Source organism: Mastigocladopsis repens PCC 10914, assembly GCF_000315565.1.
GTDB lineage: Bacteria > Cyanobacteriota > Cyanobacteriia > Cyanobacteriales > Nostocaceae > Mastigocladopsis > Mastigocladopsis repens.
This window is the reverse complement of the sequence record NZ_JH992901.1, coordinates 2,654,280-2,769,622: the sequence shown is the minus strand read 5'-3', so window position 1 is coordinate 2,769,622 and position 115,343 is coordinate 2,654,280. Positions and strand designations below refer to the sequence as shown.

Here is a 115,343-nt window from a genome sequence, read left to right as displayed (position 1 = left end):
TAACTAATGGGTTTGTTTGACAATATTCACCACGAGATTTTACTAAAACTTGTGGCGAAAAGAGTCGCAGACCAACGTCTCCTTAAGCTAATTGAACGTTTCTTAAAAGCGGGAATAATGCAAGGAGCATTGTTTCAACGTACAGATATTGGTACGCCACAAGGAGCAATCTGCTCACCATTATTGGCAAACATATATTTACACCAATTGGATATGTATTGGTGGAATAAATATGGCAGCCTAGACCGCAAACAAAAAGAGAAACGACGGACACAACGATTGGGAAACTGTGCATTAATCCGCTATGCCGATGATTGGCTGTTGTTAAGCAATGGCGGTAAAGCGGAAGCATTGCGTTTACGTGAAGAGTTTCAGACCTTCCTACTAGAAGAATTAAAACTGGAACTCAACATGGAGAAAACACGAGTAACCCACGTTAACAATGGATTTGATTTTCTTGGTTTCCACGTCCGACGCTACGTCAGCGGTCATGATAAACCAAAGTTATTGGTAACACCAACAGATCTGTAGACGCTGCCATGCTCAAACGTCCTCATTTGGTGACCACAGTCGGTTGCAATGATGGAAAGCGAAGTGACGGGAAACTGTCACGCTTCGTTTGGAGAGAGGGATAGAGAAACACGCAAGTCGTGAGGTTTGAAGGTGCGCTCCGTCCCTACTCTATTATCGCCGCTTTTAGCGAATATTGCCCTTCACGGGATGGAAGAACGGATTAAGTTATTTGCAGAAACATTACCTGGTAGTAAAAAGGGTAATCGCTCAAAATTATCATTAACCCGATACGCCGATGACTTCGTCATCTTACACGAAGACATAACTGTTGTCCAAAGATGTCAGATTATTATATCTGAGTGGTTAAAAGGCATGGGTTTGGAATTGAAGCCATCAAAAACACGCCTAACTCATACCTTAAATAAGTATGAGAATGAAGAACCGGGATTTAACTTTCTTGGTTTCAACATTAGGCAGTTTAAAGTGGGTAAATATCACTCAAAACAAGGTTTCAAAACAATCATCACCCCAAGCAAAGAAAAGCAGAAGATACATTACGAACGAATAACTAGTATCATTGACGACCACGGTCAAGCGCCACAAGTAGCGTTAATAAGCCGACTCAACCCAGTAATCCGAGGATGGTCTAACTACTATTCGACAGTAATAAGTAAAGAGTCTTACTCTAAGCTGGAGCATCTCATGTATCTTAAGCTAAAAGCCTGGGCAGAATACCGTCACCCAAATAAATCAGGAGAATGGATAGCCAAGAAATATTGGCGAACCATTGGCGGTGATAACTGGGTATTCGCTAAACCGAATGAAGGTAAAAATCCAATGCGTTTAATGAAACATACGGAAACGCCTATAATTCGGCACGTAAAAGTTAAAGGCGATGCCAGTCCATACGATGGCAACCTAGTTTATTGGAGTTCAAGAATGGGCACACATCCCGAAATGCCAAAAAGAGTGGCAACACTTCTAAAGCAACAAAAAGGAAAATGCGCCCACTGCGGATTGTACTTCCGTGAGGAAGATGTACTGGAAATTGACCACAAAATCCCCCTAAAGAAAGGGGGAAAAGATGAACATAAAAATCTCCAGTTATTACATAGACACTGCCACGATGCTAAGACAGCTAAGGATGACTTGGTTGGAGGTATGCACTTAGACAAGCACCAAATTACTGAGGAGCGGGATGAAGCGAAAGTTTCACGTCCGGTTTTGAAGACGAGTCGCTCTGGTGACGGAGCGGCTTAGTTTAATAATACCCGTCTTGGAACACAGATCCACAAAACAAAGGCTGGCTGATTTTTAGGGGAAAGCTCGCCGGGGGGATACTCCCCCCGGCAGACTTTCGACAATGCGTCGGATGCTTTCGTCATTGTCCGCCTTATATCCCCTCCCTACTGCGTTGAGGAAGGGGTATTACGGCGTTTTTTGATAAATTGAGTAGCAACAATGACATTAAATACTGTTCGGTTAAGGGTTGTTGGTGGGAATTGCAGATGTGTAGAGACGCGACGCCAGTCGCCTACAGAGGGAAAGCCGTCATTCGCGCTGGCTCGTCATGGCGCGTCTCTACATAGGTTGTCAGTGGGTAAATTATCTTATGCGAACCGAATTTTAATGACATCCACCACTCATCAAGCTACCGTTTCAGATGTTGATCTGCCCATTATTAATGACGGACTCAAAGAGCCTCTAGCAGAATCCTACCAAGAGGGTAAAGCTAATCGGGCTAACAACAATGCCGTTATTACTTTGACAGGAAGCTTTATCCTCATGTCGCTGGTGAGCTTAGTTGCTTGTACTCTGTTCCCAACTCCAAGCACACAACATCATAACAGTGCCAGCACTTTGGATATGACACCGATGATTACACCTGTGCAGATGATGGGGTTTAATTGAATGGCACTTTGCCAGCCCTTGAAGTTATTAGTCATCAAGTTTAAAAAGTGATCATTATTATAGGCAACCCCTTATTCACCATTTCCTAAACTTACTTACCTTATCTAACACAGGCTTTGCCCATTTCAAATCCAGCAAATCGTGTAGGAGAGTGTAAAAACAGGGAATGATAAACAGCGTTAGCGTTGTAGCGATCGCCATCCCAAAAAATACGACAATCCCCAGAGGCTGCAAAAACTCTGAACCTTCGCCAATACCCAAAGCCAAGGGGAACAACCCCAAGATGGTAGTGACTGTGGTCATCATAATCGGACGCAAGCGCTGAGGAGCAGCTTTGAGGATGGCAACTTGACGGGTACAACCTTCCTCTTCCCGAATTTGGTTAGCTAGTTCTACCATCAAAATACCCGCATTCACCACAATACCGACTAGCAGCACCACACCAACTATCACCGTTGCGCCAATTGCTGTTTTGGTGATGTAAAGCCCGAAAATCCCCCCTGCTAACGCTAGTGGTACGGTAAACAAGATGACCAAAGGGTCAATCAGCGAGTTATATTGCACAGCCATGACGACGAAAATTAAGAATACTGCTAATGCTCCCAAAGTTTTCAAAGAGTTTTGTAGCTGCTGATTAGTTTCTTGAGCAGAACTTGGCACAATGGTAACGCCATCCGGTAACTGAATGCTCTTAACGACCTCATTCACTTCTGCTAAAGCATCACCAAGACTAGCACCCTCGCTCAGGTTGCCTGCAATAATAAAAACTTGACGCTGATTAATTCGCTGAATCTCGCCAGGTGCTTGACCTTGTTCAATGCGAGCAACGTCCAAAAGGCGGACTTGTTGGTTATTTTGCGTAAATAGTGGCAACCCTTCTAACTGGGAAGGACGCTCAATTGCTTCTTGATTCAACTCTACTCGCACATCAACTAAGCGGTTCCCGCGTTGAATTTCCGTGGGAACTGAACCTTCAATAGCAGTTTGAATTGTTTCACCAATTTCCTCTGCTGTCAGCCCCAATGCTGCAACTCTTTCCCAGTCAGGGCGAATTTGCACTTCTGGTTGGCGGGGGTCGGCATCTGGTCGGAATCTAGCTAGTGTAGCCTTTTCCTCTAAAGCTTGCAGCACTTGCCTACCTGCCTGTTGTAACTTTTGTTCCTCCTGACCTTGCAGGATGACATCAACTTCTGAACCTTGAGCTGGGGTATTACTCAAGATTAAACCGCGTACCTGACCGGGACTGAGGCGCAGCAAAATTCCTGCTAGATTGAGTTGGTTAAGTTCTTTATTAACTCGTTGGACGAATTCCTCGACATCTTTGCCTGGTTTGAGAGTGATCGTACTGTTGGCGCGTAGAGGATTTTCAGAGGTCGTGCTACCAAACAGAAAACCCCCTACAGTTGTGAAAACAAAATCAGTTTCTGGCTGCTTCTGTAAAATATCATCCACAACCTGCATCACTTTCTGAGAAGTTTCCAGAGGTGTGCCTGGAGGAAACTGCGCTCTTAAGTTGGCTTGTCCGGTATTGATACGCGGCAAAATTTCTTGGGGAATTTGACCAGCCATGAACAAGCTGCTACCACCCAAAATCACCAAAACTGCTGCGATGACAAGTAACCGATAACGTAAAACTTTAGTTAAAAACCTACTATATAGGTTTGTGGCATCTTCAAAGCGGCGATTAAACTGCCGCAACAGCCAAAACTCTCTTATCCGACTCGACCAGGGAATTGCCAGCAGTCGAGAACACAGCATCGGCACGACTGTGACGGCGACGACAAGAGAAGCGGCAACTGCAAAGCTAATACTGAGAATAAGTTCATTAAATAGCAGAGAGATAAAGCCGCCAATTAACAAGAATGGCACAACAGAAACCAAGTTGGCAGCGGTAGCGGCAATTAAAGCAGATTCTACTTCTTGGGAAGAAGTAATAGCCGTCTCAATAAAGAATTTTGGATTGGGCTTTCTTGTGCGCTCCTTCTGATTGGAAATCATGCCTGTTTTTTCGGCGATGTTCTCCAAAATGACCACCGATGTATCAATAGCTTGACCAATTCCCAATGTTAGACCTGCCAGACTAAAGACATTCAAAGTCAAGCCGAACAACTTCATCAGAGCGATCGCTGCTAAAGTACACAATGGAATTGCCAAACTAATAATAAATGTTTGCCGTATTGACCCCAAAAATAACAGCACCGCTGCTGCTGCCAACAATGCCCCAGAAATTGCTGAGAAAATCACATCATTCAACGAATTGCGAATGAAGCGAGATTCATCTGTGGTGGCGGTGAAAATCATATCCGGTGGAATTAAGCCGGACTGTCGCAATTCTTCCAGCCGCTGCTTGACGCTATCTACAACTGTGATTGTATTGGCATCGGGTTGTTTTTGAATTGACACTTTCACCGCTGGCTGACGGTTCAAATAAACGAACACTCGCTGTTCTTCTGTACCGTCAATCACCTCAGCAAAGTCTCGCAGATAGACGCGACGGGGTGGGGAAGTGGAAGTGGAGGAAGTAGTGGCAGTGGAGGAAGTAGTAGAAGTAGTGGAAGTAGTGGAAGATGAAGAAGAGACTTGAAAGGAGATGTTACGGATTTCTTCTGCATTTTGGAACCGTCCCACAGTGCGGGTTAATGGTTCAGACTCTTGCCCCAAAATCCGACCACCAGATATATCCTGGTTACGGGCTGTTAATTCATTAAGTACATCGGTTATCCCAACACCCAAGGCTTGCAGACGGTTTAAGTCAACAAGCACCCGCACTTCTTCCTCAGCAGCGCCAGATACATCAACTGAAGCAACTCCTGGCACAACACTGAGTTCACGAGATAGTTCTTCATCTGCAAATACTCGTAAATCTTTACCTTGCAGTGAGGGAGATGTCAGCGCCAATTCGTAGATTGGTTGTTGGGAAGGGTCGAATTTAAATATGCGCGGCTCTTCGATAGTGTCTGGTAGTTGTCCTCTGCCTCTATTAAATGCAGCAGTTGCATCGTTTAGGGCTTGGTCAATATCGCCTCCTGGTTGGAAAAATAAATCCAGGCTAACCTGTCCCTCACGAGTTCGAGAAAAAACTTGCTCAACATTCTCAGTGGCTGATAAAACTTCTTCTAAGGGTCTAGTGATTTCATCGACTGCAACTTCTGGTGATACACCAGATGCTTCAAGCCGAACACCAATTCGCGGATAGGTAATCGACGGTAGCAAATCCACTTGGATAGTTGTCAGAAAAAATACCCCAACAACAATAACTGCCAGAGTGAGCATGAGTGTGCCGATATGCTGACGTATCGAAATAGTGCTAATACTAAATCCGCTACCTTGTTTTACCTGCTGCATAATACGTAAGTGCTGAGTGCTAACTATGTCCCTAGGATGGTGAGGAATGCCTACTCTACTATTGCTTTTCTGAAAGTATTGAAAGCTTTACGGCAATGCCGTCTTTCAACGGTTTGCCACTGCGAGTCACAAATCTTTCTCCCGGTTGCAAGCCGGATAAAATTTCTACTTTGCTATCAGCTTTTTGTCCAAGGGTGACTGGTCTGGCTGTCACTGTTACTTTGTCGCCTGCTTGCGTTACTACAAATACCGTTCCCTGACGGTTTTGCTCTTGTCCCTTTGCCCCCTTGTCTGCTTGTCTGCTTGTCTCATTGTTTCCTGCTCCCACCTCAATGGCTGTCTCTGGTACGACGACTCGTGCTTGTGTCTGAGTTTCAAAATTGACTCGTGCCAACAAACCACTGCCAATTTTCCCACCACTGTTGGGAATAACAACTTCAACTGGTATCAAGCGAGCTGTTGTGTCGGCGGCTGGGGAAATGCGCGTGACTTGTCCAGTGTATGTTTGGTTGGGGAACGCATCTAACCGCACTTTGACAGATTGTCCTAGGCGAACTTTGCTCAGTTCTAATTCCGAAACTTGAACTACGACTTTAACACGGCTGAAGTCTCCTATTCTCAAGACTTCATTCCCTGCTTGGAGGAGATTTCCTGGTTCTGTTACTTTTTCTAAAACTGCCCCAGTAATCGGGGATGTTAGTCTTGCATAGGAACGGCGCTCTTTGGCTTCTGCAACCACGGCTTGTTGAGCAACGACTCGACCTTCGGCAGCAGCAAGGGCTTGCTGTTCTGTGCGGACTTGCTCTTGTGCAGCACGCAGGACTTGGGCAGCAGTCAGGCTCTCGGTGCGTGCTTGTTCGGCTGTTTGTTGTGCGATCGCCCCCTCTTTCAAAAGTTTCTGCTGCCTTTGCGAGTCTGCTTGTGCTTGCACCAGTTGCGCTCGATTTCTTTCTACCTCAGCACGGGCATTACTGATTTGCGCTCTTGTCCGTGCTACTTCTGACTTCAGAGCTGCTAGTTCTGCTTCTGCTTGATTTTGGGCAGTTCTAAGCAGGGCATCATCTATCTGTGCAATAATTTGCCCTTGCTTGAGAGCATCCCCCACATCCACATTCAATGCCAAAAGCCTCCCTTCCACTTGCGATCGCAGTGACACTGTGCGAAATGGTGTGGTACTCGCTGTATATTCTAATTCCTTTCGCAACACACCTGTACGGGCAATTGATGCATCCACAGGCACTGCGCCGCCCCCCGCTTGGTTCCCGCCTGAGCGCTGTGATTGAGCTTCAGCTAATTCCTTCGGAAGTGAACCGCAACCTACTGTCAGTAGTCCCACACCTAATACAGAAGCAATAAAAATCTTTTTTCTCTTAACTTGCATTTTATTGGAGGTCATTGTTAGCTGTCTCAAAAAACAGTCTCTGTTTTTCTGCCTTTCGCTATGTGCTACTTTAAGCTGCTGATTTCCATCCAAAATCATCTATGCACGCTCCTATTAAGGCAGTTTTGGGTCAACTCAGTAATTTCATTCTCTAAAATTTCATGCCCTAAGTAAAATCAACTACATAAATAAGAGGAAGAGTTACCCCAAACCTCCTACAGTTTTGCTAGACACAGCAATTTCTATGGAACTAATACGAGCATTTTTGAAGTTATTATAACTATTCTTAAATTTTTCTTGACTCTGTCCAAGGATTAGCTTTTCCACCTTTTTAGAGACTTGACAAACGCAGATACCAAGAAGGAGGCTTACCAAAAGGTAGTCCACAGGACAAGGAATTATGCGAAATCGTGCAGATTTAGCTTTGTCTATATAGACAAGAGTTCCAGTCTTTAGGTTCCCACAAGTGCAAGATTTAATTTGGAAAAAACAAATTTTTCCGTTTCAGTTTCTTACTAAAGAGGGTTGCGAAAGAAATAAAAATGCTCATTTCTCCAATCGTAGCAAAAATATCAGCAATACTTGTCATATGACAATAATATTAAGAAAAGTAAAAAATCTGGTATATCAGACATAGATAGTGTAGTCAAGCTCAAAGCCGATTATATATAAATTTACTTTGCGTAAGGAAGGATACCAGTGACATCACAGATCAAACTGACACAAACTGCTGAGGAATCTCTACTAGCTGAGTTTTTTCAAGAATCAGTTGGTATGTGGCGCTCGGAACGGCGCTACTATACGCTACCAGATGGAGAAACTAAGGAAATGGTAAGTATCATCACCATCCGGTTTTTGACAAAGGGATGCGATGAATTGCAAAAACTGGGTCAGATGCACGGTCTACCTGATACAGTCAGTTTGACCTGTGGTGCTGAAGTGACTTGGGAAAGTGAGAATTCTGTGACAGGAAGGAAAGAGTCCAAGGGTTCAACGTTGTTTGGTGGTTTGGGAAACACGTTGTATCGCGATCGCGGTTTTGCCACAACCAAGCCTATCACCGCCCAATATCACTTCCCCAACCCCAAAACACTATGTTTGCGAACAGAATACAACAATTCAGTATTTGAGGAAGAGTTAAAGCTGATTGGCAGCAAATACCGGACGCGCCAGACAATTATCTCCCGCGCTGGCGAACAGTTGATGATTGGTCAGTATCTAGAGAAGAGAGTAGATTTGTGAGATACTGACGTAGCACCTCAATGATGCAATTCCATTGGCTTACGACAACATTTGCCGTTACTTAGCCCAAGCATATCCTGTTTCCTTTGCCTGTTGGTTACTCAATGTTGAGGCTATTGAAATTCAGCCTTTACCCACAGAACTGAGCCTTGAACCTATTCGTTCCGATGCCCTTTACTTGTTACCAGAACGAGGGCAAATTCTCCATTTAGAGTTTCAGACTGTACCTTCTTCCAGTCCGCCCTTACCCTTGCGTATGCTGGATTATTGGGTGAGACTCTACCGAAAATATGAGCGTCCCATTGAGCAAGTTGTCATTTTTTTGAAGGAAACAAGCTCACCAACGGTTTATGTCGAGCAATTTACCGTAGGTAGAACTGTTCACCCCTATAGAGTAGTACGAGTATGGGAGCAAGACCCCAGTCCATTACTAGAAAGTCCAGCATTGTTACCCTTGGCTGTATTAGCTCGAACAGAAGCTCCCCAAGTGCTGCTAGAGCAAGTTGCAAACAGGATTGATAGAATTGAGGGACAAGAACAGCAACAGAATATCTCTGCTTGTGTTGAGATATTAGCCAGAATAAAGTTTGATAGGAATTTGATTCGGCAATTTCTACGGGAGGATCTTATGCGCGAATCGCCACTGTATCAAGAAATTTTACAAGAGGGTTTGCAGCAGGGTTTGCAGCAGGGTTTGCAGCAGGGTTTACAGCAGGGAAAGTTAGACACTGTTGTGTTACTTCTTAACAATCGTATTGGAACGATGACTCCTGATTTGCAAGCCCAGCTTCAACAACTCTCTATTGCTGAGTTAGATGATTTGTGTAGAGTGTTATTGAGTTTTTCTAGTACAACAGATTTACTTATTTGGCTGCAAGCCCAGCAAGAAACGCATAACTAAAATGGTTTTAACTCAAGCCCAAGGAGAAAAGCTGTGGTAGAAAAGCAGCCCTCAGTGGAACAAATGGTAGAGCAGATTGCAGAACCTTATACGGGTTCTGTGATGAAGCCGCTATACACAGCGACTGTAAGTGTAACTGGGGGAGAACTTGGACACGCACGGATATCTGGTCATGCACGTAGTTCCGACGGAGTTCTTGACCTAAATCTTGCAATGCCTAAAGAACTCGGCGGTTCTGGTGAATTGGGGACAAATCCAGAGCAACTTTTTGCTGCTGGCTACGCCGCTTGCTTTCACGGGTCTATGGTTCTATGTGCGAGGTCGATGCGCCTCAACGTGTCTAATTCCACGGTGACGTGTGCTGTTACCATTGGCAGAGACCCTGTAGATGGAGGCTACAGGCTCAGTGCCCAGCTTTCAGTAGAAATTCCAGGGTCTAACCGTGAGCAGGCTGAACAGGTTGTTGCTAAAGCACATGAACTCTGCCCCTACTCTAAGGCTATCCACGGCAATGTTGATGTTACGGTGACAGTGATCTGAACTTAGTACATAATTGCATAAGTTCATAGCGAAAACTCAAACTAAGACTCTGCGTACCTTCGCGCTTACTTCGCGTGCCTCTGCGTTTAAAAACGTTACGAATTAATGAAATGCTGTACTTCGCACATCTTGTGTATTTATTTTTCCAAATTACCTGCACTAAACACCTGCTCAGGAGCAAGCACTAACTCTGGAAATGTCCGCGATCTAATCTGTTGGTTTGCACTCAAAACAGTTTGTTCGTATAACCCCTCTTCCAACAACAAGACTGATATTGTTGCTTCTAGGGGGTCTACAATCCAATACTCTGGGACTTCCAATGCCGCATACTCAGAACGTTTGTAGCGGTAATCTCGCTTTACCGACTCTGGACTGACAACTTCTACAATTAATAGCGGTGGTGACTCAAAGACTGCTGACAAATTCATTAGTGTTCTTGCTTGTTCTTGTGTCACCACACACAAGTCAGTCAATCTGGATTTATTTCTACCTGTTCTGACTCCAGTTTCTCGAAAGCATAGCCAAGGTAAACCCAGTCGCTTGATTTCTTCCTTGAGAACACTATCTAAAAAATCAGCAATTAAAAAATGTTGAATTGTAGGTGGATTCATTAGTTCTAGCCTGCCATCCACCAATTCGTAATGAAAACCAGTGCCATCATCATAGGTCAAATATTCCTCAAAGGTGAGGCTGGTTGTTGGTGTTGTGACCATCCCGACTCACTCCAGTGATAGTATTCTCATCGTAACCTATAGACAGGAGATTACCTGCACGAAACACTTACTTAGGGGCGATCGCTCTAGTTTTATGGGGCTATCAAAAATCTACTTAAATTCATAACATTTATCTGGAATCATATCTTTATCTATTAGCAATTCAAAAAGGGCGATCGCACAAAACTATCACCCCTTTGAATCTTCCACTCGCCTTAATAATGATTCCCTGATTTACGTTGATGCACAGCAGTGACACCATCGTTATCGAGAACTTTACCTTGATCTACGGTGGCATAAACAAGCCAGTGATCGCCTACTTCCATGCGGTTTTTTACGGAACATTCTAGGTAAGCTAGGGCACCAGTAAGAATGGGGGAGCCGTTTTCGGCTTCTTCTGCGGATACACCCTCAAATCTGTCTTCTCCGGGACCAAAGGGTTTGAGAAAATGCTTCATCAACCCTATGTGATTTCCTTCTTTAAGAATGTTGAGAACGAATTTGTTCCCTGAGTGCGTCAGTAGTTCCACAGCGCGGTCTTTAGCCACAGCAATTGTTAAAGCCGGGGGATTAAAGCTTGCCTGAGAGACCCAAGAAGCTAACATTGCACTGGATATATCGCCTTGCTTTGCTGTCAGAATAGACAGTGAACCAACAACGCGCCCGACTGCTTGTTCAGTAGTTGTAGCGGGTTGGCTAGGAGTACGCACTTTTTTGGCTTTCTTCAGCGCTTGGGCAAAGTCGGTTCCCGCTTCTTCACACATTTGCAGGGTAGCATCATCGGGTTTAAACTTCACCCTGATGGTTTCAAAACCAAAGCGATAGCCAGCGTCTTTCAGTTTACCCTCAATAATATCGACTGCTTCCCCACTCCAACCGAAGGAACCAAAGACACCAGCAAGTTTATTGTTCGTAGCAGTAGAAAGAACAATACCCAAAGCTATTTGGATGGGAGTCGGTGCATGACCGCCAAGGGTAGGAGAACCGATAATAAAGCCAGATGATTTTTCGACCGCCGCACGGATTTCTTCTGGGTCAGCAAATTCGCAGTTGATTGATTCTACAGCAACGCCTGCTTTTGTCATGCCACGTGCGATCGCCTGGGCAAGAGTCGCTGTGTTTCCATACGCCGAAGCATAAATCAAGGCGACAGATGTATCCTGCGATGTTTGCTGCTGACTCCACTGGCGGTAAGATTTCGTCAAGTCAATTAAGCTATAGCGCACCAGAGGACCGTGACCAGTCGCATACATCCTCACGGGTAGGTCGCCAAGTTTATCCAATGCTGTTTCAACTTGACGGGCATGAGGAGCCATGAGACAATCAAAATAATAGCGCCTATCTTCGCTAAAGATTTCCCAGCCTTCATCAAAAACTTGGTCGCCACAGATATGCGCCGCAAAAAGCTTATCTGTATAGAGAATTTCCGTCTGTGGGTCGTAGGTGCAAAGTAGGTCTGGATATCGAGGATTGGGGGTGGGGATAAACTGTAGATCATGTCCTTTACCCAAATCCAGAGTTTCTTCTCCCCGCATCACAATGACTGGCAAATCAGGCTTTTCCAGTGCGCTACGCAAATTTTTTGCCCCTGGGTTAGAACAAACAAAGGTGATTTGTGGTGCGAGTTCCAGTAAAGCTTTTAAACTTGCGGCACGGTTGGGATTAATGTGACCGAGAATGACGTAATCAATATTTTTGACATCAAATCGTTGCTGCAAAGCTTGCAGGTATATTTGCGTAAATGTTTCTCCTGGAGGGTCAATGAGGGCGATTTTATCTCCTTTGATGAGATAAGAATTAGCCGTTGTCCCTTTTGCAAGAGCGTATTCTATTTCAAATCTGAGGCGTGTCCAACTGCGGGAACGAAGCACAGTTGTGTCTGTAGCGATGGGGAGAACTTGAACGTCACGAGGTTTTGTAGATGTCATAGCTTTTGGAAGAAAGAAGAAGGAACCGCAGATGCACGCAGATAAACGCAGACAAACACAGATAATTTATCTGTGTGCATCTGTGTAGCCTACGGCACGGCTTACGCCTACATCTGTGGTTTTTTATCTCTAGTAATGATTTCCGACTTTGCGATGGTGGACTGCAGTCAACGCATCGGGTTTGGAAACCCGTCCTGCGTAAACGGTGCTGTAAACAATCCAATGGTCGCCACCATCCATGCGACTGATCACTTCGCACTCCATATATGCTAAGGCATCAGCAAGGATGGGCGCACCGTTTTCGGCTGGCTGGGTTCTGACTCCTTCAAAGCGGTCAGCACCAGGGGCGAAGCGTTTGAGGAAGTGTTTCATAAGTTGCTGATAATTACCTTCTTCAAGGGCGTTGAGGACAAATTTATCGCCTACTTGCATGAGTGATTCAATTGCCCTATCTTTAGCAACGGCGATTGATATTCCCAAGGGTTTGAAGCTGGCTTGACTGACCCAAGAGGCTAGCATGGCGCTGGATACATCACCTTTTTTGGCGGTAATGATGTACAATCCGCCAGTGATTCTCCCTAATGCTTTGTCGAGGTCAGCACCTAAGGATTTCATCTGCTTGATGCTGCGATCGCGTGTTACCCACTGTCCTAAGTCTGTCCCCGCTTCTTCACACTGCTTGTAGGTGATCTCTGTGGGCGTTTCTTTTATCCGAATTCCTGGGAAGGCTGGTATCAAACCCAAATTTCGGAATTGACTCAGCAACGGGTCAATTGGTTCGTCATCTCCACCGCCTGATTCAAAGACGCCTACTGCTTGCTTTTCATGAACTGAGCCTAAAATGGTACTAATGGCAGCTTGGATATGAGCAGCACCAGAAGCTGGAGGTATTCCGACGACAATCCCAGCAGTGCGACCGACAAGTTCTCGCAACTCTTGTAAATCTACTCCGCCTCGCAAGTCTACCATTTCTACACCGACGCCAGTTTTGGTAATACCGCTGGCAATTGCTTGAGTCAGGCGATCGCTATAACCGTAATCTGAAACGTAAAATACTCCTACACTTGTTTCTGCCTTTGCCTGTGTTTTGCTCCAATTGCGATAGCGTCCGGTCAATTCCTCAACATTGTGGTATAATAAGGGTCCATGACCTGTGGCAATCATGCTGATTTTTTCTAGTTCACCCATCCGCTTGAGGGCAGACAGAACTGAACGGGCATTGGGAGCCATCAGACATTCGTAGTAATATTCAAAATCTGCTTCAATCGTTTTTAAGTCTTCGTCAAAGGTGCTATCTGAGCAATAGTGCATCCCAAAAGCATCGCAGGTGAAGAGAGTTTGGGTTTTGTGGTCGAAGCTGAAGATGGTGTCGGGCCAGTGTAAATTGGGTGCAATGACAAATTCTAGTTCGTGTCCGTTACCCAAATCGAGGCGATCGCCATTTTTCACAATTTGCCGCTTAAAGGGACGATGCACCAAATTCTCCAGAAACTGGATGGCGACTTTAGAACCAACAACGGTGACATCCGGCGCAAGTTGCAGAACATCTTTCACTAAACCGCTGTGGTCTGGCTCAGTGTGGCTGATAATTAAATAATCAATATCTGCTGGATTAATCAGACCATTCAGAGTATCTAAGAACAATTGGCGAAACTTTTCATGCGAAGTATCGACCAATGCTATTTGCTCACCACGTATGAGGAACGAGTTGTAGGTAGTACCATTTTGCAGACCGAACTCAATGTCGAAGCGATCGCGATCCCAATCCAAAGAACGGATTGCTGTCGTTTGGGAGGCAATCTCGACAGTCTGCATGGTTAGCTTTTTTTTGGTTTTTTCGGTGAGCGCTACCATAACTATTCTCCTTAGCAATTGAGTATTTATTACTCTGTCCTTATTGTGACACGAGTTATTTGTAAAGTTTTATTAAAAAATCTATAGATGACTTAAAAAAACTAAAACTGTCAGATAGTCGCTTACAGGCTGGAAGCTTAGACTGTCAAACAAAGTTCGCGAAACAAAGACTAGAACATTACAAAAGTGAAGTTACAACCACAGATGCACACAGATGAATTATCTGTGTTCATCTGTGTGCATCTGTGGTTCCATCATAAAATTGATTTTTGCAAGAGTTACTACGCAAATAAAGCTTGCAGAGGCAGGCTTAACTCATAGCCCATATTTCTCAGGTATCTGAAGCAAGAAGATAATATTCCTAGTTTACTCCTTGCCTCAGGGCTTTCTCCTGATTCCTACTTTGATTTAGCAACGTCCCTAAAACTTGTACTAAAATATCAGGCGCAAAAAGCGTCCTTGAAGGCTTGACCAGATGTGTCACTTCTGCAAAACTGCGGTATATCTTGGGATTGCTAATCGATAGCAACATGATTTGATCCATGTATCGGTGCATCAGTTGGGTGATTTTGTCAGGATGACCGCCAGAGGTAGTTTCCCAACGGAAATCTTCACCTGTTGCCATCAACCAGGGAGTTTGCAAAACTTTAGATAGCTGGTTTTGAAAGTTCTTAGTTAAACCCGTGAAGTTGCCCTTTCGATACCGGAATTGCTCCTGTAAGCACTCTTTAAGGGTTAAAGCACTCAATGCAGCAACAGTCATACCCTGACCGTAAACAGGATTGAAGGCACAAACAGCATCCCCAATTGCCAGCAATCCTTCTGGCAACCTAGAAAGCTTTTCGTAATGACGCCAGCGATTCTCTGTACGCCGATAGCCATAAACTGGAGAGAGGGGTTTGGCGCTTTGAAGTGCGTCGTAAATCACTGGGGTGCGGAGGCTGCGGACAAATTCCATAAAGCCAGCTTCATCAGTAGGTGGATAGTCTCGACCGATACCCGATACGAGTACTTGCCAACGGTTGCCTTCGATGGGAAAGATGACACCTCCACGCTTATCATGGGGTGGTTTTGCAGCCACCACTAGCGCCTTCCAATCAGCCTGTAAACCTTCTGGGCGTTCATACCACTGGGTACTGTAACCTAAAAAAGAGTTAATGACGGTTTCAGTAGGAGGTTCATAACCAATTTCTTCTAACCACTTGGGCTGTTGAGAATTGCGTCCACTGGCATCAACAATCAAATCGGCTGCTAATTCTGTTGTGTGAAAATCATCACAACCGCATAATTCTACTCCTTTGACTCTGGAATTGCTATTGTCACTCAGCAATCCCTTTACCTGAGTTGTTGGCAAAAATTGCAGGTTGCTATAGTTACTCAAACGACGACGCACTACCCATTCTAACAAGGCACGACTACAAGTGCGAGTAATTAAGTCTGAAGAACCACCGGATACCCAACCCCACAAATTCAAATAGGTGCATTCTGCTACCCAGTCTACACTAGGCGCACCAGCAGCTGTCACTTCAGCCTCTATACCTGGAAACAGTTGCTCGAGAATGCGTTGACCTTGGGTTAGCAGTACATGGACGTGATGAGCTTGGGGTACACCCGGACGAGTTTCTGGTTCCTGCGGTAAGCGATCGCGTTCCACCACAGTAACACGCTCAAAGTGTTCTACTAAAATTCTCGCTGCCAGTAGTCCAGCCATGCTACCGCCAATCACTACGGCATGACTTCCATTGCGGATGTTTTGTTGTGCCTCTACGTAGGTAGACATTATGCGTTTACCAAATTTAAGATTTTTTAGAGTGTAACTCTGTTCAGAAGCGCTCTTTTTATCTTGATTTTATAGTGAATGGCTAATAGCTCTTTCTGGCTAGCTTTGATGATTGGAAATTCCCGACTGCATTGGGCGCACTTTGCAGGCGAAACCCTGATTCATGCTTGGGATACAGACTATCTACCAGATCAGCTTGTGCAGAAACTCTCTCAATCTCAAACACTAGAGGACTTAGCAGCCTACCTCCCCATCTCCCCCTCCTCCTCTCTCCCCCTCCTCCTCGCCTCTGTCGTTCCCAGTCAAACGGCACTGTGGCAAACTTATCCTAATGTTCGCATTACTACCTTAGACCAAGTTCCCATCAAGGGGATGTATCCCACACTAGGAATTGACCGCGCCTTGTCTTTATGGGGTGCTGGGAGGAACTGGGGTTTCCCCATGCTGGTCATTGATGCCGGGACAGCACTGACGTTTACAGGTGCGGATACTAACCAGTATTTAGTAGGAGGTGCAATTCTTCCAGGACTTGGCTTGCAACTAGCGACTCTTAATCAAAGAACAGGACAATTACCAAAAGTTGAACTTCCCCAGCAACTTCCCCAACGGTACGCTTTGAATACTCAAGAGGCGATGCAAAGTGGGGTTATTTATACTTTAGTTGCAGGGATAAAAGATTTTATTGAGGCGTGGTGGCGCGATTTTCCTGATGGGAATGTTGCGATTACTGGGGGCGATCGCACTTTGCTGGTAAACTATCTGCAATCTCAATTTCCTGAGATTGCAAAGCGTTTAATTGTGGAGCAAAATTTGATTTTTTGGGGAATGCAAAAAATAGTTATGAATGATGAATTTCATAGTTATTTTCACTCTTGATAAAGTCGCGAATATCCCCAGCCACAACTCCACTACAGGACTCTGGTAAATTATCCCCTGCGTGGGCGATCATTTTCAACTCCGCTTGAGGAATGTATTGAGCGTAAGCCCGACTCATCTCAAGAGCTTCTTGGCTGTCTTTGCCACCTAGTAAAATGAGAACTGGCGCTGTCAACAAGGACAATCGCTCATGCAGCAATTCTGCCTGAATTTCTGGATGCTGACGCTCGAAGAGGAGTTGGCAGGCGGTAGGATATTGCAGCATCACCTGATGAAAATGCCAATCCTGTTCAATTGTTTCATTCAAACCAAACATTTTGGTTATGGGACGAAGGAGTCGCAACAATTGAAAAACCAGCGGTGAACGCTTCACTATCCGCTGCAATTTCTGCCAACGCTTTTTCTGTCCTTCTATCTCTACACCCTCAGGCGCTAGTAGCACCAAACCATAAATTTGTTCTGGATACTTTAAAGCATAACTAGCAGCAATCCAACCCCCAAGGGAATGTCCTACCAAACACACCTTTTCTTGCTTCAAGGCGTGCAGCAATTGTGCTAAACACTCAACTTGCAAATCAATTGAATAGTGGACGTTTGGAAACTCTGACTCACCAAATCCTAATAAATCTGGAGCAAAGCAATGGAAATCCCGCGACAGCATCTCCATGACAGGAACCCATTCGCTGCTATCATTCCAAGCACCATGCAAGAAAACTATAGAAGTTCCTTCACCAATCTCACGCCAGAAAAGTATCCCTTGAGAAAGCTTGATCCGGGAGTTACGCAATAGAGAATCCATATATTTAGTTATTTAATATAAGAGTTATCTTTAGCAGATTTTGAATTGAAAAATTGTTATTTGTTAGTTGGTAGTAGTTAGTTGTTATTTAAATTTTCTACTAACGACTAACTACTAAGCACTAACCATTACCAAAATACCACTAAGCCAACGTTGTCAAACCATTTAGATAGTCTTGCAACTGCTGAGAGTGGTCGTGAGACATCTGTCCTGGAGGTAGGGAATTGAGTGGAAACGCTTGGATTTCCATCACTTCCAAAGTATCTTGAATTTGCATTTTTCCCTGAACTTCTGCTTCAACAACGATACAAATTGAATGGATTCTAGGATCGCGATCTGGTGCGGAGTAAACACCGACTAAACGCCGAATTTTCACCAGTTCCAGTCCGGTTTCCTCCATCAATTCTCGTTGGATAGCACTAGGTACATCTTCTCCCCAGTCCACCATCCCTCCTGGTAATGCCCAACGACCATTATCGCGCCGCCGGATCAACACAATTTGACCATCTGGCAAAATCGGGATAATACTCGTACCGGGGATGGGATGACGGAAAATAATACCCAGCACGGTTTGTCCAATACGCCATAAGTTACGTGTGGACTGAAAAGCCACAGCAAAAAAAGCAAGAACGTTCAATTTTCAAATGTCTGTTTTGTACTGGAGAGTTCCCCCGCCACTCACACTTTCTCAGATAAGATTCTGAGTTTTGTATTATACAATAGTGCTCATAGCTTCGGGTCTTATTCTAACGATTACCGCAGAATCTAAATTGATTCTACCATTTGCAATACGGGAGACACCTTAGGCAGAGTCATGATTCTAGAAAGCTATTGACATAATTAATTTGAATGCGATAAAATTAACAACCGTCTGAAATATGTCAGTTGCTAAACTAGGCTAAAACTATATAAGTAATACCGATAAATGTTATTGCCTACATATAGCCTAGAGGCAACTTGTTTGTTGTTTATTAATGAGGTGAACATGGCTAAGCGCCGCAATCCGAAAAAAGAAAAGGCGCTACGGAACCAGGCATATGCCCGAAAGTTTCGTAAACGGACGACAACAGGACGTTTCCAAAGAAGGTTCCAACAACGACCACCGAAGAGCGAAGAAGATGAGGGCGCAGCAGCAGTCGATGCTGAATAGGTTCTCTATTCAAAATGTTTTTTGCCCTATAGCTCTTTGAGGTATCAGGGCGTACATTATTTGTGCGCCCTTGTTGATTATTCAGCAGTGATTTGAGTGCGGGCGGCAAGGAGTGCTTGCTTGACTTGGGCAAAACCTGTGCCACCGTAGCTATTACGAGCTGCAACCACTTGCCGAGGTGATATTGCCTCGTATATATCTACTGCAAATACTGGATGCAGTTGTTTCCACTCCTCCAAGCTTAAATCTTTGAGGAGTTTTCCAGCAGCAATACTGGTTTTTACCACTTTGCCCACTAGATTGTATGCTTCTCGGAAGGGTACACCTCGTGCAGCAAGATAGTCTGCTACATCCGTAGCATTAGAGAAGTCTTCTGTGACTGCCTCTGCCAAGCGCTGGGTACGAAATTCTAAACCTTCTTGGAGTAAAATCGTCATTGCTTCTAAGCAAGCTTTGACAGTGTTAACACTGTCAAACAAGCCTTCTTTGTCCTCTTGCAGGTCTTTGTTATATGCCAAGGGTAAGCCCTTCATCATGACCAACATTGCCTGGAGATGTCCAAATACCCGTCCAGTTTTCCCCCGTACCAATTCCGGTACGTCGGGGTTCTTCTTTTGGGGCATAATGCTGGAACCAGTAGCGCAGCTATCCTTGAGACTCACAAAGCGAAACTCTTCTGACGCCCAAAGAATGACCTCTTCTGAAAGACGGCTGAGGTGAACCATAATGAGGCTGGCAGCACAAAGAAATTCGATCGCAAAATCGCGATCGCTCACTCCGTCGAGGCTATTAGCATAAACTCCATCAAAATGCAAGAGTTGGGCTGTGTAGTGACGGTCTATGGGGAAAGTCGTTCCAGCTAAAGCACCGCACCCCAACGGTGAGATATTGACTCGCCGAGAAACATCTTCTAAACGTTCCCAATCGCGTTGCGCCATATGAAAGTATGCCAGCAAGTGGTGAGCCAAACTTAGAGGTTGGGCGCGTTGCAAATGAGTATAACCGGGAATCAGCGTTTCAACGTGTTTTTCCGCGATATTTAGTAAAACTTGTTGAAATTCTCGCAGTTGGTTGCGGATTTGTTGGATTTGGTCGCGGAGGTACAGTCTGGTATCAGTCCCTACTTGGTCATTGCGAGAACGTGCTGTGTGTAGCTTTTTACCTAAATCGCCTACAATTTCCACAAGCCGCCGCTCAACGGCAAAATGTATGTCTTCCGCTTCAATACCTGGGTGAAATTTGCCTTGGCGATATTCTTGGCGAATTTGTTCCAAACCTGCAACCAGTTGCTCTCCTTCTTCTGGGGAAATAATGCCAGTGTGAGCCAGCATTTTGGCGTGAGCTTGAGAGCCAGTGAGATCGTACTCTATTAATTCGATGTCAAAATGAATACTAGCATTAAACCGGGCTATTGCAGGATGCAGTGCTGATTCAAACCGTTGACTCCAAGTTTGTTGTTCTGTCATAGGCGCAAGGGTAGTGCTTAGTAGATAGTGGTTAATAGATAGTAGTACTCTTTAATAACTAACAACTAAGAACTAACTAATGGGTTTTAACCGTAGCTTGTCAAATTCCGAATCATATACCCAAGAACCAATCCAATCAACAACGCCCAAGCTTGACCGGTCTGCACAAAATGTGTAAAAGCTTTTTGGATTTGACCTAAAATATCTGGATCACTGATGTTTTGAGCCACCACCTCTGCATTTACCGCATAGTCTAGTGATACAAAAATAGCCAGTAAAAAGCTCAAGGTAAATGCTGCCAGTACAATCCAACGCTTCATTTCTAGCCTCGGTATTTATGAGCATCACCGTCATAACCTTAAAGTTTAGGTAATGCCAACCGCAATTTCTCGGCTATCTGCAAAAATCTTCTTTAAGAAGAACTGAGTTGTCAGAACACAGAACTCAGAATAAGTTAATAGGCATTTAAAGAAGCATGTAGCAATCCTAAACGAACCGCCAAGACGCCAAGAACGCCAAGGAAGAGAGAGGTAATTTTGTACCGGGAAGGGAGAATCAGCTTCTTGATGAGTAATTAGTTATATCAAGAGGCTGGATACTTGTTAAATACCATCACTGCGTCCTTGCGATCAAAGGAAAACACGGTAAATGGGTCTTTTTGATTCCCTATTTCCATTCCAGGAGTACCTACAGGCATTTGGGGAACAGATAAGCCGAGCAAATTTGGCTTTTCTTGAAGCAGGCGTTTGATGTCGTCTGCTGGGACGTGTCCTTCAATGACATATCCATTAACAATTGCTGTGTGGCAAGATGTCAAATTATCTGGCACGTTGTACTTTTGTTTTACTGCTTCAATGTTAGGTGTGGGAAAATCTTTGATTGCAAAACCCTGTGCTTTTAAGTGGTCAATCCATCCACCACAACAGCTACAGTCGGGACTGCGATACACAGTCACTTCTGGTGTGATTTGTGTATCATTTTGGATGCGATTAGTGAGGCTGACAAGTTGAGTATTGAATGCAGCAGCAGTTGGAGGAGCGATCGCATAACTCATAAAAGCCGTGCTTCCCAAGATGCCTAACATGCCTATCGTTAGCACTACTGCAACAGCAAAACGTATCACGATGGGACGCAACCATTTTTGCCACCAATAAATCAATTGTTTCTGCGTCATCTGAAATTTCCTAAATATTTGCGGGTAACACAGCATTCGCTCTTGAGAAACTGAGCGCAAATTATCGACACAGTGCGATCGTAGCAGTTAGAACCGAATAAGGATCGTCAAGATGCCTATGGTCTGAAGATTTAAATTCGGTTTGTTGAAAAATGTTATGGCTGAAGAAAAGACATACTTAGAGCTTTCAGAAGCGAATGGAGGCTCGCACAAGTTTTATCAAGTCATCGTCAAAGAGACTGAAGTCATTATAAGTTATGGTCGTATTGGTGACTTAGGGCAAACTCAGAGCAAAACTTACCCCACTGCTGACAAAGCGAAAGCGGAAGCGACTAAGAAGATTAACGAAAAACTGAAAAAAGGTTATGAACACGCTGTCATAGGTGTGCGCCAGAAGCGTCCTGTGACACGACGCCAAGTCACCAGTAATGCCTCAACAGCAAAACATGCGCCTATTCTGTGGAAATTTAACTCGGCTTCAGCAGCCTTTGGGATTTTCATTGACACTAACCGTTGCTGGGTAGGCAACCAAGCAGGTCAAGTTTTTGCACTTAACCATCAGGGGAAAGTTGTCAATCAGTTTAAACTCCCTGATGGTGTTAAATGTTTAGTTGCGGATGATGTTTGGATTTACGCTGGTTGCGATGATGGCAACGTCTATGACCTCACAGGTAAGTTACCACGTCTTGCCTACAAAATTGATGAAAATGTTGATATTTTTTGGCTAGATATCAAGGATGGCTTATTGGGAGTTTCTGACGCTAACGGTAGTGTCACAACAATTGATCATGATGATGAATCCCAGTGGACTCGTTTAAGCCAAGGTGATTCTGGCTGGATGGTGCGTTGTCACGAAGCTGGTATCTATCACGGACATAGCAAGGGCGTGACGATGTACGATTACAAAGAGGGTCGGATGCTTTGGCACCAAAAGACTGGAGGCTCTGTGCTATTTGGTTGGCAACAAGGATCAGCCGTTTATGCAGGCACAAGCGACCATAAAGTTTACTCTTTTAGCAACAAAGGTGAGGCAAAGGCAGTTTACAAGTGCGATGCAGCAGTGTATTCTTGCGCCACTACACTTGATGGTCAATATGTGTTTGCTGGTGACAACAGCTCTTCAGTTTATTGCTTTAATCAAGTAGGAGAACGCCTTTGGAAGCTTGCCACTGGCTGCGGTTCGGCTTTATCTATGCAGTTTTTAGATAATTGCATTTATATCGTCACTACAGATGGTTCTCTAGCTTGTATCGATGCTAGTGAAGCAGCAATTAAAGCCGCGCAAGAGGGTATAGTTCCCCAAGCAACTATGATTAAAGCACCTACATCCGGGGGAACAGCACCCTCCGCAGTCTTGGAAACCACAACAGACACTAGTTTGGGGGTGATTGTTGAGTGTATTCGTGAGGGAGGTAAACTGAGAATTCGGGTTGTGTCGCCAGGATATAACCCTAATTGGAATGTACAGTTTCCCAAAGATATGCGTCAAGAGGGCGATCGCTATCTTGTTCAAGAAGTGCGTCAGTCAGCTAGTGGTTGTTTCTACCGTGCTTTTGGTGATATTAAAAAATTGATTTAGCTTTTTAGTTCCTTATGCCCCGGTTTCTTTAAGAAATTAGGGTATCGTTATTCAAGAATCATTTAGGACTGTAATAGCAATCCTAAATGATTTGTGAACTTAGCTTTTTTTATAAACCGCAGAGGACACAGAGGAAAGAGACGAGAGATCACAACTTCTGCATGGATTGCTAATTGCTATATATACAAACTAAGTGTTTAATGATGGTCTTAATTTATTAGCCGTCCGCAAAATTTGCCCCGCCAATACTGCTGCACCAAAGCCATTATCGATATTCACCACACCGACACCCGCAGCACAAGAGTTGAGCATTGTCAATAGTGGTGCTAAACCTCCAAAACTTGCGCCGTAACCGATGCTAGTGGGAACAGCTATGACAGGACAATCTGCCAAACCTGCAACCACGCTGGGTAAAGCGCCTTCCATCCCCGCGACAACTATTAACACGGATGCTGATTCGATGACATGGCGGTTGTTTAGCAGACGGTGAATTCCTGCAACTCCCACATCCCAAAGGCGCTGCACACGGAAACCAGAAAGTTCTGCGGTGAGCGCAGCTTCCTCAGCAACGGGTAAATCAGCAGTGCCAGCAGAAAGAATCCCGATTGTTCCAGGATACTGTGGTTCAATGGTAGGAGGTGCGATGGCACAAATTCGCGCCGAGTCGTAGTAGCGCAGACCATGAACTTTTGTTTCCAGTGCGGCAAAAACATCTGGTTCTATGCGTGTTGCCATGACCACTGGGTTGCGCTGGCGCATAGCTTCCATAATTTGAGCAATTTGGTCAGGAGTTTTACCTGGTCCCCAAATGACTTCTGGGAAGCCAGTTCTTAAGGCGCGGTGATGGTCAATTTTGGCAAACTCGCCGACAGGTTCATAACTCAAGTGTTTGAGTTTTTCTAATGCTGCATCTGGGGTGATGTTACCATTGGCAAGGTCTTGCAGGAGCGATCGCAAAGATTTGTCATCTGTCATTTATCCCTTTTCCCTTATCGCTTGTTCTATTAACTAATAACTATTCTGCGACTTTAATTTCATACTTGTTCCACAACGCTCCTCTTTGAGAACCCATAGCAGAGAATTTTACATTTTCTAGGCGATCGCGTACTGCTGCTAAAGATAAAGGATTCACCAAATAAACAAAAGGTAAATATTCCTGTGCGAGGCGTTGCGTTTCGGCGTAAATTTCTTTACGCTTGTTTTGGTCAAACTCTTGCGCTGCTTTTACATAAAGACGACCAATTTCTGCCTCCCAATCTGGGACTTCTCTACCAATCAGAGGTTCTCGTCCTGGTAGTGATTTTTGGTTAAAGACGTGTAATCCACCATCAGGTGTCCACACATTTACTCCATCATGTGGTTCTGGTCCTCCAATAAAGCTACCTATGTAACATTCCCAATCGAAACTGTTAGCAAGCTTGTCTGTGAGGGTATTAAAAGTAATCGGGTTAAAATCAACTTGAATACCAATTCTACTTAAGTCTTGCTTTATTTGCGCCCCCATTGTCACACGGGTTTTATTTTCAACATTAGTTAACAGAGTAAAGCGTACGCGATTACCATCAGCATCTAACAGCTGGTTTCCATTATTATATTTAAAACCAGCATTTAAGAGTAATTCTTTAGCTTTTTCTATATTGTAATCATACACTTTCACATCTTTGTTTGGAGGAGTATAAAAGGGGCTTTGAGTTTCAATAGGTGAATTTTGTAGCGTACCAATTCCCCGATATACATTAGTTAGTATTGCTTTTCTATTGATGGCATGAGCAACTGCTCGCCGAAATGCCAATGTATTAAACCAACGAGATTTCATCGGGTTAATAAGAGGCTGTCCGTTTCGCTGGCCTTTGTTTAAATTGAAGGAAATAAAAAGTGTACTAAAGTCTGGACCACCATTGTATATAGTAAATTTTCCTCTTTTTTCTTCCCGTTTGAGTAAGGAAAAATTTTCAGGACTCACTGTAACTGTATCTAATCCACCAGAGCGAAATTGTAGAATCATCGTATCGGTAGATTCTATAATTTGCCAAACAATTCGCTCAACATAAGGCAATTGATTTCCTTGGCTATCTTTGCGCCAGTAATAAGGATTACGCCGAAATACCACACGCTGACTAGGAATGTAACTTTCTATTTTATAAGGACCATTAACAATAACTTTTGCCGGATCAGTACCTGTTGTCCAAGTCGAAAGAAATTGAGGATTGCCATTTGCATCTTGAGATTTGATAGATGCTTCTAAAGCGTGTTTTGGCAAGATAGCAATTGAATTTGTTGATGCTCCTCCAGCCGTGTAAAGAAAAGGTGAAAAAGGCTCAGGGAAAGTAAATTCAACTTGACGATTATCTATTTTTCTGATTTTTGGAAAATCTCCACTCGAACCTATTTTCAGTCCATCTTTCCAATCAGTAGGAATCTTTGGGTTGAAAATGATATCTTGATAAGTGAAGATGACATCATCAGCAGTTAGTGGTTCGCCATCAGACCATTTCAAACCCTCGCGTAGGGTAAAAGTAATCAGCTTTTTATCATCAGAAATATTCCATGATTCAGCTAAAGCAGGCTCAATTTTCCCTGTCATAGCGTTAAGGGTTGTCAGTCCTTCAGCCGTAAACAAAAAAACGTGAGGATACTCTTGATTGAAGGCGTAGTTAAAGGTTTTCGGGTCGCCGATAGTACCTGTTACCCATTGGGAAATTTGCGCCGCATTAGTCTTGAAGTTTGCTGGGTTGCAGCTTGTGAAAAATAACTGACAACTCAGCCATAGAATTAGTATCAGTACAGTTGAAAGCCAGCGACGGCGAAAAGGGAAGAGGACAGAAAGCATGGGATAGAAATTCTAATCTTTTCGCATCATACACTTCAGTGTCCAGCCTCTACGACAGAAGGCAATTAACGAGTCTAAACAGTAGGTTAGGCATAAGCATTACCTAACCTACCATATATGACTAATCAGTCACCTTGATTTCATGAATGTTCCAGAATGCGCCGCCAAGAGCAGAGTATTGAATACCTTCAAAGCGATCGCGCACCGCTGACAATGAATAGACGTTAACCAGGTAAATAAACGGTAAATATTCCTGGGTAATCTGCTGACTTTTCGCATAAATTGCTTTAACTTTAGCTTCGTCAAATTCCCGTGCAGCTTGGATGTAAAGCTTGCCTATTTCTGCTTCCCAAGGAGCCACCTCCCAACCCTGAATCGGCTTTTGTCCTGGTTGAGGTTTCTGATTAAACATATGTAATCCGCCTTCTGGTGCCCAAACATTCGCACCATCATTCGGTTCTAACCCGCCTGTTAATCCCATTAGAGATGCTTCCCAGTCCAAGCTGTTAGAAACTTTGTCTGTGAAAGCACTCCATGCCAATGGGGTAAAATCGACTTGAATACCGATTTTGCTCAAGTCTTGTTTAATTTGCGATCCTAGTGCCTCACGGATTTTATTTCCTGCATTGGTGACCAAAGTGAAGCGAACACGGTTTCCCTCAGCATCTAGTAGCTGACCTCTGTCATTATACTTAAATCCTGCTTTGAGCAGCAGTTCCTTTGCCTTTTGTGGATTGTAATTATAAACTTTCAGCCCTTCTTTAGGTGAAAGGAAATACGGGCTTTGTACGGAAATTGGAGAATTTTGTAGTTCTCCCAAACCACGAAAAGTGTTGTTAATCATCGTTTCGCGGTCGATGGCATAAGCTACCGCCTGCCGAAATTCCACAGTATTGAACCAACGGGATTTTACTGGATTGACCAGCGGCTTGCCGTTCCTTTTACCTTTATTAAGATTGAACCAAACAAAATTCGTACCAGCGGCTGGACCACCATTGTAAATTGTGAAATTACCTTGTTTTTCTTGCTGCTTCAGCAAAGAAAAGAATTCTGGCGACACCCCCACAGAATCCAATCCGCCAGAACGAAATTGCACCAAGGAAGTATCTGTGGATTCCACAATTTGCCAAATAATGCGTTCAACATAAGGCTGACGATTGCCTTTATCATCCTTACGCCAGTAGTAGGGGTTGCGGCGCATAACCACACGTTGACCGGTTTCGTAACGTTCTAGTTTATAAGGACCGTTGACAATAATTTGGTCTGGAGGAGTATCAACGCTCCACTTTGATAAAAAGGTCGGCTTCCCCTCTGCGTCTTTCGTCTTTACTGATTCTTGCAACGCATGGGCGGGTAAAATTGGATAACCTGTATTGAGCAGGAAAGGTCTAAAGGGTTCCGGTACGCTAAACTCAACGCGACGCTCATCTAATTTTCGCACACTGGGTAGCTTACCACTTTCACCAATCCTCAAGGTGTCTCTGACATCGGTAGGAATCGCTTGGTTGAGGTAAATGTCGTTGTAAGTAAACACCACATCATCTACTGTTAGTGCCTGTCCGTCAGACCATTTCAAACCCTCACGCATGGTAAAAACAATCCGCTTTTTGTCATCAGAAATTTCCCACGATTGAGCTAGGGCTGGTTCGACTTTACCAGTTATTGAGTTTTGGGTAATTAACCCCTCAAGAGTTAATCCCAGAAGGGTTGTTGTTGATGCATCTTGATTGAGTGGGTAGTTAAAGGTTTGTGGGTCACTGAGCATGCTGCGTACCAGCTGGGGCACTTGAGCAGCTTTGGTTTTAAACTGACTGGGATTGCAGCCATTTAGGGCTAACGTTACCCAAATACCCAGTAATGCCAAAATCCAACTACGTCGGAAAATTTGTTTAAAAATGCCAATATTCATAAATATTTACTTTATATTTAAGTAAGAAGGCTAATATTGTACCCAATTGAGGTATATTCTAGTGCTGCTAAAGCAGTTTTTCACACCAACCCCGTGTAAATTCATATGCAGCAGACTCAATTGGACTGAGACTGTAGCCAACCAAGCAAGTTTTGGGTGTTGTTGAAATACTGAACACCAGTATCTCGTAAAACCTCTGTCACTTCCCGTTTGCCGAATTCCTTGGAATTGTTACTTAAAAATACCTTAATTTCATCAGGATGCAAGCGTGCGTGGTGAACTATGCACTCCAAAATTAGTTTGTCTATAACGTGTTTTTCTAGAATAGGTCTATTTAAACTTTCGTGAAGGATGGCTGTATTTAATGTAATCATTTCTGTCTTGCTACAAAGCTGGTTAAAAGCTGTATAAAAACGTTGTTCTATGTCATTCTTTCGTCTATTAAAGCTAACTCTGGCTTGGTCTAGCAGAGTACGAAGTGATTGTGCATTGTGTGAAGTTTTATCTCGTTCTGCCTCATTGATTTGAATGTCCAATCGTCTCAAGAAGTCTTTACTATATTTCTCCTCTTGCTCCAATGTCGTAAGAGCTTCTACATAACAAATACTTGGCACTGCTAAACGGACTGATGTCGGCGTATTTTTCAGTAAGTCTTCTGCTTGAGAATCTTGCCCTTTAGCAATGCTCATCAAAAAATTTGTCTCAACGTAAAGTATCACTGCTAATTATTATTAATAAGCTTGAGTGGTTCCCTCTTCTAATAACTGCAACAAACCGATTTTTGCCATCTCTTTAGATGCTGGCGATATTTCTGATTTCCAATGATAAGCTAAGTCACGCAGCCAGGCTTCTGTCAATCCTGTAAGGTAAAAACTAAATATTTTTTTGTTGCTAAATTCTGGATCGTAATGACTTAGCACGTTAGCAGTATTAAGGCAGAGAATCGGTTCTGACAAATTCTTCCCGTCCCATTTAAAAATTAGAATTTTATCTACATCAACAAGCATGGCAAAGGGAATCAGGATTTTTGCAGCTTGCAAGTAATCAATCAGCCGCAAAATAGCATATTCTTTAGTTTTTTTATCTGTGAAATTAAACGGAAAACCTTTGATTTCCGCTATCAGAATAACTTGCCTCTCTTTATCTAAGGCAACAAAATCTGGACGGTCTACATTATTGTCTAAATCTATGGCTTGCATAGCTATCATTTTCCACCAAGTTATGTTTTATTTGCTGCTGTCAACCATTGATTTCCATCCTAGCTAATTCATGCTTTACAGTTGTTTGCAATTGCATTCAATCCATTTCTTGTAGGGTGGGCTGGCTGTCCTGCCCGCCCATAGTTTAGGTAATAATGCTGGGCAGTGCCTATCCTACTTGGAAATTTATTCCTGCGTCAGCAAAACAACAGCGTAAGCACTAATCCCTTCCTCGCGTCCAACAGGACCTAATTTTTCATTGGTGGTCGCTTTGACACCAACTTGATTCGGCTGTATTTGCAAAACTCCGGCTATTTTTTCCCGCATCGTCTCAATATGGGGTTTCAATTTCGGACGTTCAGCCACAACGACCGAGTCAACATTGCCTATCTGCCAGCCTTTTTCCCGAATCAACTGATGGACTTGACTTAATAGCACCAAACTATCTGCGCCTGCCCATTGGGGATCTGTGGGAGGAAAATAATGTCCAATATCTCCCAAAGAAAGCGCCCCTAGCATAGCATCCATAATTGCGTGTGTGAGAACATCAGCATCGCTGTGTCCCAACAAACCTAATGAGTGGGGAATATTGACACCGCCCAAAATCAGGGGGCGATCGCTCACCAAGCGGTGAATATCGTAGCCGTTACCAATGCGAATATTCATTTTTTAGTCATTAGTCATTAGTCATTAGTCATTAGTCATCAGTTGTGGCTCACAAGTCAAGAGTTTCTCCCCATCACCCTTTCTCAGCGTCCCCGCGTCCTTTCGTCCCCGCGTCCTCTTCCCCCCGCTTCTCCTGCCAACTTTTAAGCAAATCGGGGCGGCGCAGGCGTGTTCTGTTGATTTGTTGTTCGTAGCGCCACTTAGCAATTTCGGCATGATTGCCAGAAAGCAGGATATTAGGGACTTTCCAGCCGCGAAACACCGCCGGACGGGTATACTGGGGATAGTCCAACAGTCCTTCCTCAAAGCTTTCTGCCGTGAGGGACTCGACTTTACCCACTGTTCCCGGTAGAAGGCGCACCACACCATTCATTAATGCCATTGCTGGAATTTCTCCACCAGTGAGAATAAAATCGCCCAAAGACACCTCGCGGTCAACTAAATGCAGCACCCGCTCATCTACCCCTTCGTAATGACCACAAATCACGACCAACTGCTCATAATTCGTCGCCAATTCTCGCAGCAGCGGTTGATTCATTGTCTGACCTTGAGGACTCATCAAAATAACCTCTCGTCGATGTAGAATCGGCAGCGACTCTACAGCAGCAAAGATAGGTTCTGGCTTCATCAGCATCCCCACACCGCCGCCATAAGGTTCATCATCAACTTTCCGGTGCTTGTCAGTGGTAAAGTCGCGTGGATTAATCAGATGCACTTGGGCAATCTGTTTTGCCAGAGCCTTACCTATCAGCCCGGTGTTGAGAACGGAGGTAAAACAGTCAGGAAACAGCGTAACTATATCAAAGCGCACAGTATTTCGTATTGGAGGACACTAATCTGAAATTGGAACGTCTCTTTACCCTGAAGCTGATGTTGTGTAACACAATATCTCAACAACATCAAGCGTATCTAAAAGTACCGGAAATGTGAGATTTTCCGTGTCAACACAAGTTTTTCTAATTACTTAATTTATGTTTAAATATTGTCACATCTACCTTTAAATTATTAAACTGAACCGAGTTAACAACTTCCAGGATGCATCGAGCCAGCCTCAGAAAAAAGGGGGTCTTGACCTGCTTTTCTCCCTCCACGCAGGTTGTAGGGGGATATGGGGTAGGGGAACCCACAAATAAATTCGGGAGATTAAATAAAGAATCTGGTTGTTTTTCTCTATGCACAAATTCAGAGACTTCAAACCAAATCTTCAAAAGTACAGGGTTTCAAACCACCCTATTCCCTTACACCTCCCGTATGGGCATAAACCTTTGCGCCCCTACACCCATAGAGGCGCAAAGCTTTGCGCCCCTACATCCTACCCCTTTGGGGACTTAGGTGAAAAACAAGGTACCTCTGAGTGAGGAACGGCAAAGGACACTCTGCACTTCTGAGGCATTTTGTGCGTGAAGCACTGTCCTCCATAAGAAGCGAAGCGTAAAAATCATCAGGCGAAAGCTACCTTGTTTAATTCATCTGAGGTTGTTGACAGGAGAAACACAATGCCGCAATTAAAAGCTAAATCGCTGGAAATGAGGACACCCCAAGCTACTAAAACCGCCGTTCTGGTCATCGGAGGCGCAGAAGACAAAGTACATGGACGCGAAATTTTGCGGACATTTGTTAGTCGTTCTGGTGCCAGCAATGCCCATATTACAATTATTCCCTCTGCCTCCCGTGAACCAAGCATTATAGGTGGTAGGTATATCCGTATTTTTGAAGAAATGGGTGCTAAGAAAGTCGAAATCTTAGACATTCGAGAACGGGAACAGTGTGAAGACTCCTACATCCAAGCATCCCTAGAAGGCTGTACGGGAGTCTTTTTGACAGGCGGAGACCAATTGCGCCTCTGTGGCGTCCTGTCAGATACGCCAGCAATGGACATTATCCGGCAGCGGGTCAGATCAGGGCAACTCACCTTGGCAGGCACAAGTGCAGGGGCGGCGGTGATGGGGCATCATATGATAGCAGGCGGAGGTAGCGGTGAATCGCCAAATCGCTCCTTAGTAGACATGGCTACAGGTTTAGGATTAATCCCAGAAGTGATAGTAGACCAACACTTCCACAATCGCAATCGCATGGTGCGGCTCGTGAGCGCGATCGCAGCTCATCCAGATCGCCTGGGGATCGGTATTGATGAAGATACATGTGCCATGTTTGAGCGCGATGGTTGGCTACAAGTCTTAGGCAAAGGAAGTGTGACGATTGTAGATCCAACCGAGGTGACTCATACAAACGAGCCACATGTAGGAGCAACTGAACCGTTAAATATCCACAATCTACGACTGCACATTCTCAGTCACGGCGATCGCTATCACTTGTACCAGCGTACAGTATTACCTGCTGTGTACCGAGTCTCCAGCTGACGGCAAACAGTAGCAGAGGTTACACTGGGTTGACCGCTAATTTTTAGGTTGCAGCAGAAAAAGCGAGAATAATACGATGTAAGAAGAAAAAACTGTTTACCATGAACAGTTAAGCGGTCAATTCCAGTAAGAAACTAGAATTTTGGTTCCGAATCTCCATCTACCTATTTCCCATGAGAATCCTCAAGATCCAGACCTTACGCGGCCCCAACTATTGGAGCATTCGACGCCACAAGCTGATTGTCATGCGCCTCGATTTAGAAAACATTGCCGAGACGCCCACAAACGAAATTCTCGGCTTTTATGAAGGATTAGTTGAGGCTCTGCCCAGTCTGGAAGGTCACTATTGCTCGCCAGGCTGTCGAGGTGGTTTTTTGATGCGGGTGCGAGAAGGCACCATGATGGGTCATGTTGTGGAACACGTAGCCATAGAACTGCAAGAATTGGCTCTTATGCACGTAGGCTTTGGGCGAACCCGAGAAACGTCAACATCGGGAGTTTACCAGGTAGTGTTCGAGTATCTGAACGAGGAAGCGGGACGCTACGCTGGCAGAGCAGCTGTGCGGCTGTGCCAAAGTATTGTTGATCGGGGTCGCTATCCAAAGGCAGAATTAGAGCAAGATTTGCAAGACCTGAAAGACTTATGGCGTGACGCTTCATTAGGACCGAGTACGGAAACACTAGTCAAAGAAGCAGAAAAAAGAGGCATTCCCTGGATGCAGCTGGGCGCACGCTTTTTGATTCAGCTAGGGTACGGCGTGAATCAAAAGCGGATACAAGCGACCATGACAGACAATACCGGCATCTTGGGAGTAGAACTAGCCTGCGACAAAGAAGCCACCAAACGCGTTCTTGCCAACGCCGGAGTCCCTGTACCAAGAGGTACGGTGATCAACTTCTTGGACGATTTAGAAGAAGCCATAGAACATGTGGGTGGCTACCCCATCGTCATCAAACCTTTGGATGGCAATCACGGACGCGGTATCTCCATCAATATCACTTTCAGGGAAGAAGCAGAAGCTGCATACGATTTAGCCAGACAGATTTCCCGGTCAATTATTGTTGAGCGGTATTACACCGGGCGCGACCATCGGGTACTAGTGGTGGATGGCAAAGTGGTAGCAGTTGCTGAACGTGTGCCAGCTCATGTGATTGGCAATGGCAGATCCACCATCTTTGAGCTGATTGAGGAAACTAACAAAGACCCAAACCGTGGTGAAGGACATGATAACATCCTCACCAAAATTGAACTAGACCGCACCAGCTACCAACTCATGGAAAAGCAAGGTTTCACCCTTAACAGTGTGTTACCTAAAGACAACATTTGCTATCTCCGGGCAACGGCAAACTTGAGTACAGGGGGCAGTGCCGTAGACCGTACAGATGAAATCCATCCTGAAAATGTTTGGTTAGCACAACGGATAGTCAAACTTATCGGTTTGGATATTGCAGGAATTGATATTGTGACATCGGATATTAGCCGTCCCTTGCGAGAAGTGGATGGTGTGATTGTAGAAGTTAACGCCGCACCTGGATTTCGGATGCACGTTGCTCCAAGTCTTGGTATCCCCCGTAATGTCGGGGGAGCAGTGCTAGATATGTTGTTCCCTGCTGACAAAATCAGTCGCATACCCATTCTTGCTGTAACAGGTACCAACGGCAAAACCACAACCACCCGGCTCTTGGCACACATTTTTAAGCAGACTAATAAGGTCGTAGGTTATACAACGACTGACGGAACATATATTGGAAATTACTTAGTGGAAGTCGGAGACAACACTGGTCCCCAAAGTGCCCAACTCATCCTGCAAGATCCAACTGTAGAAGTCGCAGTACTCGAAACTGCTCGTGGGGGTATTCTCCGGTCTGGATTGGCTTTTGAAGCGGCTAATGTGGGTGTGGTCTTAAATGTTGCCGCAGACCACCTGGGAATAGGCGACATAAATACTATTGAACAGTTGGCGCATCTCAAGAGTGTGATTGCTGAAGCTGTATTCCCCGACGGCTACGCAGTCCTCAATGCTGACGACGGGCGAGTAGCGGCTATGGCAGAAAAAACCAAAGCCAATATTGCCTACTTCACCATGAACCCAGATTCGGAATTGGTGCGAAAGCACATTCAACAGGGAGGAGTCGCCGCAGTGTATGAAAATGGCTATCTGTCAATACTAAAAGGCGATTGGACGCACCGGATTGAACGCTCAGAAAATATACCCCTGACAATGGGCGGACGTGCGCCGTTTATGATAGCCAACGCTTTAGCAGCTTCTTTAGCAGCGTTTGTGCAAAATGTATCAATAGAACAAATTCGCGCAGGCTTGAATACATTTCGCGCTTCAGTCAGTCAAACGCCGGGACGGATGAACTTATTTAATTTGGGGAACTACCATGCTTTGGTAGACTATGCCCACAACCCAGCTAGTTATGAAGCGTTAGGGGCTTTTGTCCGTAACTGGACATCTGGTGAACGCATTGGGGTGATTGGAGGACCAGGCGATCGCCGCGATGAAGACTTTATCATGTTAGGTAAACTAGCAGTGGACATTTTTGACTCCATCATCGTTAAAGAAGATGATGACACCAGGGGACGGGTGCGGGGTACAGCTGCTGATTTAATTGTTCAAGGTATTAAGGAAGTCAACCCCAACTGCCAGTATGAAATTATTCTCAATGAAACAGACGCGGTTAACAGAGCCTTAGACACTGCTCCAGATAATAGTCTAGTCGTCATTTTGCCAGAAAGCATCAGCCGCGCTATTAAGTTAATTGCAGCGCGTGGAGTTATTAAAGAAGAAGTCCCTCAACAAAATACCAACTCGTCCACCGTAGATTCCCAAATTGGGGTGACATCTTCTGTGGTCAATACGCTGTTATGAGTTCTAAAAAAGGAAGAAAGAAGATAGAACTTGATTTTTCAACTTTCTTTCTTCAATCTTCTGTTTTTTCCGGATTAGTATCCTCACTGGGATTTTTCAGTTCCTCCTTAAAACCCCGCAGAGTTTTACCCAGTGCGCTGCCTAATTCCGGAATTTTTTTTGGTCCAAAAATGAGAACAGCGACCAAAACAATGACACCTACTTCCGTCCATCCCAATCCAAACATAAGCCTCCCCTGTCTAGGGAACCAAACGACAGTTCTTCATTAACTATAGACAAATGTGGTCAGGCTACTACCAAATTCACAGGTTTAAAGGCTAAATTTCCGTTTTTTTGTTGACCGCAGCAGAATGGCATTGTTAAAAATAAGAGAGATTACAAAAGGTCAAGATTTGTATCTTTTAAGATGACGTGCAAAACAAAGCAGTGTAAAAAATAAAGAAAATATTAAATTTTTGGCTTTTTCCATCTGTCCGTTTTAAGTCGAACGATGTTCACGGCTTTGTTTAATAAAAATCACGCACGCTCGGAGTTGTATTTCCATGCAGCTACTTCCACGACCTCAGCATAAGAACCAACGGCGCTTAAAGTTGGAACCTGAGACACCGTTGAATGTGACACAACTTTCCATTCTTGAGAAACCAGATATTGAGAGTGCAAATACCTTACAACCGTACCATTGGAACAATTTTCCAAACAATAAGCGACAGCAACGCATTGCCATTTTTATTGATGGCGCAAATTTGTTTTATGCAGCAATGCACCTCAATCTTGAAATTGATTACACCAAACTACTGCGTTATCTGACAAGGGAGCGTCAACTGCTTAGGGCTTACTTCTACACAGGTGTTGATTCTGCAAATGAAAAACAGCAAGGCTTTCTGCTCTGGATGCGTCGCAATGGCTATCGTGTGGTGAGTAAAGAACTAACCCAGCTCCCAAATGGCTCCAAAAAAGCGGATTTGGATGTAGAGATTACGGTCGATATGATGACCTTAGCAAGGTACTGCGATACCTTAGTTCTGTTGAGTGGAGATGGCGACCTTGCCTATGCTGTTGATACTATCAGTTACCAAGGAGTCCAAGTGGAAGTTGTTGGTTTAGGTTCAATGACCAGTGAAAGTCTGATTAGCGTTGCTGACTCCTATACTGATCTTGAACTGATCAAACAAGAGATTCAAAAAAAGAATGTAGGATGAGTTGAACGGAGTAAAACCCGACAGGTGTAATTTGTAGTGAGCGCTGTCTTGGCGTTTAGCGCTCACTACGAAATCATCAAATCAGAGGTCGCTTCGGTAAAGTTACTGTCACCCTAGTTCCTCGTCCCACCTGACTTTCCAAGGTAATATCGCCGCCATGTAACTCTACACACGCTTGAGCAATGGCTAGTCCCAAACCTGTTCCAGGAATTGTGTCAACGTTACTCCCACGACTGAAAGCTTGAAACAAGTTTTCTTGATCCTCTATTGGTATACCAATTCCCTGATCTTTGATGTAAAAGATAACTTGTGAGTCATTCCCAATCAGGTGCAACTCTATATTGCCTCCATCTGGGGAGTACTTAATCGCATTGGACATTAAGTTAACAAAGATTTGCCGCAAAAGTAAGCCATCGCCCCAGAAGCCCTTATGATCCCCAATGATCTTATAAAGCAATTGATGGCGATTGCTCACTTTTTCTCGCTGCTCTTCTATCAACTCAGAAAAAAAGTGGCACAAATCCAGCGGTTGCGGCTTAAACTGGGCTTTGTTTAACTCAAATTGATGAAACACAAGTAAGTCATCAACTAACTTACCCATGTGGCGAGCTTTCTGTTCAATGATTTGCAGAAACCTCTGCTGTTTTGATTCATCCAGCTTATCGCCATATTGCTTGAGGGTTGATGCAGCCGCCAGAATGGAAGTTAACGGCGTTCGATACTCGTAAGAAACCGTTGTGATGATTTGGGATTTAAATGCGTTAAGTTTCTGTTCTCTCAAAAGAGCAGCTTGAGTTTGAGCAAGCAGTTCAGCCTGTTGGATAATCAGGCGCTGTCTTTCCTTTGTTTTGCTAAGCACACTTTCCAATTGCGCTTGCTGAATCACATTGCGGACTGCTAACTGTAGCACATCCGGTTTCAGATGTTGCTTGACCAGGTAATCTTGAACACCCCTTTTCATCGCTTGTACGGCGACCTCTTCATCACCTTGTCCTGTCAGCATAATTACGGGCGCGGGAGGCTCAAATCTCTCCTGCTTAAGCTGATCTAGGATTTCTAGCCCAGTCATGTCAGGTAGGCAAAAATCCAGTAGAATAACGTCGCAGAGTATTTCCTCGCACAAAGCAAGTCCGTCCTTCGCAGAGTCTGCTTCCAAAATCTGGTAGGACTGGTGAGAATCTTTCAAGAGATATCGACGATAGATTCTCCGATCCTCTGCACAATCATCAATGATGAGTAGCGTCCTGGTGTCTGGCATAAGAAGGATGAGGGAGACTTGTTGTACTCCTTCATCAAGCTTCTCACTTATCAAAAGACTTTTAATAAAAATTTAAAAAAATATAAATAAAATCTAAAATTTGTAGTAGAGAGGCTCGTTTTAGCCATCTACAACCATCACACATTCAAAGAATCCCTTCTAACTGAAATCTAATGTCCTTAAAGGAGTCATTAACCAGCAGCTGGGGGAGTATTGACCTCCAACCAGTAATCTACAAACGCCTGAATCGTCTTTTGTAGCTCTTGAGCATCCATAGGCTTGATAAGATAGCCATTTGCGCCTTTTTGGTAGCAGAGTTCAATATCCCTTGGGTTAGATGATGTGGTGAACACAACAACGGGGATTTCCCTTAAACTCCTATCTTGCTTGAGCCGTGACAAGATATCACGACCATCAATACCAGGCAAATTGAGATCGAGCAAGATAATAGAAGGTCGTGGCGCAATGTTAGAGTTTTGATAATTCCCCTCTTGATAGAGAAAGTCTAAAACCTCATCCCCATTAGTACAGCGATATATAGGGTTCTGGACAGCCATCCGCCGCATGAGGCGTTGCAGTATCCTAAAATCCTCATTGCTGTCCTCAACAACCAGCAGTGGTTCATTGAGTTTTGTGGTCATTTGTTGTCTTCAAAAATCGTATTAAAAATTTACATTTTTTCAAAAACACTAGATTATTTTAGCGTAAAATAGAACACTGAGCCATCACCTACGGTAGACTCAACCCAAATACGACCACCATGGCGCTCAATAATCTTCTTGGAAATGGCTAGCCCCGCACCTGCACCACCACCGTACTTTTCCTGAGAGTGGAGCCGTTTGAAGAGTCGGAAGATAGTCTGGTGGTGATGTTCTGGAATACCAATGCCATTATCTCGGATATAAAAGACAGGCTGTACTGAGGTTTGCTGTTGCAGTTGGAGCAGCGCTTTTTCTGGCTGTTCATCCGTATCCAGGTATCCAATTTCAACCCATTTTTCTGGCTTATCGTTATATTTAAATGCATTGACAATCAGGTTACTAAAGACTTCGCTGACAAGAACTGGGTCACATTCAATTCTGGGCAAAGGTCTGGCTATGCGAATATCGAACTTAGCTTGCGGACGACTGGCACGTAAAAGATTCATCACTCGGTGGAGTAATTCGTTGAGGTCAGTTGCTTGCAAGTGTAGTTTTGCTTGCCCTAACTGGGAGAGTCGCAGGAGGGAATTAATGAGAGTTTCCATCCGTTGAGACAAGGATACTACGGTTTGTAAGTACTCAATTCCATCCTCATCCAGGAGTTGGGCGTAGTCTTCCAGCAATATACTTGAGTAGTTATAGATGCCCCGCAAAGGTTCCTTTAAATCGTGGGAAGCGGCGAAGGCAAAGGAAGCTAGCTCGTGGTTGCTGCGTTCTAACTCTAGGTTTATTTTGGCTAACTCATCTGCCTTGGAAAGGACAATGCCCACAATCGCATTCCTCAGAGCAAGGGCGCTGTCAAGTTCACACGATTTCCAAGGGAGCGAAGTCAATCGAACCGTTTCTTGCCACAGTTCAAAAGATGCTCGTGGACAAAGGGTAACACGACCATCGTCATGAACCCGAATCGATTCATTCGGGTTCCCTGCCCACTGTACCGTTTGGATGACTTCAGGACGAAACCAGAGGATGTAATAGGGGCGAACTTTAGAAATCCGCAACAGCAGCAAACCACTGGCTGTATCTTTGAAGGCAACAGCCTCTGGGTAAAGCTTGGGCAGAGAATGCGTGGAAAATAGGTTGTCGCCGTATGAAGTGTCTGCCCAATCAATCAGGGCACGAACTTCCTGAATATTTGGTGTTGCTCCTACAAGCGTAATGTCATCATCCAGACAAACTGCTGCTCCTTGAGCATTGACGACATCCAGTAAGCGAGGCTTAGGAGAGACAAGCGCTTCTCTAAAATTGTTTGCCTGGGAAATGGACTCTATGAAATCAGATTGTAGCGATTGGAGCTTGACCTGATAGTCAAATTCGGACTGATTAACTTTGTGTTCTAGTTCTTGCGACATCATCTGTCCCAAAAATTCGCAAATTTTCCGCACTTCGTAAGGAATATACTTCGGAGTTTGATGATGGCAGGAAATTAATCCCCAGAGTGTTTGTTCCTTGATGAGCGATATGACCAGGATGGCTGCTACACCCATGTTTTGATGGTATTCAACACAACAGGGATCAACACTCCTGAGTACAGATAAGCTTAAGTTAACAGGTGTAGAATGGGTTTCGGAATCTTCAACCGAAACGAGCTCGACTGGTTGGGCATTTAAATTGGGAATGAATCGAAGCAAGCCGCGCCTATATAACTCCCTAACTTCCTCGGGGAGATCCGTTGCAGGATAGTGCAGCCCTAAATAAGGTGATAAATCATTCCGTTTGCCTTCGGCAACTACGGAACCCGCTCCTTGAGCGTCAAATTGATAGACCATCACTCTGTCAAAACCTGTGATTTTTTGCACTTCGGATGCGACCAAATGCAAAAAATCTGCGAAGTTTGATGTCTTCCGCATTTTGGCGATCGCCTCACCCGCCAAGGCATGGAAGCTCAAAAAGCTGATCTGGTTAACAGAGTCAGTTGGTTCTAGCTCAAGAATCACAGTATCTTCTGTACGATGAGCAATGCCGTCAAAGTATTGCTCACCCTTGGAGGTCTCAATTGAAAGCTTGAAGGAATTGACACCACCTCCCTCTTGTTGCCAGCACTGCTGAATAGCTTTGACTTGTTCTGAGTCAAGTAAAGTGCTAAGAGGTTGACCGAGCAACTCATGTGGCTCTTTGCCTAAGAACTCCTGGGTATTGTTACTTATTTGCAGGATTTCTAGCTGGGGACTGAGCGCCAGTAGTACGCCGTGAGGCTGGATCGAGCAAGGGATATGAATGGGTTCGTGGTGAATTAGATTTGTGGTTTGGGTAGGGGTAACTTCAGATTGGCTCATAGCTCGACTCACGAGAACCGAACTTCTTTTGTTTTACGATACCGCAATTAAACGTTACATTTCTTGAAATATTAACTGATAAGTAGGGGTATGGTTTAAAGAAATTTAAAATTCAAAAAAAGAGAATTTCCACTTGCCTCACACCCCATACTCCAAGCTCTACTCTTGCGTCAGGGGTAAACCTAACCAATCGCTTAATTCATGAGCGAGCCATTCAATTTCCGGTTCAGACTCAATAGGACCATGACTACCACCAAGCTGATACTTATGCACTCCTGCCCAAATTATCAGTTGAGGTGGAACTTCAATTCTGTTGCCCTCAGAGGTTGTTGTAAACGTTTTCGGCAAATACACCAACTTAGTAATATCCTGTGTTCGTGCTGAAGCAACACGATTGAATTTCCATCCAAACACATCCCAAATAAAGTTAATTTTTTCCCGATTTAAACGAAGTCGAGTCCGTCTAAATAACGGAAATAGAATCCAAGACAACATCTGAAAACCCGCACCCCAAAAGGGAAGCGAGAACAAGGCAAATGGTATGTTTGCCGGAAAAGGTGCAGCGATGGCGTTAATTGTCCAGAAAAGAATAAATGAATTCCAGGCAATAGCAAACAAAACCATGAACGTCATCGATGGCTGAAAACCAGTCGGTGGAATGAAAATATCTAAAGAATTTTCATCTTTATTCATTTTGATTTTGCTACCAGCTGGTTGAGTAATCTTGATGGTTAAATGATTACGTCCAGACTCATCTTTTCTGTTAAGCTTTTGCGGGACAATTTGTGTTTGTTGCTCCTGAGCCTTGCTCATCCAATGCTTTCCGTCCCAATACCAAGTCCCTCGAATCCCATTTGTGAAGCGCATTTCTTCTGGGTATGGCTGTTGCAAAAGCAGTGGATGTTCCAACGCTGCAAGAGCTGAACGCGCAGAACTCAAGCGTCGCTCTAAACTGGGTTCGCTCATCCACTTCAACCACTCACTTAAAGCGGGACTGAGAATCGCAGCCTCCTCAAATTGAATTCGCAAGTCCTTTTGGGGTAAATCCGCAGGTTGAGAACCGGTGACTAAATAGATTAAAGTTGCACCCAAGCTGTAGAGGTCAGACGCAGGAACCGTACGTCCACCAAATTGTTCTGGTGGCATATAGCCATAAGTTCCCACTATAGTCATTGTCCCGTCTTCAGAGGCTGCCGCAGTCTGCACCGAGCCAAAATCCACCAAGTATATTTGACCTACACTATTGCCAGAGCGGTTGCTCAGCAAAATATTGCTAGGCTTAATATCGCGGTGAATTGTAGCAGGTTTTTGCTCATGTAAGTAAATGAGAATTTTTAAAAGTGCTTTGGCTATCTGTTTGACTTCTGCTTCCGTAAAAGTACGCCCAGCTTTTATGTATTGCTCCAAGGTTTGTGCTGGGATATAGGTCTGTACTAAAGCAAACCCTTTTATATTTGATGAATTTACCTCAAAATAGTCTAAATAGCGAGGAATAGACGGATGTGCTAGTTTTTTTAAAGTTTCTGCTTCCCGCTCAAACAGTTTGAGATCATCCCACTCAAAGTCACTGCTAAAAGACAGTAACTTGACAACAACCAATTCACCTGTTATGAGATCACGAGCTAAAAACGTTCGTCGCCCAGCTTTTTTCCCCAATTGTTGCTGTACTTCGTAGCGATCGCCTAATACTTGACCATTCATTAGGATTACTTATGGTTATAAATTTAAAACCTTTTTCTTCATTTTATTTTCCTAAATTAGGCAATCATATATCTTTAACATAATTGTACGGTTCTTTGCCCTTCTGTGATGTTGGGGTTGCAAAGAGAGGGTACTGGAAATGCTTACCCAGCCTAGTTTTTCCAATTTAAATTTTAAATGAGCGAATGCGTGAATTGCCTATGCCCTCCCAACATTGGCCTTACATTACTCCTGGTATTCCAGATGATTTGTTTGAGCGCTTGCCTGGAATTCCCCTGAGCAAGCGAGAAATTCGACTGCTGTTGATTGCCCAACTACGCCTTTTACCTCACACAGTGTTATGGGACATTGGTGCAGGGACAGGAACTATCCCAGTAGAAGTGGGGTTACTATGTCCAAGTGGGCGGATCTTCGCTGTAGAACGGGATGAAGAAGTTGCCAACTTGATCCGGCGCAATTGCGATCGCTTTGAAGTGAAGAATGTCGAAGTCATTGAAGGGAGCGCTCCTGAATGTTTGCATGATCTAAAGGCTGCTCCTGACCGTGTTTGTATTGAGGGAGGACGTCCCATCCAAGAAATTATGAAAGCAGTGTGGCGTTACTTGCTACCCTCAGGTCGAGTTGTCGCCACAGCTGCTAGTCTAGAAGGTCTGTATGCTATTTCTCAAAGCTTTGCTCAGTTGCAAGCGAGAAATATAGAAGTCATCCAGTCGGCTGTGAACCGCTTGGAGACGCGAGGTTCTTCTCAGAGCTTTACTGCCGTCAACCCTATTTTTATTCTCAGTGGTGAGAAACTAGACTAGAAAACAAAGTACGAAGAAAGAAGATGCAAAAATTTTTTCATTCTTCATTCTTCACTCTTCACTCTTCCTTCTTTTGCCCATGCCTTGGTCTCGGATTGTTAGTGGAATTGTTGCAATAGCTCTTGCTTTGACTGCGACCCTTTCGGGTGGGTGGTACTTTACTATTTTATTTGCAGTTCTCATCTTTTTAGGGCAGCTAGAATATTTTGATTTGGTGCGAGCAAAAGGCATGGCTCCTGCTGCTAAAACCACCATATTCGTGAGCCAAGTCTTGCTGATCATTTGCACTTTGGATGGGAGTTTAGCCGATGCTGTGATGCCAGTGGCTGGCACTTTTATTTGCTTTTACCTGCTGTTTCAGCCCAAAATGGCAACAATCGCGGATATTGCCGCTTCCATTTTGGGGCTATTCTACACTGGGTATCTGCCAAGTTACTGGGTGCGGTTGCGATCGCTCGATGGTATTGCTATCAGCAATCTCCCCACAACTGATTACCTGTCCACAATTTGGACAAATGTTGTGGAAAGAAACTTTGGCTCTTTACCTCAAGGTCTGACAGCAACAGTACTCACCTTCCTTTGTATTTGGGCAGCGGACATTGGTGCTTACATTATTGGTAAATTCTTTGGTAAAACCCCTCTGTCGGAGATTAGTCCTAAAAAAACAGTCGAAGGAGCTGCTTTTGGGGTTTGCGCTAGCGTTTTCGTAGCTGTAGTTGCAGCCTCTTCCCTCAATTGGCCTAGATTCGCCTTTACTGGTGTAGCACTAGGTTTGCTCATTGGCATTGCGGGTCTTTTAGGCGACCTGACCGAATCTATGCTTAAGCGCGATGCTGGGGTAAAGGATTCAGGGCAGTTAATCCCCGGTCATGGAGGGATCTTGGATCGTACGGATAGCTATATTTTTACGGCTCCTTTAGTTTACTATTTTGTCACGCTTCTGTTGCCGTTGCTGGCAAATTAGTGATGCATTCGGCTGATCCCAATTCTAGATGAGGTTGCGCTTTATTCACTCACAACCCTTAGCCTAGGGCTACACAAACAAAGCTCCGTAAGTCCTGCAGACAGGCTCCGCCAACGCGAGTACGTGCGCTTTGCGCTCAGTTAAGAGGGCGCAGGAAACCATGCACGGCAGTCGCCTGCGGAGGAGCCAGTACGCAAAAGACGCGTTTCCCGTCGCAGGAGGCTGGCGTTGGAAACCCTCCCAAGAGCGCTGCGCTGCCTCACTGCAGGACTTCTCTGTGCCTCCGCAGGCTAATTAGGCACATCTTCATAAAGAAACGGTATGAGTAACAAATATTAAATACAAATGATGAATTCTGAAGCAGAAATTCTGCGCTCATTCATCATTTTTCATATTTCTTCTTATTGTGAACCTCTTTATAATTCTATTGGCTTTTATAAAGATGACTTTAATTTACTTTTAATATTTTGTGCTAATAGTAATGATAACTATTACTAAAAACAACAAGATGTTTCGGTATCTAACCTTGGGCTATATTCCTTAGCAACGGAGACAATTTCCGTTGTCTTGCCTTCAAAGGAAAAAATGGTTGCAACGCCTGTTTCTATCAAAGAGTAACACTCAAAAGGTTTGTCAATTTCAAAGGCTGAATTTCACGCGCCGCGTGGCAATTCAACTAGATACTTAACATACAGCGGTTTTCAAATGATTAGACCACAAATCTTTGGGTGGGCATTGCCCACCTTACAGAAAACCGCTGTATGTTGTCATCAGCCAAGAAATTGTCTGCGTGTACAAGTGTTACTTCCAAAAGTAACGTCCTCAAATAGTCGCCCAAGAAGTTAGCACCGACACCACCCACTACCAGCCCTAGCCAAATATGTTTTAGGCCGAATTAACGGCAAAAGCCTAGCAGATGAGGTGAAATCAATGCCACAAGAGAAAGCTTTAGCCATTGATGTGACTGGAGTAGAAGCTCGCCAAGGTGTACTCCCCAGACCATCTCTGCTATCTAGTTACCAAGCTGGATGGGAGAACCTGTCTCTGGAGTACCACCTTCAACCAGAGTACGAAAGCCCTGAACATTACGCATCACATTACACACTTGTGATTCGTCTTAAAAGTCAGTCAGGGCTGGAACGGTGGCTAGGCGATTGCCACAAGAGCGAGAACTGCATCCCAGGCGACGTAGCGGTAATTCCTCCTCAAGTGATTCACAAGATATCTTCTCCTCAAGAATCGGAATTTATCGCTTTGTGCTTGGACTCTCAGTTTGTCTTAAATATTGCTGGTGAGTCAGTTGATCCTGATGTTTTGGAAATTATACCACACTTTTCCAAACCCGATCCGCTCATTTATCAAATTGGGCTTGCCCTGAAGACAGCGCTGCAATCAGATATGTTGGCTAGTCGCCTTTACGCTGAATCAATGGCAACTGCACTGTCAGCGCACCTGTTGCAGCATTACTCGGCACCAAAGCACACGCTTCAAGAATATCAAGGAGGATTACCGAAGTATAAGTTACAACGAGTCATTGAGTTTATTATCGACAATTTATCTGAGAATTTACTGCTTGGGACTATGGCACAGGAAGTAGGCATGAGTCAGTACCACTTCGCCCGCTTGTTCAAGCAGTCTACAGGGCTTTCTCCCTACCAGTATGTGATTCACTGCCGGATTGAGCGTGCGAAAATATTACTCCTACAGAGCCAACTAAAAATTTCTGAAGTTGCTTCGCAGGTGGGTTTTGCTGACCAAAGCCAATTCACACGTCACTTTAAGCGCCTGTTGGGAGTGACGCCCAAAGAAATTCGCTCTAAGAAGTAGCAAGAATGTTCTAAAACAGCAAGAATCATCTAGACAGCAGGATCAGCGTTTTATATACCTTAGATAAAAATCAAATCCCTATTAGTCTCGGCTAGTGGTGTTCGATCCAGTAGATTCTCCTATAGCTTGTGGAGACACAAGGCTAAATTCTTGCTCCTCAAATTGAGCAAGGTTGTTTACCCAACAACTTTTGCAGCAGCAAAGGAGGCTGGGGATAACTCCTCCCTTATCCCCCGCATTTCTTGATGTGGCGCCAAGAAAGAAATAGCCCTGCCAAATTCAGAGGTGTTAGGAGAAATCGAAACAAAGTGATGAGTACTGCGGTGCATCTCCCAAGAGACGTTTGCAAAAAAGTGCTTGTTGGGCGTTCTACCACTACGTCCTTTTCCTATCTCTTAATTGAGGAGAACGTATGAACGATAGTCGCAAGCCTCGTTGTACTCGCTTGGATGCCACTCGCAATAGTACATCTTTGGAAGTTCAATCGCAAGTCATTGACATTCTCAACCAAACACTTGCAACTACCGTTGATCTGAAGACTCAGGTCAAGCAAGCGCATTGGAATGTTAAAAGCATGAACTTTCGTCACTTGTACGAACTGTTTCATGAAATTGCAATGGAACTAGAGATGTACATTGATTTGCTTGCCCAGAGAGTTACAACCCTTGGTGGTTTGGCTAGAGGAACCGCTCGGGCTGCTGTGAAACAATCAGTATTACCTGAATACCCCTTTCATATTACAGAAGGTCAAGAACACATAGCATCCCTCGCAGAGCGTCTAGCCATCTATGGCTCTTTGCTGTGGGAGAATATTGACCGTACTGCCATTCTGGGGGATGCAGATACCGCGTACTTGTACGCAGAAATCTCTATGGTAATCGACAAGCGTCTATGGTTCTTAGACGAACAGCTGATGACCTCTTGCTTTGATGAGAATTATCCGGTAGCTTCTCATAACTAAGAAACAACTGGAAAATTTTCTCTGTGCCACTGAGTACAGGATTGCATAAATTCGTAACAATTCTTGGCAAAGGTGCGGGCAATCGCAACTACCAGCCTTAGTATTACGAAATTAGGAAAGACTGTACTCAGGTAAGCCATCACATTTTGTGGCTAGAGATATAATTAAAAATAAAAAATTAACTCAGTTAGTTCTTTACTTTTAATTATTAAGGGTTGACGTTAATCCGTCCACGACACACTAACTTCCCTGGGACAAGAGTTAACTCTTGGATATCGACATCCGATCCCAGATTGAAATAAAGTTCATTCTTACCACCCTCAAGCAGCGCTCGCGTGTTGCTTTTGGCTTGGATCGATGTGAGTTGCAACTCATGACCGCTGACTAACTCGGGGATCATACTGATGTCTAGGTGAGTGGGTTCGCTATCGTCTACCAAGGTAGCCGATAGTATTGCTTTGCTACTGTCAAGGTTAATTTTTTGCCAATTTATTGACTTGGATTTTGGGCAGTGTTCTGGTAAAAGTTTAAACAGAACCTCATTTAAAGCAGTCGGTAATAAGGCAGATGAAAGGGAGGCATTGAGATCATCTTCTGACTGGATCAACACGCCAACCACTGGTACTATTTCTAACAGTTGCAGTGGCTGTCCCTTGAGTACTGAGCCAATGTTGATACGAATATTTTCTGCGACTAGTTGAATCTGTGTAAGATGGAGACCCTGATAAACCGCATGAGAGGCAAAAACAGATACACTCGGGATGCAACCAGAGAGAATTTGGCGATCGCTTGCTTTGATCTGGACTTCAAGCTGGGAGACTTGACTCACCTGCGTTTTTAACCACAGCTTGAGTGCTGTTGTCAGCACGTTTGTAACAATGCGTATCTTGTTGGATTTTTTCGAGTGTAAATTAAACTCTTGCATCTACTAACCGTTCTACTTATGAGTATCCAATTAACAAGCGCCAGGCATTTTAACAGGTTTTTACTGTAACATCTATGGCGACTAACGACAAAATGCAAATATATTAATTTATTTATTAACTTTCAGATAGAGTATAAGTAATTCCACATGGAGGCGCGGTTACAAAAAATTCTTTCTCAATGGGGTATTGCATCACGTCGTGAAGCCGAAGAAATGATCAAAGCCTCACGCGTGCGGATCAATGGCGAATTGGCACAGTTGGGTCAAAAAGCTGATCCCCAAAGAGATACTATCACGGTCGATGGAAAGCCCATGTCTGCCGTGCAACGACCAGCATTAATGTACCTGTTACTGCACAAACCCGCTGGAGTAGTGACCACTTGCGAAGACCCGCAAGGAAGACCTACTGTCTTAGACTTACTACCTAAACAAATAAGTTCCGCTCAAGGAATTCACCCAGTTGGTCGCTTGGATGTAGACTCTACAGGAGCTTTAATACTTACAAACGATGGAAACCTAACATTTGGGCTAACCCATCCCAGTCACAATATTCCTAAAACGTATCGTGTTTTAGTCAAAGGACATCCTCCACAAGAAGTGCTACAGATGTGGCGTCAGGGTGTGGTATTGGAGGGGAGAAAAACACGACCAGCACAAGTGCGAGTTATAGAAAAGTTTGCCTATTCAAGCTGTTTAGAAATTCTTTTGAAGGAGGGAAGAAACCGTCAAATTCGCCGTGTCGCGCAACAATTGGGATATCCGGTTATCGAACTGCATCGCACTGCTATAGGTTCGATTCAACTACAAACACCTGGAAAAGGCTATTTAGCTGAGGGTGAGTATCGTCACCTAGAAGAGTTTGAAATTCGCTTTTTAAAAAAAGCAATTCAGCACACAGAAGTTTGAGCGACTTCCGCCGTCGCTCAAAACTTCGGAATTCCTATTAATGATTCAGTTGGGTTAAGGAGTGTAACATAACATGAACTGGCGAAGAAGGAAAGACAAAACAGAGTCAATACCTTCAATAGAGCAACAAAGAGCCCAAATTCTAGCCGATATGGGTGCTCAACTTTGGACGATACGCTTAGAACGGGGTCTGTCCCTAGAGGAAATGGTCGTGTTAACCCGAATTCCCCGACGACTATTGCAGGCGATAGAAGAAGCTAATTTAGCCGAACTGCCAGAGCCAGTTTACACTCAAGGTTTAATACGGCAATTTGCTGATGCATTGGGGGTGAATGGGGCAGAATTTTCTAGCACCTTTCCCATTGGTACGAACCGGGTGAGCCTCAAGCCTGGCTGGAAAATGACAGTGATGGGTCAATTACGCCCCGTTCATCTTTACGTGCTGTACATATTTTTGATTTTCTGCTCTGTCAGTGGCTTATCTGGGTTACTCAACGCAGCGACTCTACAAGCAAGCCGTAGACAAAACAACCAGAAAATAGAAACACAGAGCGCTGCACAACCACAACTCATCCAAAGTCAAAAGGCGCAATTCCAAGTTTTCAGCAAATCACCCAACAGCATCAACGAAATTCAGCAGGTGCAAATTGGTGTGACCTTGAAAGAAAAGTCTTGGATTCGAGTGGTAGCCGATGGCAAAATCCAGTACGAGGGTGAACTCCCACAGGGAACCCAACGTACTTGGATGGCGAGCGAGCAACTGACTGTCAAAGCTGGTAATGCTGGTGGCGTGATGGTGAGCGTCAACAAGCAACAAGCCCAACAACTAGGAGAACCTGGGAAAGTTAAAGAAATGACGATCGCAGCCAATACTAGGTTTTAACAAGAGGAGGGGAGGTAACAGGGAGGGGAGGAAAGAAGTAATTCTTACTCCCCCACTCCTCCACTCCTCCACTCCCCCACTCCTCCACCTCATTTCGACTGGGGCGCACGTCCAGATAATCTAGTGAGAGTTTGGAGGCGATCGCTTAATTCCTTAGTCAAAGCATCCGCCTGGTAGCGCCACTCCCAATTACCTTCAGCAATGCTTGGGAAATTCATCCGCGCCTCACCTCCCAAGCCCAAAACATCCTGCAATGGGAGAATTGCTTGATTTGCCACAGAAGTCATAGCCAGTCGAATAAAATCCCAGTGGATGCCTTCAGGACTGTGACAACCCAAATAATGCAACAAGTATTGCTTTTCCTCCTGCGTCGTTTGATTGAACCAGCTAATCGTTGTGTCGTTGTCGTGAGTACCGGTGTAGACAATACAATTTCGCGAGTAGTTGAAGGGTAAAAACGGATTACCAGCGTCAGCACTAAAGGCAAACTGCAAAATTTTCATCCCAGGAAATTCATATTTATCTCGCAGTGCTTCTACCTCTGGCGTAATGACTCCCAAATCCTCCGCCATAACAGGTAGCTTGCCCAATTGCTGTTTAATAACCTCAAACAACTCTTCCCCAGGGGCTTTAATCCACTCTCCATGAATGGCTGTTTCTTGCCCTCTTTTCACAGCCCAGTAAGCTTCAAACCCTCGGAAGTGGTCAACGCGGATCACGTCTACATAATCCAGCATCGCCTCAAAACGTCCTATCCACCACTTAAAGTCTTGTTTTTTCAATTCCTCCCAGTTGTAAATAGGGTTGCCCCACAATTGACCAGTTTCGCTGAAGTAATCTGGTGGAACTCCCGCCATCAGCGCCGCTTCTCCCGTCTGTTCATCCAGGCAAAAGATGTCGGGATGAGACCACACGTCGGCGCTATCGTGAGCTACGTAGATGGGGATATCGCCGACAATTTGAATACCGCTCATGTTGGCATAGGTTTTGAGCTGCGACCACTGGCGGAAAAATTCATATTGAGTAAATTTGTGAAAGAAAATTTCCGCAGTCAGTTCCCGCCGTATCCGTTCCAATGCCTCCGGTTCTCGCTTGGCAAATTCTGGCTTCCAAGTATGCCAGCTTGTCTCGTCATGGGCATCTTTGAGCGCCATAAATAAAGCATAATCATCCAGCCAATAGGCTTTGCTGTCACAAAAACCTGCAAATTCCGTTTGCTGTATGGGCGTTGCCTTATTTTTAAAGTTCTCGCAAGCTTTTTTGAGCAGTTCAATTTTAATTGGTTTAACTTGGTCGTAATCTACCTTGAACGCCTCAAATGTTGGTAAATTAGCAAAGTCCTCGTGGGCTAACAAACCCTGCTCTACTAGTTTTTCTGGGCTAATCAGCAGGGGATTTCCAGCCAATGCTGAATAAGAAGCATAGGGAGAATTGCCGTACCCAGTCGGTCCTAAAGGAAGAACTTGCCAAAATTGCTGGCTGCTCTCTCTGAGAAAATCAATGAAGCGATAGGCTTCTAAGCCTAAATCCCCCATGCCAAATCGACCGGGAAAGGAGGTGGGATGTAGCAGAATACCACTTGATCTAGGAAAAGGCATACTTAACCTGTTTTTAACAAGGAAGCGATGGCATCGAATTTATCACGGAACAGGAAGTGTTGGTGGGTAGTTGGTAGCTGGTAGTTGGTAGTTGTTAGTTGGTAGTTGTTAGTTGTCTAATAACCACTAACGACTACTATCCACTACCCACTATTCACTACCCATTGACTTATGAGTTACCGAAATCCTGCTCCGACAGTTGATATCATCATCGAATTAGTTGACCGTCCTCATCGACCAATAGTGTTAATTGAGCGACATAATCCACCTTTAGGTTGGGCTATCCCTGGTGGTTTTGTAGATTACGGGGAATCTGTAGAGGTAGCGGCGCGGCGCGAAGCTTTGGAAGAGACTGGCTTGCAGGTGGAGTTGATTGAACAATTTCAGGTATACTCTGATCCCAGTCGCGATCCGCGTCAGCACACACTCAGCATTGTGTTTTTGGCAACGGCAACGGGTACACCTCAGGCGGGAGATGATGCTAAGGGTATAGGAATTTTTGAGTCTTGGCGTGTGCCTGGTCATTTGTGTTTTGACCATGATAAGATTCTGCGGGATTATTGGCGGTATCGGCATTATGGGATACGCCCAAGGTTGAGTTAATAAATAAACCGCACCAGGCGCAGAGGGCGCAGAGGAGGAGAGATGAGTAAAAGGGTTATTCGTACTGATAAAGCACCGTCACCAGTAGGACCGTATAATCAAGCGATCGCCGCTTCTGGTGAAATGATTTTTGTGGCTGGGCAAATTCCTCTTGATCCCAATACGGGGAAGATTGTTGGTGAGGGGGATGTGACGCAGCAAACACAACAGGTGATGGCGAATTTGGAGGCGATACTTACGGCTGCTGGGGCAACTTTTCAAGATGTGGTGAAAACAAGTGTGTACTTGGCAGATATGAATGATTTTGCGGCGATGAATGCGGTGTATGCAAAGTCTTTTGATGAGGCAACAGCGCCAGCGCGTGCGTGTGTGCAGGTATCACGTTTACCTAAGGATGTGTTGGTAGAAATTGAGTGTATCGCGGTGATTAGCAGTTGAAAGAATGGGGTGTGGTGGGCGATCGCCTTTCTCTGTTGAGGAACACTCTATCAGAATACGGTTCAGTTAAGCCTTTTTTCTCTACTCCTGCTTCCGTTGGCGCAGCGTGTCCGGAAGACTCACCTTCCCCTACTTGCCTCAATAGAGAACTTTTCTTAACTGAACCGTATTCCACTATATCAATGCCGCTTTCACTTTCGCATCCCATCCCATTGCTTGCATCCAACCAGGATACAGTGCTTGTGGAGCAGTCAAATTATCTAGTTGTTCCACCTCATGGCAAGATAACTTAAGTTCAGCTGCACCAAGATTGTCTTCCAGATGCGTCATTTTGTTAGCACCAATAATCACCGATGAAATAAAAGATTTGGTGAGAATCCAAGCAATGGCTACCTGAGCGGGTGATGCTCCGTGATTCTGCCCAATCTCCTTCAGTAAATCTATTACTTCGTAACCCTTTTCTACATCAATTGGTGGAAACTGGAAGTTTTTGCGACGAGCATCTTCAGGCACAGGGGTTTCACGAGTATACTTACCGCTCAGGAAACCACTGGCAAGAGGACTCCAAACCAAAATACCGATACCTGTGTCTTCCACAAACGGGACAATCTCGTGTTCGATATCCCGTCCTAGTAGCGAGTAATACATTTGCGCTCCCACAAACCGAGCATAACCATGACGTTCTTGAATTGCTAGCATCCGGGCAGCTTTCCAGGCTGGGAGGTTGGAGAAGCCGACATAACGCACCATTCCCCGCCGCACCAAATCATCCAAGGCGCGTACCGTTTCTTCTGGTGGTGTCAGGGGATCGGGAATATGTATTTGGTACAAATCAATGTAGTCCGTTCCCAGTCGCTTCAAACTTGCTTCAGCAGAGGCGATGATGTGGCGATAGGAAAGACCAGTATCAGTAATTGCATTGCCTGTACGAAATCCTACTTTAGTCGCAATCACTGCCTCATGGCAACGGTTTCCCAATGCTTTACCTAGCATGACTTCAGATTGCCCGCTTGTATAAGCATCTGCTGTGTCGAATAAGTTTATACCTGCATCTAAGGCACGGTTGACCATTTGGTCTGCCATGTTTTGATCTATGTTGTTGATGACACCGGGAACCAGTTGACCTTCGCCAAAAGTCATTGCGCCAAATGCGAGACGGGAGACGAGTAAACCTGTGTGTCCTAATGTTGTGTATTGCATAAAAAAATTTCCTTAACTACTTACAGCGGTTTGCAATTGGGTGAGGTACACAAAGAAATAATGAACCACAGATGGACACAGATGGACACAGATAAATTAGTACTTCATTCAATTGAGTTGCGCTGTATTCAAATAACCATCCGTTACGTTTATATCTTTTCAGGCTGCTGAGGTGCTGCCCAGAGGACAATGATCGCAATTTATGAAGCCGTTCAGGGATGTATTTCTCACGACCGTCCTACACCACTGCTGTGTATCCACCATCAAGAACAAGGTTATGTCCCGTCATGAATGAAGCAGCATCCGAACATAGCCAAACCACTGCTTCTCCAATGTCCTCAGGTTCGCCAATTCTCTGTAGGGGAATACCCGCTGCCAGCTGTTCCAACATTTCTGGTGGTGCCCCTGCCCACAAATCAGTTTTGACTGCCCCTGGACTCACGACATTAACGCGGATTTTATCTTTTGCGTACTCTGCCGCTGCTGCACGCGAAAGGGAAATCACGCCGCCTTTGGCTGCACCATATGCTGAGTAATTGGGCACACCCATCAACGCCCCTTGGGAAGACATATTGACGATCGCACCAGATCCAGTTTTTTGCATTGCCGGAATCTCATATTTCATGCACAGCCAGATCGACTTCAAGTTGACAGTAATCTCTGCATCCCAGTCTTCCTCGGACATCTCTATCAACGGGCTAGCTTTGCCGGAACCTGCATTATTGAAAGCAAAATCAAGGCGACCATAGGTTTCTATGGTTTTGTTGACTAATGCTTCGATCTCAACAGCTTTCGTAACATCAGTTTGAATGAATAGTCCTTCGCCACCGACTTGCTGAATCAACTGAATCGTTTGTTCTCCTTCTGTCGTGCGCCGTGCTGCAACAACCACCTTTGCACCTGCTTTTGCGAAGGCGATCGCAGCAGCGCGACCAATTCCGGAACTACCACCAGTGACAATTGCAACTTTTCCATTCATACTATCCATGATTTGTCTTCCTCTTTATTATTTTGAAAAACTGTCTCCCCAGGCTTCAGTGAATACCATCGGGTTGTAATATTCTCGGTAGAGTAGAATTTTGCCGTTGCGGAATTGGAATAAACCCGCGTAAGTAATGAATAATGAACCACAGATGGACACAGATGGACACAGATGTAGACACTGTAGGGCTTCCCAGAGGGTGCTATAGATGTCATCGTTCTCAACTACTTAGTCAAATAACCGCCTGTAGCATCAACATCCATGCCCGTGATGCAACTCGCATCATCAGAACTCAACCACATCACGGATCTCGCAATTTCTTCTGCATTGACTATGCGCTTGATGGGATAATCTTGAGAAACTGCCTTAAAGTCAGTTTTCCAAGCTGTTAGCGCTCGTCGTAGCATTGGAGTATCGACTGCTCCGGGTGAAATTGAATTGACGCGAATATTCTTGTCTGCGTATTCCAAAGCTGCAACTTTGGTTAAGGAGATAACCGCGTGTTTGCTAGCGCTGTAGGGAGCAATAGTTGCAAAGCCGACGTGTCCAGAAACCGAGGCGTTATTTACTATAACCCCGCCGCCTTGCCGCAACATATGAGGCAGTTCATACTTCATGGATAAGAACACACCTGTTGCATTCGTGTTCATTAAGTCCATCCATTCTTCGAGCGATCGCCCTTGGCGGGCACTCCGTGCCATCGCTCGGCAATTGTGGCGGGTTTGCTCTCAATACCTGCATTGTTGAAGGCAATGTCAATCCGACCATACTTATTGACACAAGCGTCAATAAATGCTTTTACATCTTCTTCTCTTCTAACATCGGCTTGCATATACGTTGCTTCGCCACCGAAACCTTTAATTTTGGCTTCAACTTGTTTGCCCAAGTTTTCACGTCGTCCGCAGAAGAAGACTTTTGCTCCTTCCCGCGCAAAGGCATAAGCCGTTCCTTCCCCAATACCGGAAGTCGCACCAGTAATCAGCACCACCTTGCCTGCAAATTTGCCGTTGGAATTTGTGGTTGCTTGTGGTGCAGGCGGTTTCTGGGTGTTTGCTTGGGCGCGTCCTGCAAATATCGTTGCCGCTACTCCCGCAACAGAGGCACCACCAAGCATCATCCGTCGTCTGTTAAGCCCTTTTGTTAACTTTCTACTGGCGCTGTTCGCCTGTGGGGGTGTTGTTTGTTCAAAGTTGTCTGTCATTTTCATTTACCTTAATCTTTCGTTTTATTTCTGGAACGTTTTATTTCTGGGCAGATTTTACATCCAAAAGTGTGTTTTTGAAGTGAACAGCAGCAACTTGCACCGCTTTGTTAACATACGGTTCTTGGTCGTAGAAGTCAGTGTGCTGTCCTTGTGTCCAAAACAAGTTCTTTGGTCCGGGCATGGTATTGTAGAATTTACGCACGTTGTCTGGCAAAGCCGAATTGTCACTGTGAATGAAAAGCGTCGGAACATTGACTTTAGGAGCTGCGGCAAGAGCATTAAACTGCAACCATTCTACCCACGACATCTCTGCAAACTGGTTCTTCCACTGCCCAATGGCACCGCGAGAAGAACTGCCGTAATAAGAAAGCGGACTTGACATGGCAGCTTTTGGATCATTTTGCTTGTAAGCTGGGACATACTCAACTTGACCAGTTTGAGCATATTTCTTTTGTGCAGCCATCCCAGCTTGCATTTTGCGACGCACTCCTTCTTCACCAAACAGCGTACGCAAAGACTCAGGGTCATGCAGCCAAGCAGCGACGGTGACAAACGATTTGAATCTAGTATCTTCAGCTACTGCCTCTGCCATATAACCAGCACTGGCACACACACCCAATCCACCGATGCGGTTAGCATCAATCATAGGTAGTGACTGTAAGTACGTCACGGCATTCTTCATGTCCTGAATTTTCTTTTGTGGCGATTCATACTGGCGTGGTTCACCGCCACTTTCACCCCAGAAGCGAAAATCAAACGTGAATGTTGCCAATCCTTGCTCTGCAAGCTTTTTGGCGTATAAATCAGGCATTTGCTCCTTCACCGTTGTCCACGCCCCTGTGACCACAACAGATGGAAGCTTATCACCCGGCTTATAGGAAGCAGGCAGATACAAGTTGCCGACCATCTTGACACCTTCACTTTGGAAAGTCACTCTATTTAAGCCTGGTTTGTAGTCAGCAGACTGTTGCAAGTTACGCGCCATTTTTACATCATGACTTCTGGTTGGTTGATTTACACCAAGCTCAATTTCCTGAGTTTTGGCAAAAGCAACGCCGCCTGCTAAAGTTAGGGCGATCGCTCCTGCGATAGTGAGAAGTTTTTTGGGAGAATTATGAGTTGCATTGCCAGCCATGTTTAAACCTCCTAACCGTTTCTAGATTCAGCAATCATCTTGTTATCTCTAAGGTTAGGAGGAACAACTTTAAGATTCAGCACCCGTTCTTGCGCGGAAATATCAAAATCTTGCTTAGTCGATTAGACTTGTTGCAAAAGTGAATAATCTTGAAAATAAAACCACAGATGGACACAGATAAAAGTTGTTTGTACTAAGGACTTCAGTCCTTGCTTTTTTCGTAAAGAGGACTAAAGTCCTCACTACTAACTTATGCCATCGCATTAAAAGCTATCTCTGTAAGCCTTTGGTGTTGTACCAGTCGCTTTGCGAAACTGAGAGGTGAAGTGACTTGTGTTGTAAAAACCGACTTGATATGCCACTTCAGCAACAGGAAGCCGTGTAACAGATAACAGCACCTTTGCCCGTTCCATCCGCCGTTGGGTAAGATAACGATGAGGTGGTTGACCTGTAGCAGTTTTAAAGGCACGGGCAAAATGAAACTGACTCATATGTACAACATTAGCCATATCAGCAATGGATAAATCTTCCGCGAGTCGGTTTTCAATAAAATCTTTTACTTGATTGAGTTTAAAAGCGTCTAGTGGTGAGTCTTCAATTGAAAGCTTTTCTGGCTTTCCGGTGTAGTTTCGTAGTAGATGAACGGCTAATAGATTTTTAAGAGAGTCGGTGTAAAGTTGCCCAGCCAAGCCACCATTGAAAACTTCAGACTTAAACAATTGTGCTATGTGCAAAATGGTGGGGTCTGGAAAGATAATGCGGTGTTCAAGTTCAACATTCGGGAGTAAACCGTTGTCGGCTGCAATTTGACTAAGAAGTTTTTGGTCTAATATCAAGTTAATGTATTCACTCTCACGCTCTCGCTGATGCCAGACAAAATTACGATCAGAGTAAATGAATACACTCCCTGCTGGCAAAGCAGTTGTTTGAGTTGTACTTCCATCAACTGACCAAGTGACGCGATCATGAGGTGCAAAGGCAACGCTGATAGCGTGCTTAGGCATGGCAAAATCAAATTCACCGATCGCATTTAAGCAACCATACTCAACGGTAATGCCATCCCATTCGGCTTTGAGGATTGAAGGGGGTTGGGTATTGACGGGCTGCATTAGCATCGTAATGATATTCCCACAGAGGAATCACCTCTAATACATTAAACTACAATTTCCCCTAAACCAATGGCTTTGTCCATTTGGTAGTCTAATTTTGGCTTTTTGTCTAAGCTACAAGCTTTTAACCGCTGTTGTATATTGCTTAACGACAGTATTTACAGCTTTTAGTTTAGTATTTGTATTGCTGTGCTATCTAAACGCATCGGCTTGCATTGTGAATGCATCGGCTTGCATTATGAATGCATCGGCTTGCATTATGAATGCATCGGCTTGCAAAAATTACAGCCCTTTGCATTTAAATAGACCACATTGTCCAGACGTTGCACTGCAACGTCTCTACAGCGTCGCTTTCTGCGCTTGGATTAAAGATAATATCATGTTCAGAAAAACACCTCAAACTTCCTCTAGCCATGCCAGGATACTATCTTTACTCTCTGCCAACCCTTTATAAACTAGAGACTCCTGCGTCATAGACTTAATAGCAGCAGATAGCTTAGATCGCAATATTATGTCTTTTTTTATCTCTGCACAATCCCTAAAATAGGTGCGGATAGTAAACAGCGCTGCGTCGTATTCTGGTAGTCCCCAAATGACCTGTCGCTCAATTCTAATAAACAGCCGAGGGTTATCTCGATTAAACTGTCTACCCTGCCATTTGTTGACTGGTACATCTGGCGGTGGTTCGGGATGATGATTTAAGCGGGTATCGGTACTCAATCCCCAGCTAAAGCGTACCATTGGTTCTCGCGTAATCATCGTGTTGACTATTGCGCTCGCCCGCCGATTAATTTTTTCTATACCTGCTACGGGTGCATGGATTGTGGTAAACTGATTGCCAATTTTCTCTTCGGCTGACCAATGGTTGGGATAACATAAATGTACAGCACTCAGCCAGTTGCTATTATCTGTTGAACGGCAAATAACTGTTATATCTTCCTGCACTTGGGCTGCTAGAGCATCAAGAGTAGAGGCGTAAGGTGGAAAGACTTGATTATCTTTGCTTTCAACTTGTCGTAACTGCCAATCTGCATCTAAGTAGAGAGTTTCTCTGGTAAGTTGGCTGTAGAATACTAAATTGCCGTTGGTTAAGCGATCGCTATAAAAGTATTGAGGGTGTTCTTGGCTGAGACGGTCAATTATCAAGCGGACGATTGCACCTGCTACATTATGAGAATAATTACAGGTTTGGTAGTATTTACTTAATCGTTCAGCACGAGCTAAGAGTTTTACATTCCGGTAGTGAGCAAAGTTTGCATCTATTTGAAAGACTTGCTTGTCCGCTTTAGCGTTACCTAAGCAGAAGCCGAAAGGCATAAAACCAGGCTTAACCTCGTACCGTCCGTTGTCAAGAGGGAAATAGCAAGCCGAACCGCTAGACACTTCGACTGTCTTTGCTTGTTGGAACAAACTATCTGCAAGCATATGCACAACCATTTTTAGTATGCTTGTTTCTTCTATTATTAAGCCAATCGTTGCGGAAGATGAAACTCATCTTTATTTAAAGCATATTTCACTGCTTTGCGCTCCAACGGTTGCACATTTGGCAGTTGGCTTTGTGTGAACGTAAACTCTTTTTCAAACTTCAAACCAGCTTTTTCCATCACACGTATGGATGCTTTATTTGCTGTTAATGCCCAAGCGACAACTCGTTGAACACCCAATTCAGCAAAACCTTTGGATACTAATGCTTGTGAGCCTTCGGTTGCATAGCCTTTGCCCCAACTTGATTTACGCAACCGATAACCAAGGGCTATTTCATCATTGTTTACCAGTTGTAATTCAACTGCAAATTTATTTTCAATTGCTGGGTAGAAATGAAACCAACCGATAAACTGATTGCTCGATTTTTCTATAGTTGCCCAAAAACCGAAGTTTTCATACTTCTCGTAGTATCCTAAAACTCTCGGCAAACCTTGTTTGTGGATGATTTTGTCTTCTGGTGGCTTTCCCCCATTAATGAAGCGCATAACTTCAGGGTCGCTATCTAATTCAAAGAGGTTGTCAGCATCTTCTTCAGTAAACTGACGTAAAATTAACTCTTGTGTTTCTAAGAAGACTTTCATAACCATCCCACTGGCGACATAGCCAGACTAACATTCTACTATAATCTTCCTCTGCTTCTCTCAAGACGCGATTTATCACGTCTCGATAACACTCTCCTAAAAACCCTTGACTACAATGCACATATCCAGTTATCATTCAGACCATTCGGTCGCAAGCGTGTAGATGTCTAAAGGCGAAGAAACAAAAGAGAAAATTCTCCAACAAGCAGCTGAACTGTTTAATCAACAGGGGTATGCTGGCTCGTCTATTTCAGACATTATGCGTGTCACAGGATTGCAGAAAGGAGGAATTTACAACCACTTTAAAAGCAAAGATGAGCTAGCGCTACAGGCTTTTGACTATGCGATCGCCCAAATCAAACAGCGTTATAGAGCCGCAATCCGAAGTAAGCGTCATGCAGTTGAGCGGCTACAAGCAATTATTGATGTATTTTGCAGCAATATAGATAATCCCATCATCAAGGGAGGGTGTCCACTGCTGAATACTGCTGTTGAGAGTGATGATGCTCATCCTGCTTTGCGCCAACGCACTCAACAGGCTATGAACTCCTGGCGCGACCTGTTTTGTCGAATTATCCAAAAAGGAATAAAAAAGGGTGAAATTTGCCCCACAGTTAACGCTGATGAAGTGACAACCATCATTATTTCCATGCTTGAGGGGGCTGTGATGATGAGCAAGTTATATGGAGATTCGATTCACATAGAAAGAGTGCTCAAGCATTTAAATGATTACGTCAAGAGCCATTTGCAAATATAAATTTGTCCAAATTACTCTGAAGCTAAAGCTAAATTTTTTTGTTGATAAACAGACCATTTGGTTTTATTAAATGACACAAAAGCAAAATGACAAACGTCTCTACGCAAGAAAAATCTTTCCGTTTGATTACAATTCCTATCAGCCATTATTGCGAAAAGGCACGATGGGCGCTGAAAAAGCTGCAACTTCCTTACGTTGAAGAACCTCATATGCCACCGTTTCATCGATTTGCAACTGGTCGAGTTGGTGGAAAATCAACTCCTGTTATGATAACTGAAGCAGGTGCTTTCACTGATTCAGCTGATATCTTACGATACTTAGACGAAATAGCTTCTGATAACGCCAAGTTATACCCCACTAATCCTGAGTTACGCCGACAAGTAGAAGAACTAGAAGATTTATTTGACGAGCAGCTTGGACCTGCTACACGCCGTTGGGGTTACTTTTATGTGATGGATGACTACAAGTTTATGCAACGTAGATGGTGTCAGGGTGTTCCTTTTATTGAGGGGGCATTATTTCCAGTAGTTTTTCCTTGGATGCGTTCAGTACTTCAGCGAGGCTTCAACATAACCCCAGAGTCTGCTGCACAAGCATATGAACAAATCAAGAGCATTTTTGAGCAAGTGAGCGAATTATTATCTGATGGACGCACCTACTTAGTAGGAGATAGCTTTTCTGCTGCTGATCTCACCTTTGCGGCGCTTGCTGCTCCTGCTGTGTTACCGCCAGAACACCCAATGAGGCGTGCTAACTTGCAGGAGTTACCATCCAAAATGGCATCTGAGATTAGTACTTTCCGAAAAACTCCGGCTGGTGCTTATGTGCTACGTCTGTACCGCGATAGAAACAGTTAAGTTTAGGAATTTAATAATGAATCCATTAGCTATTCAATTAACTCTTCATGGAGCCATAGTTGTGCTTGTCGGGTTATTAACAGGAATACCCTATGGCAACGCTATCAATAGAAAACAAGATGAAAACATCGTCCGTGCATGGCGTGTAGCACATTCTGGTTTAGCAATGGGTGGAACCACAATGATTGCTATTTCTGCTGTTCTATCCAGTTTGAAATTAGACCCCATATTTGGCTTAACTTTGGTCTGGTCATTTGTGGTTTCGGGATATGGATTTTGTATTGCGTTGCCTTATGGTGCTTGGGTAGGTCATCGTGGTCTTTCTATTGAAGGACCAAGCCAAAATAAGGTTGTTTATGCGGGGAATATGGTAGGTGCAATTGGCTCATTAATTGGAACCTTAGTACTCATTTTTGGCTGTTTGAACACTCTTGTGTAGGAAGGAACGGGAAAATTTTTTGTTCATTTATAGACTCTTCGGTCTTTTTTATTAAATTTAGGAGGAATTATGCCAGGATCTCACAACTTGCAAAGACGTATGCAAGTAGAACTAGCAATACCTGTACAAACATACGACATAGATTTTGTAGGAATCGTTAGTAACATTGTCTATATCAGATGGTTAGAGGATTTACGCTTAAAGTTTTTAGATGAACACTGGCAACTTAATAAACAATTTGAGCAAGGATATGCTCCCATTCTTGCAGGAACGGAAATTGAGTATAAACGTCCTATAAAGCTTTTTGACAAAGTGATAGGACGTTTATGGTTAAACAATTTAGGGCGGCTGAAGTGGACTGTTCAAGCAGAAATTTTATCTAACAACGAATTAGCAGCAATAGCTACGCAAAAGGGTGCATTTGTCAATTTACAAAATGGTCGTCCAATTCCAATCCCAGAAGAATTGCAGAAGAAATATTTGGGCGAGCAGCCGATTTATCAGAACATTTGAATTTCGTTCATCTGCAAGGTAAGGAGAATTTTAAATGCTTAAATTTTACTACGCACCCCTCTCTCCTATTGCTCGTCGTGTACGGCTAGCCTTATTGGAAAAGCAGATTGCATTTGAACCAGTTTTGCTCAGTCTAGATGGCGATCAATTGCAATCAGAGTTTGTGGAAATTAACCCATTTCATCATGTTCCAGTCATAGTGGATGACGGTTTTCGGGTAGTGGAATCACTGGCAATTTTGGACTATTTAGAAGCAAAGTACCCCACACCTGCGCTACTTCCAACTCAACCTGAAGCTTTAGCAACAGTGCGGATGGTGCAAATGGTGACTGCTAATGAACTATTTCCTCAAACTATCCCACTTATTTATGAGAATGAAGAATCTCCAAAATTTGCACAGGCAAAGCAACATATAGATAAAATATTGCAATTTTTCACACAATTATTAGGAGATAGTTCTTACTTTGGCAGCAAGCAGTTAACTTTAGCAGATATTGTTGCGGGAACAGTTGTGCCTTCATTGCCTAGATTGGGTATAAATCTCAATAATTATCCCAAGCTAAATGATTGGTGTGGACGCTTGATGCAGCGGGAAGCATGGCAGAAGACGGATGTCAGCGCAGAAGATTTTGAACAATTTAAGAGGAAGGTACGCGCTCTAGTGAAGCTGCGTAAGCAACAGACGAGTTGAGAAATAACGCTTAGTAGGAAAAATTTATGTCGAAAGGAAATACTAAGTCATTAGCTATTACCTGTGCATCCGGTAGTTTTAAAGGTGCTTTTGCTCATGGTGTGTTAAGTGCTTTGGAAGCCTGTCGAGTCCAAGCAGATGCCTATGCTGCTGCATCATCGTCTGTGATTCCTACTGCTTGGGCTACCATTGGCAAAGCAACAGTAAAGATATGGGAGTCAACTTTACAGATGCTACTCTAGAAGGGTTAGTTGCGTTATATGAACATGGAGAGGCAAAAGGCAAAGAATTTATAGCTCATCACTTCACTGTCACTCAAATATAGGCTGAAGTTTTACGACTACCTCTGAATTCAATCCAAACTAACCGAGCTAGGATAAATCAACATGACCAAGCAGTTTCAGGCAGATACGGAAAAGATTCAGAATGTTGTCAATTGTATGACACCCGTTCAAGTAGGGGAGAAAATTGTCAGTCAAACGAGATTGAATGAAATAGAAATCAGCCAGTTTGCCCATTCAATAGGAGATCCTAATTTACTCCATCACGATGCCGAATACGCTCGCAAGACTCGGTTTGGCAGCATCATTGTCTGTGGTCCACACATTTCTTGTCTGATGATGGCTTTAGCAGCTCAACACTTCTCTCAAAATTATGCAATGGTTGGCTTGGACTTTTTTATCCAATTCCTTAAAGCTCTTAAAGCAGGAGAGTTAATTGATTTGGAATGGGAGGTAGTTGCTACACAATACAAAGACAGTCTCAATGGGGAAATTGTAGACCTTAAAGGAAAAGTAACAAATGAACAGGGAGTTATAGCTGTAACTACTAATAGCAAAATTCTCGTGACCAAGGAGTTTTAAGCGCTCAAGTAGAATAGACTTCTTGCAAAAGTCAATTATCTTTAAAAAAAACACAGATAAGTAGAAGGGCTTAATTGAATAAAAACTCGTAGTCAAAGCTTTAGCCCTTTAAAATTTTATACAGAGCGATAAATCGTTCACTACGAACAAAAGTTTTATCTTACATTAGACTTCTTGGAAAAATAGGATTTCATGAATTTTTGAACCGCAGATGCACGCAGATAAACGCAGATAAATTATCTGTGTCCATCTGGAGGACACTGCCTTGCGGTGAATCCAGCGCTGCAGGCGGGTTTCCCGCCGTAGGCGACTGGTGAACCCGAAGGGGGGTTCCCCCCGTTGTGGCAAGTGTCCGTTGTCCATCTGTGGTTTATTTTCAAAAAATTGACTTTTGCAAGAGTTCTATTTAATTACATCCACCTACTTAAACACAAATAAATCATCGGTGTGCATCGGTGTTTATCTGTGGTTCTATATAAAAAATATACTTTTGCAAAAGTTCTATTAAGTCGCACTCATGCAACGCAGTATCAGACAAGGCTTACCTACAAGAACCGTTCGATGATAATCTCGTCTACATACGTTCCGTTCAACTTGGCGTGTCTTTGCGCCGTCCCAACAATCTGAAAGCCACGTCGGAGGTAGCTAGCTAACGCTGCTACATTATCGGCGCGAACATAGGTGAATATCTTTTCGTATCCTTTACGGCGAGCAGCTTCAAATGTAGCATCAAATAGACACTTGCCAATGCCTTGCCGTCGGTATGAGAGATCTACATATGTTCCGATGACTCCCACATGGTCAAATGCATGTGTGTATGTCGCAAATGGTTCCATACTTTGAAAACCAACAACCTTGTGATCTGCACGACATACGGCAACATGGAACACCCCACGCTGGGGAAAGTTCAAAATGTACTCCCGTTCCGCCTCGACTGTCAACAGTGTGTCAACCGCAGTATACAAACCAGTTGCGATGATGGGGTTCCAAATACCGACAATCGCCTCAGCATCATTCGGATGTGCTTCTCGAACCAGTAGATCCATTTCCCTAAATGTTCGCTACATTATGATCCCATGTCGGGCACAGGCTGTTTCATTTTAGCGAGAGAAATGTTAGTGTGAGAAATTGAGCTTTTCCAAAGAAGGTGAAGCAAAGCAAATTGATTTGGCTAATGCTTCTCGTGCAGTCGGTCTGGCAAATGGACGCAATTCGATTTCAAGTATTGTGCCATATCATCGTGTGATTGGAACAAATGGTCAGTTGATGGTTACAGTGGCGGTATTGAGCGCAAACAGTGGCTACTTAATCACGAACGCATAACTTTACTGAAAAACTAACCCAGCTAACAGGAGATAATCATGTTGAGATTTTCTCAAGAGCAAACCCAAAAAGCAGCAAAAATCCTTGCACGCGGATTTATTGACGACCCCACATTTTCTTTTATCTTGCCACAGTCGGAAACAAGACTTGAAGCTCTAACGGCATTTTTTCAACTTTTTGTTGCTGACGGAATCAAGCGGGGTGAGGTGGTCTTTGCTCCAGAAGAACAGGGGGTCAGCGTTTGGTATCCTACTGAAGTAGCAGTCTACGACGACCAGTTTGAAGAAACCTTTGCTAAAGTTGTCTCAATTGCCTCACACTTTGGGGGATTGGAAGCAGGAGAACGTTTTGAACAAATCGGAAAAAAGGTAGAAGCTAGCGAACCAGTCGCCCCTCACTGCGAAGTTCTTTGGATAGCACTTGTACCCGAAGCAAGGGGAAAAGGAATCGGAGGCAGTTTATTGCAACCAGTTATTAATTATTCTAATGCCAAAAAAGTTGGTTGCTATCTTGTTTCGTCAAATCCTCGTAATATATCATTCTACGAAAAGCATGGTTTTCGTAGAGTCAGCCCAATTCAGATAAATGATACGCATTTTATGACCGGGATGTGGCGCGAACCTGCTGAGAATTAGATGCAATTTGATATCCGTTATATTTGTAGATATGCACACCCAGCTAATTGTCATTTGAGTCAACTATGGAAAAACAAACAATTCATGTTATCGGAGGTGGACTAGCTGGGACGGAAGCAGCGTGGCAAATAGCACAGGCTGGAGTGTCGGTGATTCTTTGGGAAATGCGCCCACAACGCTTCAGTGGTGCCTATCATACGGAACATTTGGCAGAATTGGTGTAGTAATTCTTTTGGGGCAATGGCAAGCGATCGCGCTGCCGGTCTTCACCTCACTGATGCACAATGATTTCATCGCGACTCATTTCAATATAGGAGTATTGGTCAAATAGGTGAACTAAGGTTGTCAAATTTGCTGAAAAAATTGCCTCAAGTTCTGAGTTCTTAATGTTGCCTGTTGTTATCAACAGGAGCTTATAAGGTTGCTTAATGGTTAGAAATGAGTTGACAAAATCTGAGTCTTTTGTAATGACAATTCGATTTTGTTCAATTGATATAGCGTTAATTACAGTATCCGAGGTGGCGTTTTGCTGGGCTAAGTTTTTAGTATGAATTGCATCGTAGCCAGAGGATTGAAGAAAATGGGCAAGCCGGACTGGTAGTTGGGCATCAACTAGAAATTTCATGAAGCAATTTTGTGGATGCTTTTAACTTGAGTGAGCCGAGCAGCAAAAAGCAAAGCAGCTAAAATATCTTCTCGCTCCAGATCGTCGTAATCCTCCAGAATTTCCTCAATGATCATGCCAGCACTAAGCAGTTCGAGGATCAATTCAACTGGATAACGAAGTCCTCTAATACAGGGTTTACCATGACAGAGGTCGGGATTGTGGGTGATGCGTTTTAACAGGTCAGTTTCCATGCTGTTTTTAGCTTTGATTAGCCCACAGTATCATAGTAGATATTGTACACACCCAGCCAATTGTCATTTGAGTCAGATATGGAAAAACAAACAATTCATGTTATCGGAGGTGGACTAGCTGGGACGGAAGCAGCGTGGCAAATAGCTTCTGCTGGAGTGTCGGTGATTCTTTGGGAAATGCGCCCACAACGCTTCAGTGGTGCCCATCACACGGAACATTTGGCGGAATTGGTGTGTAGCAATTCTTTTGGGGCAATGGCAAGCGATCGCGCTGCGGGTCTATTGCATGAAGAATTACGTCAACTTAATTCTATTGTTATCTTAAAAGCTGATGAGCACGCCGTTCCTGCTGGTGGGGCGCTAGCGGTAGATAGAGGACGTTTTAGCCAAGACTTGACGGAAACTCTTTCGCGTCATCCCTTAATTGAACTGCGTCGAGAAGAACTGCGTGTTATCCCGGAAGGGATTGTTGTTTTAGCAACAGGCCCTTTAACTAGTCCCGAGTTGGCGGAAGATTTGCGCGACTTTACGGGGATGGAATACCTCAGCTTTTTCGATGCGGCAAGCCCTATCATCGTGGGAGAATCGATTAACCGCGACATTGCTTTTATGGCATCGCGCTACGACAAAGGCGAAGCTGCTTATCTCAACTGTCCAATGAATAAAGAGCAGTACTTGCAGTTTTGGCAAGAACTGCGTACAGCCGAACAAGTGGAATTGAAGGACTTTGAACGGGAAACAGCGAAATTTTTTGAAGCTTGCTTGCCAATTGAAGAACTCGCACGGCGGGGGGAAGACACGATGCGCTATGGTCCCCTCAAGCCTGTGGGTTTGTCGGATAGTCGCACCGGGGAACGTCCCTACGCCGTGATACAGTTGCGGCAAGAAGACAAAGCAGGTCAACTTTGGAATATGGTAGGATTCCAAACAAATCTGCGTTGGGGAGAGCAAAAGCGAGTCTTCCAGATGATTCCTGGTTTGGAAAATGCCGAGTTTGTGCGGCTGGGGGTGATGCACCGTAACACCTTTATCAATGCTCCTCAACTCATGCAGCCTAGTTTGCAATTTTTAAAGCGTCCGACTTTGCTAGGTGCTGGACAGTTGATAGGGACTGAAGGCTATACCGCAGCCGCAGCAGGTGGTTGGTTGGCGGGAACGAATGCAGCACGGCTAGCTTTAGGAAAAGAACCCTTGACAATTTCCAATACAACGATGATGGGGGCGCTGTTTGAATTTATCACTTCGGCTTCACCTAAGCATTTTCAACCAATGCCTCCTAACTTTGGAATTTTGCCAGAACTGGGTGAAAAAATCAAAAATAAACAGGAGCGTTACGGACGTTATCGCGATCGCGCTTTGGCTAATTTGAGTGAGTTTGTAAACACTGCTAAATCATGAATGCTGAGTTACGAGTTAGGAGTTATTCATCTCCTTGTCTCCCATCACAACTCAGCACCTAGAACACCAATTCAGTATTCAGACTTGGAGCTAAAAAACCCGTTTTTTTGTAGAGACGCGCCATGGCGCGTCTCTACAGCCAACGAAAAATTAATCTTTTCAGGAACAGAAACCGGGTTTTTGGGATTAGTGAATCGGTGTTCTAGCACTCAGAACTATTTTGATGTCTTGCGTTGGTCTTGAATTGTCTCCTCTTTAGTTGTTGCCATTCCATGTACGCCGATTGCTGCGATAGTTACCCCTATGAAGCCCCAAGTCCCATTAGCAAATGCATTTATACGATGACCGAGACTACGATGATAGGCAAGATCCAACTGTCTATTATTGGTTCTTCCATTCCTAACTAATTGTTCTACATACCTTTCAGTTCTTCCTAGCGCTGCGTAGTCAGTGTTGAACGAGTTAAGCGATGACGCCGCTACCAACAAACCTGGAATAATCAAGGCAACAAAGAGAATTGCTCTGCCTATGCTCATAGAACCTCTTGAGGCAACATATTTGAGTCAATGCTGACATAGCAGGAAATTGGTGATAGTATCTGGCGAACAAATCGACAAAATCAACCTATGAAAGGTTGAACCATATTTTGGGAACAATACTCATGATGTTTGCAGCCATACTTTGGCTCAATCTAACAGCATGAAAGCATCATTTCTTAAAAATCAGGGAAAATTCTGCAGCTTACTTTTTGCATTTAGCTGCACTTTATGCATCTACTTGACAATGATTCCAGCATTGCCAATCCACGCAGCCCTTACAGGCACATCTCATTCAATTTCAATTAACACGTTACGCCAAAAGCAGCAGGTGATTCACCAACAGCGTCAAGGTGTGATGCGGGAACACCAGCGCATATCCAATTTGCAACAAGCAGCACAAGACCGACTCAACGGCTTAGAGAAAAACGTGCAGACTACAGACAGTCAAATTCAACACAGCCAGATGCGACTGCGACTTGCTACTCAACACCAGAAGCAGTTGCAGGCAGATTTAGCTGCGGCAGAAGTTTCCTATACGCAGCGTCAAGAGGCGACAATTGCCCGACTGCGTTTTCTCCAGCGATCGCGCTTGAGTCAAGGATGGGCGGTTTTGCTGCAAAGCCAAGACCTCAGCGATTTTCTAGACCGCCGTCGTCAGTTGATGTTAGTTTATCAAGCTGACCAGCAAGTTTTGGCAAAATTCATCGCTGATGCAACCTGGATAAGCCAACAAAAAACAGCCATTGAACAGCAAAAAAACGAAATAGACCTGATTCGGCAGCAACTACTTGCTCAAAAAGCCGATTATCAAGCGCAGGCAAAGTTACAAGCAGATATCATTCAACGCCTCAAGAGCGATCGCCTTGCCCTAGAAGCAGCGTTAGCTCAACTAGAGAGAGATTCAAAAGCTGTGGAGGTGTTGATTCAACAAAAGGTTGCAGAAGCTGAAACAACACAAGAGGCGCAAACCAAAACCCTCAGCAGCAAAAGCATCATCACTCATGGAACTGGTATTTTTGTACATCCCAGTGATGGTCCTACCAGCAGTGCTTTTGGTTGGCGGATGCACCCAATTCTCGGAAATCGTCGCTTTCATGCAGGTATAGACTTTGCCGCCAGCTATGGCAGTACAATTCGTGCCGCAGATTCTGGAACGGTGATTTTTGCAGGGTGGTATGGCGGTTATGGCAAGGCTGTGATTATCAATCACGGAAATGGGATGACTACCTTATACGCTCATACAAGCGAATTGTTTGTTGCGGAAGGTCAAACAGTGCAACGAGGACAGCAAATTGCTGCTGTGGGTTCTACTGGTCTATCCAGCGGTCCCCATCTTCACTTTGAAGTCCGTCACAATGGGAGACCAGTAAACCCAAATAACTATCTTTAGAGCCTTAAGTAACTACGCAAAATTAATTACAGTCATTGCGAGCGAAGCGAACGCGAGTGCGTGCGCTTTGTGCTCAACAATCACAAGGGCTGGGATTGCTTCATTTCGCTCCGCTGCATTCGCAATGACATTGTGTAATTAATTATGTTTAACTACTTATATAGGTCTCAAACCGCTCCCGGAATTGTTCAACCGTGAGCTTCCCAGTCCAGTATTCTACCAGAGCGTGACCAAATGCCCAAGCGTTGCGCTCTGGTGAGGCGGAGTTTTCCAGCAGCAGCGGCCAAAGGGATCGCAGGTCAAAGTTGAGCGTGTGAGACTCGCCCATATTCAAGAGCGAGAAAAGGTCATATGCCATCTGGAGCTTGCCAATGACGACAGGCAACTGTTCCACTGGAATTTGCTCTGCCAGCAGATATGCCAAAGTTGGCGTTCCGGTTGACAGAGTAGAGATAAACTGAAGAACGGGACTTTTGAGCAGTGTTGCCAGTCCTTGGGTTGTTGCCATCTGGAAGGTGTAGTGGTCGATGATTTTAGCGGCAGCCACAGTGCGGGCTTCCAGGTTCCGCAAAAAGCGGGCAAGACGCAGTTGCTTGGCAGGCGCGATCGCCTCCACCAATGCCAACGATAACGCGTCCACTCCCCAGGCAGCTCGATCCGTTTTGATGTCACCAGTGACGACAGGCAGAACCCGCTCGCAGAAGTTGCCCAGAAGCCCAGCGCGATACTCGGTGGCTTGGCGAATGGCAATTTCTTTTGGGCGAGTGCCCCATTGCCAGTCGTAGGACGGCTCCCACTCACGTATAGGACGTAGGCGATCTACCTGAGTGACGACAGTAATAGCAGGTAAGTCTGCTACTTGGGTCTTCATGTCTCTAAGAAAGTCCACATCCATTTGTAGGGCAGGATCAAGAGCAGGAGTGACCAACAGCAGCAAATCAGCGTTTTTGGCATAGTCCAGTACTAGCTTCCTTAAATCCGCACGGTTCACTTGTTCATAACCCGGAGTATCCCAAAGCCATAGTGTTTCCCCGGTTGCAGTCTGCCAGTGGTAACTCTGAATCTTCTCGGTACTTGGCAAGACATCAACCGCTGCTAAATCTGCCTGAAACAGCGTGTTAATCAGGCTGCTTTTTCCAGACCCCGTTCGCCCCACCAGTAGAATATTGACTGGTTTTTGCTCAACCGCTTTGGTGGGTTCTGCTTGAGCTAGGATGTCTCGGAGAGTTTGGGTTTTTGCTTTGGGTAGTGTTGGTGTGGAAACAGAGGGTACTGAAGTGGGCAATGTAGTCCCGCTGTAGAGGGCGATCGCCTGCCGACATAAGTTCCTCAGGGCAGCTTCCCGCAAAAGCTGGCTCAAATTCACCAGTAGCTGCTGAGTTGCCTGATTACTGGAACGCTGACTGGCAACTCTCGCCACCGCCGCCGCTGGATTTAACAGCCACTGTGCCCAGTTCCATGCTTGAGCGAGTTTACGAGCAGATGGCTCCAGCTTCTGGTAGACTTCGTATGCCTGGTATGCCTGCCCAACCGTAACTTGATTGAGAGCAGGGGATAACTTCTGCATCCACTGGTCGAGGTCATCCACCGTTCCCCGAATCAACCCGTAAGCTTGGGGAACGTAAATGTTCAGCAGAGGATACTTTACTTCAGGATTGTAGACATGAGCAACGGCAACCACCAGATCCTGGCATCGCTGCCAAAAAGTTTGCCAGTCTTCCCAAATTGGGCGATCGCTCTGGGAAGCTTTCAGGATTTCTTGGAGTGCTGCTTGTGCTTCCGTTGGCTGCGATGTCGTATCGTCCGGCGCAGATTCCAGTTCTTTGCTGACTTCCGCCATGACAGCTTCCATCTGCTTCACCGCAGGTCCAGTCCATCTCGCCAGTAGCCAACGCCAGCCAACGAAGATCAGGATGAACACGCCCCAGATCCAGCTAATACCCCAGTCATGAATTTGCAACCCTGCTGATATTAGTAAGAAAGTAATGATGGAGGCGATCGGTGTTGCTAAGACGAGCCATTGCCAGAGTTTTAATCGCACCATTGCTCTATGCCTGCCTTGATGAGACTTCTTATACTGCTATTGTTGATCTAAATCTTGTAATGAGTGGTAGAGCGCTCCTTTTTTGAGTGCTAAAAGACCGCTTGCTGTGGGATAAAATGAGAAATAAGCGGTTAGATCGCTGTGGGCAGTTTAATAATTAGTTAGACTACCAGTGATTAAATTAGTTTGTACCATGAGTAGTTATTGCTACAAAGTCATTGATGGGTGAGGTATCGCTGATAGAACAGTTGCAGCAGATTATTCTGAACCAAGAAGAGCCTATCCGTTTTATTGAAACGCCAGTGTACAATTTTGCTGTGTAGGGCTAACCTAACAAATTGCGACACCGGATAGTTAGTTCGGGGAGAATTTACAGTAAAAATGCAAAATTGTCAAGAAGTCTCCCTCCCAAATATGGGCTGCGGAACTTGGGCATGGGGTAATCGCTTGCTTTGGGGATATGATGAAAGCATGGATGACCAGTTGCAAGCCGTTTTTAATCTTTGTGTGAGCAATGGTGTCACCTTATTTGATACGGGTGATTCTTACGGAACTGGGAGATTTCTTGGGCGAAGCGAGTTACTTTTGGGACGATTCTCTAAGGAATATCTCGGTTCTGGCAAAGAAGATATTTGCATTGCAACCAAGCTTGCTGCTTATCCGTGGAGATTGACACGTTCCTCAATGGTGTCTGCTTGCAAGTCGTCCGCCAAGCGATTGGGAAGAAACGTGGATTTGGTGCAGATGCATTGGTCTACAGCGAACTATGCTCCTTGGCAGGAGGGGCGGCTTTTGGATGGTCTTGCGGATCTTTATGAGCAAGGACTGGTTAAAGGAGTGGGCTTATCCAACTATGGATCGAAACGGCTCAAAAAAGTGCATCAAAAATTTGTTGAAAGAGGAGTTCCAATTGCTACTCTGCAAGTTCAGTACTCACTGCTATCCACATATCCTGTCACCCAACTAGGAATTAAAGACGTTTGTGATGAGCTTGGGATAAAACTGATTGCCTACAGCCCTCTTGCATTGGGGCTGTTAACAGGAAAATACTCCGAGAAAGGTCCTTTTCCAAAAGGTATCCGAGGTTTGCTATTTAGGCAGCTATTGCCAGGAGTGCGATCGCTTTTGTCATGCTTGCAAGAGGTAGCCCAATCAAGAAATAAAACTATGTCACAGGTAGCAATCAACTGGTGCATCTGTAAAGGAACTATTCCCATCCCTGGAGCAAAGACTGTGGAACAGGCAAGGGAGAATATTGGTTCTTTGGGTTGGCAACTTGACTCCAATGAGATTGCACAGTTGGATAAAGCGGCTGCGAGTGCAGACAAAAAAATGGTGCAAAATATATTTCAGACTAAATAAATTTCGTAAGCTAGTAGTCTGCCAACCCAAAAATGGCGGGTAAGCGTAGTTTGTAGTTGGCGCTTTAGCGCTAAAGCGCTCACTACAAACCCCTTAAAGTTGATGTAGTGAAGTACTAGTGATCTGGCTCAAGAATTTGTTAAACTCCAATTTCTGGGGATTAAATAAAAATAGTTTGAGCATTGGGAATTCGGAAGGGGGTCGTGGCGTGGCTCATGATGAACGCGCAGTAAGCGCAGGACAAATTCATCCGGGAGACTTTTCATGGTCTTTCTGGTTATCTTTGCCACTTTACCCATATGGCAAGCGACGGACAATCCGTAAAGAAGTGGTAAAAGATACAGTATGGACTTTTGACCAAATTCAGGGCATCTTTTACGTTGTTGTGCCTGTTCGCATGACGGTTGTTAAGCTAGATGAAGGGGGTTTGCTCGTCTATGCTCCCGTTGCGCCGACAAGAGAGTGTATCCGACTTGTCAATGAGTTGGTGGTAGAACACGGCAATGTCAAGTACATTATCTTACCAACTATCTCCGGCTTAGAGCATAAGGTCTTCGTTGGTCCGTTTGCCAGATGCTTTCCGAACGCACAGGTGTTTGTGGCTCCCAGTCAGTGGAGCTTCCCGTTCAATCTCCCACTGAGCTGGCTTGGCTTCCCTCAAAAACGCACTCAAGTACTCCCAGAAGACAGCAGCAAAACTCCCTTTGCCGACCAGTTTGACTATGCGACACTCGGTCCTATAGAACTGGGACCGGGTCGATTTGCAGAAGTTGCATTCTTTGACAAGCGATCGCACACCTTGCTTGTAACAGATTCAGTGGTTTGCGTACCAGAAGAACCGCCTGCGATCGTCCAATTAGATCCATACCCCTTGCTGTTCCATGCCAAGGACAAAACGTCTGATATCGTTGAAGACAATCAAGCAAATCGCCGTAAGGGATGGCAGCGTATCTCCCTGTTTGCTTTGTACTTCCAACCAAGCGTGCTGGAAATACCCAGATGGAGTGAGGTGTTTCGCAACGCCCTGAAAGCAACTGAACGCTCAAAGAAAGCTTATTTCGGCTTATTCCCTTTCCAATGGAGATCAGATTGGAAGCGGTCATTTGATGCACTGCGAGGGGATGGTCGTTTGTTTGTAGCACCAATCTTACAAACTCTCATTCTCAACCGAGCGCCCAGGGAAACCATCGACTGGGCTGACAAAGTAGCAAGTTGGGACTTTCAATGGATTATACCCTGTCATTTTGACGCACCAATCAAAGCAGAACCGCATCAGTTTCGACAAGCATTCTCCTTTTTGGAAAAGCAGCCTGCTGTGAGTGCGGGCTTGTTCAACAGTAGCAGTTATCCTTTGCCGGAGGAGGATTTTAAATTACTTAGGGAAATTGATAAAGGTTTAAATCAGTTTGGCATTGTACCGAAAGCGTTGGAGAAGGTGTAGTACAAACGGCGAATATAAATGAACTGGACTATGAGCAATATTTTTCATATGCCTTTTGATGTTCGTTTTTAATTTCTTTTGCTAAAAATTCTGGACTTAAAACCTGAACATTTGCTCCATATTGCAACATTCGCTGTCGAAACCAGAACCAATAATCTACTGTTGTTTCAATCTCAACAAATTTTCCTTCAGGGTCGCGATAAACGACAACCTCATCCTTGCGTCGAGGTTGATAGTTAGCTAGTTGTCCACTCATTTGAGAATGTACTTTCAATGTTGGAAAATCGCAGGACACCCAACGAACATCGGTTGCTGGACCAACGCTGAGAATTCGGTCAACGCGAAAGAGATGATTTTGGTCAATGTTGTGCCAATAGTCAAACCGCCACGACTTCCAATCGGGAACAAACGCGAACAGGTAAAGAACACCGTTATGAAAACGCAATTGAGAGCGGTCAATATCCCAAATACGTTGCCCCCCTTTAGTGCTTTGATAACTAATAGTGTAACGGCATTGTTGCTGAAACCTTTCCTGAAGGCAACGAACAATAATATCAAGCTTGTCCTCGCTGTAATCTACGGGAGGGCTAAAATTAACTTTGACAAATGCGGGAATATCAGATTCTTTCAGATTACCAATCCGCAAAATCTGGCTTGCTTGTGCAGAAAAGCCCATCCCTGCAAAGAAATAAGCTGCTAATGCTAACGCCTGTCGCTGTTCGGTGGAGAGAATTACGGGGAAATTCGACTCCACCAGTTCGTAAGGATGGTGAGGCGCACTTTTAATTTCAATACCGCAGTCTCTCAGCTTACGAATTGTGCGAGTCAGTTTTTGCTTACAGCGGTTTTCAAATCAATGAACCACATCTGCACTCATTTCAATCTCTGTAGAGACGCGCCATGGCGCGTCTCTACAATGTGGTCTATTTACCCGAAAATTGCTGTAATGTCCATTTCGTCTGCTGACTTGCCCTGTGCGTCTACAAAAAGAGATAGTAAATCAGCCAATTCATCTCGATTCCGTGGCTTCTGTGCTAGCTGTTTGAGGATTTCCAGGGCAAAGGCAATCTGATTGTAGCTGGCATCACTGGACATAAGTTGTAGGTGAGCGATGGGCTGCGCCCCGCCAGAGGCGATCGCTTGATAAAAGATTATAGTCATTTTTTGACTACAACTTTTCCAAAATGGGTATTATGCTGGGTGCAATCGAGATACTCAGACTGCCGTGAACGTTTTTTTACACCCTCTCTACTCCCAACTTAATTCGGGAGTTGGGAACTGTCCGCTTGGCTGTAAAAAAGAATGCCAAGTATACCAACAGGCTCCCAGCCTCAACCCCCCGGAAGGTTGCACCTGTCCCCTCTCCTCTCACCAAGCAAAAACCTGTGCTGCGGTCGTGCAAGGAGAAGCTGACATTATTTTTAACAAGTCTGCGACTGGAGATGGGAAATCTCTAGGTGCTTTTTTACCAGGACTGCTTAATCCAAGTTTTCGCATTATGGGTCAATATCCTACCATCGAACTGGTGGAAGACCAGACAGGACAGCAAAAACACTATCATGATTTGTTTGGTTTGGATGCTTCTCAACGAGTTGACCTCCTGTTTGGTGCAGAGTTAAGTCGGCGAGTCAAGCAAGCAGAAAAAAGTAATAAGTTTCATGAATTATTACTAGCTATTGAACATAAGCCGTTTCTGCTGACCAATCCCGATATTTTTCATTACATCACACACTTCCAGTATCGAGATTCGGCTTATGGTAGCGACTTGCTACCTTTAGCATTGGCAGAATTTCCTGATTTATGGGTGTTTGATGAGTTTCATATTTTTGGACCGCATCAAGAAGCAGCGGTTTTGAACAGCATGACACTCATCCGCCGTAGCCAGGAAAATCAGTCACGTCCAAGGCGGTTCTTGTTTACTTCAGCAACACCCAAATTAGATTTCATCGAACAACTGCGCCAAACAGGGTTCAAAGTTGAATCTGTGGAAGGAGTTTATGCTAGTAAAAGTACTCGTGGTTATCGGCAAATTCTACAACCTGTTGAACTAGAGTTTGTGGAATTAAAAGATACAGATACACCCTCATGGCTTACTGAAATGGCTCCTCGCATTCAAGAAATTTTGGATGCAGAAGCAAAAGGCAGAGGGTTAATTATTGTCAATTCTGTTGCTAAAGCGGGTTTCATAACTAAAAAACTTCAGGAATTACTGCCAGGAGTCATTGTCAGAGAAATTAGCGGACGTATTGACCGCCAGGAAAGGTTACAAACCCAAACTCAACTAAAAGATGCCGACCAACCAGTTTTGGTTGTTGGGACATCTGCGGTGGATGTTGGCGTTGATTTTAACATTCACCTATTGATTTTTGAGAGTAGCGATTCAGCAACTATAGTGCAACGTTTGGGTCGCTTGGGACGACATCGTGAGTTTTCTGCATACAAAGCTTTTATTTTGGTTCCTGGTCATATGCCTTGGGTAATGGCGCGACTGCAAGAAAAACTCAGCCTTGGTCAAAGTGTAGAACGAAGTGAATTAACTGATGCGATCGCCTATGCTTTTGACCCACCCAAAGAATTCGATGAATATCGTCAGCGTTGGGGTGCATTGCAAGCACAGGGAATGCTAACACGCATGAGTCGGGAAAACGCCAAGGTAAGTCAACAAGTGCGCGATGGCGCAGAGCGCCCGCTTCGCGATCGCATGACTGAAGATTTCCAGCGTGTCTACCCGCAAAACCTGGAATGTGCACGCAAGCAGTGGTTTGCTTTACAGAATAGACATCTCCGAAAACAAGCAAACCTAGTCTGAAACTAACTTTAAGCAGGCGAACGCAGAATTGTAAAAGAACGCCAGTTTAACGTTAGAATAGTATTTTGAGACGCTTTTTGTTAAAAACAGGGGAAAATATAGGTTTATAGGTACCTAATTTTAACCCCGTTAAACAGATAAGTTTAAACTTATAAGACTAACGCTCCAATTCTTAACCTTACAAGTCCACAAATTGTGAGAATGATTTCTTCATTTTGATTAACGCTGGGATTTGGGAACTTTCAAATTAATGAAACCCGGCAACGGGATTGAAACTAAATATTGACCCTAGCACTCTAGAAATTGACTATTCTTTCAAATTAATGAAACCCGGCAACGGGATTGAAACGAGTAGATTTGTCCATTGCATTCATAGCTCACCCACCCTACAAGATTGGCGTTGACGTAGCCTATTCTTTGGAGAATTGCTACCTCCGTTTTGCCTTCACTGCCCTAGACTCCACGGTGAACGCTGGAATGTCTTGCAATTCAGTTTCACTCAGGGTGTATTGTTCACAGACTAAGCTCAGACGAGTGCCGGTGGTTTTAACAGCATTGACGGAATGAGTCAGATCGCCCTGAAAATACACTAGCGTGTTAGCTTGTGGCTTAATCTGCCCGACTTGCTGTTTGTGGGAGCGCAGCACCAGTTCTCCGCCTTGCAGATTGGGCGGCACTTGCACATAAAGAACACTGACCACTACGGGAGGCTCAACTGTTTTGCAGTAAGACCGCAGGGAGCGATCAATATGTGGATCGACACGCGAGCCTTCTTGGAGCAGCAGGGGGTTGAGATAGAAAGCGTTGCAGGTGGGCTGTAGCGCCCGGTCCAGATAGGGCTTGAAGAAGGGAAACCGCCGTTCCACTTCCCCAAGTTCTGAACGTTGAAATACCACAGAAAACCCTTTGGTGTCAATAAAGTCGCGGTTAAGGTTGTTGGTTGCAAGATAGGGGCACGCCAGAATCTCTCCTCGCAGGTCGTTGAGGTAACTGATTGCAAAGGCGTCTCGGTGTTGAGAATAGTAGTTCAAGTGTTCAAGGGGCGATTTTGTTGCCATATCGTCAAAACGGCGTCTTTGCTCGTAGATGGAGGGTTTGTCCGGATTGCGGATGCTCAAAGCAAAGTTCCCTCGCGTGCAGATGTAGCCGACTTGCTCCAGCACGACATCCATACAGGCGATCGCCTAAAATCGGTATCCCAAGTCCTCTTGCATCGGCAGCATGAACCCTCAGCTGATGGGTACGTCCTGTGAGCGGCATCAACTCTACACGAGTGCAGTCTCCTTCCCTCGCCATCACCTGAAAGTGAGTCAAGCTGGGTTTACCGCGTTGCCAATCAACTTTCTGATACGGGCGATTCTGAGGATCTCCCCATAGTGGCAGTTCAATCACACCTCGATCAGTTGTCACAAAACCGGAAAGTATGGCTTCATAAACCTTGTGAACTTGGCGCTGCTGAAACTGCTGACTCAGTTGACGATGGGTTTGTTGATCGCGAGCCAGCAAGAGGATACCAGATGTTTCCTGATCTAGGCGATGCACAGCAAGCGCCATGCCATCAGGTAACAGATGACGCAAGCGACTGAGGACACTATCAAAGGCGTAGCGATAACGACCAGGTACGGAAAGTAGCCATGGGGGTTTGTTCACAGCAATGAGCCATTCGTCTTGATAAAGAATCGATAGCGTTTGCTGCTGTTGGCGTCCGAAAGCGGCTTCTCCCCTACCCCGCTCCTGCAAGGAGAGGGGATAATTTACGCCCCCTTCCCTAGAAGGGAAGGGGACAGGGGGGTTAGGTTTCCACTGCGGCAATCCTGAGAGCAGAAACCCCATCAATGGCTGACAGCGCTCTGCACAGGCTCCATAAAATTCTCCCTGAACTTTGTCCTGATTGATAGAGGACGGTCCCCACCAAAACTCCGCCATTGCCAGTGGTTTTAGGTCATGTGTTGCCGCATAGTGCAGCAGCTTTGGGGCACAACAGTCTCCTGTTCCTGTGGGGATGGAGCCTCCTGACATTAATTGCTGCAACGCTCGGGATTGCCCAGAAAAATTAGTGAGGCTGTAGGCAGCGTGCATCTGAGTTTGGAGTTGGCGGGATAGTTCTTTACGCCGTTGTTTCAGTTCGCCAATCCGCGCATCCGAGAAAGCAATCAGCTGCTTGAGAGGCTGCAACGCTTCATCCCGCTGGCGTTTGAGTTGCCGTCGCTCAATTCCATGCTGACGACTTTCTTCATCGAGTTGTTCAAGGGCAACAGTCAGCGCTTCTCCTACTAGCGTTTCGCAGAATATTTGACGTTTTTCATGTCGTTGCTGTTTGCAATCTCGATGGCGATCGCTCATTTTTTGCAGGTGCTGCTCAAACTCACAAAAGAGCGTTTCGTAGTGCTGGCGTTCTGGAAGTTGCTTTAGGGTAATGAGTTCCTGCTTGATAGTTTCCAATTCAGCCAATGTGCGGGCTTCCTCTAATGCTACTTGGTCTCGTCCCGGAATTGGCGGCACCCAGCTCTCAACTACGTTATAACCATTCAGAAGACCGGAGAAAGCTTTGATGACTCGTTGTTCGCCAGTAGGCAGTTCAACCAGCAATACTCCATACATCTTACCCTCAGAAGAATAACGGTTATTTTTGGCGAGGTGTTGCATCAAACCATAGGCGATCGCCTCTACCAAAGAGGTGCGGGGCAGTTGGAGTATCTCACCACTTTGAGGACAACGCCCTTGATAGTAATAGCTGGGAGATAAGTCGCTGACAGCAAAATTACAGTCGATGAAATTTGAAAGCGGATACAGAACTACCATACAAGAGCTGAATTTGCTGCCTATGATGAGGAATGCCGTCGCCTCGAAGCCGAGTATAAAGCAGGAAAGACGTTTTGTGACATACTCCCGACTCTGATGCTTACGCATACAGAGCGGGCTTCTCAGTGACTCCTGAAGAAAGCATCGGACGTTACCTGAGCTTTACCGACGGAATGCCCTACCGCCAGATATTTTATATTGATTGCTGCGTTATGGTCACGGTCTAGGGTTAGCCCGCATTCAGGACAAGCGTGAATCCTGTCCTTCAGTTCTTTTGGAACTTTTGTACCGCATCCAGAGCAATTTTGAGAAGTGCCGTTTGGATTTACAGCAATTGCAAGCAATCCGGCTCTTTCAGCCTTGATTGAAAGAATTTGCAGGAATTGACCCCATCCAGCATCGTGTGTAGACTTTGCCATTTGACTTCTGGCAATGCCTTTGATATTTAGTTTTTCATGTGCAACGTGCTTCCCTTGAGATAAAAGCTTTTTGGCTGTTTTGTAGTGAAAGTCTTTTCGTTTTTAACTTGCCAATTTTGGAAAGTTGGATGAATCGCCCGTCAATGTGTTCTGGTTTTATAGGGTCTGGGAAAGCAATCGAGCGAAATCGCCCTTGCCCCTTAAATCTGGGTTTACCACTTCGCTTACCATTGCTATCGCCACTTAACCATCGCTCAAAGGTTTTCTCTACTCGTGCTATTACATCTTGCAAAGTGTGGCAAGGTAATTCTTTATATTCGGGAAACAGTTTCTTGGAATTGACCAAATCCCGTTTCTGAGAATAAAAGTCCGGACGGTTTTTTAACTCTGGGAGATGGCAGATTAATGGACAAGCATTAATATCGCAACGATTCTGCTCGTACCACGAGAAACGCTCTGCCAGTCGATAGTTGTATTGACGACGGCATAGTTCAAGCCAACAATCAATAGTGGCTTGCTGTTGTCGAGTCAATCTTAATCGGTACTGATAGGCGGTTCGCATCGTCTTTACAAGCGTGTCATAATACTATTGTAGTGCATATTTCCATACGCTGCAATCATGTCTAGCAAAGAAACAATCCAGATTCGACTCCCTAAAACTGAAAAAGCTCGACTGGATTACTATTGCCAAAAAACTGGAAGATCCATCACGGATGTTCTGCGGGAATTTATCCGTTCATTGCCTGAGTGAATTGCTCGTCTCGTCGGTGTGGGTCGCACTCGCGCGACTTACGTTCGGCATGGATTGACCCACCCTCCTCACCTCGCTCGCATTCTTCCCGACGCTCACCATAAAGGTAGAGCGCGGGGCTGCTGCTGCAAAAGCTCAACGCTTGATACCCTTAAACCGCTCCTTTGCTGACTGAAACGCTTCTTGCATAACCGACTGAATTTTTTGTGGATCTGGTTTTTTGCCCCCCATTAAGTCACCGAAGTAAACACAGGCTCCTTCACCCAGTGACCAGGTGTAGGCGGCTGCCCAGGAAGCAGCTATCACACTGCCGAAACCTGGCAGGAATTTGAGTAACTCACGTCCAACTGCCCGTGCCAAAAAGCCACTGGCGATCGCACTGACAACACCCCCCGCTTGCGATGGGGTCAGCGTTTGTCCATACAATTTCCCCAGCAACCCCACCATTGATACTTGCACAGCTGTTAGTGCTGGCATGGTGGCAAAGGGCAGTGGTACAGCTGCGAGCGTGGCTGATATAATGGCAAATACCAAAATGTAACGGCGTCCAACATCTCGGTAGAGATTACCAATTTGTTTGCCAGTGTCCTCATCTAATAACTGATAAATCGCCCGGGCTTCTGCTTCTGGGAGTAGGTCTGCGAGTGTATCTCTTAGCGCCTCTAAACCATAAAATACTGGTGTGTAACCGTCCTCTTCTAGAGTGAAGTCAATCAGGACAGAGTGATTATATAGTCCCGTAAAGGCTTGTTGCATTGCCGCAAAGGCTCGGTTAACCTCCTCATAGTTTGGTGGGTACGTAGGATGATCGGTTGTACCAGGAGGATAAAGCTCATGCAAGCAAGTCACCGCCAGCAGACAGGGAATGTCTGGATACTGCTGACGCAATTGTTGAGCAATTTGTCGCAGGGTATCAGTTGCAAAATCATTGATTTTGACGGTTAGAATCAGAATTTTGGCGCGGCGACTCTCCTGTTGTAAATCTCCAACCAGTTCCTGAATGATTGCCTGTTGGTTCTGGTTTACATCTCCCAGTCCGACTGTATCTGTAAAAATCAGCAATGGTAGGTCACTCGAAGGGTAGGCGTAGCGCTCGGTGTGTTGTGTGTGGGGACGAAATCCCTGACCAACAATCTCCGCAGACACTCCCGTCAGTCCCCGCACAATGGAACTTTTCCCGGCTTGCGGCTTCCCAATCAGAAGAGCTTCAGTGGTTGGCAGTTCTGCTCGAACTGTCTCCAAAATCTCTGCAATCTGATCTTCACTAACGCTAAACGATTTAACAACCGTTTGTGTTACTTGCTCTACGCTTAGGAGTTGCATCAAGCGTGCTGTTGTCTTGTTCCAGACACCAGCAATACGATTTGTCCATGAATCATCGCTTACCATTGAGATTGTTAGACCCACACGTCCCTGTTAATAATTTTAGATGATTAGACGGGAAGCCCAATAGGAACATTATTGGCGTTGCAGAATAGAAATATGAATTAGAGCGATCACTATGCAATGTCCAAGATGTGAATCAACTCACATTCGTAAGAATGGTTGGCAACGTGGTAAACAAAACTACATATGTGTTTCATGTGGTCGTCAGTTTATCGATAGTTACGAACCCAAAGGATACTCCGAAGATTTTAAACGTGAGTGTCTAGAAATGTATGTAAACGGCTCCGGTTTCCGTGCGATTGAAAGGGTTAAAAAAGTACATCATACAACTGTTATAAATTGGGTCAAAGAGGTTGGCAACACCTTAGTGGACGCACCGGAATCTCAGGAAATACCAGAAGTGACTGAAATTGATGAGCTTGAAACTTTTATCGGCTCAAAAAAAACAAAATTTGGTTATGGACAGCGGTGGACCATAAGGTTCCAGGAGTTATAGCTTGGGTTTTGGGCGACAGAAGCGCAGAAACATTTAAACGTTTATGGCAACGAATAAAGTGTTGGCATTCTTATTTTTATGTTACAGACGGTTATCCAGTTTATCCATGTTTTATTGATTCAGGTGATCACCTTGTAAGTAAAACATATATGACACGGGTCGAAGGTGAAAATAGCCGTTTTCGACATTACCTCGCTCGGCTTCACCGTAAAACTTTTTGTTACTCTAAGTCAGAAGAAATGCTTAAACTATCTATTCGATTGGTAATACATTATCTAAAATATGGTTCCGTGCCAGTGCGAGCGCTACGCGCCCGCAACCTTGAAGCGATTGCCCTTTAGGGCACTGCGCTCCGCGCAATCGCATGATTCATATTTTGATTCAGCAACGCCACATTATTTATGTTTATCTTTACGTAAGGGCACAAAGCCTTGCACCCTTACACCCTACCCCACTGATACTTGCAACTTCAATTTTCTATTTCACAATAGAGATTGAACACCTTTATCTAAATTTATATTAATGCAGACCTCCTCCACAGCCACTCCTGCTCCAATTGTTATCGGTTTTCACGCTCTTTCCGACCCACTAAGGATTAGTGTTATCGAGCTACTGCGAAATAAAGAGCTTTGTGTGTGTGACTTGTGCGATGCTTTAGGAGTCAGCCAGTCTAAGCTGTCTTTTCACCTGAAAACTCTCAAGGAAGCTAGTTTGGTTCGTTCGCGTCAGGAAGGACGCTGGATTTACTATAGCCTCAACATCCCTCAATTTGCTGTCTTAGAGCAGTACCTGTCAGAGTTCCGCCGCTTGGGTCAAATTTTGCCTGCTCGTTTCTGTAAAGACCCATCCTGATACATCAATTTTTTTTGATTAATTTGTGTAAAATGCCCTCCTATATACCTTGACAAATCAATTTTTTTTGAAATGATAGAGAGAGACTTTTAATATGTCAGGGAAGTGAGGTCAATGAACGCAAGGCTTGTCAAGTTGGCACTCGCACTTGGAACGTTGGCTTTAACGACCAATTGCACTACGACAACCAACTCATCACAAACTCAGGAATCACAAAAAGTCACTCAAGTTAGTAGTACACAAACGATTGCGGCGACAGGGGATATTAGGATTGATGGTTCAAGTACCGTCTATCCGATAACTCAGGCGATCGCCAAAGCGTTTAACTTAGAGCAAAATAACAAGGCAAAAGTTGCAGTTAATATTTCTGGTACAAGCGGCGGTTTTGAAAAATTTTGTGCTGGACAAACAGATATCTCTAATGCTTCCCGACCAATTTTCAAGGCAGAGATGGAAGCTTGTAGGAAGAATGGAGTGAGGTTCATAGAGCTTCCCATTGCCTTTGATGCTCTCACGATTGTTGTTCATCCACAGAACAATTGGGCGAAAGATATTACGATTGCCGAATTGAAAAAAATGTGGGAACCAGCAGCTCAAGAGAAAATTACAACTTGGAAGCAAGTACGTGCATCTTGGCCCAATCGTCCCTTGAAATTGTTTGGTGCAGGCAACAAGTCTGGTACTTTTGACTATTTTACCGAAGCAACAGTAGGAAAAACTCGAGCCAGTCGTACAGATTATACAGCCAGTGAGGATGATGAAGTCTTAGCAAATGGAGTCAGCAAAGACCCGAATGCTTTGGGTTACTTCGGCTATGCTTATTACGAAGAACACCAAGGCAAGTTAAAAGCACTAGCAGTTAACAGTGGCAAAGGACCAGTGTTGCCATCGCGTGAAACTGTAGAAAAAGCTAACTATCAGCCACTTTCTCGACCTTTGTTTATCTATGTTAATCCTTGGGGTGCGAAGAACAAAGAAGCAGTATACAAATTTGTAAATTTTTATGTTGACAAGGCACCGAAGGTAGCAACCTCTGTGGGCTATGTGCCTTTACCAGCCGAAGCTTACCGTATAGACCAAGTTCATTTAAACACTGGTAAGGTGGGAACAGTGTTTGGTGGAGAAGCGCAGCTAGACCTAACTCTTGCGGAGTTGTTACGGAAACAAAAGCAGTTTTAGGTTGATAAAGTCGTGAATCCAAATTAAGTATTAAACGTTAGCCCAAGTCATAGACATCTTTACTTTAATGTCAGCCAGTAAGGATGATGTTATGACTATGGGAAGCTTTGATTTTGATAAAACAATACGGTTCAGTTAAGGGGTATTTGTAACAATTTCATGCGTGTAGAGACGTGCCATGGCACGTCTCTACATTAAGAGTGGCACCTAAAAAAATCTTAACCTTATTGTTTGGTGCAGTTGTCGTCGTTTTGATTTAAAAATTGTGGCTATTTAGAGAAATTGTGCAGAATAAGTGATGAAAAGAAAAAATCTTCTCAAGCAACTTTCGTTTCTTGACCGCTTCCTAACCCTGTGGATTTTTTTAGCAATGATTATTGGGGTTTGCCTGGGATACTTTCTTCCTGGAGTAGATACCTTTATTAACAAATTTCAGGTAGGAACAACTAATATACCGATTGCCATTGGCTTAATTTTGATGATGTATCCGCCTCTTGCTAAGGTGCGATATGAAGAGTTAGGCGATGTGTTTCGCAATGGAAAAATTCTCGGTCTGTCGCTCCTTCAAAATTGGCTCATCGGACCAATTCTGATGTTTGCTCTAGCGATTATTTTCTTACATAATTACCCACAATACATGGCGGGATTAATTCTGATTGGATTAGCCCGCTGTATTGCAATGGTAGTTGTATGGAGTGACTTAGCTAGAGGAGATACTGAGTACACAGCGGGACTTGTGGCGTTTAACAGTATATTTCAAGTTCTGTTTTACAGTCTTTACGCTTGGTTTTTCATGACTGTTTTGCCACCTGTATTTGGCTTAACGGGAAGTGCAATCAACATTGGGATTGGAGAAATTGCTCAAAGTGTCTTCATCTACTTAGGAATTCCCTTTTTGGCAGGATTTCTGACTCGTGTTCTTTTAGTAAGAGCAAAGGGCAAAAGATGGTATCACAGTGAGTTTGTTCCCAAAATTAGCCCAATCACGCTGCTCGCTTTACTATTTACCATTGTGGTCATGTTTAGCTTGAAGGGCAATCTCATTGTTCAGATTCCATTCGATGTTGTCCGAATAGCAATTCCACTGCTCATTTACTTCGTACTAATGTTTTTTATCAGCTTCTACATGGCTTGGAAAATCAAAGCTGACTATGCGAAAGCAGCAAGTGTGGCGTTTACAGCTGCTGGGAATAATTTTGAGTTAGCGATCGCTGTCGCCGTAGCTGTATTTGGGATTAACTCAGGTGCAGCCTTTGCTGCTGTGATTGGTCCATTAGTGGAAGTTCCTGTGTTAATTGGTTTGGTGAATGTCGCTTTCTGGTTAAGAAAGCGGTTTTTTAACGCTGCGGAGCCAAAGCCTGTATAGTCAACTCATTTTTCGACTTTGATTTTATCTGTTTTTATATGCAAAGGTTGACCTCTTGATGACGAAATTTGATCATCCGCCCAGAATATTGTTTTTGTATGGCTCTTTGCGAGAACGTTCCTATAGCCGCCTGCTAGCAGAAGAAGCCGCGCGAATTATCGAGGAATTTGGTGCAGAGGTTCGGTTTTTCAACCCTCGTGATTTACCGATTCACAACAGTGTACCGGATACACATCCCAAGGTGCAGGAATTACGGGAATTGAGCCTGTGGTCTGAGGGTCAAGTGTGGTCAAGCCCTGAAATGCACGGTAATATTACTGGGATTATGAAGAACCAAATTGACTGGATACCTCTAAGTATAGGAGCAGTCAGACCGACTCAAGGCAGAACCTTAGCAGTGATGCAAGTCAGTGGTGGTTCTCAGTCTTTCAACGCTGTTAACACCATGCGGATTTTAGGGCGTTGGATGCGAATGTTTACGATTCCGAATCAGTCTTCTGTCGCTAAAGCTTACCAAGAATTTAACGAAGACGGAACGATGAAGGATTCGTCTTACCGCGTTCGCCGAAGGCGGCGCTTTGCGCTTCGCGTCATTGATGTCATGGAAGAACTTTATAAGTTCACCTTGTTGTTGCGTGACAAGGTTGATTACTTAAGCGATCGCCATAGCGAACGTAAAGAAAAAGCCGCAAAAGAGGCAATTATGTTGGCGAATAAGGCTCTTGAAATGACCTCAGGTAAAGCCACGTAGCTATTGCTGTTACCTTTCGTAGTCACAGAGTAAAACATCATAACCCATCTACATAATAGTGAGGAAACTAAATGAAACGTGTCATGTTCGTTTGCAAGAAAAATTCCCGTCGTTCTCAAATGGCAGAGGGATTTGGTCGCACTTTGGGAGAGGGCAAAATTGCTGTCAGCAGTTCGGGATTGGCAGCTAGTGAGATAGACCCTGCTACTATCCAGGTTATGTCGGAAATTGGCATTGATATCAGCAATCAGACTTCCAAGCCTTTAAGCGATTTCCAAGCCCAAGATTACGATGCGGTGATTTCTCTTTGTGGTTGTGGAGTAAACTTACCCGAAGAATGGGTGATAAGAGATGTGTTTGAAGATTGGCAACTCGAAGACCCAGAAGGGCAAGGTATAGAAACCTTCCGCCGTGTTCGAGATGAAGTTAAGGAACGAGTTGTGAAGCTGATTGAATCATTATAGCGGTTTTTAATTGGGTGCAATACATCAAAGAATTAAGGAACCACAGATGCACACAGATGATTAATCAGTGTGCATCTGGAGGACACTGCTGTGGTGAGGCAGTCCGGTCTTGGGGGTTTCCCCCAGGAGGAACTGCCGTTCACCGTTCGGCAAAGCCGTGGCGTCAGCCATAGGTGTGCCGAAGGCATAAGGGTTCCCCGACTTGAGGCAAGTGTCCGTTGTGCATCTGTGGTTTCATTTTCATTACTTGAAGAGGCTTAGTGTATGACTTTAAACTATCCAATATGTCCATACACATAGTCTGCAGTCCGCTGCTGCTTTGGAGTGTTGAAGATATCCTCTGTCAGACCAAACTCCACTAATTCACCCAAGTACATAAAAGCTGTGTAGTCAGAAATTCGGGCTGCTTGCTGCATACTGTGGGTGACGATGAGAATCGTCACCCGTTGCTTCAACTGACCAATCAATTCTTCAATGCTGGTAGTCGCATTAGGGTCTAGGGCAGAGGTTGGCTCATCGAAAAGAATTAATTCGGGACTTGTTGCTAAAGCACGAGCAATACACAAGCGCTGCTGTTGACCCCCTGAAAGATTAAAAGCCAAGTCCTTTAAACGGTCTTTGACTTCATTCCATAAAGCAGCATCACGTAGAGCCTCCTCTACCTTTTCATCAACACGGCTGCGCCTATTTTCACCCCTGACCCGCAAACCATACGCTACATTTTCGTAAATTGATTTAGGAAAGGGATTGGGTCTTTGAAAGACCATGCCAATCCGCATTCGCAACTCAATTGGATCTACCTTCCGACTGAGAATGTTAGTCGAATCGGAATCCAGCAAGATTTCTCCTTCATAACGATTGCCTGGGTAAAGGTCATGCAGGCGATTGAAACACCGTAACAAGGTAGTTTTGCCGCACCCAGATGGACCAATCAACGCTGTCACCACGTTCTTGGCTACTACCATGTTGACATCCTGCAGGACCTTAACAGAGCCATAGAAGAAATTCAGGTGATTAACCGTTGCTTTGGATTGAATTGTTGATATATTGTTCCCCTGAGCTTCTACCATTTGATACCTTTACGAAAACGATAGCGCAGATAAATTGCAATTCCATTCATAATTAGGGTCATACCTATAAGTACGACCCCTGCGGCTGCTGCATTAGCCTGAAATTCTGGTTCAGGACGAGACACCCAATTGAACATTTGGATGGGCATCACAGTGAACGGTGCCTTTAACCATTCAAAGGAAATAAAGGGAAACTGGCTGTTGATAGGGGGATCAGGCAAAAAGGCAATGAAAGTCAGAGCACCAATAGTAATTAGAGGAGCAGTTTCGCCAATTGCTCGTGCCAAGCCCATAATCACACCCGTTAATATACCACCCATCGCATAGGGTAAAGTATGGTCCCAAATCATTTGCCATTTTGTTGTTCCCAGCGCATAGGCGGCTTCACGGATACTGTTGGGAATAGCACGCAGAGACTCGCGGGTTGTCACAATCACGACTGGCAACACCAACAGTGCTAGGGTTAAACCTGCTGTTATAATGCTGTCACCCAATTTAAATAGATTTGCAAACAAACCTAGCGCCAACAGACCGTAGACGATAGAGGGTACACCAGCCAGGTTCGTCACATTAATCTCAATGATTGCAGAGACCCAATTCTTTGCGGCGTACTCTTCCAGATAAATACCTGAAGCAACGCCTAATGGAATGGCGACAACAAGTGTTACCAACATGATTAAGCTTGTTCCTACCCAAGCAGAGAGGACTCCGGCTTCTTCAGGGTTGCGACCTGGAAAAGAGGTAAAGAACTGCCAGTCAAGACGAGATGCCCCATCCATGACCAAACGAATAATGAGCGCCAGAAATGTTATCAATGCCACGAGAATTGTTAACAAGCCAATAATGGCAAAAATGGCATCAACTAATTTGCGGCGAGAAATATTGGCTCGCAGTTCCTGTAGATTTTCTCCTGACATACTAGTAAATTTCCCGATAGCGCTTGCTCAGAAAGTAACCAAAGATATTGAAAACGAGTGTAATTAGCACTAAAGTCAGCCCAGCGGCGAAAATCGTTTGGTACTCAAGGCTACCAAAGGGCAAGTCTCCCTGAGAAACCTGCACTATGTATGCGGTGATTGTCGCTGCTTGATCCATTGGATTCCACGTTAAATTTGGTTGCAGTCCTGCGGCGATCGCCACAATCATCGTCTCACCAACCGCACGGGAAATCCCTAAGATATAAGCCGCAAATACCCCAGAAATGGCAGAGGGGAAGACAACTCGCAAGGCTGTTTGCAAGCGTGTAGCCCCCATTGCATATGACCCTTCTCGCAGATACAGGGGAACTGCCCGCATTGCGTCTTCACTAATGGAACTCACCAGGGGAACAATCATGATGCCCATGACCAATCCCGCGCTTAACATATTAAACCCTGGCAAATCGGGTAAAACAATTTGTAACAGTGGGGTAACAAATAAGAGCGCAAAATAGCCGTACACTACAGTAGGAACACCTGCAAGTAACTCTAAAAAGGGTTTGACAAACTCACGCAGTGTTGCATTTGCAAATTCGCTCAGGTAAATTGCTGTTATAGTACCCAATGGTATTGCCACCAACAAAGCAACGGTCGTTGTTACCAATGTCCCTGAAATGAGCGGCAAAATTCCGTAGTGAGCATCGGCAAATAAAGGGGTCCATTGAGTGTCTGTGAGAAATTTTACTATGGAAACATTCCTAAAGAATTCTACAGACTCGTATATCAAAAGAACGACAATAGAAATAGTCGTTGCCACTGAGGAAAACGCAGCTAGAAATAGCAAAACTTCTATCACCCGTTCCCGTACATCTCGTATTAACTTAGGAGATAATGAAACCTGTTTTTTTAGTGCTTCAGATTGCTGTTGCATGGAAGACTACAAATTTATTTAGCCTAGAATATCGTGAGAGTTATTACCTACAACAACTCTAAACTCATGTTACAAACTAAAATTCTCAGTGATACAAGTATAAGGTAATTCAGAACAAACGATTAGCAGTAAACAACCTGCTAATCGTTTGTTCCTTCTAATCACATAACAGCTTTACTGTTTTGCCTCACGCTGAAGCAGTTGTTCGATCCGTAAGTTCACTGCTTCGTCTCCACCAAAAACAGTACCAAGCTTGGGCTTTTGGAATGCTTGTGTTGCAATTTTGTAAGCCTGAGCAGGAAGGGGAACGTACCGAACTGATGATGCAAATTTAGCAGCGTTGTTCAGGTAAAAACTGACGAATTCCTTCACCTCTGGACGCTGCGCCGACTTAGCGTTGACATAGATAAAGATAGGTCGGGACAGAGGTTGGTAAGTTCCGTTCTCTACCGTTTGTGTAGAGGGTGACACTGCACCTTTGCCGCCATCAATGGGCACTGCTCTGAGTCTTTGTTGGTTGGCTGCGTAATAGGCATAGCCAAAATAGCCAAGGGCACCGCGATCGCGACTGACCCCTTGTACTAGTACGTTGTCGTTCTCACTGGGAGTGTAATCAGTGCGGCTTGCCTTGGATTTACCATTAACTGCTTCGGTGAAGTAGTCAAAAGTTCCAGAATCAGGACCTGGACCATAAAGCTTCAAAGGTACGTTAGGAAATCCTTGACGCACTTGGCTCCAGTTTGTAATCTTACCTTGTGCTCCTGGTTCCCAAATTTTCTTGAGTTCGGCTACACTCAAGCTCTTCGCCCAATTGTTTCGAGGGTTGACCACGACTGTTAGCGCATCGTAAGCGATTGGCAGTTCAATGTATTGAATACCAGCTTGTTTGCATGCTGCCATCTCTTTAGCAAGGATAGGACGCGAAGCGTCAGAGATGTCTGTTTGTCCGCCGCAAAACTTTTTGAAGCCGCCACCAGTTCCAGAAATACCAACTGTAACTTTAACCTTGCCTTGTTTCTGCTTTTGAAAATCTTCTGCTGCTGCTTCAGTAATTGGGTAGACGGTGCTGGAACCATCAACGGTAATTGTACCTGCACTTTGTTGAGACCAAACAGAAGGCATTGATGTACCTAATGTGGCTGTTGTCAGCGCAAGTGAGACCATCAACGTAAAGCGGTTAAGCCCCAATTTCATTCCTTTGACCACCATAAAATTTGCTCCGTGATGCTCTATTTTTATCTAGAGTTTTTATTCAAACAACTGTCACACAAAACCAGTGAAAATAGTCGCTTTTTTCTGTTGTTAGCTATCATAGTCACTGGTTATGTGTATTATTTCAACAAACCTATAGTTATAAGTTAAGATTTAATTAAATTGAGATTAATAAAAACAATTTTTAATAGCAAACAAGGAGTTGTACCACTCACAACAAATACCTACTGCTCTCGTCTTATCAGGGTTGGAAAACCTATGTTAGGAACGAGGTTGTAAAAAGGTTAATAGCAGCCGTAACATACAAAGCTTTAAAAAACGAGCGAAAAATCGCTTTTTTAGTAAAAAGACACAGAATTGATAAAAAAGTTTTTGCAAAGATATGTTATCTCAATAACAAACAATATTTCAGAGACTTTCGTAGGTGAGTTCCTGATTTGCCCAGTTAGTTTCTTCAAGAAATTCACTGAATGTGGTCAAAAGTCCGGGGAACTCCTCTCTCAAGCCTTGGACATCAGCTTGATAACCTTTGGTGCGATACCACTGAATCAACGCATACAGTTCTTTTTGGAAGAGGAGTAAAAATATCCAAGCTGGTGTTTCTTTGTGGACAACTGGAATACCCTGCGCCTGGGAAAATGCCTGTGCAAGTTGCTTTGGAGTCAGCACATCGCCAGCCAGTTCAATTTCTTGACCAATGTACTTGGAAGGATGTTTTATAACGTAGGCAGCAACGCGACCCATGTCTTTTGTTGTAATAAGATGTATGGGCTTATTTGGCTGAATCGAGAATGGGAAGACTCCCTTGAGGATAGACGGTCGGGTGTATTTCTTCCAAAACTCTTCCATAAACAAGCATGCTCGTAACATGGTTGTGGGTAAGCCCGCGTTTTTGAGAACCTGCTCCACCTTATACTTCTGTTCAATAGGGCTGACTCCAGAATTCCTATCAACCCCACCTGCAGAATTATACACAAAGTGCCTGATTTCAGCTTTCTTTGCAACTTCTGCAACTCGCTTCGCCCTCTCCACCTCTTGCGGGTCAGGTTTGGCAGAGTCCCCAGCGGTGGCGTGACAGTAAACAGCCGAAACTCCGGCAAAGGCAGCTGCTAGTGAAGGTTCATCGTCTAGGTTTGCCTCAACCAGTTCGACTCCTGCATCGTTCATCTTTGCCAAGGAAGGACGGTTAAGGTCAATTTTCCTCGTTATGACACGGAGGTTGGTCACTCCCTGTTCAAGGAATCCCTTGACGACATTTCCACCTGTCCCTCCAGTAACTCCGATGAGCAGGACTTGACTAATTTTCAACTCTGTGTAATCAGGGGAATGTGACATTCTCCTACCTGGAGTTCTTCGTTTACATTAAGTTTATATAAAAGGGGCAGACAGAAACAATGATTGAACAGCAACCGGATTTAGACAACACAGCTGTGTTTGAGCACCTATGGGGTATGACAAACGAACTCCGACAGAAGTTAGACGCTCGTTTTGCGCTACATCCAAACCCGTCTACAAAGAACTTACAGAACTACTCTGCTATTACAGGAGAAGCCCAAGGCTCACTCAACACCTTTTCTGGTTCGGAAATTGATTGGCTAGTGCATTCTTGGATACGCAACCCCAAATTGGGCTTTAGCAATATGCACCTGACGATTTGGTTGGGACCGCAGATCCGTGTTCCTCATCTCGCCTATGTATTTGCCACTGTTCCGCAGTTGTTCTTCTACATGGATTACATCCCTCGGACTGATTTGTATATTGACCTAGAATACCTAGATCGCTACTACGAACCCGTTAACCAAACCTATCTGATGTTGCAGCAGGATTCGCGTTTTGAACCGTATATTAGTAAAAATTTATATATGCGTCAGGCGCAATCGCATACGAGTTTGTGCTATTCGTGTCCAACCAGCGATGACACACTCACTCTGCTAAGGACTGTTGCTCACGAGATGATGGACCGCTGGCTAACCTGGGTAGATGAAGCAGAACCCGTGGCAGAATCTGAGCGTGCCGCCTTATCAGAGCGTGATTTAATTGTACGCCGTGCCGTTGCCGAACGCGACCCAGACAATCAAATTGGTGTGCGGTTGTTTGGGGCAGAATTGACAGATAAACTGGTTCGAGCACTATGGGGTGGCAATCGCAATAGAACATAGAATAACGATAGAGTTCTTACAGCGCAATTCAATTGGATGAAGTACAAATTCATCTGTGTCCATCTGTGGTTCATTATTTCTTTTTGTACCTTACCCAGTTGCAAACCGCTATATTTACAAATGGGGGTGATTTGAGCTATGTCCAAACCAATAGAAGTCCGTAACCCCCGGACTGGAAAATTTGACTACGTGATTATACCACCACCTCCAAAGTTGATAGCACAGCAATGCAACCGCTTGCGGAGGGCGCAAAAAAGCTGGCTACAGCTTGGTTTGGAAGGGAGAATCGAAGTTTTGCAGCAGTGGAAGCAAGCTATACTATCCGGGCGCGATAAACTGACTGAAGCTTTGGTCAATGATACGGGAAGATTATCAATCTCGGTATTGGAAATTGACTCATTCCTCTCTAGCATTGACCGCTGGTGTAGATTAGCAAGAGAACTGTTGCAGGAATATGTAGAAGATACGGCAATTTCTTTTATCCAACTGCAACAAACAGCGGTTCCTTACCCTCTAGTTGGGGTGATTAGCCCGTGGAATGTTCCTCTGCTGCTTGCGACAATTGATACAATTCCGGCATTACTCGCTGGTTGCGCTGTTATCGTCAAACCCAGTGAGATTGCTCCTCGCTTTATGGCACCACTGTTGGCATCAGTCAATACAGTGCCACAATTACGTGATGTATTAACTTTTGTGGAAGGAGCAGGTGAAACCGGAGCTACACTCATTGAATATGTGGATCTGGTGTGCTTTACTGGGAGTGTGGCGACGGGGCGAAAAGTGGCAGAAGCCGCAGTTAAACGCTTCATTCCTGCTTTTTTAGAATTAGGAGGCAAAGACCCAGCCGTTGTGCTGTCATCGGCGGATTTGGACTTGGCAACATCAGCAATTTTATGGGGTTCTGTCGTCAACACTGGACAGTCGTGCCAATCTATTGAGCGGATCTACGTTGCAGAATCTATTTTTGCAGAGTTTGTTGAACAACTGGTCGCCAAAGCGCAACGGCTTCAGTTAGCTTACCCTACTGTGGAAAGTGGGGAAATTGGTCCGATTATTCCAGAGAGACAGGCAGCAATTATCAGCGACCATCTGCTAGATGCAGTGGAACAGGGAGCAGTGGTTCACTGTGGCGGTGAAGTTGAGAATTATGGAGGAGGTTGGTGGTGTCGTCCTACAGTTCTCACTCAAGTCAACCATTCTATGAAGGTGATGAGTGAAGAGACATTTGGTCCCATTATGCCAGTGATGCCCTTTTCCACAGTTGAACAAGCAGTGAACTTGGCAAACGATTCCATTTATGGACTCAGTGCGGCGGTGTTTGCTGAGTCGGAAGCAGAAGCTTTAGAAGTGGCACGCCAGATAGATGCGGGTGCTATCAGTATCAACGATGCTGCTCTCACCTCGATTATGCACGAGGCAGAGAAAAATTCCTTCAAATTCTCCGGTTTAGGTGGTTCACGCATGGGACCTGCGGCGTTAACACGGTTTATGCGAAAAAAAGCTTTTTTGGTGAAAACAAAAAATATGCGTGACCCTTGGTGGTTTGATATTTAGTGGCGAGTGTAAGGACGCTCAAAGTGGGTTTTGAATTCTGTAGCAGCAACTGCCAAAGCAACTGCCCCAAGAGAAGCCGAAACTGCCATGACTTGTATCCATGCGTCAGTAAGTATTGCTAAAGCGGCAAGGGCGATCGCCACTCCTACACAGGTTTGTTTGACTCGAGTTGTCACCTGATGTGCGTGAGTACAAGAACGACACAGTTGTGTATGTTGCGAGAACCTATCTAACAGCATTGGGTTTGAAGAATTATCATCGCTGCCTATATTTTTAGAGGTGGAATAGCCCTGATAATAGGGTAAAGATGACCCGAATTTATCCAACCACTTGCGGTACTCCAGTACTAATGTGTCACAACTTTTCAGTGGCAAATAGACTTGTTTCAAGCTTTGTCCCAATCGCTCAATTTGTGCTTTTTGCCCAATCACAAGTGACATATCTTCCTCAAGGACTTTGTTACGAAACATATGATCCAACCAACGGGGTATCAGCTTAATTTTCCAAGTCTTAATGCCGAGATAATTTCTGACCAAAATTCGGCATCGACCTTTGCCTAGAGGTATGGAGTATAAACCCAGTCCTCCAACCACGCCGCGCTGTGGAATACTGTACTGATAAATAACGAAGTTAGGAGCAATGTATTCTAGTTGTGTCCAAGGCTGATTCGGTTTACTCATTCCCCGTAACCTTCCTCGAACCGCCTGAGGTGAGTTTTCGACAACTTCCATTTCTAATGGTTGGGCATATTCTCGCTTACCCAAAGTGCCAGTATGGCTAATTTGAACGTGAGCCGGGTCCATGACGTTCTCGATAAAATAGAATTGGTCGTAAGGAAGGTCACGCATCACATCTGTGGTGACAAATTCTGGCTTGTCTAACTCCTCTATCGTTGGAATGCACTCATCAACAGCAACTTCTCGTTCTCCAGCCCACATCCAAACAATACCTTGACGTTCCACAACTTTAAATGATTGCACGCAAGCATTAGTAGGAATTTTGGCGTTTGTTGGTAACTGGGGAATGTGCAAACATTGACCATTACTACCAAACTGCCAGCCGTGGTACAAACACTCTATCTTCCCGTCAGTTATCTGTCCATCAGAGAGTTTAGCAGCACGGTGGGGACAACGATCTACCAGACAGACAAGCTGACCATCCTTATCCCTATATAAAACAAATGGTTCGTCATACAAAGAAAAGCTATAAGGTCGGTTGTTGGGTAAATCTTGCACAAAGCAAACAGGATACCAGCATTGCTTCCAGTCGAACTCTTGATTTTGCCCAGGTTGGAGTGCAGTTTGTTTTGCTTGTTCTTCTATCTTGGAATCCACTATCATAAATAAATCCTGGTTTGGCTACTTATAGACTCTGTATTATTTATCTTTTTTTTCATTAGTATCAATTATTATATAATAACCTATTTGTAAAGAGCATAAAGTCAATAAAAATCAACTCTTTTGTTGGAATTTTGTTAGTTATTGGTAAATACTTATCGGTAATTGGTAATATTTTGGACTATTACCCGTTACCCATTTTCTTTCCTCAGTCTTAGATTAAATAAAGTTAGCAAGGGACAAAACATGGCAAAAGCAGACAAAATAAATTTCTCCACCCCAAGTGGTTTTCCTGAATTTCTTCCTGGCGAAAAGCGCTTGGAATTATATTTGCTAGATACTATCCGCAAAGTTTTTGAAAGCTATGGATTTACACCTATAGAAACTCCCGCAGTAGAACGCTTGGAAGTTTTGCAAGCTAAAGGCAATCAAGGCGACAACATTATCTATGGTCTTAATCCTATCTTGCCACCAAATCGGCAAGCCGAAAAGGATAAGGCTGGTGAAACAGGTGCGGAAGCAAGAGCTTTAAAATTTGACCAAACAGTTCCTCTGGCGGCGTATATTGCTCGTCACCTCAATGACTTGACTTTTCCCTTTGCTCGTTATCAGATGGATGTGGTGTTTCGTGGAGAAAGGGCAAAAGATGGTCGATATCGTCAGTTTCGTCAGTGCGATATTGATGTGGTTGGTCGTCGGGAACTGAGTTTGCTTTATGATGCTCAGATGCCTGCTATTATCACCGAAATCTTTGACGCAGTGAATATTGGTGATTTTTTGATTCGCATCAATAATCGTAAAATTCTCACTGGGTTCTTTAAGTCAGTGGGAATTGCGGAAGACAAAATTAAATCTTGCATTGGCATTATTGATACTTTGGAAAAAGTCGGTGAGGCTAAGGTAAAACTGGAGTTACAAAAAGAAGGTGTTTTAGCAGAGCCAACTCAAAAAATCATCGACTTTATTAAGATTAAGGGCACAGTTGATGAGGTCCTAGATAAGCTCAATTACTTGGCTCAAACAATGCCAGAAGCTGAGGAATTTAGTCTTGGAGTGACGGAGTTAGAAACAGTTATTTCTGGAGTTCGCAATCTTGGAGTTCCAGAAAATCGTTTCTGTATTGATTTAGCGATCGCACGCGGTCTTAATTATTATACGGGGACAGTGTACGAAACAACCCTCATAGGACATGAAGCTTTGGGCAGCATTTGTTCTGGCGGAAGGTATGAAGAATTAGTGGGGATGTTTTTGGATGAAAAAATGCCTGGTGTAGGCATTTCTATTGGCTTAACCCGCTTAATGAGTCGATTGCTAAAAGCAGGAATTCTCAGTTCCTTAGCCGCCACTCCAGCGCAAGTGATGGTAGTGAATATGCAAGCTGATTTGATGCCTATTTATTTAAAAGTGTCTCAACAACTGCGTAAAGCTGGACTTCATGTTATCACGAGTTTTGAGCAGCGACCTTTAGGTAAACAATTTCAACAAGCTGAAAAACAAGGAATTCAATTTTGCGTAATTATTGGTTCAGAGGAAGCAGCAGCACAAAAGTCTGGTCTCAAAGATTTGACAACACGGGAGCAAGTCGAAGTCTCACTGGAGAATTTAGCTGAGGAAATTAAAAGAAGACTCAATAGGGTTTGAATAACTTTCAAGAAACACATTCCCTGGCGATTAGAAATCGCGCCTATATACAGCGCTTCTCATCTGAATGAAGTACTAATTTATCTGTGTCCATCTGTGTCCATCTGTGGTTCATTATTTCTTTGTGTACCTCACCCAATTGCAAACCGCTGTAAACAAAGTCCGCCTACGCGGACTGACACAAAATCAAGAGTTTCAAACCCGCGCAGGCGGGTTTTGTATGTGTAGCCGCGACTTACAGTCGCCTGGTGCAATATATGAAAATATGATAATTTACCCAGACAACTGGCGTTGCGTCTCTACACGTCTGCAATTTCCAGCAACAACCCTTAACTCAACAGTATTGTGATTGTGGCAAAGCTAGAGAATGTCAATAATTCTTAAGTAGGTAATGCTAGTGCCACTGCCGTGACATGATAAACACAAATGAATTTTACAAGGTGTCATTATGACACAATCAGACAATACTTTAACAGTTGCTCATCAAGCATTTAAACACTTCCAGCACGGTTTGGCTACAGGCGAGTGGAACCAGTTCTTGGATATGCTCACCGAAGACTTTAGCTTCTGGTTTCCCGCAGGAAAATATCACGGGTTGCATAAGGGAAAAGAGAAAGCAAGAGAATTTTTCCCATATGTTTCGGAATGCTTTAAAGATGGACTCACTGTCACTTTAGACCATGTTACCAGTAATGAGACAACGGTTGTTTTTGAGTTCCGAGATGAGGGTCTGTTGTTTGGAGAACTTTACAAAAATCGGATAGCAGTTTCCTTTGATGTACGAGGAAACCAAATTTGCAGCTATAGAGAATATTTTGGCAGCAATGGCAAATCGAATTGAAGAACGACTGCATTAATTTTTCTCAGCGTTTTTTTGGTTGAGTTCTCTGCACTTAGCTTCCGCCGCTTTATAAGCTTGCAAGTAATCTTTACCACCTAACATCACGTCTCCATAATACTCGTAAGGTGGGTCACTATAGATTGGCAGAGGGTTGTCTTCTGGATAATCTTCTTTAGATTCTTCTATGATTGCTTTCAGTTGCTTTACGGTTAAGCGTTGTGCTGGAAAATACCAAACTTCTTGAGCATTCTTCTTCAGGTGCGGTAGTGTTGGATCGACTATGCTATTTTCCAGTTCAATCCAACCGTGTTCGATGGGTTTGTATGGCTTACCAGCAAAAACTAAAAACCCCTGTACATAGATTGCTCCCTCAGTCGCCAGTGCTGCTCTGTAAGCATTATCACACGGGGTTTTAGCCTTGCTTTTTATGCGTTGGGCGATTTCAACAGAAAGTGCTTCATCTAATGGTTTGTTCATCGACAGCGAGCATTAAGCAGCGACTACAACATCCTAGCACCGTCGTAAGCACTTTAGTACTTTTCAACGCGGAGTCAGCAAAGCGCTTTAGCGCTCATTGCAACAACTTCTTCAACTCTTCCTCAGTAAACGGCTTCTTCCCAGCGCGTAAATCCTTCACCCACCGTTGCCGTTGTGATTTTATCTCCTTATCATCAACCTGGGCAATAAATGCCTCAAAATCCTCAATTGCTCCTTGAGTGTTACCTGTCAACGCCCTAGCAAGCCCACGGCTATCCCGAATATTGCCATCGCCAGGAGCGAGTTGCACGGCTTTTTCACAGGCAAACATCACATCAGCAGCACGACGGTGCAGGCTACCGTACCAACAAAGTGAATTCCAAGAATTAGCGTCAATTTCCACTTTTGGATCTACTTTTTGGGCTTCTGCGTAAGCTGCTACGGCTTCTTTTACCTTACCTTCTTCTGCAAGAGTTTCTCCTTGTATGACCAATGCTTTTGCCTGTGCGTCAAATGTTAAATTAGAATTCCACTGGAGAGCTTTACGGAAAGTCGCCATTGCCTCATCAATATTACCTGCTCTTGCTTGCTGTTCTCCTTCTTTCACCAAAAATTCTGCTGCTGCTCTCAAGTTAGATTTGTTTTGACAAACTTCTAGTTTTTCCAGTTCTTTAGGATTGATGACAAGATAATCATTCAACCAGTGACAACCTTCTGATAACAATTCCTCGAAACTTCGATAACGCCACACCCGCGCGGTATTGTCATCGGAAGCCGTGAGAATGCGTTTGCCATCGCTGCTAAAACTGGCGCTGATGACACCAGATGTATGCCCTTTGAGTTCGGCTAATTGTTTGCCAGAGATATCCCACACCCGCGCGGTATTGTCCGATGAAGCCGTGAGAATGCGTTTGCCATCGCTGCTAAAACTGGCGCTGATGACACCAGATGTATGCCCTTTGAGTTCGGCTAATTGTTTGCCAGAGATATCCCACACCCGCGCGGTATTGTCATCGGAAGCAGTGAGAATGCGTTTGCCATCGCTGCTAAAACTGGCGCTGATGACAGAACCTGTATGCCCTTTGAGTTGATTTTGCTCTTGAATGTTGTCAACAATTGTTTGTAAGGCTAACACAGGGCTAGCAGCTGGGTATTCTGCTGGTTCATGTTCTTGGTTTATAAGAGTACGCAAATCTTGCCCTGCATCTAAAGCTAAAAGCAATGCTTCGATTTGTTGGAACTGAAAAAGCTTCTCTGTGGCAACTCCTTGTCGTTCTAATGTTGTAATTTTCTGTGCTTTCCCCACAAGTCCAAATGCTTGTAATGTGACAATTCCTGCGACAACAAAGGATGCAATCAGCACTCCCGAACCAATACGAATCCGCTGGCTTGCTTGGTGGTTCGCCTTTGCTAATATCTGCTTAGCTTGTTCAGTTTGTTTTAACTGTTCTTCAGTTTGCAGGCGTTGCTTCCTCTCCCTTTCCAGTTCCGCCATCACCTGGCTTAACTTCGGTTCTTGTTGCTGGCGAATAAACTCAGCTAAATAATCATGCACCAGTTGATAGCGGTTTGCTGGATTTTCCCGCAGCAAAACCACCAAACCAGATTCCACGAAAATCTCTAAAATCAAATCTAATTTACTCGCTTCTTGACTCACATCTGCGGCTAACGCCTGCAAATCCCGTTCCAGTTCAGCGCGAGTCTTCAACGGACGAGTCCCCTTTTCATCCGTCAGCAAATACATCACAAATTCCGCCGTTTGCTGATTTTCTGCGCCGCAGTCCTCAACGACTGCATTTAGGTAGCGTTTAACCAGTTCTTCCTTTGTGCCACACTCCCGATATTTTGCCAAACTTGTGATGTCTTCCGTTTGCAGTTGCGCCCCCACCACCTGCAACTCAATCGGGCGCACTTCCCCCAGTTCCTGCGCTAAATCCTGCACCAGTTCATCAACTAAAGCAGGTTCTAAATGAAAATTAGCACGCTCAGTTAATTGCTGAATAATTGACTTAGCATCACTCGGTGAAAAATTCCCCAACTTATAAAGCACACGATTGCTGAGAATATCATTGCTAATAATCTTCATGCTAGGCAAGTCGTTGCACTCCAGCAGATAATGCAGGTAATCCACCCGCAGCGACAAAATCACCTTCAGCGACAGAATGTTAAGACACTCGCCCACAAACTCAAAAAATTGCCGCCTTTGCTGTGGTGCGATGTCAACGAAGAAAAATTCCTCAAATTGGTCAAAAATCATTACTGGGCGCAGGTTCTGCGTCTCCCACTGTCGCAATTGTTCTAAAAGCGCAGTTGGCGAGTGAGGCGTTTGAGCTTCTAATACTCGTCGTTGAGTGTTTGATACTCGCGCTTGAGTGTTTGATACTCGCGCTTGAGTGTTTAACACTCGTCGTTGAGTGTTTGATACTCGCGCTTGAGTGTTTGATACTCGTGCTTGAGTGTTTGATACTCGCCGTTGAGTGTTTGATACTCGTCGTTGAGTATCCGAGACTGGCGCTTGAGTGTTTGAGACTGGCGCTTGAGTATCTGAAGCTGAAGTTTGCGTGTCATCAACCCATCTCCCCATTTCTCTCAACGCTTCTACTATCTGCCATGCCAACTCATCCACCCAATTGGTATAAACCCGCACCACAATAACTAAATTATCTTGAATGCCGATCGCTTTGTTTTTCAAAGCTGGTACAAGTCCTGCATTCACCAGCGAACTTTTGCCAACCCCTGATTGTCCATAAATAACTATCAGTTTATGGTCATTGCGACCGATGCGTGAAATCAAACGTTCTACATCCAGCAAACGACCAGAAGCGCTAATTTCTGGGGCGATATCCTGTAAAGACGCGCCATAGCGCGTCTCTACAAGTGGGGATAAATTTACCAGTCGTGTTGCTTGTAACCTACCCGCACCAATAAACGCCCGCAAGCCAAATTGTTGCTCAACTGAAAGTCTTTCTTGCTTAATTTTAAAAGCTTCTAAATATTGCTTTTGTTTTAAATATAAGCGTCGTAAATTTCTTAAAATCTTAATATAAAGTTGCGGAGCATTGTCAGACACACCTATCTTTCTTGCTACTTCTAAATGACTGATAGCTGCTTGTTTTGCGCCTAAATTTTGTTCAGCTTGCGCGAGAATTAATAAAAATTCTTGGCGATTAGAAATTGCGGCTACACAGACGAAGTCCGCCTGCGCGGACTCATTAGCCTGCGGAGGCAGAGAGAAGTTGCAAGGAGGGTTTCCCTCCGGGCAAACTTCGGAGCTTTGTCTGTGTAGCGCCAGACTTCTAGTCTGAGCGCTATTTACTTCTAATGCGTTCTCGGCTAATTGTTTGGCATCTTGCCATTGCTTATTTGCCAGAGCAACTTCAGCTAAAAAACCATAATCCTGAGATATCTTCAGCAAATTTCCTTCTGATTCATGAACTTGCAAAGCTTTCTCAGTCAAGCTTTTCAACTGCTCCCAATCTTGTAAATCACGTAGAATAATGCCAAATTTGTCAAGTAAATGAGCAATTAAATCTCGACGTTGAGCCGCTTCTAAAATTTGGAGAGTTTGCTGAAGATAATTTCTCGTTTCTTGCCAATCTGGATGCCTTCTATTTTCATGTTGTAGAGACGCGCCATGGCGCGTCTCTACAGTATCTGGTGGATGGCGCGTCTCTACAGTATCTGGTGGATGGCGCGTCTCTACAGTATCTGGTGGATGGCGCGTCTCTACAGTATCTGGTAGATGGCGCGTCTCTACAGTATCTGGTGGATGGCGCGTCTCTACCGTCTGTGGGCGCTTAGTTTCCTGTTGCCTCGCTTTTTCGTAATAACACAATGTGATATAGCTTAAAACTTTGCTTTGCCGGATTAAATCATTTGCTTGCTGCCAAAAAGCCAAACTTTGTTGATAATATTCAAGAGCATTATCAAAGTTCTTATCAACATATTCTGTTAAGCCCAATAAATATTCGATTCTCGCTTTTGCTTCTGGCTCTAGAACTTGTCCAGAATTTTGTAAATCTTGCCAAGCTAATTTAATCTCGGAACATTTTTCTAAAGTCAGGCTGAAATCACCAGTTAATAATTGCTCTGCTGTTTCTTGCAAAAACTCCATCAATTCATCAACAGCAATAGCAAAATTTCTCGTCGTCGCCCAACTTTCTAAATCAGGAGCAAACTGCATCAGCTGCTTGTGGACTTCATCATCAATCCAGAACACCACAGGAAAAGGAAAATGATTGCGGAACTCTTCCCGCACCTGATTTGCAGAAATCAGCATTTGGTCGAGATTCCACACCGATTCTAAGCCCAAAATCATCAAGGCTTGCACATCATCCCCCAATTCTTCCCGAATTGCGGTGTAGAGAGTCCTTTCCGATTCCTTAAGAACCAAAACGCGGATTTCCACTTGACAAATTTCGCGTAGCCGTTCTATGAGACGCGATCGCGAACTGGCATAATTGCACCGTGCCAAAATCAGCTTAAACTGTCCAACAGAAGCCTCAATCGCCCAAGCCAGTTGTTGCAATGAGCGATCATTGTTGAGACGGACATCTTCTGAACGGTGCTGATCATTTGTCATTTCTTCTTCCCCTGCATCCCCTGCTCCCCCTGCTCCTCTTACTGCAACTCCCGCGCCTCTGCCAAAATCGGATTAACATCAAACCAGGACTCACCGCGATGGCACGGAGTGCCCGCCGTAGGCGATCGCGATATTCAAACACAAATCGACTACGGATCAGCTTTTGGTATCCCTGGTCATCGCTGACTTTCTTCCTTTGCTTAACATGACGTAGCAATTCCCACTCATCGTCAGAAATCGGCATAATCATTTCATTGCGACGAGCGCGAATCACATTGTCCAAAGTATCACGAGTCAGAGGAAGTGACATTTCCTCCATAATCCATGTATTCAGCAGCCGCAGCAAGTCGCGCACATGACCGCCACTCATTCTACATAAGTGATCAAGGGTTGCAGCACGGTCAAAAATAAAGGTAATATTACTGAGACGCTGGTCTGGTTGCAAGTCGGGAAAGGCTCTTGCCAGTACCATCTGTTGTATGAGCGTCATTCCCTCTTCATGAACACTGCCATCTGACCATTGTACAGGGACCATCGGCAACACCCTGGGGTCTTCCAAAAATCGCTGTGTCAGCGTTCCATAATCATTGGAAAACTTGAGAGACAGTGGCATTGTATACACAGCATGACAATTCAACTTGGTCAAATACTCGCCCTGATCGACAAACAAGTATTCCTGTTGCGGACGACCCCAAGGTTTGGCACGATTATCAATGCGGTCAAGATTATCCACAATCACCACGAGACCTTTTTTGCCCTGCTGTTTGAGTTTGGTTATAGCTGGTTCTAGCAATTCCTTATTAATCGCGTCCAACAGCTGAATTTTTTGTGGTCCTAGATACTGATTGAGTTTTTCTCGTAACCTTGCATCACTCTTGGTCTTAGCAGTGATTTCCCCAATTCCAAAAGCTAAAGTCAACTTTTCTTTTTCAGAGGTGACACCAACATCACCAACACTGGGAACCTTCAGTTTTACCCCAGTCACCTCAGCGTTTAAAACCCGCACCGCACCTTGCAGTAACTCCTTTAGCTGACTGGGTTCCTCAAGCTTGAGTTTCTCTAAACTTTGACTGACACGACGGGCGATCGCTAGCAGTATATCAGCGATATCTATATCAGTCATTTCCAAATCTTCGCTGGACTCAAAATAAACCACATGAAAGCCATCCGCTTCCAGTTCTAATTTCAGCCGCAGCAATTCTGTAGATTTGCCACACCCAATATGCCCAGTAAAAAGAGTGCAACTAGGGTCATTTGGCTTGAAAAATGTAATTTTCTGCTTCAGCTTGCCGATGATATCGCCGCCTCGCACCGAGGAAAAGTCAATATAATACTTCTTATCCTGAGTGTTATTAACAACTAGAGTTCGGCTGGGGTCTGTTGCTTCAAAAAATTTTCGTAAATCTACTACCATAAAGCTTGTAATTTAAATATTTTTCATATCCTTGGTTCTAAGGATATAAGTAATTACAGCTTTGATGCTTGATTTTTCGGGGATGTTAACATCCTACATCTTAAGTTATTCATAAGTGGTTCCTAGAACACCAATTCAGTATTCAGACTTGGAGCTAAAAAACCCGTTTTTTTGTAGAGACGCGCCATGGCGCGTCTCTACAGCCAACGAAAAATTAATCTTTTCAGGAACAGAAACCGGGTTTTTGGGATTAGTGAATCGGTGTTCTAGTAAGCGCTTTAGCGCTAATCTGGAGCTACACCCATCGTACGCAACCGTGCGAGCAACTGAGCGCGTTCTTCATGCTTTTCAGACAAAATTCTAGCTATCAACCCGTTAAGGAAACCTGTTTTTCTATACGAGTTTGTAAATCTGCTATCAGGCTTTCCCCACTACGTCGGGCTTCCCAAGGACCAGAGTTTGAACGTTTGATGCTCCATTGCCCTTGCATATAATCTTCATTCTCTGAGATTGTGCCAACGTAGCTAACTGGATCAGGTGAAGTGGTAAAGTAGCACTTGATAAAGCTGATTCGACGCCCAACCACCTCACCTGTAAGCTGGGCTTCTCCCAAGTTGCTGTCATCTAAAATCCTGCCAGTCAACGTGTTACCACTTTGAATCAATGTCACTTCAAAACGGGTAGGACTTCCTTGTTGCCAGTAAGTTCCAAGCCAAGTACCACTTACATCAGCCATCAAATTATTCCGCCACTTATCTCTATTGTGCTTAAACTATAGGCAATGAATATACAGTAGTCAAAGCTTCCGCATATTTCTACTGATAGGGTCAAAACCTCTAGAAAAGCGGGTGCTGTCATCGTAGCAAGCGCCACTCAAGTTTGCTCCATATAGCTTGGCAAAGTTGAGCTTGGCTCCCCGGAGATTCGCTTCATGCAAGTTGACACCGCTGAGGTTAGCTCGTGTCAAGTTGGCTCTGGCTAAGTTAGCTCCTCCAAGGTTAGCTCCCCACAGTTTAGCTTTAGCTAGGTTGACTCCGCTTAAATCCGCTGCAAATAAATTGACTCCAGCTAGGTTGGCTCCAACCAATTTGGATCTGCTAAGGTTGGTTGCTGCAAAATCTCTTTCTCCTGCTGCGTAACGACGCTTCAGTTCATCTGCATCCATACTTGGTTCACCTTGCTCAATAAACTAGAAGTTATCTGCTCCCATTCCTGGTTTAGCCCTACTGTTGGCTCTGGCTGACTGCTGCGTCTATACCAGTAACGGGCATTGCTTAAATCGCCCTCTTTGCGGTGTAGGTAAGCGTGAACCCAAGCACTATCAGCATCGTTGGCATTTTGTACTATTTCGTGTGCAGTGTTCCACTCACCTTTTTTATCGTACCAAAGGGCTTGCAACGCTTTTGGCAGTGACTCAGGACATTTTCGCCCTTGTTCTATTAACTGCTTGAATTCCTCTAGAGTCATCATATCTACCTAAAAAATATCAAGCCTCTATTTCTAGGATACAAATGAACTTCATCACTGGCTCAGGCATCGGCAGATATTCCTGAGTATAAACTACCCTAACCTGCTTGACGGCTGAGGTTAGGGTTTTCAGTAGCCCTGAATACATGGTCTTGCAAAGAACAAGACAATGCACCCGAACCTCCCGGCTGGTTTATGGCATCTTATCAGAACTGCTTTGAAAAAGAAGTCAGAATAGTGCCTCCGGCACGCTAAGCGAACAGAATACAGAATTCAGAATAAGCAATTTGGTTGCGGGATTCCGACCCTTCCCAATTGAAGACCACCACAATCGTTGATTTGGTGGGGGACTGAAGCCTTTACTCATCCTTCATGGGGTGTACTCGTCATTCTGGCTCCTGACGACTGACACCTTTGTTCTTTCTTGTTCAACCTCTAAAACTTCGATAGATAGATAGAAAACAATACTAACTATTTATTTTTTTTTAGACTATAAGATTTTTTTAGAGTAATCATCTATTAATTATTTAGTTAACTTATTCCTTTTTTCCATAGTAAAAGTTAATCTATATCTAACAAGATTAAGCAAAAATTAATTTTTCTGAGATGACATATCTGCGTTGATTGCAAATAATGGTTGTAGATTGACAAACGCGCTCTGTTTTGCTGCAAATATAAAGGAGAATGAATGGCTCAGTTTCTGCTTGAATCTATTTGGTTAGTGCCTTGCTATGCCTTAATGGGCGGGCTTTTAGCCGTGCCTTGGTCTCCAGGAATCATTCAACGCACCGGACCAAGACCGGCAGGTTATGTAAACTTGGTCATGACATTTTTGGCGTTTGTTCATTCTGCCTTGGCATTGCCAGCTACCTGGAATCAGCCGCCATATCAAATATCTATACCTTGGCTGAGTACTGCTGGTTTAAACCTCTCCATTGATTTAGAAATCTCTTCAGTCAGTGTTGGCGCGATGGTTGTCATTGCTGGTTTGAATTTGCTAGCACAAATCTTTGCCATTGGTTACATGGAGATGGATTGGGGTTGGGCGCGTTTTTATTCCCTGTTGGGATTGTTTGAAGCTGGACTATGTGCGCTTGCCCTGTGCAACTCTTTATTTTTCAGCTATGTCATTTTGGAAATCCTGACTCTGGGAACTTACCTGCTAGTCGGATTATGGTTTAGTCAGCCTTTGGTAGTCACAGGGGCTAGAGATGCTTTTTTAACCAAGCGGGTAGGAGATTTATTTCTGTTGATGGGGGTACTGGCAATATGGCCCCTAGCAGGGACTTGGAATTATACAGAACTAGCAGAGTGGGCGGCTACTGCTCATGTCAATCCCACGTTGATAGCGCTGGTGTGTCTGGCATTAATTGCAGGTCCAATGGGTAAGTGCGCTCAGTTTCCCTTGCATCTATGGTTAGATGAAGCGATGGAAGGACCTGTACCCAGTACAATTTTGCGAAACTCTGTAGTCGTTGCCAGTGGTGCTTGGGTACTGATTAAGCTGCAACCTGTTTTTAGCCTCTCGCCCATAGCTACCTCTGCAATGGTGGCTATTGGTGCTGTGACAGCTGTGGGTGGTTCTTTGATTGCGATCGCCCAAATTGACATCAAACGTTGCTTATCCTATTCCGTGAGTACCTACATGGGTTTGGTGTTCATCGCTGTAGGAACACAGCAAGATGAAGCTGCACTGTTGTTAGTACTGACCCATGCTTTAGCAGCAGCACTCTTAGTCATGAGTACTGGTGCAATTGTATGGAACAGCATCACCCAAGATGTTACCCAGCTAGGGGGACTGTGGTCACGCCGTCCAGTATCGGGAATAGCTTATGTTGTGGGAATTCTTGGGTTAATTGGTTTTCCACCTTTAGGTAGTTTTTGGGCGTTGCTGAAATTAGCTTCAGGGCTGTGGGTCACGCAACCTTGGCTGGTGGGAGTTGTGATCATAGTCAACGCTTTGACAGCTTTCAGCTTAACCAGGGAATTTAGTTTAATTTTTGGCGGTAAACCTCAGCAAATGAGCGATCGCTCTCCCGAAGTGAGCTGGCAAATGGCTCTACCCATGATTATTCTCCTGGGATTTACCCTCCATCTACCCTTAGTTTTGCAAAGCTTATCGCTGCTCCCAAACTGGGCAAATCTTAATAAAGACGTAGCACTACTACTGATTTGGTCAAGTGTTTTCGGTTGCAGCATCAGTAGCGTGATTTATCTGGGCAATGTTATTCCCAAACCGATTCGCTTCCCTGTGCAAGCTTTGCAAAACTTGCTGGCTTATGACTTTTACACACCAAAACTGTATCGGATGAGCATAATTTTCAGCGTTGACATGATTTCAAAACTTGCTGACATTGTTGACCGCTTTGTCTTCGATGGCATCGTTAACTTGGTTGGTTTAGCTTCCCTTAGCAGCGGCGAGGGTCTTAAGTACAGCACCTCTGGACAAACCCAGTTTTACGCATTCACTGTGTTGCTTGGAGTAGGAGTCTTAGGAATCCTTGTGAGTTGGCAATACTGGGGAGTTCAGTTTTTAGATTTGATGTTTTAGTTTCGAGACTGGTTAGTAGGGGCGCGGCGCCCTTGCGCCCGTACATGAGTAGTTCGTGGCAACGAAAATTAACAATCATCAATTAACAATTTCTTTTTGTCTGTTTCAATCTTTAAGTGTGAGAAGAAGGCAATGAATAGAAAAACTCAAAAGGTCAATCTTTCCAGAAGAACTTTGCTCAAGTTTGGTGCAGGAGCCGTAGGAACAGGAGTGCTAACGGCAGGAGTTGGCTCTAACTTTATTTCTCCTGAACAAGCTACAGCACAAGCAAAGGACATGACTCCCGAGCAGGCTCTGCAAAGTTTAATGGAGGGAAATCAGCGCTTTTGGACTAGAAAACGTCGCAACTCTGACCAAACTTATGCACGTCTGGTTGAAGTGGCAAAAGGTCAGACGCCGTTTGCATCTATCCTCGGATGTGCGGATTCACGAGTTCCTGCAGAGATTGTTTTTGACCAAGGACTAGGGGATTTATTTGTATGCCGAGTGGCTGGTAATGTCGCTACACCAGAGGAGATTGGTAGCCTGGAATTTGGCAGTTTAGTATTGGGGTCAAAGATAATCATGGTAATGGGTCATAAAAGATGTGGAGCGGTAGATGCCACGATAAAAGGTGCTCAAGTCCCAGGTCAAATAGCCAGTTTACTTGATGCCATTAAACCAAGTGTAGAAAAGTCAAAAAAACTACCAGGTGACCAGCTAGAAAATGCTTGTAAAGCAAATGTTTTGGCACAAGTGGAAAAGTTGAAAACATCACCAGTCCTATCTCAGTTAATTGAAGCAAGTAAATTGAAACTTGTAGGTGCTTATTACGATTTAGATAGTGGCAAAGTAACTCTAGTTAGTTAGCCTGAGTATTCAGAAATAGCATTCACCAATAAATCACAATTTTTCTTTTTGGATCAAATCTCTCTATGCTCACTACCTTAATTTGGCTACCTATTTTAGGTGCTGCTGTGATTGGTTTCTTTCCTGGTGCTATCGCTGCTAGTAGCGCTCGTTTAGGAGCATTAACGATTGCTGGGTTAGTTCTGCTTTGGAATCTTTTCCTGCTACTAAAATTTGATATCTCCAATCCTGGGATGCAATTACAAGAGTATTTACCTTGGAATGATACTCTCGGCTTGAGCTATCAATTGGGAGTTGATGGGCTGTCGATACTGATGCTCATTTTAAACAGTCTGCTCACATGGATTGCTATTTACAGCAGCAGCCAACAAACTGAACGTCCCCGGCTTTTTTATTCCCTCATCTTATTAGCTAGCGGTGGAGTGGCAGGTGCATTTGCAGCGCAGAATTTGTTGCTTTTCTTCCTGTTCTACGAAATAGAATTAATTCCTTTCTATCTGCTGATTGCGATTTGGGGGGGTCAAAATCGAACCTATGCCGCTATTAAATTCCTGATTTATACTGCTGTTTCTGGAGCGTTAATTCTGGCAACATTTTTAGGTACTGTGTGGCTCACAGGCTCAACCAGCTTTAATTACGATACACTTTCTACCCAAACCCTCTCAACAGCACTGCAAATTATCCTCCTTGCAGGGATGGTGTTAGGTTTTGGGATCAAAATTCCTCTAGTTCCCTTCCACACTTGGTTACCAGATGCTTACGTCGAGGCTTCAGCCCCGATTGCTATTCTTCTTGGTGGAGTGCTGGCGAAGTTAGGAACATATGGCGTTTTGCGGTTCGGGATGGCGCTGTTTCCTCAAGCTTGGAGTATTCTTGCACCCAGTTTGGCAATTTGGGGAGCAGTGAGTGCCATGTATGGAGCTGTCACCGCCATTGCCCAAAAAGACATCAAGCGGATGGTGGCGTACAGTTCCATCGGTCACATGGGTTATATATTGCTAGCTGCTGCTGCTAGCACTTCGCTGGCACTCGTTGGTGGTATCGCCCAAATGGTTAGCCACGGTATAATCCTTGCTATCCTCTTCCACTTGGTAGGAGTTGTGGAAGCTAAGGTAGGAACCCGCGAGTTGGATAAACTCAATGGATTAATGAATCCCATACGCGGTTTACCTCTCATCAGCGCCCTGCTTGTTTTAGGAGGCATGGCTAGTGCCGGCATTCCCGGTATGACAGGATTCATTGCTGAATTTATCGTATTTCAAGGAAGTTTTTCTGTCTTTCCCATACCAACACTGTTGTGTGTCATCGCCACTGGTTTAACCGCAGTCTACTTTGTCATCCTGATTAACCGCACCTGTTTTGGCAAACTCGACAACAACTTAGCTTACTATCCCAAAATCCTATGGTCTGAGAAAATGCCAGCTCTCATCTTGGCAGCTCTCATCTTGTTCTTGGGAATACAACCCACTTGGTTAGTGCGTTGGGCTGAACCAACCTCTACAGCAATGGTTGCGGCAATTCCCCCTCTTGAAAAAACCGTAACTTCTCAAGTCGCTCTTAATCCATGAAGTGGGGTGTAAGGAATAACAATTTATAACTTCTGACTCTTTGTTTTTTCCTTTGCGTCTTTGCGGTTTGTTCAAAACAAAAGTTTTATAGTGCGCGTTAGAGAACTCAAAATGGTACAAACTCCAGATAAACCCGTCGCTAAATTGCCTCCTTCTACCCATGAATTTGCAGAAGTCATTCATCGCTTGGAAGCTGGCGGCGCAATGTTGCCAGATACCCCAGAAAATTTAATGCAGATCATTGGTATTTACAAAGCTTATGCAGTACCAATGGACTTCTACTGGCGTGACCTGCTTTACATTGCTGAACGCGTATTTTTAAATCCATTTCCCTTTTTTAAATACTTCTTGCCTCAGGAGTATTTGGAACTGCACAACCATTACGCTGGTGATGATGCTGATGTCAGAGTTTGGCGCGGTGAAGCTACAGCCCATCCGGAACTCTTGGCATTTATGGAAAAGGGTGAAACTTTCAAAATGCCCAAGTTATTGCATCACTTATTCCATGACCGCATCAACATGGAGTTTGCCGAAGCTTGTATGCGGGCAATGTTGTGGCATAGAGGTATGGGTGGGCAATTTGACCCTTACTTGGATAGCGATGAATATAAAGCCAACGCAGACAGGGCAATCAAAGCGTACTTCAAAGGCAACCCAGTAATGTTGGGGCTTTACAAGCTGTTCCCTGATATGTTCATTGAACAGTGCCGCCAGATGTCTTACTACGCTAATTTGGGGCTATTCTGGGAAGTCATGGCTCCCGTGTTCTTTGAAATGTCAGATTTGTATGACGAAGGGAAAATTACGACTGTCCCAGAGGCAATGAATTTCTTGGTGAACGGAATTTTTGCGATTGCAAATCGTCCCATTTATCATCATGTTTACATTCGTGGCGAATGCTACGAAATCGTTCCCAAATCAAAAGGCTTCGTTTGGCTGCACGAAGCTGCATTACCCTATGTGGAAGCTGTTTTTTATCGTACCATTCCATTCCGTGGTACCAAATCTTACAATGCTCAGGCAGATCAAGTGCCTAGAGACCAAAAAGACTTCCATTATGGAATTCTCTATGCAGATGTCTTTCCAGTGGGAACCGCAGGTATTCCACCAACACTCTTAATGCAAGATATGTTGCATTTTTTACCGCAGTATCTTATTGATTACTACAAGCAATATTGCCGGGGAGATGAGGATATATTGATTCAGTTAGGAATCAGTTTCCAACGCTCAATGTACTGTGTCACATCTGCGGTCATTCAAGCATTGCGAACTGCGCTTTTACATCCTTTAGATGACCCAAATCCCGAACATTTACAAGCAAATCGGGAGTTCTTTGAAGCTCAGCTCAATCGCTTCACTCGTGCCGAATACGGTATTCGTAATGCTGCTCGTCTACGGAATATTCAAAGGCAAGATTATAGATAGGTATTCACAAAACAAAAAGGCTCTCCGATTGGGAGAGCCTTTTTGCTTAAAAATAAACCTGGCACCGAGCTATTGTAGCAGGCAGCAACCCGCCAACTATCGTCGCCACAGCAGCGTTTCACAACTGAGTTCGGGATGGGGTCAGAGTGGTTCCACTGCGCCATAGGCACCAGGAAAGACAGTGGTCAGTGACCAGTGATCAGTTATCGGGCATCCTGTTAACTGCTCACTGATTCAAAACCCTAAAGACTGCATAGAACTGAAGCGATAGAAATGAGGTCAAGCCCTCGGTCTATTAGGACGGCTCGGCTGCATACATCACTGCACGTACACCTACCGCCTATCAACAGGTGTTCTACCTGTGACCTTACTGGCTTATGCCATCAGAGCACTCATCTTGAGGTGGGCTTCCCACTTAGATGCTTTCAGCGGTTATCCACTCCGCACTTGGCTACCCAGCGTTTACCGTTGGCACGATAACTGGTACACCAGCGGTGCGTTCCTCCCGGTCCTCTCGTACTAAGGAGGACTCCTCTCAATGCTCTTGCGCCTGCACCGGATATGGACCGAACTGTCTCACGACGTTCTGAACCCAGCTCACGTACCGCTTTAATGGGCGAACAGCCCAACCCTTGGGACGTACTTCCGCCCCAGGTTGCGATGAGCCGACATCGAGGTGCCAAACCTCCCCGTCGATGTGGACTCTTGGGGGAGATCAGCCTGTTATCCCTAGAGTAACTTTTATCCGTTGAGCGACGGCCATTCCACGCTGTGCCGTCGGATCACTAAGACCGTGTTTCCACCCTGCTCGACTTGTTGGTCTTGCAGTCAAGCTCCCTTATTGCCTTTACACTCAACGCACGGTTTCCAAGCGTGCTGAGGGAACCTTTGTGCGCCTCCGTTACCTTTTAGGAGGCGACCGCCCCAGTCAAACTGCCCACCTGAAATTGTCTCCCGACCGGGTGACGGTCGTGGGTTAGAATCCTAGCTTCGCCAGAGTGGTATCTCACCGTTGGCTCCACACTCCCCACAAGGAGTGTTTCAATGCCTCCCACCTATCCTGCGCAAGCCAAGCCCGGACCCAATTCCAGGCTACAGTAAAGCTTCATAGGGTCTTTCTGTCCAGGTGCAGGTAGTCCGTATCTTCACAGACATTCCTATTTCGCCGAGTCTCTCTCCGAGACAGTGCCCAGATCGTTACGCCTTTCGTGCGGGTCGGAACTTACCCGACA

Annotated in this window: 108 protein-coding genes, 1 rRNA gene, 3 pseudogenes and 1 other annotated feature; of the genes and pseudogenes, 51 read left to right on the top strand and 61 right to left on the bottom strand. The window is 44.6% G+C overall.

What is annotated here, in order from left to right; genetic code table 11:
• The first annotated feature begins 6 nt into the window (after window positions 1-6).
• From MAS10914_RS30195 to MAS10914_RS34240, 3 genes are all read left to right on the top strand, one after another.
• On the top strand, window positions 7-531 hold the full coding sequence (locus MAS10914_RS30195; protein WP_017316661.1) for a reverse transcriptase domain-containing protein: 525 nt from the start codon (window positions 7-9) through the stop codon (window positions 529-531).
• A gap of 132 nt (window positions 532-663) precedes the next feature.
• Window positions 664-1,773 carry a group II intron reverse transcriptase gene (locus MAS10914_RS0114485; protein ID WP_232224162.1) on the top strand — a complete coding sequence of 370 codons (1,110 nt, stop codon included), beginning with the start codon at window positions 664-666 and terminating at the stop codon, window positions 1,771-1,773.
• A 201-nt stretch (window positions 1,774-1,974) separates the two neighbouring features.
• Window positions 1,975-2,424, top strand: coding sequence for a hypothetical protein (locus MAS10914_RS34240; protein WP_156818159.1), 450 nt, complete (start codon window positions 1,975-1,977; stop codon window positions 2,422-2,424).
• A 75-nt stretch (window positions 2,425-2,499) separates the two neighbouring features.
• Here MAS10914_RS34240 and MAS10914_RS0114475 read toward each other — a convergent pair whose 3' ends face one another.
• Together MAS10914_RS0114475 and MAS10914_RS0114470 are read right to left on the bottom strand one after the other, a co-directional pair.
• The gene (locus MAS10914_RS0114475) at window positions 2,500-5,769 is read right to left on the bottom strand and encodes an efflux RND transporter permease subunit (protein ID WP_017316658.1); all 3,270 of its coding nucleotides are present in this window, start codon (window positions 5,767-5,769) and stop codon (window positions 2,500-2,502) included.
• A gap of 58 nt (window positions 5,770-5,827) precedes the next feature.
• Window positions 5,828-7,165, bottom strand: coding sequence for an efflux RND transporter periplasmic adaptor subunit (locus MAS10914_RS0114470; RefSeq protein ID WP_232224161.1), 1,338 nt, complete (start codon window positions 7,163-7,165; stop codon window positions 5,828-5,830).
• A gap of 684 nt (window positions 7,166-7,849) precedes the next feature.
• Between MAS10914_RS0114470 and MAS10914_RS0114465 the strand changes: the two genes are divergently transcribed.
• Genes MAS10914_RS0114465 through MAS10914_RS0114455 form a run of 3 tightly spaced genes read left to right on the top strand, consistent with a single transcriptional unit; the run spans window position 7,850 to window position 9,833 of the window.
• On the top strand, window positions 7,850-8,392 hold the full coding sequence (locus MAS10914_RS0114465) for a phycobiliprotein lyase (protein ID WP_017316656.1): 543 nt from the start codon (window positions 7,850-7,852) through the stop codon (window positions 8,390-8,392).
• Between the two features lie 34 nt (window positions 8,393-8,426).
• The gene (locus tag MAS10914_RS0114460) at window positions 8,427-9,293 is read left to right on the top strand and encodes a DUF4351 domain-containing protein (protein ID WP_017316655.1); all 867 of its coding nucleotides are present in this window, start codon (window positions 8,427-8,429) and stop codon (window positions 9,291-9,293) included.
• 33 nt (window positions 9,294-9,326) lie between these two features.
• A complete protein-coding gene (locus MAS10914_RS0114455; protein WP_017316654.1) occupies window positions 9,327-9,833 on the top strand; it encodes an organic hydroperoxide resistance protein in 507 nt (168 codons plus the stop codon).
• 137 nt (window positions 9,834-9,970) lie between these two features.
• On the opposite strand, the gene MAS10914_RS0114450 is transcribed toward MAS10914_RS0114455, so the two are convergent.
• The 4 genes from MAS10914_RS0114450 to MAS10914_RS0114435 form a co-directional block, all read right to left on the bottom strand.
• Window positions 9,971-10,546, bottom strand: coding sequence for a Uma2 family endonuclease (locus MAS10914_RS0114450; RefSeq protein WP_017316653.1), 576 nt, complete (start codon window positions 10,544-10,546; stop codon window positions 9,971-9,973).
• 215 nt (window positions 10,547-10,761) lie between these two features.
• Window positions 10,762-12,474, bottom strand: coding sequence for a diflavin flavoprotein (locus MAS10914_RS0114445; protein WP_017316652.1), 1,713 nt, complete (start codon window positions 12,472-12,474; stop codon window positions 10,762-10,764).
• Between the two features lie 129 nt (window positions 12,475-12,603).
• Window positions 12,604-14,328 (bottom strand): diflavin flavoprotein, encoded by a 1,725-nt coding sequence (locus MAS10914_RS0114440; RefSeq protein ID WP_017316651.1) that lies wholly within the window; start codon window positions 14,326-14,328, stop codon window positions 12,604-12,606.
• A 361-nt stretch (window positions 14,329-14,689) separates the two neighbouring features.
• Window positions 14,690-16,108: an FAD-dependent oxidoreductase gene (locus MAS10914_RS0114435; protein WP_017316650.1), complete on the bottom strand. Its 1,419-nt coding sequence runs from the start codon at window positions 16,106-16,108 to the stop codon at window positions 14,690-14,692.
• A gap of 78 nt (window positions 16,109-16,186) precedes the next feature.
• On the opposite strand from MAS10914_RS0114435, the gene MAS10914_RS0114430 reads away from it, so the two are divergent.
• Complete coding sequence (locus MAS10914_RS0114430; RefSeq protein ID WP_017316649.1) at window positions 16,187-16,984, top strand: pantothenate kinase; 798 nt, start codon at window positions 16,187-16,189, stop codon at window positions 16,982-16,984.
• Here the strand turns inward: MAS10914_RS0114430 and MAS10914_RS0114425 are convergent.
• Window positions 16,947-17,783, bottom strand: a complete 837-nt coding sequence (locus tag MAS10914_RS0114425; RefSeq protein WP_017316648.1) for an alpha/beta fold hydrolase — start codon at window positions 17,781-17,783, stop codon at window positions 16,947-16,949. The genes MAS10914_RS0114430 and MAS10914_RS0114425 overlap by 38 nt on opposite strands.
• Window positions 17,784-17,925: 142 nt before the next feature.
• Window positions 17,926-18,420 (bottom strand): NUDIX hydrolase, encoded by a 495-nt coding sequence (locus tag MAS10914_RS0114420; RefSeq protein WP_017316647.1) that lies wholly within the window; start codon window positions 18,418-18,420, stop codon window positions 17,926-17,928.
• 348 nt (window positions 18,421-18,768) lie between these two features.
• Between MAS10914_RS0114420 and MAS10914_RS34975 the strand changes: the two genes are divergently transcribed.
• Window positions 18,769-18,933, top strand: a complete 165-nt coding sequence (locus tag MAS10914_RS34975) for a hypothetical protein (protein ID WP_016875490.1) — start codon at window positions 18,769-18,771, stop codon at window positions 18,931-18,933.
• Window positions 18,934-19,010: 77 nt separating this feature from the next.
• Here MAS10914_RS34975 and argH read toward each other — a convergent pair whose 3' ends face one another.
• The 3 genes from argH to MAS10914_RS0114400 all read right to left on the bottom strand — a co-directional run bounded on the left by argH (window position 19,011) and on the right by MAS10914_RS0114400 (window position 21,573).
• Window positions 19,011-20,399 carry an argininosuccinate lyase gene (gene argH, locus MAS10914_RS0114410; RefSeq protein WP_017316645.1) on the bottom strand — a complete coding sequence of 463 codons (1,389 nt, stop codon included), beginning with the start codon at window positions 20,397-20,399 and terminating at the stop codon, window positions 19,011-19,013.
• An 86-nt stretch (window positions 20,400-20,485) separates the two neighbouring features.
• Window positions 20,486-20,719, bottom strand: a complete 234-nt coding sequence (locus MAS10914_RS0114405) for a hypothetical protein (protein ID WP_017316644.1) — start codon at window positions 20,717-20,719, stop codon at window positions 20,486-20,488.
• Between the two features lie 263 nt (window positions 20,720-20,982).
• Window positions 20,983-21,573, bottom strand: coding sequence for a DUF411 domain-containing protein (locus MAS10914_RS0114400; RefSeq protein ID WP_017316643.1), 591 nt, complete (start codon window positions 21,571-21,573; stop codon window positions 20,983-20,985).
• A gap of 157 nt (window positions 21,574-21,730) precedes the next feature.
• Here MAS10914_RS0114400 and MAS10914_RS0114395 point away from each other — a divergent pair, with 157 nt between their 5' ends.
• The gene (locus tag MAS10914_RS0114395; protein WP_017316642.1) at window positions 21,731-23,152 is read left to right on the top strand and encodes a WGR domain-containing protein; all 1,422 of its coding nucleotides are present in this window, start codon (window positions 21,731-21,733) and stop codon (window positions 23,150-23,152) included.
• Between the two features lie 189 nt (window positions 23,153-23,341).
• Here MAS10914_RS0114395 and larB read toward each other — a convergent pair whose 3' ends face one another.
• The 7 genes from larB to trmD all read right to left on the bottom strand — a co-directional run bounded on the left by larB (window position 23,342) and on the right by trmD (window position 30,567).
• Window positions 23,342-24,127, bottom strand: coding sequence for a nickel pincer cofactor biosynthesis protein LarB (gene larB, locus MAS10914_RS0114390; protein ID WP_017316641.1), 786 nt, complete (start codon window positions 24,125-24,127; stop codon window positions 23,342-23,344).
• 40 nt (window positions 24,128-24,167) lie between these two features.
• Window positions 24,168-25,982, bottom strand: a complete 1,815-nt coding sequence (locus MAS10914_RS0114385; RefSeq protein WP_017316640.1) for an ABC transporter substrate-binding protein — start codon at window positions 25,980-25,982, stop codon at window positions 24,168-24,170.
• A gap of 121 nt (window positions 25,983-26,103) precedes the next feature.
• Entirely contained in the window at window positions 26,104-27,891 is a 1,788-nt protein-coding gene (locus MAS10914_RS0114380) for an ABC transporter substrate-binding protein (protein ID WP_017316639.1), read from the bottom strand.
• A gap of 116 nt (window positions 27,892-28,007) precedes the next feature.
• Window positions 28,008-28,610 carry a PIN domain-containing protein gene (locus tag MAS10914_RS0114375; RefSeq protein WP_269635055.1) on the bottom strand — a complete coding sequence of 201 codons (603 nt, stop codon included), beginning with the start codon at window positions 28,608-28,610 and terminating at the stop codon, window positions 28,008-28,010.
• 12 nt (window positions 28,611-28,622) lie between these two features.
• Window positions 28,623-29,090: a hypothetical protein gene (locus MAS10914_RS0114370; protein ID WP_017316637.1), complete on the bottom strand. Its 468-nt coding sequence runs from the start codon at window positions 29,088-29,090 to the stop codon at window positions 28,623-28,625.
• A gap of 186 nt (window positions 29,091-29,276) precedes the next feature.
• Window positions 29,277-29,756 (bottom strand): 2-C-methyl-D-erythritol 2,4-cyclodiphosphate synthase, encoded by a 480-nt coding sequence (gene ispF / locus MAS10914_RS0114365; RefSeq protein WP_017316636.1) that lies wholly within the window; start codon window positions 29,754-29,756, stop codon window positions 29,277-29,279.
• Window positions 29,757-29,829: 73 nt separating this feature from the next.
• Entirely contained in the window at window positions 29,830-30,567 is a 738-nt protein-coding gene (trmD, locus tag MAS10914_RS0114360) for a tRNA (guanosine(37)-N1)-methyltransferase TrmD (RefSeq protein ID WP_017316635.1), read from the bottom strand.
• A 685-nt stretch (window positions 30,568-31,252) separates the two neighbouring features.
• Here trmD and MAS10914_RS0114355 point away from each other — a divergent pair.
• Window positions 31,253-32,116 carry a cyanophycinase gene (locus tag MAS10914_RS0114355; RefSeq protein WP_017316634.1) on the top strand — a complete coding sequence of 288 codons (864 nt, stop codon included), beginning with the start codon at window positions 31,253-31,255 and terminating at the stop codon, window positions 32,114-32,116.
• A 173-nt stretch (window positions 32,117-32,289) separates the two neighbouring features.
• Entirely contained in the window at window positions 32,290-34,992 is a 2,703-nt protein-coding gene (cphA, locus tag MAS10914_RS0114350) for a cyanophycin synthetase (RefSeq protein ID WP_033365264.1), read from the top strand.
• 52 nt (window positions 34,993-35,044) lie between these two features.
• On the opposite strand, the gene MAS10914_RS0114345 is transcribed toward cphA, so the two are convergent.
• Window positions 35,045-35,218, bottom strand: coding sequence for a Sec-independent protein translocase subunit TatA/TatB (locus MAS10914_RS0114345; RefSeq protein WP_017316632.1), 174 nt, complete (start codon window positions 35,216-35,218; stop codon window positions 35,045-35,047).
• Between the two features lie 316 nt (window positions 35,219-35,534).
• Here MAS10914_RS0114345 and MAS10914_RS0114340 point away from each other — a divergent pair, with 316 nt between their 5' ends.
• Entirely contained in the window at window positions 35,535-36,191 is a 657-nt protein-coding gene (locus MAS10914_RS0114340; protein WP_017316631.1) for a LabA-like NYN domain-containing protein, read from the top strand.
• 76 nt (window positions 36,192-36,267) lie between these two features.
• On the opposite strand, the gene MAS10914_RS0114335 is transcribed toward MAS10914_RS0114340, so the two are convergent.
• From MAS10914_RS0114335 to MAS10914_RS0114320, 4 genes are all read right to left on the bottom strand, one after another.
• Window positions 36,268-37,449, bottom strand: coding sequence for a hybrid sensor histidine kinase/response regulator (locus MAS10914_RS0114335; protein ID WP_017316630.1), 1,182 nt, complete (start codon window positions 37,447-37,449; stop codon window positions 36,268-36,270).
• A gap of 191 nt (window positions 37,450-37,640) precedes the next feature.
• A complete protein-coding gene (locus MAS10914_RS0114330) occupies window positions 37,641-38,090 on the bottom strand; it encodes a response regulator (RefSeq protein ID WP_017316629.1) in 450 nt (149 codons plus the stop codon).
• 53 nt (window positions 38,091-38,143) lie between these two features.
• Entirely contained in the window at window positions 38,144-40,426 is a 2,283-nt protein-coding gene (locus MAS10914_RS0114325) for an ATP-binding protein (RefSeq protein WP_017316628.1), read from the bottom strand.
• A 159-nt stretch (window positions 40,427-40,585) separates the two neighbouring features.
• Window positions 40,586-42,127 carry a serine/threonine protein kinase gene (locus MAS10914_RS0114320; protein ID WP_017316627.1) on the bottom strand — a complete coding sequence of 514 codons (1,542 nt, stop codon included), beginning with the start codon at window positions 42,125-42,127 and terminating at the stop codon, window positions 40,586-40,588.
• 200 nt (window positions 42,128-42,327) lie between these two features.
• On the opposite strand from MAS10914_RS0114320, the gene cbiT reads away from it, so the two are divergent.
• From cbiT to dps, 4 genes are all read left to right on the top strand, one after another.
• Complete coding sequence (gene cbiT / locus MAS10914_RS0114315; protein ID WP_026082556.1) at window positions 42,328-42,930, top strand: precorrin-6Y C5,15-methyltransferase subunit CbiT; 603 nt, start codon at window positions 42,328-42,330, stop codon at window positions 42,928-42,930.
• Window positions 42,931-43,009: 79 nt separating this feature from the next.
• Window positions 43,010-43,894, top strand: coding sequence for a phosphatidate cytidylyltransferase (locus tag MAS10914_RS0114310; protein ID WP_017316625.1), 885 nt, complete (start codon window positions 43,010-43,012; stop codon window positions 43,892-43,894).
• 930 nt (window positions 43,895-44,824) lie between these two features.
• Window positions 44,825-45,721, top strand: a complete 897-nt coding sequence (locus tag MAS10914_RS0114300) for an AraC family transcriptional regulator (RefSeq protein ID WP_017316623.1) — start codon at window positions 44,825-44,827, stop codon at window positions 45,719-45,721.
• Window positions 45,722-46,133: 412 nt separating this feature from the next.
• Window positions 46,134-46,682: a DNA starvation/stationary phase protection protein Dps gene (gene dps, locus MAS10914_RS0114295; protein ID WP_017316622.1), complete on the top strand. Its 549-nt coding sequence runs from the start codon at window positions 46,134-46,136 to the stop codon at window positions 46,680-46,682.
• A gap of 208 nt (window positions 46,683-46,890) precedes the next feature.
• Here dps and MAS10914_RS0114290 read toward each other — a convergent pair whose 3' ends face one another.
• Entirely contained in the window at window positions 46,891-47,607 is a 717-nt protein-coding gene (locus tag MAS10914_RS0114290; protein WP_017316621.1) for an LmeA family phospholipid-binding protein, read from the bottom strand.
• A 147-nt stretch (window positions 47,608-47,754) separates the two neighbouring features.
• Between MAS10914_RS0114290 and MAS10914_RS0114285 the strand changes: the two genes are divergently transcribed.
• Window positions 47,755-48,513, top strand: a complete 759-nt coding sequence (locus MAS10914_RS0114285) for a pseudouridine synthase (protein WP_017316620.1) — start codon at window positions 47,755-47,757, stop codon at window positions 48,511-48,513.
• 73 nt (window positions 48,514-48,586) lie between these two features.
• Window positions 48,587-49,396 (top strand): helix-turn-helix domain-containing protein, encoded by an 810-nt coding sequence (locus MAS10914_RS0114280; RefSeq protein WP_017316619.1) that lies wholly within the window; start codon window positions 48,587-48,589, stop codon window positions 49,394-49,396.
• 89 nt (window positions 49,397-49,485) lie between these two features.
• Here MAS10914_RS0114280 and malQ read toward each other — a convergent pair whose 3' ends face one another.
• Window positions 49,486-50,994 (bottom strand): 4-alpha-glucanotransferase, encoded by a 1,509-nt coding sequence (malQ, locus tag MAS10914_RS0114275; protein WP_017316618.1) that lies wholly within the window; start codon window positions 50,992-50,994, stop codon window positions 49,486-49,488.
• 171 nt (window positions 50,995-51,165) lie between these two features.
• Between malQ and MAS10914_RS0114270 the strand changes: the two genes are divergently transcribed.
• Window positions 51,166-51,597 (top strand): NUDIX domain-containing protein, encoded by a 432-nt coding sequence (locus tag MAS10914_RS0114270; protein ID WP_017316617.1) that lies wholly within the window; start codon window positions 51,166-51,168, stop codon window positions 51,595-51,597.
• Window positions 51,598-51,639: 42 nt separating this feature from the next.
• Window positions 51,640-52,035: a RidA family protein gene (locus MAS10914_RS0114265; RefSeq protein WP_017316616.1), complete on the top strand. Its 396-nt coding sequence runs from the start codon at window positions 51,640-51,642 to the stop codon at window positions 52,033-52,035.
• Here the strand turns inward: MAS10914_RS0114265 and MAS10914_RS34235 are convergent.
• From MAS10914_RS34235 to MAS10914_RS0114225, 9 genes are all read right to left on the bottom strand, one after another.
• Entirely contained in the window at window positions 52,025-52,243 is a 219-nt protein-coding gene (locus tag MAS10914_RS34235) for a hypothetical protein (protein WP_156818157.1), read from the bottom strand. The genes MAS10914_RS0114265 and MAS10914_RS34235 overlap by 11 nt on opposite strands.
• Window positions 52,210-53,235, bottom strand: a complete 1,026-nt coding sequence (locus MAS10914_RS0114260; RefSeq protein WP_017316615.1) for an aldo/keto reductase — start codon at window positions 53,233-53,235, stop codon at window positions 52,210-52,212. Before MAS10914_RS0114260 ends, MAS10914_RS34235 begins: the two co-directional genes overlap by 34 nt.
• A 238-nt stretch (window positions 53,236-53,473) precedes the next feature.
• Window positions 53,474-54,223: an SDR family oxidoreductase gene (locus tag MAS10914_RS0114255; protein WP_017316614.1), complete on the bottom strand. Its 750-nt coding sequence runs from the start codon at window positions 54,221-54,223 to the stop codon at window positions 53,474-53,476.
• Between the two features lie 218 nt (window positions 54,224-54,441).
• Complete coding sequence (locus MAS10914_RS36180) at window positions 54,442-54,918, bottom strand: SDR family oxidoreductase (protein ID WP_269635054.1); 477 nt, start codon at window positions 54,916-54,918, stop codon at window positions 54,442-54,444.
• A complete protein-coding gene (locus MAS10914_RS36175) occupies window positions 54,867-55,418 on the bottom strand; it encodes an SDR family NAD(P)-dependent oxidoreductase (RefSeq protein WP_017316612.1) in 552 nt (183 codons plus the stop codon). Before MAS10914_RS36175 ends, MAS10914_RS36180 begins: the two co-directional genes overlap by 52 nt.
• A 40-nt stretch (window positions 55,419-55,458) precedes the next feature.
• Window positions 55,459-56,556: an alpha/beta hydrolase gene (locus MAS10914_RS0114240; protein ID WP_017316611.1), complete on the bottom strand. Its 1,098-nt coding sequence runs from the start codon at window positions 56,554-56,556 to the stop codon at window positions 55,459-55,461.
• A gap of 263 nt (window positions 56,557-56,819) precedes the next feature.
• Window positions 56,820-57,665, bottom strand: a complete 846-nt coding sequence (locus MAS10914_RS0114235) for an AraC family transcriptional regulator (protein WP_017316610.1) — start codon at window positions 57,663-57,665, stop codon at window positions 56,820-56,822.
• 396 nt (window positions 57,666-58,061) lie between these two features.
• Window positions 58,062-59,102, bottom strand: a complete 1,041-nt coding sequence (locus MAS10914_RS0114230) for a heme-dependent oxidative N-demethylase family protein (RefSeq protein ID WP_017316609.1) — start codon at window positions 59,100-59,102, stop codon at window positions 58,062-58,064.
• A 26-nt stretch (window positions 59,103-59,128) separates the two neighbouring features.
• Window positions 59,129-59,731, bottom strand: coding sequence for a GNAT family N-acetyltransferase (locus tag MAS10914_RS0114225; RefSeq protein WP_017316608.1), 603 nt, complete (start codon window positions 59,729-59,731; stop codon window positions 59,129-59,131).
• A 163-nt stretch (window positions 59,732-59,894) separates the two neighbouring features.
• Between MAS10914_RS0114225 and MAS10914_RS0114220 the strand changes: the two genes are divergently transcribed.
• From MAS10914_RS0114220 to MAS10914_RS30185, 7 genes are all read left to right on the top strand, one after another.
• A complete protein-coding gene (locus MAS10914_RS0114220) occupies window positions 59,895-60,488 on the top strand; it encodes a TetR/AcrR family transcriptional regulator (protein ID WP_017316607.1) in 594 nt (197 codons plus the stop codon).
• 86 nt (window positions 60,489-60,574) lie between these two features.
• Window positions 60,575-61,345 (top strand): glutathione S-transferase family protein, encoded by a 771-nt coding sequence (locus MAS10914_RS0114215; protein ID WP_017316606.1) that lies wholly within the window; start codon window positions 60,575-60,577, stop codon window positions 61,343-61,345.
• Window positions 61,346-61,361: 16 nt separating this feature from the next.
• Window positions 61,362-61,784, top strand: coding sequence for a hypothetical protein (locus tag MAS10914_RS0114210; protein ID WP_017316605.1), 423 nt, complete (start codon window positions 61,362-61,364; stop codon window positions 61,782-61,784).
• A gap of 69 nt (window positions 61,785-61,853) precedes the next feature.
• Window positions 61,854-62,297 (top strand): acyl-CoA thioesterase, encoded by a 444-nt coding sequence (locus MAS10914_RS0114205; protein WP_017316604.1) that lies wholly within the window; start codon window positions 61,854-61,856, stop codon window positions 62,295-62,297.
• A 34-nt stretch (window positions 62,298-62,331) separates the two neighbouring features.
• Window positions 62,332-62,988 carry a glutathione S-transferase family protein gene (locus tag MAS10914_RS0114200; protein WP_017316603.1) on the top strand — a complete coding sequence of 219 codons (657 nt, stop codon included), beginning with the start codon at window positions 62,332-62,334 and terminating at the stop codon, window positions 62,986-62,988.
• A gap of 26 nt (window positions 62,989-63,014) precedes the next feature.
• Window positions 63,015-63,230, top strand: coding sequence for a hypothetical protein (locus tag MAS10914_RS0114195; protein WP_017316602.1), 216 nt, complete (start codon window positions 63,015-63,017; stop codon window positions 63,228-63,230).
• Window positions 63,231-63,374: 144 nt separating this feature from the next.
• Window positions 63,375-63,851, top strand: coding sequence for a MaoC family dehydratase (locus tag MAS10914_RS30185; RefSeq protein WP_017316601.1), 477 nt, complete (start codon window positions 63,375-63,377; stop codon window positions 63,849-63,851).
• Between the two features lie 165 nt (window positions 63,852-64,016).
• Here MAS10914_RS30185 and MAS10914_RS34230 read toward each other — a convergent pair whose 3' ends face one another.
• Both MAS10914_RS34230 and MAS10914_RS0114185 read right to left on the bottom strand, forming a co-directional pair.
• Entirely contained in the window at window positions 64,017-64,214 is a 198-nt protein-coding gene (locus MAS10914_RS34230) for a hypothetical protein (RefSeq protein ID WP_156818156.1), read from the bottom strand.
• 182 nt (window positions 64,215-64,396) lie between these two features.
• The gene (locus MAS10914_RS0114185; protein ID WP_017316600.1) at window positions 64,397-64,897 is read right to left on the bottom strand and encodes a GNAT family N-acetyltransferase; all 501 of its coding nucleotides are present in this window, start codon (window positions 64,895-64,897) and stop codon (window positions 64,397-64,399) included.
• Between the two features lie 82 nt (window positions 64,898-64,979).
• Here MAS10914_RS0114185 and MAS10914_RS31575 point away from each other — a divergent pair, with 82 nt between their 5' ends.
• The 3 genes and pseudogenes from MAS10914_RS31575 to MAS10914_RS32820 all read left to right on the top strand — a co-directional run.
• The gene (locus MAS10914_RS31575) at window positions 64,980-65,174 is read left to right on the top strand and encodes an MGMT family protein (RefSeq protein WP_026082554.1); all 195 of its coding nucleotides are present in this window, start codon (window positions 64,980-64,982) and stop codon (window positions 65,172-65,174) included.
• A 38-nt stretch (window positions 65,175-65,212) separates the two neighbouring features.
• Complete coding sequence (locus tag MAS10914_RS0114175; protein ID WP_017316599.1) at window positions 65,213-65,809, top strand: GNAT family N-acetyltransferase; 597 nt, start codon at window positions 65,213-65,215, stop codon at window positions 65,807-65,809.
• Between the two features lie 65 nt (window positions 65,810-65,874).
• A pseudogene (locus MAS10914_RS32820) lies at window positions 65,875-66,076 on the top strand (FAD-dependent oxidoreductase); the annotation flags it as partial.
• 4 nt (window positions 66,077-66,080) lie between these two features.
• On the opposite strand, the gene MAS10914_RS0114165 reads toward MAS10914_RS32820, so the two are convergent.
• Both MAS10914_RS0114165 and MAS10914_RS0114160 read right to left on the bottom strand, forming a co-directional pair.
• Window positions 66,081-66,434 (bottom strand): DUF5615 family PIN-like protein, encoded by a 354-nt coding sequence (locus MAS10914_RS0114165; protein ID WP_017316597.1) that lies wholly within the window; start codon window positions 66,432-66,434, stop codon window positions 66,081-66,083.
• Window positions 66,431-66,667, bottom strand: coding sequence for a DUF433 domain-containing protein (locus MAS10914_RS0114160; RefSeq protein WP_017316596.1), 237 nt, complete (start codon window positions 66,665-66,667; stop codon window positions 66,431-66,433). Before MAS10914_RS0114160 ends, MAS10914_RS0114165 begins: the two co-directional genes overlap by 4 nt.
• Window positions 66,668-66,745: 78 nt before the next feature.
• Here MAS10914_RS0114160 and trmFO point away from each other — a divergent pair, with 78 nt between their 5' ends.
• Window positions 66,746-68,065 (top strand): FADH(2)-oxidizing methylenetetrahydrofolate--tRNA-(uracil(54)-C(5))-methyltransferase TrmFO, encoded by a 1,320-nt coding sequence (gene trmFO / locus MAS10914_RS0114155; RefSeq protein ID WP_017316595.1) that lies wholly within the window; start codon window positions 66,746-66,748, stop codon window positions 68,063-68,065.
• Between the two features lie 215 nt (window positions 68,066-68,280).
• Here trmFO and MAS10914_RS0114150 read toward each other — a convergent pair whose 3' ends face one another.
• Complete coding sequence (locus tag MAS10914_RS0114150) at window positions 68,281-68,601, bottom strand: hypothetical protein (RefSeq protein WP_017316594.1); 321 nt, start codon at window positions 68,599-68,601, stop codon at window positions 68,281-68,283.
• Between the two features lie 163 nt (window positions 68,602-68,764).
• Here MAS10914_RS0114150 and MAS10914_RS0114145 point away from each other — a divergent pair, with 163 nt between their 5' ends.
• The gene (locus MAS10914_RS0114145) at window positions 68,765-69,994 is read left to right on the top strand and encodes a murein hydrolase activator EnvC family protein (RefSeq protein WP_026082553.1); all 1,230 of its coding nucleotides are present in this window, start codon (window positions 68,765-68,767) and stop codon (window positions 69,992-69,994) included.
• Between the two features lie 148 nt (window positions 69,995-70,142).
• On the opposite strand, the gene MAS10914_RS0114140 is transcribed toward MAS10914_RS0114145, so the two are convergent.
• Window positions 70,143-72,038 carry a GTPase family protein gene (locus MAS10914_RS0114140; protein WP_017316592.1) on the bottom strand — a complete coding sequence of 632 codons (1,896 nt, stop codon included), beginning with the start codon at window positions 72,036-72,038 and terminating at the stop codon, window positions 70,143-70,145.
• Window positions 72,039-72,419: 381 nt separating this feature from the next.
• Here MAS10914_RS0114140 and MAS10914_RS0114130 point away from each other — a divergent pair, with 381 nt between their 5' ends.
• Complete coding sequence (locus tag MAS10914_RS0114130; RefSeq protein ID WP_017316590.1) at window positions 72,420-73,400, top strand: aldo/keto reductase; 981 nt, start codon at window positions 72,420-72,422, stop codon at window positions 73,398-73,400.
• A 208-nt stretch (window positions 73,401-73,608) separates the two neighbouring features.
• Window positions 73,609-74,841: a DUF4336 domain-containing protein gene (locus tag MAS10914_RS0114125; protein WP_026082552.1), complete on the top strand. Its 1,233-nt coding sequence runs from the start codon at window positions 73,609-73,611 to the stop codon at window positions 74,839-74,841.
• Between the two features lie 28 nt (window positions 74,842-74,869).
• On the opposite strand, the gene MAS10914_RS30180 is transcribed toward MAS10914_RS0114125, so the two are convergent.
• Complete coding sequence (locus MAS10914_RS30180; protein WP_232224160.1) at window positions 74,870-75,595, bottom strand: WYL domain-containing protein; 726 nt, start codon at window positions 75,593-75,595, stop codon at window positions 74,870-74,872.
• A gap of 173 nt (window positions 75,596-75,768) precedes the next feature.
• Window positions 75,769-76,002 carry a hypothetical protein gene (locus MAS10914_RS30175; RefSeq protein ID WP_033365262.1) on the bottom strand — a complete coding sequence of 78 codons (234 nt, stop codon included), beginning with the start codon at window positions 76,000-76,002 and terminating at the stop codon, window positions 75,769-75,771.
• A gap of 64 nt (window positions 76,003-76,066) precedes the next feature.
• Here MAS10914_RS30175 and cas3 point away from each other — a divergent pair, with 64 nt between their 5' ends.
• Window positions 76,067-77,650: a type I-D CRISPR-associated helicase Cas3' gene (gene cas3, locus MAS10914_RS30170; protein WP_033365972.1), complete on the top strand. Its 1,584-nt coding sequence runs from the start codon at window positions 76,067-76,069 to the stop codon at window positions 77,648-77,650.
• Window positions 77,651-78,078: 428 nt separating this feature from the next.
• On the opposite strand, the gene MAS10914_RS0114110 is transcribed toward cas3, so the two are convergent.
• The 4 genes and pseudogenes from MAS10914_RS0114110 to MAS10914_RS36390 all read right to left on the bottom strand — a co-directional run bounded on the left by MAS10914_RS0114110 (window position 78,079) and on the right by MAS10914_RS36390 (window position 81,433).
• Window positions 78,079-78,708 (bottom strand): 2OG-Fe(II) oxygenase, encoded by a 630-nt coding sequence (locus MAS10914_RS0114110; protein ID WP_017316587.1) that lies wholly within the window; start codon window positions 78,706-78,708, stop codon window positions 78,079-78,081.
• Window positions 78,709-78,712: 4 nt separating this feature from the next.
• On the bottom strand, window positions 78,713-80,452 hold the full coding sequence (locus MAS10914_RS0114105; protein WP_017316586.1) for an RluA family pseudouridine synthase: 1,740 nt from the start codon (window positions 80,450-80,452) through the stop codon (window positions 78,713-78,715).
• 122 nt (window positions 80,453-80,574) lie between these two features.
• Window positions 80,575-80,913: pseudogene (locus MAS10914_RS36395) on the bottom strand (RNA-guided endonuclease InsQ/TnpB family protein); the annotation flags it as partial.
• Window positions 80,906-81,433, bottom strand: a complete 528-nt coding sequence (locus tag MAS10914_RS36390; RefSeq protein WP_332248803.1) for an RNA-guided endonuclease InsQ/TnpB family protein — start codon at window positions 81,431-81,433, stop codon at window positions 80,906-80,908. The gene MAS10914_RS36390 and the pseudogene MAS10914_RS36395, both read right to left, overlap by 8 nt.
• 57 nt (window positions 81,434-81,490) lie before the next feature.
• Here MAS10914_RS36390 and MAS10914_RS34225 point away from each other — a divergent pair, with 57 nt between their 5' ends.
• Entirely contained in the window at window positions 81,491-81,622 is a 132-nt protein-coding gene (locus MAS10914_RS34225) for a ribbon-helix-helix protein, CopG family (protein ID WP_156818155.1), read from the top strand.
• On the opposite strand, the gene MAS10914_RS34965 is transcribed toward MAS10914_RS34225, so the two are convergent.
• Complete coding sequence (locus tag MAS10914_RS34965) at window positions 81,600-81,761, bottom strand: hypothetical protein (RefSeq protein ID WP_198015070.1); 162 nt, start codon at window positions 81,759-81,761, stop codon at window positions 81,600-81,602. The two genes, MAS10914_RS34225 and MAS10914_RS34965, sit on opposite strands and share 23 nt — an antisense overlap.
• Window positions 81,758-83,011, bottom strand: coding sequence for a GTPase family protein (locus MAS10914_RS30160; RefSeq protein ID WP_017316585.1), 1,254 nt, complete (start codon window positions 83,009-83,011; stop codon window positions 81,758-81,760). The genes MAS10914_RS34965 and MAS10914_RS30160 overlap by 4 nt, the downstream gene beginning before the upstream one ends.
• Before the next feature lie 112 nt (window positions 83,012-83,123).
• Between MAS10914_RS30160 and MAS10914_RS32815 the strand changes: the two genes are divergently transcribed.
• From MAS10914_RS32815 to arsC, 6 genes are all read left to right on the top strand, one after another.
• Window positions 83,124-83,845, top strand: a protein-coding gene (locus MAS10914_RS32815) for an IS1 family transposase (RefSeq protein ID WP_156818064.1) whose coding sequence is annotated in 2 segments (ribosomal slippage) — window positions 83,124-83,445 and window positions 83,445-83,845 — 723 coding nt in all. Because the reading frame shifts where the segments join, the coding sequence is not laid out codon by codon here.
• Between the two features lie 181 nt (window positions 83,846-84,026).
• Entirely contained in the window at window positions 84,027-84,356 is a 330-nt protein-coding gene (locus MAS10914_RS0114085; protein ID WP_017316584.1) for an ArsR/SmtB family transcription factor, read from the top strand.
• Window positions 84,357-84,470: 114 nt separating this feature from the next.
• A complete protein-coding gene (locus MAS10914_RS0114080; protein WP_017316583.1) occupies window positions 84,471-85,535 on the top strand; it encodes a PstS family phosphate ABC transporter substrate-binding protein in 1,065 nt (354 codons plus the stop codon).
• A 298-nt stretch (window positions 85,536-85,833) separates the two neighbouring features.
• Window positions 85,834-86,901 (top strand): ACR3 family arsenite efflux transporter, encoded by a 1,068-nt coding sequence (arsB, locus tag MAS10914_RS0114075; protein WP_017316582.1) that lies wholly within the window; start codon window positions 85,834-85,836, stop codon window positions 86,899-86,901.
• Between the two features lie 58 nt (window positions 86,902-86,959).
• Window positions 86,960-87,652: an arsenical resistance protein ArsH gene (gene arsH / locus MAS10914_RS0114070; RefSeq protein WP_017316581.1), complete on the top strand. Its 693-nt coding sequence runs from the start codon at window positions 86,960-86,962 to the stop codon at window positions 87,650-87,652.
• Window positions 87,653-87,723: 71 nt separating this feature from the next.
• Complete coding sequence (arsC, locus tag MAS10914_RS0114065; protein ID WP_017316580.1) at window positions 87,724-88,116, top strand: arsenate reductase, glutathione/glutaredoxin type; 393 nt, start codon at window positions 87,724-87,726, stop codon at window positions 88,114-88,116.
• Window positions 88,117-88,391: 275 nt separating this feature from the next.
• Here the strand turns inward: arsC and pstB are convergent, their stop codons facing one another.
• From pstB to MAS10914_RS0114040, 5 genes are all read right to left on the bottom strand, one after another.
• Complete coding sequence (pstB, locus tag MAS10914_RS0114060) at window positions 88,392-89,186, bottom strand: phosphate ABC transporter ATP-binding protein PstB (protein ID WP_017316579.1); 795 nt, start codon at window positions 89,184-89,186, stop codon at window positions 88,392-88,394.
• Window positions 89,180-90,103, bottom strand: a complete 924-nt coding sequence (pstA, locus tag MAS10914_RS0114055) for a phosphate ABC transporter permease PstA (RefSeq protein ID WP_017316578.1) — start codon at window positions 90,101-90,103, stop codon at window positions 89,180-89,182. Before pstA ends, pstB begins: the two co-directional genes overlap by 7 nt.
• Window position 90,104: 1 nt before the next feature.
• The gene (gene pstC, locus MAS10914_RS0114050) at window positions 90,105-91,034 is read right to left on the bottom strand and encodes a phosphate ABC transporter permease subunit PstC (RefSeq protein ID WP_017316577.1); all 930 of its coding nucleotides are present in this window, start codon (window positions 91,032-91,034) and stop codon (window positions 90,105-90,107) included.
• A 174-nt stretch (window positions 91,035-91,208) separates the two neighbouring features.
• Window positions 91,209-92,243 carry a PstS family phosphate ABC transporter substrate-binding protein gene (locus MAS10914_RS0114045; RefSeq protein ID WP_017316576.1) on the bottom strand — a complete coding sequence of 345 codons (1,035 nt, stop codon included), beginning with the start codon at window positions 92,241-92,243 and terminating at the stop codon, window positions 91,209-91,211.
• Between the two features lie 411 nt (window positions 92,244-92,654).
• The gene (locus MAS10914_RS0114040; RefSeq protein ID WP_017316575.1) at window positions 92,655-93,581 is read right to left on the bottom strand and encodes an NmrA/HSCARG family protein; all 927 of its coding nucleotides are present in this window, start codon (window positions 93,579-93,581) and stop codon (window positions 92,655-92,657) included.
• Between the two features lie 59 nt (window positions 93,582-93,640).
• Between MAS10914_RS0114040 and MAS10914_RS0114035 the strand changes: the two genes are divergently transcribed.
• Window positions 93,641-94,405 carry a red chlorophyll catabolite reductase gene (locus MAS10914_RS0114035; RefSeq protein WP_017316574.1) on the top strand — a complete coding sequence of 255 codons (765 nt, stop codon included), beginning with the start codon at window positions 93,641-93,643 and terminating at the stop codon, window positions 94,403-94,405.
• 138 nt (window positions 94,406-94,543) lie between these two features.
• Window positions 94,544-95,959 (top strand): aldehyde dehydrogenase family protein, encoded by a 1,416-nt coding sequence (locus tag MAS10914_RS0114030; RefSeq protein WP_017316573.1) that lies wholly within the window; start codon window positions 94,544-94,546, stop codon window positions 95,957-95,959.
• On the opposite strand, the gene MAS10914_RS0114025 is transcribed toward MAS10914_RS0114030, so the two are convergent.
• The gene (locus tag MAS10914_RS0114025) at window positions 95,956-97,299 is read right to left on the bottom strand and encodes an aromatic ring-hydroxylating dioxygenase subunit alpha (RefSeq protein ID WP_017316572.1); all 1,344 of its coding nucleotides are present in this window, start codon (window positions 97,297-97,299) and stop codon (window positions 95,956-95,958) included. The two genes, MAS10914_RS0114030 and MAS10914_RS0114025, sit on opposite strands and share 4 nt — an antisense overlap.
• 243 nt (window positions 97,300-97,542) lie before the next feature.
• Here MAS10914_RS0114025 and hisS point away from each other — a divergent pair, with 243 nt between their 5' ends.
• The 3 genes from hisS to MAS10914_RS0114015 all read left to right on the top strand — a co-directional run bounded on the left by hisS (window position 97,543) and on the right by MAS10914_RS0114015 (window position 99,778).
• Window positions 97,543-98,937 carry a histidine--tRNA ligase gene (gene hisS / locus MAS10914_RS0114020; protein WP_017316571.1) on the top strand — a complete coding sequence of 465 codons (1,395 nt, stop codon included), beginning with the start codon at window positions 97,543-97,545 and terminating at the stop codon, window positions 98,935-98,937.
• 106 nt (window positions 98,938-99,043) lie between these two features.
• Complete coding sequence (locus MAS10914_RS35545; RefSeq protein ID WP_017316570.1) at window positions 99,044-99,286, top strand: hypothetical protein; 243 nt, start codon at window positions 99,044-99,046, stop codon at window positions 99,284-99,286.
• Between the two features lie 99 nt (window positions 99,287-99,385).
• Complete coding sequence (locus tag MAS10914_RS0114015) at window positions 99,386-99,778, top strand: nuclear transport factor 2 family protein (RefSeq protein WP_017316569.1); 393 nt, start codon at window positions 99,386-99,388, stop codon at window positions 99,776-99,778.
• Window positions 99,779-99,790: 12 nt separating this feature from the next.
• On the opposite strand, the gene MAS10914_RS0114010 is transcribed toward MAS10914_RS0114015, so the two are convergent.
• The 6 genes and pseudogenes from MAS10914_RS0114010 to MAS10914_RS0113985 all read right to left on the bottom strand — a co-directional run bounded on the left by MAS10914_RS0114010 (window position 99,791) and on the right by MAS10914_RS0113985 (window position 107,718).
• Window positions 99,791-100,255 (bottom strand): hypothetical protein, encoded by a 465-nt coding sequence (locus MAS10914_RS0114010; protein ID WP_017316568.1) that lies wholly within the window; start codon window positions 100,253-100,255, stop codon window positions 99,791-99,793.
• A 94-nt stretch (window positions 100,256-100,349) separates the two neighbouring features.
• Window positions 100,350-104,837: an nSTAND1 domain-containing NTPase gene (locus MAS10914_RS0114005; protein WP_017316567.1), complete on the bottom strand. Its 4,488-nt coding sequence runs from the start codon at window positions 104,835-104,837 to the stop codon at window positions 100,350-100,352.
• Between the two features lie 38 nt (window positions 104,838-104,875).
• Window positions 104,876-106,251 (bottom strand): annotated as a pseudogene (locus MAS10914_RS31565) (P-loop NTPase fold protein).
• Window positions 106,252-106,618: 367 nt separating this feature from the next.
• Complete coding sequence (locus tag MAS10914_RS0113995) at window positions 106,619-106,987, bottom strand: hypothetical protein (RefSeq protein ID WP_017316566.1); 369 nt, start codon at window positions 106,985-106,987, stop codon at window positions 106,619-106,621.
• Window positions 106,988-107,047: 60 nt separating this feature from the next.
• Window positions 107,048-107,416, bottom strand: coding sequence for a pentapeptide repeat-containing protein (locus MAS10914_RS0113990; protein ID WP_017316565.1), 369 nt, complete (start codon window positions 107,414-107,416; stop codon window positions 107,048-107,050).
• Window positions 107,398-107,718: a hypothetical protein gene (locus MAS10914_RS0113985; RefSeq protein ID WP_017316564.1), complete on the bottom strand. Its 321-nt coding sequence runs from the start codon at window positions 107,716-107,718 to the stop codon at window positions 107,398-107,400. The genes MAS10914_RS0113990 and MAS10914_RS0113985 overlap by 19 nt, the downstream gene beginning before the upstream one ends.
• A 688-nt stretch (window positions 107,719-108,406) precedes the next feature.
• Between MAS10914_RS0113985 and MAS10914_RS0113980 the strand changes: the two genes are divergently transcribed.
• From MAS10914_RS0113980 to MAS10914_RS0113965, 4 genes are all read left to right on the top strand, one after another.
• A complete protein-coding gene (locus MAS10914_RS0113980; RefSeq protein WP_017316563.1) occupies window positions 108,407-110,269 on the top strand; it encodes an NAD(P)H-quinone oxidoreductase subunit F in 1,863 nt (620 codons plus the stop codon).
• A 132-nt stretch (window positions 110,270-110,401) separates the two neighbouring features.
• Window positions 110,402-111,118 (top strand): carbonic anhydrase, encoded by a 717-nt coding sequence (locus MAS10914_RS0113975; RefSeq protein WP_017316562.1) that lies wholly within the window; start codon window positions 110,402-110,404, stop codon window positions 111,116-111,118.
• Window positions 111,119-111,183: 65 nt separating this feature from the next.
• Complete coding sequence (locus MAS10914_RS0113970; RefSeq protein WP_017316561.1) at window positions 111,184-112,686, top strand: NADH-quinone oxidoreductase subunit M; 1,503 nt, start codon at window positions 111,184-111,186, stop codon at window positions 112,684-112,686.
• A 111-nt stretch (window positions 112,687-112,797) separates the two neighbouring features.
• Window positions 112,798-114,111 carry a CO2 hydration protein gene (locus MAS10914_RS0113965; protein WP_017316560.1) on the top strand — a complete coding sequence of 438 codons (1,314 nt, stop codon included), beginning with the start codon at window positions 112,798-112,800 and terminating at the stop codon, window positions 114,109-114,111.
• A 56-nt stretch (window positions 114,112-114,167) separates the two neighbouring features.
• Here MAS10914_RS0113965 and rrf read toward each other — a convergent pair.
• A 5S ribosomal RNA gene (gene rrf / locus MAS10914_RS0113960) occupies window positions 114,168-114,285 on the bottom strand.
• 113 nt (window positions 114,286-114,398) lie between these two features.
• Window positions 114,399-115,267 (bottom strand) — a sequence feature (23S ribosomal RNA rRNA prediction is too short).
• Window positions 115,268-115,343 lie beyond the last annotated feature (76 nt).

Coding starts and splice junctions, on each gene's coding strand:
- MAS10914_RS30195 (WP_017316661.1), top strand. CDS start 7: ATGGGTTTGTTTGACAATATTCACCACGAGATTTTACTAAAACTTGTG.
- MAS10914_RS34240 (WP_156818159.1), top strand. CDS start 1,975: ATGACATTAAATACTGTTCGGTTAAGGGTTGTTGGTGGGAATTGCAGA.
- MAS10914_RS0114475 (WP_017316658.1), bottom strand. CDS start 5,769: ATGCAGCAGGTAAAACAAGGTAGCGGATTTAGTATTAGCACTATTTCG.
- MAS10914_RS0114470 (WP_232224161.1), bottom strand. CDS start 7,165: ATGACCTCCAATAAAATGCAAGTTAAGAGAAAAAAGATTTTTATTGCT.
- MAS10914_RS0114450 (WP_017316653.1), bottom strand. CDS start 10,546: ATGGTCACAACACCAACAACCAGCCTCACCTTTGAGGAATATTTGACC.
- MAS10914_RS0114445 (WP_017316652.1), bottom strand. CDS start 12,474: ATGACATCTACAAAACCTCGTGACGTTCAAGTTCTCCCCATCGCTACA.
- MAS10914_RS0114440 (WP_017316651.1), bottom strand. CDS start 14,328: ATGGTAGCGCTCACCGAAAAAACCAAAAAAAAGCTAACCATGCAGACT.
- MAS10914_RS0114435 (WP_017316650.1), bottom strand. CDS start 16,108: ATGTCTACCTACGTAGAGGCACAACAAAACATCCGCAATGGAAGTCAT.
- MAS10914_RS0114430 (WP_017316649.1), top strand. CDS start 16,187: ATGGCTAATAGCTCTTTCTGGCTAGCTTTGATGATTGGAAATTCCCGA.
- MAS10914_RS0114425 (WP_017316648.1), bottom strand. CDS start 17,783: ATGGATTCTCTATTGCGTAACTCCCGGATCAAGCTTTCTCAAGGGATA.
- MAS10914_RS34975 (WP_016875490.1), top strand. CDS start 18,769: ATGGCTAAGCGCCGCAATCCGAAAAAAGAAAAGGCGCTACGGAACCAG.
- argH (WP_017316645.1), bottom strand. CDS start 20,399: ATGACAGAACAACAAACTTGGAGTCAACGGTTTGAATCAGCACTGCAT.
- MAS10914_RS0114405 (WP_017316644.1), bottom strand. CDS start 20,719: ATGAAGCGTTGGATTGTACTGGCAGCATTTACCTTGAGCTTTTTACTG.
- MAS10914_RS0114400 (WP_017316643.1), bottom strand. CDS start 21,573: ATGACGCAGAAACAATTGATTTATTGGTGGCAAAAATGGTTGCGTCCC.
- MAS10914_RS0114395 (WP_017316642.1), top strand. CDS start 21,731: ATGGCTGAAGAAAAGACATACTTAGAGCTTTCAGAAGCGAATGGAGGC.
- larB (WP_017316641.1), bottom strand. CDS start 24,127: ATGACAGATGACAAATCTTTGCGATCGCTCCTGCAAGACCTTGCCAAT.
- MAS10914_RS0114385 (WP_017316640.1), bottom strand. CDS start 25,982: ATGCTTTCTGTCCTCTTCCCTTTTCGCCGTCGCTGGCTTTCAACTGTA.
- MAS10914_RS0114380 (WP_017316639.1), bottom strand. CDS start 27,891: ATGAATATTGGCATTTTTAAACAAATTTTCCGACGTAGTTGGATTTTG.
- MAS10914_RS0114370 (WP_017316637.1), bottom strand. CDS start 29,090: ATGCAAGCCATAGATTTAGACAATAATGTAGACCGTCCAGATTTTGTT.
- ispF (WP_017316636.1), bottom strand. CDS start 29,756: ATGAATATTCGCATTGGTAACGGCTACGATATTCACCGCTTGGTGAGC.
- MAS10914_RS0114355 (WP_017316634.1), top strand. CDS start 31,253: ATGCCGCAATTAAAAGCTAAATCGCTGGAAATGAGGACACCCCAAGCT.
- cphA (WP_033365264.1), top strand. CDS start 32,290: ATGAGAATCCTCAAGATCCAGACCTTACGCGGCCCCAACTATTGGAGC.
- MAS10914_RS0114345 (WP_017316632.1), bottom strand. CDS start 35,218: ATGTTTGGATTGGGATGGACGGAAGTAGGTGTCATTGTTTTGGTCGCT.
- MAS10914_RS0114340 (WP_017316631.1), top strand. CDS start 35,535: ATGCAGCTACTTCCACGACCTCAGCATAAGAACCAACGGCGCTTAAAG.
- MAS10914_RS0114335 (WP_017316630.1), bottom strand. CDS start 37,449: ATGCCAGACACCAGGACGCTACTCATCATTGATGATTGTGCAGAGGAT.
- MAS10914_RS0114330 (WP_017316629.1), bottom strand. CDS start 38,090: ATGACCACAAAACTCAATGAACCACTGCTGGTTGTTGAGGACAGCAAT.
- MAS10914_RS0114325 (WP_017316628.1), bottom strand. CDS start 40,426: ATGAGCCAATCTGAAGTTACCCCTACCCAAACCACAAATCTAATTCAC.
- MAS10914_RS0114320 (WP_017316627.1), bottom strand. CDS start 42,127: ATGAATGGTCAAGTATTAGGCGATCGCTACGAAGTACAGCAACAATTG.
- cbiT (WP_026082556.1), top strand. CDS start 42,328: ATGCCCTCCCAACATTGGCCTTACATTACTCCTGGTATTCCAGATGAT.
- MAS10914_RS0114310 (WP_017316625.1), top strand. CDS start 43,010: ATGCCTTGGTCTCGGATTGTTAGTGGAATTGTTGCAATAGCTCTTGCT.
- MAS10914_RS0114300 (WP_017316623.1), top strand. CDS start 44,825: ATGCCACAAGAGAAAGCTTTAGCCATTGATGTGACTGGAGTAGAAGCT.
- dps (WP_017316622.1), top strand. CDS start 46,134: ATGAACGATAGTCGCAAGCCTCGTTGTACTCGCTTGGATGCCACTCGC.
- MAS10914_RS0114290 (WP_017316621.1), bottom strand. CDS start 47,607: ATGCAAGAGTTTAATTTACACTCGAAAAAATCCAACAAGATACGCATT.
- MAS10914_RS0114285 (WP_017316620.1), top strand. CDS start 47,755: ATGGAGGCGCGGTTACAAAAAATTCTTTCTCAATGGGGTATTGCATCA.
- MAS10914_RS0114280 (WP_017316619.1), top strand. CDS start 48,587: ATGAACTGGCGAAGAAGGAAAGACAAAACAGAGTCAATACCTTCAATA.
- malQ (WP_017316618.1), bottom strand. CDS start 50,994: ATGCCTTTTCCTAGATCAAGTGGTATTCTGCTACATCCCACCTCCTTT.
- MAS10914_RS0114270 (WP_017316617.1), top strand. CDS start 51,166: ATGAGTTACCGAAATCCTGCTCCGACAGTTGATATCATCATCGAATTA.
- MAS10914_RS0114265 (WP_017316616.1), top strand. CDS start 51,640: ATGAGTAAAAGGGTTATTCGTACTGATAAAGCACCGTCACCAGTAGGA.
- MAS10914_RS34235 (WP_156818157.1), bottom strand. CDS start 52,243: ATGGGATGCGAAAGTGAAAGCGGCATTGATATAGTGGAATACGGTTCA.
- MAS10914_RS0114260 (WP_017316615.1), bottom strand. CDS start 53,235: ATGCAATACACAACATTAGGACACACAGGTTTACTCGTCTCCCGTCTC.
- MAS10914_RS0114255 (WP_017316614.1), bottom strand. CDS start 54,223: ATGGATAGTATGAATGGAAAAGTTGCAATTGTCACTGGTGGTAGTTCC.
- MAS10914_RS36180 (WP_269635054.1), bottom strand. CDS start 54,918: ATGGCACGGAGTGCCCGCCAAGGGCGATCGCTCGAAGAATGGATGGAC.
- MAS10914_RS36175 (WP_017316612.1), bottom strand. CDS start 55,418: ATGACAGACAACTTTGAACAAACAACACCCCCACAGGCGAACAGCGCC.
- MAS10914_RS0114240 (WP_017316611.1), bottom strand. CDS start 56,556: ATGGCTGGCAATGCAACTCATAATTCTCCCAAAAAACTTCTCACTATC.
- MAS10914_RS0114235 (WP_017316610.1), bottom strand. CDS start 57,665: ATGCAGCCCGTCAATACCCAACCCCCTTCAATCCTCAAAGCCGAATGG.
- MAS10914_RS0114230 (WP_017316609.1), bottom strand. CDS start 59,102: ATGGTTGTGCATATGCTTGCAGATAGTTTGTTCCAACAAGCAAAGACA.
- MAS10914_RS0114225 (WP_017316608.1), bottom strand. CDS start 59,731: ATGAAAGTCTTCTTAGAAACACAAGAGTTAATTTTACGTCAGTTTACT.
- MAS10914_RS0114220 (WP_017316607.1), top strand. CDS start 59,895: ATGTCTAAAGGCGAAGAAACAAAAGAGAAAATTCTCCAACAAGCAGCT.
- MAS10914_RS0114215 (WP_017316606.1), top strand. CDS start 60,575: ATGACAAACGTCTCTACGCAAGAAAAATCTTTCCGTTTGATTACAATT.
- MAS10914_RS0114210 (WP_017316605.1), top strand. CDS start 61,362: ATGAATCCATTAGCTATTCAATTAACTCTTCATGGAGCCATAGTTGTG.
- MAS10914_RS0114205 (WP_017316604.1), top strand. CDS start 61,854: ATGCCAGGATCTCACAACTTGCAAAGACGTATGCAAGTAGAACTAGCA.
- MAS10914_RS0114200 (WP_017316603.1), top strand. CDS start 62,332: ATGCTTAAATTTTACTACGCACCCCTCTCTCCTATTGCTCGTCGTGTA.
- MAS10914_RS0114195 (WP_017316602.1), top strand. CDS start 63,015: ATGTCGAAAGGAAATACTAAGTCATTAGCTATTACCTGTGCATCCGGT.
- MAS10914_RS30185 (WP_017316601.1), top strand. CDS start 63,375: ATGACCAAGCAGTTTCAGGCAGATACGGAAAAGATTCAGAATGTTGTC.
- MAS10914_RS34230 (WP_156818156.1), bottom strand. CDS start 64,214: ATGGACAACGGACACTTGCCACAACGGGGGGAACCCCCCTTCGGGTTC.
- MAS10914_RS0114185 (WP_017316600.1), bottom strand. CDS start 64,897: ATGGATCTACTGGTTCGAGAAGCACATCCGAATGATGCTGAGGCGATT.
- MAS10914_RS0114175 (WP_017316599.1), top strand. CDS start 65,213: ATGTTGAGATTTTCTCAAGAGCAAACCCAAAAAGCAGCAAAAATCCTT.
- MAS10914_RS0114165 (WP_017316597.1), bottom strand. CDS start 66,434: ATGAAATTTCTAGTTGATGCCCAACTACCAGTCCGGCTTGCCCATTTT.
- MAS10914_RS0114160 (WP_017316596.1), bottom strand. CDS start 66,667: ATGGAAACTGACCTGTTAAAACGCATCACCCACAATCCCGACCTCTGT.
- trmFO (WP_017316595.1), top strand. CDS start 66,746: ATGGAAAAACAAACAATTCATGTTATCGGAGGTGGACTAGCTGGGACG.
- MAS10914_RS0114150 (WP_017316594.1), bottom strand. CDS start 68,601: ATGAGCATAGGCAGAGCAATTCTCTTTGTTGCCTTGATTATTCCAGGT.
- MAS10914_RS0114145 (WP_026082553.1), top strand. CDS start 68,765: ATGAAAGCATCATTTCTTAAAAATCAGGGAAAATTCTGCAGCTTACTT.
- MAS10914_RS0114140 (WP_017316592.1), bottom strand. CDS start 72,038: ATGGTGCGATTAAAACTCTGGCAATGGCTCGTCTTAGCAACACCGATC.
- MAS10914_RS0114130 (WP_017316590.1), top strand. CDS start 72,420: ATGCAAAATTGTCAAGAAGTCTCCCTCCCAAATATGGGCTGCGGAACT.
- MAS10914_RS30175 (WP_033365262.1), bottom strand. CDS start 76,002: ATGACTATAATCTTTTATCAAGCGATCGCCTCTGGCGGGGCGCAGCCC.
- MAS10914_RS0114110 (WP_017316587.1), bottom strand. CDS start 78,708: ATGGCAACAAAATCGCCCCTTGAACACTTGAACTACTATTCTCAACAC.
- MAS10914_RS0114105 (WP_017316586.1), bottom strand. CDS start 80,452: ATGGTAGTTCTGTATCCGCTTTCAAATTTCATCGACTGTAATTTTGCT.
- MAS10914_RS36390 (WP_332248803.1), bottom strand. CDS start 81,433: ATGCGAACCGCCTATCAGTACCGATTAAGATTGACTCGACAACAGCAA.
- MAS10914_RS34225 (WP_156818155.1), top strand. CDS start 81,491: ATGTCTAGCAAAGAAACAATCCAGATTCGACTCCCTAAAACTGAAAAA.
- MAS10914_RS30160 (WP_017316585.1), bottom strand. CDS start 83,011: ATGGTAAGCGATGATTCATGGACAAATCGTATTGCTGGTGTCTGGAAC.
- MAS10914_RS0114085 (WP_017316584.1), top strand. CDS start 84,027: ATGCAGACCTCCTCCACAGCCACTCCTGCTCCAATTGTTATCGGTTTT.
- MAS10914_RS0114080 (WP_017316583.1), top strand. CDS start 84,471: ATGAACGCAAGGCTTGTCAAGTTGGCACTCGCACTTGGAACGTTGGCT.
- arsB (WP_017316582.1), top strand. CDS start 85,834: ATGAAAAGAAAAAATCTTCTCAAGCAACTTTCGTTTCTTGACCGCTTC.
- arsH (WP_017316581.1), top strand. CDS start 86,960: ATGACGAAATTTGATCATCCGCCCAGAATATTGTTTTTGTATGGCTCT.
- arsC (WP_017316580.1), top strand. CDS start 87,724: ATGAAACGTGTCATGTTCGTTTGCAAGAAAAATTCCCGTCGTTCTCAA.
- pstB (WP_017316579.1), bottom strand. CDS start 89,186: ATGGTAGAAGCTCAGGGGAACAATATATCAACAATTCAATCCAAAGCA.
- pstA (WP_017316578.1), bottom strand. CDS start 90,103: ATGTCAGGAGAAAATCTACAGGAACTGCGAGCCAATATTTCTCGCCGC.
- pstC (WP_017316577.1), bottom strand. CDS start 91,034: ATGCAACAGCAATCTGAAGCACTAAAAAAACAGGTTTCATTATCTCCT.
- MAS10914_RS0114045 (WP_017316576.1), bottom strand. CDS start 92,243: ATGGTGGTCAAAGGAATGAAATTGGGGCTTAACCGCTTTACGTTGATG.
- MAS10914_RS0114040 (WP_017316575.1), bottom strand. CDS start 93,581: ATGTCACATTCCCCTGATTACACAGAGTTGAAAATTAGTCAAGTCCTG.
- MAS10914_RS0114035 (WP_017316574.1), top strand. CDS start 93,641: ATGATTGAACAGCAACCGGATTTAGACAACACAGCTGTGTTTGAGCAC.
- MAS10914_RS0114030 (WP_017316573.1), top strand. CDS start 94,544: ATGTCCAAACCAATAGAAGTCCGTAACCCCCGGACTGGAAAATTTGAC.
- MAS10914_RS0114025 (WP_017316572.1), bottom strand. CDS start 97,299: ATGATAGTGGATTCCAAGATAGAAGAACAAGCAAAACAAACTGCACTC.
- hisS (WP_017316571.1), top strand. CDS start 97,543: ATGGCAAAAGCAGACAAAATAAATTTCTCCACCCCAAGTGGTTTTCCT.
- MAS10914_RS0114015 (WP_017316569.1), top strand. CDS start 99,386: ATGACACAATCAGACAATACTTTAACAGTTGCTCATCAAGCATTTAAA.
- MAS10914_RS0114010 (WP_017316568.1), bottom strand. CDS start 100,255: ATGAACAAACCATTAGATGAAGCACTTTCTGTTGAAATCGCCCAACGC.
- MAS10914_RS0114005 (WP_017316567.1), bottom strand. CDS start 104,837: ATGACAAATGATCAGCACCGTTCAGAAGATGTCCGTCTCAACAATGAT.
- MAS10914_RS0113995 (WP_017316566.1), bottom strand. CDS start 106,987: ATGGCTGATGTAAGTGGTACTTGGCTTGGAACTTACTGGCAACAAGGA.
- MAS10914_RS0113990 (WP_017316565.1), bottom strand. CDS start 107,416: ATGGATGCAGATGAACTGAAGCGTCGTTACGCAGCAGGAGAAAGAGAT.
- MAS10914_RS0113985 (WP_017316564.1), bottom strand. CDS start 107,718: ATGACTCTAGAGGAATTCAAGCAGTTAATAGAACAAGGGCGAAAATGT.
- MAS10914_RS0113980 (WP_017316563.1), top strand. CDS start 108,407: ATGGCTCAGTTTCTGCTTGAATCTATTTGGTTAGTGCCTTGCTATGCC.
- MAS10914_RS0113975 (WP_017316562.1), top strand. CDS start 110,402: ATGAATAGAAAAACTCAAAAGGTCAATCTTTCCAGAAGAACTTTGCTC.
- MAS10914_RS0113970 (WP_017316561.1), top strand. CDS start 111,184: ATGCTCACTACCTTAATTTGGCTACCTATTTTAGGTGCTGCTGTGATT.
- MAS10914_RS0113965 (WP_017316560.1), top strand. CDS start 112,798: ATGGTACAAACTCCAGATAAACCCGTCGCTAAATTGCCTCCTTCTACC.